Raw genomic sequence first — 102,095 nt, forward strand, 5'->3', positions numbered from 1 at the left:
TTCGAACCGATGACCTATACCTTGGCAAGGTATCGCTCTACCAACTGAGCTAATGTCGCATTCCATTCCCAGCAACTCCCGATAAAATCAGGGACTGCCGGAGAAGTGAGGCTGCATTATATGCAAAAATATTCTTGCTGCAACCCCTTCATTCGGAATATTCATCCAAGCGGTCAAATTTTGAATACTGTCTCGCGATAGTAGCGCAATTCACCGATAGACTCTTTGATATCCTGCAGTGCCTGGTGGGTATTTTGCTTAACAAAACCTTCCAACAACTCAGGGTTCCAGCGACGCACCAACTCCTTGACGGTGCTGACGTCCAGGTTGCGGTAATGGAAATGCTCTTCCAGCTCGCGCATATACTTATTCAGGAATCGACGATCCTGGCCTACGCTGTTACCGCACATAGGTGATTTACCCGCAGGTACGTGCTGACGCAGAAATACCAGGGTTTCTTCCATGGCGCGCGCTTCACTGTAGTCACTGGCTTTAACTCTGTCGATAAGCCCTGACTCACCGTGGTGCTTTTGATTCCAGTCATCCATGCCTGCCAGCACTTCATCGGATTGATGGATGGCAATTACAGGTCCCTGAGCCAGTACATTCAGATTTTCATCGGTCACCATAGTGGCGATCTCCAGAATGCGGTCCGTTTCAGGCTCCAGGCCAGTCATCTCCAAATCAATCCAAATCAGGTTCTTTACATCTGCAGTCATAGATCTGCCTATCTTCCTCGTTTTGCCTAAACTCAGGCTTTTTTCTTAAAGACCGTGTATCATACTGCTTTTTTAAACGACACAAAATCATCTTTGTCGATGAGACACATCTGTGACTAAGAAGAAACCCCTCAATCGCGGTCAATTGCGCCGGATGCGCGCCAACCATGAAAAGCGATTGCAAAAAGCTGATCAACAAAATCAGTCCCTTGACATACAGGATAGTTCACTTGGACCGGAACAACCCGGAACCGTGATCTCCCGCTTTGGCCAACACGCTGATATTGAAACCCAGGACGGTCAGGTCACCCGCTGCAACATGCGTCGTACCATAGGCAGTTTGGTCTGTGGTGATAAAGTCGTGGTTCGCCTGAACAAAGACATTCAGGCCGCGATAGGGGGTGTGGTCGAAGCCGTGCATCCCCGCACGTCTTCGCTGAGCCGCCCCGATCTCTATGATGGCGTAAAGATTATCGCCGCCAACATTGATCAGATACTGATTGTCTCTTCTGTGCTGCCCAGCTTTACCACCCAGATTATCGATCGTTATCTGGTCGCTTCGGAAGATACTGAAATCCCGCCTGTTATTGTGCTCAACAAAGTCGACCTGCTGGATGACACCAATCGCCGCGAGATCGAAGCGGCGCTGCAAAGGTATCGGGATATCGGTTATCCGGTGTATCTGGTCAGCTCCAGATCCGGCGAAGGTATCGCCGAGCTTAAAGAGCTGCTGAAAGATAAGACCAGCGTATTTGCCGGTCAATCTGGTGTCGGAAAATCATCGCTGATCAACGCCCTGATGCCAGATGCGCAACTGTTAACCGGTGCCATATCCGATGTATCCGGTCTTGGACAACACACCACCACCACGGCCAAATTGCTGCACTTCGCATCCGGGGGGGATTTGATTGATTCTCCCGGCGTACGCGAATTCGCTCTGTGGCATCTGCCTGCTGACAGGGTGGGCTGGTGTTTCGTCGAATTCCGGGATTATCTGGGCGGCTGCAAATTCCGCGACTGTAAACACGGCGATGATCCCGGCTGTGCTTTACGGGAAGCAGTTGAAGCAGGCAAAATTGCCAAAGACAGATTCCAGAATTATCACAGAATCATCGCCAGCCTGGATGAACAGCGGCATGCCCGTCATTTCCGTCCTGGTCTCGATGACTGAATGTTTAAGAATAATCAACCGCAGTTGAGGAACGAAAGTTGGATAAATTGAAAGTGGCTTTGCAATATGTGTTGCCCAAACACCTGTTGTCACGCTTGGTAGGTAAACTGGCTGCCGCACAGGCTGGCGCGCTGACCACCAACGTAATCAAGTGGTTTATCAGGCAATACAAGATTGATATGAGCGAAGCGGCTCAGCCAGCGCCTGAAGCGTACAAAACCTTCAACGACTTTTTTACCCGCGCATTGAGACCAGGGGTGCGCCCGCTGTGTGATGATCCACAGATGATAGTCCATCCCGTTGACGGTGCAGTCAGCCAGTGTGGTCCTATCGAGGAAGGCCGGATTTTTCAGGCCAAGGGGCACCACTTCACCTCTCTGGCACTGCTGGGTAATCAGCAGGACGATGCCGACCGCTTTGCCGGCGGAGATTTCGCCACTATTTATCTGGCACCCAAGGATTACCATCGTATCCACATGCCGATTAAAGGCACGTTGTCGAAAATGACCTACGTACCGGGCGAGCTGTTCTCGGTTAATCCTCTGACCGCACAAAACGTGCCCGGCCTGTTTGCCCGCAATGAAAGGGTTGTGGCGATTTTTGAAACCCAAATCGGCCCCATGGCGATGGTATTGGTAGGCGCGACGATTGTTGCCAGCATAGAAACCGTTTGGGCAGGCACTATTACTCCACCGACCGGCAAACAGGTGTTCACCTGGGATTACCCCACCGAAGGCCCGGATGCCATCACCCTGGAAAAAGGGGAAGAGATGGGACGCTTTAAACTGGGCAGCACTGTGGTCATGCTGTTTGCCAAAGATGCATTGGATGCATTTGCCGAGGGCGTAAAGCCCGAAGCCGTCACACGGATGGGACGTCCTTTTGCCAAGATCCGCGACTGATCTTCATCCGGCAGCAGCTCATCAGGGGCTGCTGCAACTTCATCTCGCTACCGCCCTGTTTGGTGGCACAGCTCTTTTCTCCCGCTTACTGCCACTTACTGCCCTGGATATCACCATGATCCGGGCGGCAATTGCCTGTGTGGCACTGGGGTTGCTGGTCAAAGCCAGCCGTCACCCCATCCGACTGCGAACCATGGCCGATTACGGTATCGCGCTGATACTTGGAGTTTTGGTTGGATTGCATTGGGTGACCTACTTCGGCGCCATGCAACTTTCCTCCATCGCCATAGGCATGATTGCCTTCTTCAGTTATCCGGTGATGACCGTCCTGATAGAACCTCTGCTGCACCGAAAGCCGCCGGAAATTAAAGATATCGGCAGCGGCTTATTGGTGTTGCTGGGTATCTATTTGCTGATCCCGGAAATTAGTCTCGGCAACCAGGTCACACTGGGGATTTTGACCGGTGTACTATCAGCGATGCTGTTCACCGCCCGGAATCTGCTGCAAAAATACCGCTTTTCCGGCTATGGCGGCGCCCATGCCATGTTTTATCAAACCGGTGTGGCAGCCCTGATGTTATTACCCTTTGTGGATACTCAGCTGACATCATTGTCCAGCGATAGCTGGGCGCTATTCCTGCTACTGGGGATTGTCTTTACCGCCATGCCCCATGCTCTGTTTACCTCCGCACTCAGGCACCTGAAAGCCAAAACCGTGGGCTTGGTTGCCTGCCTGCAACCGCTGTACGGCACTGTCTTTGCGTACCTGTTTCTGGGGGAGAAGTTGCAGCTGTCAACCTTCATTGGCGGAGCACTGATTGTGACTACCGCCCTGTTTGAAACCGCGCAGAGTCACAGGTCAAAAAACCGCACCAAATAGCACTGTAAGCATATCTTTAACCAGGTAACTTAGATAAGATCATCGGGTTACCCGCTGGCTCAAATACCTTCCCATGATACGAAATATTCTTCTGCTGCTGTGTTTGTTTTCCGTTGTCGCTCAGGCAAATCCTGCGTTGGGACTGGACAAGCGTCTGGGCATGAACAATTCGGCTGTTCAGGAGCTGAGCCCGGCAGAAAAACTCTCCCAACTGGAAGACAAAATTACCGCGCTGACTCTGGCTGCAGAGGGCTACAATCGGGCACTGGCTGACTTGTCAGCCTCACGACATAACTTCGCCAAACAGCAGCAGGATGCGACCACACCGTTACAGGTTCAGGGGGAAGTGGATTTACGTCAGCAGGCTTCACTGGCTCACCTTCAGTTGTCAGAATTGAAAGAGAGTGAGGCGCTGCTGAGCAAGCAAATTGCAACTCAGCTTGAGCGGCAAAAGCAGCTGCCCGGACTCATCCGTGATGCCCGGGACTCGGCACTGCAAAATCAGCGCACCACACTGCTGCCGGCGGATACCCCTTCCGGAGCCCTGCAGCATGCTCAGCGCAGGCTGTATCAACAGCAATTGCTGACACTGGAAGCGGAACTCGACAGCAGTCCGGCGCGTCTGGAGATGGCACAGATGCGTCTGCAGCTGGTCAGAGCCCAACTGCACCAGCAAGAGCAATTGATGGAAGTGCTCAATCAGGCCATCGCCGCACAACAAATGTCGAACACCGACAGAACGCTGGCCAACAATATTATCGATGATGCACAACTGACCGATCCGCTTGCCATCGATATCAACAGAGTCAACCTGGAGCTGGGCGAACAGCTCAGGGCACTCACCCAGGATATCAATCAGACCCTTAACGCCCAGGCGCGGGCGGAAACCCGTTATCAGCAGCAAGCCAAGCAGTTGTCCAATATCCAGGAGCAAATCACCTGGGTAAAGCTCAATTCTGCCTTTGGCGATCGCTTCCTGCAGATGCTGCAGGCGCTGCCCAAGCCTCCCAGTCCCGAGAAATTGCAGGGCGAAATCGCCGATACCCGACTGGCCCGTTACCATATCGAGCAGCTGCAGGTCGCCAATCAGCAACAGCTCAGCCTTGATTCCGGCGGCGCTGAGCAGCAAAAACTGCTGGTATCCCAGCAGGTATTAATAGGTAAGTTGCTGGAAGCTTACGATCTCTATCTGACGGAGCTGGCCAAACTTAAACTCAGCTATGAGCAGCTCAAGCAGCAATACGAAACACTCAGAAGTACGCTCAATGAACATTTATTCTGGGTACCCAATGCCAACGCGATAGGCAAACTCTGGCTGACAGAGTTGCAGCGCTCATCCGTTTGGCTGGTAGAACAGGCGCCCTGGTATGAGCTGCCCAAGGCATTGGATGAACAACAGTTTCTCTGGGCATGGTGGATAATTTTGCTGGTCACCTGCCTGATGGTGCAGGATCTGCTGGCGCCAAAATTCAAGAGTACGTTAAAGCGCTATGCAGCTCATGTAGGTAATGTAACTCAGGATAATTTCACTTTTACCTTCAAAGCGCTGCTGGTTTCTGCCGGCTATTCATTGATTTGGCCCATGCCGATTATCGCCGCGGGTCTCATCTTCTATGAAGCCACCCATAACTTCGTTCAGGCAGTGGGCATGGGCATTGTCGCCATGGGCTGCCTGCAATTGCTGTATCGCTTCTATCGTCTGCTATCCGGCGAGAAGGGCGTGCTTATCGCCCACTTTGGCCGTCCAGCGAAAATGGTGCAGGATATCACTAGCCGTCTTCGACGCTTTGTGTGGTTCGCGACCCCCCTGCTCGGTCTCATGGGCTTCACAGAAGTTCTGGACTCCTCGCCAATCCGCAACAGCCTGGGACGGGGTGCCTTTATCATCTTCTGTATTTTTCTGTTTTTGCTCTATAAAGACGCATTGACCATTTCGCGAAAATTCCGTCAAAGCACTGATGAAGATGGCAAAAACAAGCAGTTGTTACACAGAGTATTGTGGCTGGCGCTGCTGCTGGTGCCGCTGGCAAGTGCCATGCTGGCGATCCTGGGTTACTACTTCACTGCGTTCCAGATGCTGCTGCAACTGCAACTGTCCTTGGTGGTGGGCCTGAGCTTCCTGCTGGCTTACCAACTTATCCGTCGCTGGATGTTGATCGAACGACGCCGTATTGCCTTTGATCGTGCCAAGGCACGCCGGGCCGAAATTCTCGCTCAACGGGGTAAAGGAGAGTCGGCCAACAACGAACAACCGGATACCTATGAAGAGCCGGTCGTCGATCTGGAAACCATCTCCAGTCAATCACTGGGGCTGGTGCGGTCTTTGCTGTTGCTGGCGCTGCTGGCCAGCCTGATTGGTCTGTGGAGTCAGACCCATACGGCGCTGTTCTCCTTCCTTGACGGCGTAACGCTGTGGACCAGCAACAGCGTCATCAATGGTATTGAGCAACAGGTACCGGTCACTCTTAAATCCGTATTCTTTGGCCTGATTATTTTCGCCTTCTCAATGATGATTGCCACCAATCTGCCAGGCCTGCTTGAACTGATGATCCTGCAACGGCTTGACCTGACACCGGGAACCGGCTTTGCGATCACCACCGTCAGCCGCTATCTGGTGGTATTGTTCGGCTCGCTGGTCGGCTTCTCCACCCTGGGTATGGAATGGAGCAAACTGCAGTGGCTGATTGCGGCATTGTCGGTGGGCCTGGGCTTTGGTTTGCAGGAAATCTTCGCCAACTTTATTTCAGGCCTGATTATTCTGTTTGAAAAACCAGTACGTATCGGAGACACAGTGACAATCAGAGAGTTGACCGGCACCGTCAGCAAGATTCAGATCCGCGCAACTACTATTGTCGACTGGGACAGAAAGGAGATCATCGTACCCAATAAGGCCTTCATTACTGAGCAGCTGATCAACTGGTCGCTGTCCGATCCTATCACCCGGGTAATCATTAATGTCTCCGTTGCCAGAGACTCAGATCCGGCCAAAGTGGAAGCCTCACTCTATCAGGCGGTAAAAGAATGCAATGAGGCGCTGGATGTTCCTGAACCCGAAGTGTGGTTCGCCGGATTTGGCCAGCATACCCAGGATTACGAAGTGCGGGCCTATGCCAAGGACATGAACGCCCGCTGGCCACTGCGTCATGCGCTGCACAAACTGATCAGCGGCAAACTGAAGGAAAATAATCTCGAGCTGGCCTATCCTCAGCTGGAGATCCACCTCAATCCACAGCAACACAGGGATGCCGGCCAGGGATTGATCAGATAAATCAGGAGTTAATCCATGTTGATTTTTGCCCATCGCGGTGCCAGTGGCTATGCGCCGGAGAACACCATCAAGGCCATGCAACTGGCCTTGTCTCTGGGAGCCGAGGCGGTTGAGCTGGATGTACATTTGGTGGAAGGTGAATTGATGGTTTTTCACGATCGCTGGCTCGATCCCAAGTCATCCGGACAGGGCCTGATTGCCAATATCACTCTGGATGAACTGGCCAATATCACGCTGGATGGCGAAACGATCCCCTCTCTTTGGGCTTTGATGGCGGCGATGACACCAAAGCCACTGGTCAATATTGAACTCAAAGGTGCCGAAACCCCTTCTGCGCTTATCGACATATACCCCAAACTCATTGACCAGCTGGGCTATCGAGCCGAACAGTTACTTATCTCGTCGTTCAACCACAGATACCTGCAGCAAATTAAACAAGCATTTCCTGATGCCCTGGTAGCCCCTTTGATTGAAGGTGAACCTTTGGAACTGGCCGCCGCGGGCTCAGCACTGAATGCCTATTCAGTCCATTTGGACATTAATTTCATCACCGCGGAAATGGTGCAGGACGCTCATCAACGTGGCCTTAAAGTTTATGTCTATACCGTTGATCGAAAAGAAGATATTAAATGGATGCTGAAGCTTGGCGTCGATGGTATTTTCAGTAATTTCCCGGATAAGGCGAGAAACTGTATTGATCAGCTCCTCGGCAATGCCTCCTCGGAGTAGTCATATAAGCCATTCGTATGATATTAATAACAAAGTATTTACCATCTGCAACATAAAGCCATAACTCAAGCAGCCCGGTAGATCTTTGCCATTATTAGAAGAGAGGGCAAATGCAATATCCGGCACTTGTCCCGGGTCTTCTCTCTGTAGTCTGAATGAACGGAAATTACTATGGAACACAAGCTGTTACTTTTGACCAGGCACAATGATCAATATCGCAGCATGCTGGAGAACAGTGCTCCGCCCGGACTCATTTTGCTGGGAGAAGAACCTAGTAATATCAAGGAAGCCGATATCTGGCTGGCGGAGCCAGCTCTGGCCGCGCCTCTGCTGGGGCATGCCACCAGACTTAAGTGGCTTCAGTCAACTTTCGCCGGGGTAGATCCGCTGATGCGTCCCCGACTGAGGCAAGATTATCTGCTGACTAATATCAAAGGTATATTCGGTCCGTTAATGAGCGAATATTTGTTTGGGTATCTGCTGGCTCACAAGCGTCAGCATGCCAAATATCGACAACAGCAGCAGGACAGGGTCTGGCGTCCGGGCAGTTTTAAAACACTTCAGGGGCAACATTTGTTGCTCTTGGGAACCGGTTCCATCGCCCAGCACATAGCAACCACAGCCAAGCATTTTGGCATGTTGGTGTCGGGAATTAACCGAGGCGGACAGGCGGTAGAGAGTTTCGATCGCGTCGGGACACTGCAGGATTTACCGGATTTTATTGCACAGGCTGATGCCATCGCCAACGTGTTACCCAGTACGCCCCAGACCCGGGGAATTCTGAATGCAGAGATACTGTCACTGATTAAACCCAATGCGGTATTGTGCAATTTGGGTAGAGGCGATGTACTGGATCTGGAAGCTTTGGATGTGCAGCTGTCTCATTATCCCGAGCAACAGGCAATTCTCGATGTGTTTAATCAGGAGCCCCTGCCTGCCAACCACCCTATCTGGTCACGTCCCAATGCCACGATTACGCCTCACATTGCCGCGCCCAGCTTTCCTGAGCAGGTAATGGAAATCTTCTTTCACAATTACAAACTTTACCTTACCGGCCAGTCTCTAACCCATCAGGTATGCTTCCAGCAAGGCTATTAACGCACATACACCGTTGAGCCGATAACCAAGCCTTGCTTCACAATCCAATACAACAGCTAACCTGAAACAGATTGAGACATAAAAAAACCGATACATAAGTATCGGTTTTTTGCTTTGTGCCTTTGCCCGGAAAAGGTTTACCCCTGCTTGAGACTGCGGTCCAGGAATTCTTCGACCAGCACCCGCTGCGAGGTGATCTTATCCAGCACATCTTTATTGAGTCCAACCATCTGCTGACCAAGCTGATTACTGGCTTTGGTCAGCTGGGATACATTAACCACATTGCGGTTTACTTCGTTGGAAACACTGGACTGTTCTTCCACCGCGCTGGCGATGTGATGAGTCATATCAGTGATCATGGCGACTGCCTCACGAATGGTTCGCAATGCCTCTCCGGCTTCGTTAGCCCTATCCACACAACCTGATGCGGCATCAACCCCCTGCTGCATACTCTGTACGGCTTTATTGGTGCCCTGTTGTAGCAGATTAATGATCCCCTGGATTTCAGTTGTTGATTCATGGGTTCTTTGCGCCAGCGCCCGAACCTCATCGGCCACGACAGCAAATCCCCGTCCCTGTTCACCGGCCCTTGCAGCTTCAATCGCAGCGTTAAGTGCCAGCAGGTTGGTTTGCTCAGCGATACTCTGGATAACATCCAGCACTGTGCCTATACCCCTGCTGTGCTCTTCCAGTGCGGTGATAAAGGTAGAAGTTTCCTTCAACTGATTGGACATGGACTTAATGGCGCCCACGGTTTGCGCAACAATATTGTCGCCATTTACCGCTTCAGCAGATGCCTTCTCTGAAGCACTGGCAGCATCAGAGCAGTTGGATGCCATATCTGCCAGGGTTGCGGTCATCTCCTGCATTGCCGTGGCGACCTGATCCATCTCTGCCTGTTGGGAGGCGCTGTTACCCTGAACATCTTCGCTCATGGCAGTCGATGACATGGCATTTTTACCAGACTGCTCACAGGAGTCCAGCGCCCGGCCCAGCAGCGCCTTCAGCTCAGAGGCCTGCATCTGCATCGCCAGCTCTACATCGGCAATATCATCGTTTCGTCCTGTATATAAATAAGTCATCAAAGGGCTGTCATAAATACCTTTGGCCTTCTCTATCAACCCCCTGAAATGGGACATCACCGCATATCCACCACCGAACAGCACGGCTGCGCTGGCGCACAGAGCCACCCACCCCATTACTCCTGACTGCACAGCCAGCAGCAACATGGGTAACAGGGCTGCCAAATAGACCATCCACAGTTTGGTCTGAGTATTCACCCGACGTTTGAGGGCAGCAACCGAGCCTTTTTGATTCAACTCTTTGTAGGCAGACTCCGCCCGCTCTATCTGTTCGCGCTTAGGCTTCACCCTGACCGACTGATACTCCACCACTGTGCCGCCCTCAGAAATGGGCGTGACATAAGCATCGACCCAATAGTGATCACCGTTGGCACAACGATTCTTTACCAGCCCTTTCCAGGGTTGCCCCTTTTTGATCGTCGTCCAGAGATCGGCGAATGCCGCTGAAGGCATATCCGGATGACGTACCATGTTATGGGGCTGCCCTTCCAAATCAGACAGTTTGTAGCCGGCTATCTGACAGAAGGAGTCATTGGCATATTTGATGATACTTTTGGTATCTGTGGTCGAAAGCAAAATCCAATCCGCTGGATAATCATTTTCTTTCTGGGTAACAGGCTGGTTATTTCTCATATGCGCTCCTGGAAGCCACTTTTCGTGCTGTGCCCGGGCAAGGCACATTTCAATCCAATGTTTGTCAGCCTCGCAGTCGGTATCACTGGGAGCGACGTAAATAAGTGTAGAACACTCTCTTTTATAACGCCTGATAGTTACAGGCTAAACAATTAGACCATGCGACTATTGGACTGATGAGGCATACTCAATCAGGCTTGCGCTGCAAAAATCCGGAGTGTTCCTATGTATGTGTGTATCTGTCACGCCGTCACCGACAGTCAAATCAAACAGGCTATCGCCGAAGGTGCATGTACGCTGAGTGAGCTCAAGGCCACACTGGAGATAGGCAATACCTGTGGTAAATGCCTGAAACAGACCGGACAGTTAATCAAGGCCGAGATAAATGCCAGGGCAAACTACTATGAAGCGGGCTGACAGAGCCTATTTGCCTGTTGCCTGCGCGTTGACGTCCAGGACGTCTCCCCTGAAAATGCCCATAAAAAAACCGACACCTGAGTGCCGGTTTTGTTCTTATCAAAGCAGGACGCTCAAGTTACAGCGCGCCGCCAAGTGACTCCCCCAGTTCGACCTTATCGACCCGTTGCAAACCTCTTGGCAATTTGGCACCACGACGTCCGCGCTCTCCGCGATAGTGTTCCAAATCAGCCGCCTTCAGCGTCAGCTTCCGCTTGCCGGCCCACAGCGTAACGGCACTGCCCTCTGGAACCAATTGCAGATGACTGAGCAGTTCTTCGCGGGTTTTAGCCCGCTCGGAGGGAATACCAATAATCTTGTTGCCCTTGCCTTTACTCAATTGCGGCAGCGCATCGACGCTGAACACCAGCATGCGACCTTCGTTGGTAATCGCGAGAATGGAAGGCTTGTCTTCCATCACGACTTTTTGCGGCGCCAACACCTTGGCATTGGCCGGCAGACTCAACAACGCCTTACCGGCCTTATTGCGGGAAACCATGTCGCTGAAACTGCAGATAAAGCCATAGCCAGCGTCACTGGCCAGCATAAAGTGCTGCTTTTCCTCACCCAGCACCACATGCTCCATCTGCTCTCCGGCAGCCAGATTGAATCGGGTGGTAATGGGTTCACCCTGGCTGCGCGCAGAAGGCAGGGTATGAGTTTCAGTCGCAAAGGCCCGCCCCGATGAATCGAGGAATACACAAGGCTGATTGCTGCGCCCCTGCGCACAGCACAGGAATTGGTCCCCGGCCTTGTAAGACAGTGCCTGTGCGTCGATATCATGCCCCTTGGCACATCGCACCCAGCCTTTTTCAGACAGCACCACTGTCACTGATTCCGCCGGAACCAGCTCCTGCTCACTGAGTGCCCGGGACTCACCGCGTTCGACCAGAGGCGAACGTCTGTCATCGCCAAATTGCTCAGCATCTTTACTCAGCTCTTTCTTGATCAATGTCTTGAGGCGACGATCTGAGCCCAACAACAGTTCCAGCTTTTCGCGCTCGGCTTCCAGCTCGCTTTGCTCAGCTTTGATTTTCATCTCTTCCAATTTAGCCAGATGCCGCAGCTTGAGTTCCAGAATGGCTTCGGCCTGTTTGTCACTCAACGCGAAACGGGCGATCAACTCCGCCTTTGGCTCATCGTGAAAACGGATGATCTCAATCACTTCATCGATATTGAGGAAAGCGATCATCAGCGCTTCAAGAATGTGCAGACGGGCCAGCACCTTATCCAGACGGAAAGCCAGACGACGTTTAACCGTAGTAATACGGAATTCCAGCCACTCAGCAAGCAGCTCTTTCAGCCCTTTAACCTTCGGACGGCCATCCAGCCCCAGCACATTGAGATTAACCCTGAAGCTCTTCTCCAGATCTGTAGTGGCAAACAGATGGGCCATCAATTGCTCGCAGTCAATCCGATTAGAGCGTGGCACAATCACCAGACGTACTGGATTTTCGTGATCAGACTCATCCCGCAGATCCGATACCATGGGCAGCTTCTTGGCCTGCATCTGGGCAGCAATCTGCTCCAGAATCTTACCGGCACCGGTTTGGTGTGGCAGCGCAGTAATGACAATTTCACCATTGTCGACACTGTAAACGGCCCGCATCTTGATGCTGCCGCGGCCTGACTGGTAAATCCTAGCGATATCATCTGCCGGCGTGACAATCTCTGCCTCTGTTGGATAATCAGGGCCCGGAACAAACTCCATCAGACGAGGCAAGTCGGCCGATGGATTATCCAGCAGTTCGATACAGGCAGCGGCCAACTCGCGGACATTATGCGGTGGAATGTCAGTCGCCATGCCCACCGCAATACCGGTAATGCCATTGAGCAGAATATGTGGCAGACGGGCAGGCAGTACCAGCGGCTCTTTCATGGTGCCATCGAAGTTGGCTCCCCAATCCACCGTGCCCTGACCGAGCTCTCCCAGCAGCACATCAGCAAATTTTGACAATTTGGCTTCGGTGTAACGCATTGCCGCAAATGACTTGGGATCGTCCGGAGCCCCCCAGTTGCCCTGACCGTCCACCAATGGATACCGGTAGGAAAAAGGCTGTGCCATCAGAACCATTGCTTCATAACAGGCACTGTCACCATGGGGGTGATACTTACCCAATACGTCGCCCACGGTGCGGGCAGATTTCTTGTATTTGGCCTGTGCGCTGAGACCCAGTTCACTCATGGCGTAAACAATGCGGCGCTGTACCGGCTTTAAGCCATCGCCGATATGCGGCAAAGCGCGATCCATGATGACGTACATGGAATAATTCAGATATGCGTCTTCGGTAAAACGGCGAAGCGGCATTTGCTCCACGCCATCAAGACTCAAATCTATTGAATCACTCATTCTATTGATTCCTGTTATTCTGCTTCCAACCCTTTGTAATACAGGCGATAAACATTGCCTTTCAGGTCGTCGGAAATATACAAAGCACCATCGGGTGCCGTAACCAGTGAGTAGGGCCTGGCAACGGGAAACTCTCCGTCAAGAAAACTGACCAGAGGGGTCCTGTCGACAACCTTATTCCCTTCCATCGTCAGTACCACCACCTGGTACCCTACCTTGCTGGAGCGATTGGTCGAGCCATGCTCAGCAACAAACAACTGTTGTTGAAATCTGTCGGGGAATACAGTGCCCCGATAAAAGTGAATACCGGCCGGAGACACGTGCGCCGGCAATTCGTATTCAGGTGCGACAACCTTTAATTGTGCCGGCAACTGATAGCTCGGCTCGCGGGTTTGTGAGCCATGGATAAATGGAAAGCCAAAATGGCTGCCCACCTGACCGACCCGATTAATCTCATCAGCAGGCAGATTGTCTCCCATCCACTCGCGGCTGTTGTCACTGAACCACAACCGCTGATCATGGGGAGACCAATCCATGCCCAGCACCCGGCGTACCCCGGTCGCCACCTGAGTTGCAGCGCCACTGTCAGGATCTATGGTCAGAATACTGCCGTAAGGCGCATTGGGATCGCACACATTACAGGGCGTTCCCAGCGCCAGATACAAAAGCCCGTCAGGACCAAATGCCATGGTCCGGGTTGCGCCGTTCTCCTGTGGCGGCAAACCGGAATACACCACTTTGGGTTTCACCGGCCGCTTCAATCTGGCTTCAATATTGGCGTACCTGAGAATCCGGTCGCGCTCGGCAACATACAGATCGCCCTGATGATAAGCCAGAGCCTCGGGACGCTGCAGATATCTATCTATGACATAACGTCTGTCCACCCGGCCATCGGCGTTCTCATCGACCAGCGCCATCAAATTACCGGCAGCACCACTGCCAACAAACAGCGTACCCTGTTCTCCCAGCGCCAGCTGTTTGGCATCTTCCACACCGGAAGCATACAGACTGACTCCAAAACCTTTGCTGACGGTAATCATCACCGGTGACTGAGCCTTTGCAGAACTGAGCATCAGCAACAACGACAGGCATCCAACCAGTGAACTGACAATCCTTTGGGGTTTCATCTTTAGGCCCTTACATCCTGTTGGCACTATAAAGCTCAGATAACCGCCAGATCCCCTTTGGTTTCCAGCCATTGTTTACGATCGCCGGCACGTTTCTTGGCCAGCAACATGTCCATGACAGCCAGGGTTTCGTCGGCATCATCTATGGTCAGCTGCACCAGCCTTCTGGTATTAGGATCCATAGTGGTTTCCCGCAATTGCAGTGGATTCATTTCCCCCAGACCTTTAAAGCGGGTGACCTGGACCTTGCCTTTCTTGCCTTCGGCAGCGATACGGTCAAGGATACCGGTCTTTTCCTGCTCATCCAGGGCATAAAAGACCTCCTTACCAATATCGATACGGAACAAAGGTGGCATGGCGATATACACATGACCATGGTCCACCAGAGTGCGGAAGTGCCGTAAAAACAGGGCACACAACAAGGTCGCAATATGCAGACCATCGGAGTCCGCATCGGCCAGAATGCAGATCTTGTGGTATCTCAGCTCAGAAATGTCGTCACTGTCGGGATCACAGCCAATGGCCACGGAAATATCATGCACTTCCTGAGAACCCAGAACCTGTGAAGCATCCACCTCCCAGGTGTTCAGAATTTTACCCCGCAGCGGCATAATCGCCTGAAACTCCCGGTCCCTAGCCTGTTTGGCACTGCCACCGGCCGAGTCCCCTTCCACCAGGAACAGTTCGGCGCGGGAGGGATCCTGACCGGTACAGTCAGTCAGTTTGCCCGGTAATGCGGGCCCTGATGTGACCTTTTTTCGGGCAATTTTCTTGGCGGAGCGCAGCCGTTTCTGGGCGTTGTTGATGCAAAGTTCTGCCAGAGCCTCGGCTTGTGCTGTGTTGGAGTTCAGCCACAAGGAAAAGGCATCGCGCACAATTCCTGACACAAAGGCGGCACACTGACGGCTGGACAGCTTCTCTTTGGTCTGCCCGGCAAACTGCGGATCCTGCATTTTAACTGACAGAATAAAACTGCACTTTTCCCAGATATCCTCAGCCGATAGCTTTACCCCTCTTGGGGTCAGATTGCGGAATTCGCAAAACTCCCGCATGGATTCCAGCAGGCCCTGCCGGAAACCGTTGACATGAGTGCCTCCCAGTGGAGTCGGGATCAGGTTGACGTAACTTTCACCCAGGTATTCGCCACCTTCTGGTAACCAGGTAATCGCCCAGTCCACAGCTTCAATCGCCCCGGAAAAACTGCCGACAAAAGGTTCCTGAGGCAGGCTGAGAGCATCTTTCACCGAGCTCTTCAGATAGTCCGTCAAGCCATCTTCATAATGCCACTCGAAGGTTTCGTCGGTTTGCTTGTTGACAAACTTGATGCGAAGCCCCGGACACAACACCGCCTTGGCCTTCAGCAAATAAGTCAGCTTGGAGATGGAGAAGTTGGCGGAGTCAAAGTAGCTCGCATCGGGCCAGAATCTCACCCGGGTGCCGGTATTGCGTCGGCCGCAGGTGCCGGTTTCACGCAATGCCTCAACTCTGTCGCCATGTTCAAAGGCGATGTCATAGACTTTGGCGTCCCGACGTACAGTCACTTCAACCCGGGATGACAGGGCGTTCACCACCGAAATACCCACCCCGTGCAAACCACCGGAGAACTGATAGTTTTTATTGGAAAACTTGCCACCGGCATGCAGCTTGGTCAGGATCAGTTCAACCCCGGGGATCCCCTCTTCCGGATGAATATCAACCGGCATGCCCCGGCCATCATCAATGACTTCCAGGGAATTATCGGCATGCAGGATAACTTCAATCTTACTGGCGTGACCGGCGAGCGCCTCATCGACACTGTTATCGATCACCTCCTGCCCCAGGTGGTTTGGCCGGGTAGTGTCGGTGTACATGCCGGGACGGCGTTTAACCGGCTCCAGGCCATTTAACACTTCAATCGCATCAGAGGTGTATTGGTTTGTCATAGTGCGCACAAATTAGTATTGAAATTCAGGGTGTAACGCCCCGTATAGTTAGTTATGCCGCGGCAATTCAAGGAACTCACAAATGGCTGGCAGATGTGAGGCATAACCGATAAAGCTGTGATCGCCGCCTGCCTCAAGCCGCATTTTGCAACAGTGATACTTGCTGAGCGCCTGACGATAATCAAGCACTTCATCACCGCTTTGCAATAATACAAAAAACCGTTCAGGATGCCGAATGACCTGAGTATCAAATGCCTGTAATTGCGACTGATGTTCAGCCAGCACCTGATAGGTTTCACCGGTGTAAGGATTGTGCTGCGTACCAATAAAGTCGGCAAACAGCTCATAAGGTCGCACAGCCGGGTTGATCAGTACCGCCGGGCCACCGTACTTTTCAGCCAGAAAACTGGCGAAATAACCTCCCAACGAAGAACCGGCAAACGCCAGAGGTTCACCACGGTCCAGTGCTTCCTGCGTCAGTTGTTCCAGCAACACCATGGCGGCAAGTGGCTCGCATGGCAGCTGCGGCGCAATGAAATTTACCGAGGGAAAATGTTGTCTGACATAGTCGGCGGTCAGCCGCCCCTTCTCAGACAGGGGAGAGCTGTTGAATCCATGAATATATAGCAGCATAAGTCCTCACGCTGCGGCAGACCAGCCCCCCAATCCTCAGCCTAAACAGGCCTGAAGTCATTAAGGGTTAATCAATAACCGCTGGCGTCCTTGTCAGGAGAGAAACGCTCTCCCGGCACCCTGAATACATTGGTAAGCATGCTACCATCCGGCCGCAGCTCCAGCAAACGATAGCCGGGCTGCAGAGCATCCAGGGCAAAATAGTCAGACTTGGGTTTGAATTGGATACAGGTTGAAGGCGTCGCCATCAGGAGAATATCCTGCGCTGGGCCTTTAACTGATTGCTCCAGTTGTTGATGTATGTGTCCCCACAGCACACCGCGGATCTGCTTCATGGCAGCAATTCGCTGCATAAACTCATCGCCGTTGGCCAGACAGTGCTGATCCAGCCACGCACAACCGGCCAGTATCGGATTATGGTGCATCACCAACAGCACATGATGGTCTGGATAAGCCTCGATGGCCTGCTCAATCAGCCTGAACTGCGCGGCAGCCAGAAAACCTCCGGGCTTGCCCCGCACGGTGGAATCCAGCAGCAAGATTTGCCAGTTTCCGGCGAGAATACGTTGCTCACCATGAACCCTTTCGCCCTGCATATTCAAATGCATCACTCTGGGATCATCATGATTACCGGGCAGATAATGGCAGGGTAGATTCAGCGGCGCGATGGCACGCACAAAGTTGTGGTAAGACTGAGGAGAATAGTCCTGGCTGATGTCGCCGGTTGCCAACATAAAGTGCGCGGGATAGTTCCCGGCCGCGACTGTGTTGACAACAGCTTCGAGACTGTTGGCGGTATTGACACCGAGCAATTGACCTTCGTCGTCGGCGAACAGATGCGGATCAGTAATCTGCACCAAACGCACACTCTCACCGGCAGCAATGGAATAAGAGATTGCCTCTCGCAACATTAAACATCCCGAACGTCAGGACAGGCACACCCGGGTTGCCTGTCGGCCAATTTTCAACAGCTCCTCCAGGAACACATTGACCTGGTACTTTTCATCGCGCTGATACATACGTAAATTGGGATAATCATACACTGCCTTAAAATGAGAAATCTGCTGCCCACTTAACACTTCTGCTAATTTAGCGTCATGATACACTCGCACCAGAATCCGCGGAGCCGGCACGATATGGCACACCTCAGAAGGACGTGATATCTCCAGCAGCTGGGTGTAAGGCGTGTTTTCCAGCAGTGCCATGTCCAGTTTGCCAAAGCCGCCTTCAATCCGCCAACGCTCTCCCTGGCCACCGTCATCCGGCAGCAGGGTAACAATATGCGCATAGTTTCTGCCACAAAGCGACAAAAACTCCGATACATTTGGCTGGTATCTGGCAAACGCCTCAGTTCTGCTCACTGCAATTCTCAATAAGGGATGAATAATTCAATTGTAGCCACTGCAATCCTATCACCGCGGCGGCGTTATCTATTCGCCCGGCATTCAGCGCATTATACGCATCCTGCCGGCTCATCACTACCACCCGGATATCCTCGTGCTCCTGCGCCAGACCGTGCAATCCTTTGGCTTTGGAGGCATCAACCTTTGCCCAGAAACCATAGAATCGTTCGGTGCTGCCACCCGGGCTGGCAAGATAGCTGTTAATGGGGGTTATTGTCTGTGCTTCCAGCCCAGCCTCTTCCATCAACTCCCGTCTGGCAACCTGCTCGGGAGACTCCCCGGCTTCAATCATGCCGGCCACCAGCTCCAGCAGCCAGGGCGAGTCGGTTGTTGCCAGCGCAGGGAAACGCACCTGTTCAATCAATACCACCTCATCCCTTAACGGATCATAAGGCAACACTACCACGGCGTGTCCACGCTCAAACACCTCGCGGCTGACGGGCCCGCTCCAGCCACCGGCAAACAAGCGGTGGCGAAAACGATAAAGGTTCATTTTGAAAAAGCCCTGATAAAGGGGCGTACAGTCGATAATTTCAATATCACTTTTACCCAATTTTTTAGTACTCATCTGTGCCCCTTATCGATGCTTTTTGGCAATGATATCAACATGCTTGCAACAGCCGACAAAATAAAATTGGTTACACTTAGGATTTGACTTAATTTTGGTTGATTTCTTAGTATCTAAACAATTAACTTTACACAGTATTGGGAAGCGTCGGGAAGCGCGAACCGACAGACATGAGTTACATGCCTGTCTCACTCCATTCTACCAATTTGTATCCCCTGTCTCGGGGATTTGTCTTAAGAAAGGACAGCCAATGAAATTCAGAATTCGTTCTCTTTGCGCCGCAATGACTCTGGCCGCAGTGAGTTCAGCGGCGACTGCCGAAGATCTACTGCAAATTTACCAACAGGCTCTGACCAATGACCCAGTGGTACTGCAGGCTCAGGCTCAACGCAATTCCCTGTACGAAAAAATTGAAGAATCCCGTGCTCCGCTGCTGCCCAGCCTGAGCGCCAGCGTTGGCTATGGTAAATCCTGGACAGACACCAACAACAATAATTTTGGTGTTTCAGATTCAGATGCCTTTACCGGTGGCCTGACTTTAAACCAGGTGGTTTACAATCACAGCGCCTGGGTTGGTCTGAATATCGCTGAACTGGCGGCTTCCCAGGCTGATGCCAGCTACGCGTCATCGCTGCAGGGATTGATCATCCGGGTAACCACTGCCTACTTCAATGTGCTCAGTGCACAGGATGCCCTTGAATTTCAAAAGGCCCAGGTTGCCGCCATTGGTCGTCAGCTGGAACAAACCAAACAGCGTTTTGCTGTGGGTTTGACCGCGATCACCGATGTACACGAAGCTCAGGCCCAGTATGACCTGTCCCGAGCTCAGGAAATTCAGGCAGAGAATACTGTACAGAACAACTATCAGGCGCTGCAGGAAATCACCGGCCTGCCATACGATCAGTTGGCAATTCTGGACACCAAACGTTTTTCTGCCAGCATGCCTATGCCATCCAGCGCAGCCGAATGGCTCAAGCAGGCTGAAAACAGCTCGCTGCAACTGTTGGCGCAACGTATTGCCAAAGATATTGCCAATGAGCAAATCGGTCTGGCCAAAGCAGGCCACATGCCATCGGTTAACTTCACCGCCGGCTACAAAGCCAGCGTTGATGGCAGCCAGCACACACCGACCTTCAGCGGAGATACCAATGACTCAGGTACCACCAATGTCGGCCTGAACGTCAGTATCCCGATTTTCGAGGGCTTCAAAGTCAGCTCGCAGGTGAATCAAGCGCAATACAACTTCGTGTCAGCCAGTGAGCAGCTGGAGCAAACACACAGAGCGGTATCCAAAGATATCCGCAGCAACTTCAACAACGTCGTTGCGGCCATCAGCTCAATCAAGGCGTACGAGCAAACGGTGATTTCTTCTGAAAGCGCACTGAAAGCCACCGAAGCAGGTTTTGAAGTGGGCACACGTACCATTGTAGACGTACTCAACAGCACCCAGAATCTGTATAACTCCAAGCGTCAGTTGTCCGATGCCCGTTATGCCTACATCCAGTCAGTGCTGGCGCTGAAACAGGCTGCCGGCACCCTGACAGAAGAAGATGTGGTTGCCATCAACAAAGGTTTGACCGAAGTTGATGCTCCAGTGACAAAGTAAGTTTGTCAGCAACAAAAAAACCGCCGATAAGGCGGTTTTTTTGTTGCTATATGCCGTACTCAGAAATCAATTTCCACGCCGGCAAAGAAGCCGTCAAATTTCATATTGGAAGTTAATCCTGAGAAGTTGTTGGTATCGAAATTGAATTCACGATAACCGGCACGGACCCGCGTATCCAGCGCAATACCATCAAATTCCCAGCCAAGACCCAAAGCATAATCGTACACTTTGGACTCATCCAGACCGGCCATCACGTCGGCAAAACCAAACAAGCCTAAACCCGGGATCCCGACCATGGCACTGGCATAACCCATGAACACTCCGTCATCCAGATCCTTTTCGGCCGGTAACCCGTTCTGACTGACCAGATAGCTGCCATGCATCTGCTTGTAGGCACCACCGACATCCAGCGACACCAGGTCGTTGTCCAGCAACTCGTAGTACAGAATGAAGTCGGTGTTGCTCAAGTCCGCCTTGGCGTTGACACTGCCGGAAAAATCACGGCCACCAAAGCTGAAGTCAGCATTGTCCAGCGAGCCATCATCTTTCAGACGGTTTTCACGAATGGCCACATTGGGCACCAAAGGAATAGGATGTTCCAACGCTACCCAGATACTGCCCTGAGTGGAAGAATCGTAGTTGAAATCTTGCTGAGGCTCACCGCTCTGAGCAAAAGTCCCTTTAGTATCGGCTGCCCACAGATCGCCACCGATTTTGAAACCCAGCAAAGTATCAGCCTGTGCAGATGAAGCCATCAGCCCCATCAGTACAGAACCAGCCAACCATGTCTTTTTCATAATTATCCCTGAGATAACAAGTTAGTTAAGTCAATGACTGCCGCGTTGGCGCGGGAGATGTAGTTGGCCATCACCAAAGAGTGATTGGCTACCAAACCAAAACCGCTGCCGTTAAGGACGATTGGACTCCATACCGGTTGCTGGGTTGCTTCCAGCTCCCGGATGATTTGTCGCAAACTCACTTCGGCATTTTTCTTTTTCAATACGTCGGCAAAATCTGTCTCAATTGCCTTCATAAAATTCAACAGCGCCCAGGAAGCCCCCCGGGTCTCATAAAACACATCATCAATCTGCCACCAGCTGGTTTTTACTTCCTGACGGGATAATCCTGGTGTGGATTGTCGGGCAGCGCTGTCACCGGCCAGATCAGTGTTTATCCGTTCCTGTCCGACACTGGCGGACAACTGCTGCGACATGCTGCCAAGGCGCTTTTGCACCTCCTTGAGCCATTCATTGAGATTGTCCGCTCTGGCATAAAATTGAGCATCGGTATTGGCTGAGTCAGCAATTCTGGCGCGGTACATTTCCAGCAATACCACAGCATCGCTGTACTCACTCTCGGCCTTGGGCACCAGCCAGCTGGTATGGTCAATATTGAGCTTGGCATGAGCTTCCAGCAGATCTTTGTCTGCCGTGCTCTGGGATTGAGAGCGGCTGAATTCCTTGCGCATCACCAGCGCCAAATCCCTCGCCTGCTCCAGCGCTCCGAATTCAAACGCCTTCATGTTGTCCATAAACAATGTTGGCGGCATCACATCGTTGGACTGCCAGCCACCCGGCTTATTGAGCAGGGTATCAATGGTATTAATCAGCGCCGTCGTAGTGGCATACCCGACAATAGGTTGACCAGCAGTATTATTGAGCGTCTGCGGCTGAAGCGGATCCGGCTCGACGCTCCACCAGACACTCAGGATATAAAATACAATAGCGATCCCGACCAGGCCCGCGACCAAAGGCTTCCAGGAGAGTTTCATAACTCGCTCCTCAATGGTGATTGTGGTGGTGATGCTGCGCCTGCCCATCATCTTTACGCACGGGCAGCTGCACCGACTGCTTGCTGCCATCAGCAAATATCAAGGTCAACTCAATATGTTCACCTTCGTTGAGCGGCCGGTTCAATCCCAGCAGCATAATATGATCACCGGAAGGCGACAGCGCCAGCTCTCCGGCCAATGGCAGCGCAAAACCGGAAACCTGACGCATCTTAACCACGCCTTTTTCTTCTATCAGGGTATGCAGTTGTGCTTCCCTGGCGACAGGCGTCTCAACGGCAACCAATTCAGTGGCATCGCCTTCATTTTTCAGGGTCAGATAAGCCGCGCTGTTAGGAACCGAGGGCGGCATGGCGCGAATAAATCCATCAGTGAGCTGTACCTGCGCCGCCATCAGCTGCGCAGAAGAACAAAGTATCAGGGCACCAAACACTTGTTTGAATATTAACTTCAATGTCATAAACTCCATGGAGTGCCCAACGTCGATACAAGGATCCCGTTATGAGCAATATCGAGGTAAAGGATGACAAAGGTGTTCGCATCATCCGCTTTAATCGGCCGGACAAGCGTAATGCACTGACGCTTGATATGTATCGGCAACTCACAGAATACCTTATCGAAGGTGAGGCAGACAACGCCATCAAGGTATTTCTCATTTGTGGTGAAAACCACTGTTTTACATCCGGAAATGATATTCGTGATTTCATGTCCAATGGCGAACTCGGGCCCAGTCATCCGGCCGTGCGTTTTCTGTTTTGCCTGCTTGAACTGAAAAAACCTATGGTCGCAGCCGTCAGTGGAGCGGCCGTTGGCATAGGCACAACCTTGTTGTTGCATTGCGACTTGGTCTACTCCGACACGACCAGCCAATTCCAGTTGCCCTTTGTTAATCTGGCGCTGGTACCGGAAGCCGGCGCCTCGATGTTACTGCCACAACTGATTGGTTACCAAAAAGCAGCTGAGCTTCTGCTGTTGGGGGAACCCTTCGATGCTAATACAGCCCTCAGACTGGGCATGCTCAATGACATAGTGGAGCAGGAAAAACTGTTTGAGCATACGCTGGCAATTTGTCTGCGCCTGGCAGCCAAACCGGCCAATGCGGTACGTTTGACCAAGAAATTGATGAAGGCTAATCGCAGTAAGCTGCAACATCAGATGTATCTGGAGCTGGAACACTTTGGCAATCAGCTGAAAAGCGAAGAGGCCAGAGAAAGATTTCAGGCGTTCCTGAATAAAGCTCCCTGATTCAGATGTTGCCCTGACCCTGAGCAATACCCGCCAGCAGCACCACTGCCAGGATCAGCACCAAAGGTAACCACAGCAGTGACAAACCACAGTACAGGATGGCGATGCTGGCCAGTATTGCCAGACCGGGAACCAATAAGGTCATACTTACCGCAACAACCAGCGCCAACATGCTCAGCAGCGCTGTCGCCGCCAGCAGTAAAATACTTGTCCCCAAATAACCATCAAACTGCCATTGTGGGTCCCTGTGGATTGCCCACATCCAGTGACTGTCGGTCAGCCCCAAACCAGCAAATAACAACAACCCGACGGTCACGATAACAATCCACTTATGATTGTTCTTCTGTACTCTCATCATCCCGCCCCTCACTGATGACGGCGTCCTGGCATTTGCCAATAGCACACCAGCGCAGCTGCCACGGCAAAGCTCATCACAGGCAACAACCAGAGCAGGGCTATAGTCTGCATGGAAATCCACATGACTTACTCCGGTTTTTGACTGGTCAGAATCACCGTATCTTCGCTTTCTGTCTGCGATTGAGTATCGGAGGCACTGGCATCGGCGATCTGAGTATCCAGCTCATCGATAGCCTCAGCGACCTGCATGCGCAATGACAGCATTAATTCCTGACGGGCACTTTGCAGCAATTGTTGGGTTTGAGAAGCAATCACCTGTTCAATTTGTCCGGTAACGTCAGACAGTTGTGCAGCCTGAACATCGTTGGAGGTCGCCATGGCGGCGGTTGAACTCAGGGTGGCAATCAGTACGATCGACTTGAATTGAGTGGCAAACATGATAAATCCCTCTAACTGTGTTTAATGACAATCAGGATATATCAAGGCTCGTGCCAACCTTTAAAAATACAATTTAAGTAATTGATAAAAATTGATTTATTGAAAAATTGAGCGAAATCCCCCGTGCTGAACGGGGATTTCCGGATTGGTGAAAAATGCCACAGATGTTGTCATTTTCACCAACTCGTTACACCCTGGGTTATTCGGCCTGCAAAGCGGCCTGTTGTGCCATTGTTTCCAAGGCATCCAGTATGACCTGTACGTTGGCGCCGCTCTTGTGAGCATTCTCACTCAAGTGCCGGCGCCAGGCTCGCGAACCCGGCAATCCCTGGTACAAGCCTATGATATGCCGGGTGATATGATTCAATCGCCCGCCTTGAGCCAGATGTTTCTCGATATAAGGAATCAGTTTCCCGATAACCTCCTCCCGGCTGGACACAGGCAGCGCATGACCGCAAAGTTCATTATCCACCCGGGACAACATATAGGGATTTTGATACGCCTCACGCCCCACCATCACACCATCCAGATGCAAAAGATGCTCCTGCGCCTGCTCAATGCTGGTGACGCCACCATTAATGGAAATGTGCAGATGCGGATAATCCCGCTTCAGTTGGTACACCCGCGGGTAGTCCAGCGGCGGGATTTCACGGTTCTCTTTGGGACTTAATCCCTGCAGCCAGGCTTTACGGGCATGAACGATGAAGGTATCGCAACCGGCCGCCTGAACAGTATCGATAAAGCCGGTCAAAAACTCATAACTGTCCTGATCATCAATACCGATTCGGGTCTTCACCGTCACGGGAATATCAACCACCTGCCGCATCGCATCGATACAGCGGGCGACCAGCTCTGCCTCTCCCATCAGACATGCGCCAAACATACCATTTTGCACTCTGTCAGAAGGACAGCCGACATTGAGGTTAACCTCATCATAACCATACTCCTGCGCTTTTTGGGCACAGGCGGCCAAATCGGCAGGATTGGAACCACCAAGCTGCAACGCCAGCGGATGCTCCTCAGTGTTATATGCCAGATAGTCGCCTTTACCATGCAGAATCGCCCCAGTAGTCACCATTTCGGTATAAAGCAGCGTTTCCTGAGACATCAAACGGGCAAAGTAGCGATAGTGACGATCAGTCCAGTCCAGCATGGGCGCAACAGAAAATCGCCGGTTGGTCGCTGTTATCTTATGTGGAGAGTGCTGATGAGTCGCAGACATGGAAACTAACCTTGGATACTGTGTGAATCACGGGACAAAGGCGGAATTATACACCCGCATCAGGCCGGGGCGCCATGGCAGCATCCTGCTGACTCACAGAAATCATTTTCGGCATCCGATGTTTTTTCGCCTAAGCTTATCAATACCCACTTGAACAAGGGCCCCGCATCTGGCGGGAAGCAAAATAAAGAGCCTTAACGAGGGCAGTGCACAACTTATGAATGTCCAATTTATAAACCCGTTCCTGGATGCATTCCTTAACGTTATCAGCACCATGGCGACTATTAACCTGACACCCGGCAAGCCGATGCTCAAGCATGATGAAATCGCCAAAGGTGACGTCTCCGGGGTCATAGGCATGGTGGGAGAGCAGGCCAAAGGCTCACTGTCGCTGACCTTTGAAAAACGCCTGGCACTGAGAGTGATGCACAACATGCTCGGTGAAGCACCGGATGACATAGATGAAGAAGTGACTGATATGGTGGGTGAACTCACCAACATGGTTTCAGGCGGCGCCAAACGCATGTTGGGTGAGCTGGGATTCGAATTTGATATGGCAACGCCAATCGTCGTCGCTGGTAAGGATCACACCATTTCCCATGTCAGTCGCGGCAAGAAAATCATCATTCCATTCAACAGTATGTATGGTCGTGCCTTTGTCGAAATCTGTTTTGAAGAATAGCCACTTGCGATCGCCAGTCGGTCAGAACGGCTGACTGACCATCACCCAGAACTGGTTGGATTCGGCGCTGATGCCGAATTCAGCCCTCACGACCACACTTTCCACTTCAAACCTTGCACCGGCCCCGACCGACCATACCATATCCCGATGCAGTGATTCCGCAGAAAAGGTATCACTCACTTTACCGGCTTCGGCAAACAGTACCCACTGCCACCATGGCACATCATAGAAATTGAATACCGGCCAACTCTGCAAAGGTTGCCAATGGGGTTGCACCCGATACTCAAGGGTATACAGCAGCGCACTGCGACCGGTAAAGCGGCGGGCAGAATAACCTCTCAAACGCTCAAAGCCACCCAATGCAATCCCGGCAAACTGCGGAGGTCTGTGGTATTGACCATAGGTTTGATTGTTCCAGCCCGGTGTGTCCGCAAGATAAAAGTTCGCCGCCAGGATCTGCTGCCGAAACATCTCATTGCCCCCCACAGACAGGAATGCACTTTGCTCAAACTCCCAGGTTGTCCAATCCTGGCCACCATCAGCATCAAAACCATGCCGAACTTTCAGTGTTGACTGCCCGCCCTGAGTGCTGTTTCGCCCATTGTCACGGTTGTCCCACTCTGCCAGTAACTCAACTCCCCGGGCATATTGAGGCAAGTGTGCTGTGTCTTCGAGTTGCCTGGACTGCATAAAAGCCGACAGCCGAATACTGGAGACCCCTGAGCCCAAAGGATTCCAACCGATAGCGTCGTGATTGCGCATTGAGGCTGCCGCGCCATGACGGCCCCAGCCAATCGGCAGAACATATTTGGCATGGAATTTGGCAAATCTTTCATCACCATGAGCCAGCGTCTTTTGGATTACCCCTTCTGCATCGGGAAGATAGTAAACACCTTCCTGAAATACGCCCTGGTAAAGCTCACCGCTGAACAGCCACTGGCTGAGTCCCGGCAATTGGTAGTTGTTCACCCCCAGATACCCTACCCAACTCTCGTTGGTGGTATACAAACCGAAGCCAAATAAACTGGCCAGGGGTTGTCCTGCATGTTTCAGTACTGCAGCGCCGCCAACTGCAGTGCTGAGATTCTCACTGGCAAACGCAAAGGGAACCGCGGCAAAATCAGGTTGATATTCATTACCGGTGACATCTTCGGCCACATGCTCAGCAGCCAGGATTTCAGGGCTGACAGACAACAGCAACAATATCAGCGGGACTATTCTTATTGGCATTTCAGGGTATTTCCAAACATAAAAAAACGGCAGCATTGCATGCTGCCGTTCACATATTCTTATCGTTCAGACCTGACTCAGGCCTGAACAGCTCACTCAAGACACACAGCAACCCTGGGCGTCAGTTTGGTCATCAGTTCATAAACAATCGTGCCTATGTGCTCAGCGACCTCTTCCAGAGGCAAAGCTTCCCCCCACAACAACACGTCATCGCCGACAACATCGGTGGCTTGAGGCCCAAGATCGACCGTCAGCATATCCATGGACACGCGCCCCACCACAGGCACCCGACGGCCATTCACCCATACCGGTGTGCCTTCCGGGGCATTTCGTGGATACCCATCGCCATAACCGATAGCCACCACGCCCAGTCGGGTATCGCGCGAAGCCTGCCAGTATCCGCCATAGCCCACCGGCTGACCAGATTTGTGCTCCCGAACTGCGATCAGGCGCGACTTCAGCTCCATAGCCGGGTGCAGACCATGATTGCTGCCCAAATCCCCGGTCATGGGAGAGATGCCATACAGCGCAATTCCCGGCCGGATCCAGTCACGACGACTGGCGGGCCAGAACAGCGCACCGGCAGAGTTGGCAATAGAGCGATCACCGGGCAAGGTCGCCGTCAGCTCATCAAAAACCTGCAGCTGATATTCGGTATAGGGCACCTCAGGTTCATCCGCCCTGGAAAAATGAGTCATCAGGTGTATCGGCCTGGCCACGTTCGGACACTGCAACAGACGTTGATAGATGGCTTCAAACTGCTCTGGGACAAAGCCCAGACGATGCATACCCGAGTCAATTTTAAGCCACACATTCACGGGCGCATCCAGCGCCACCTGTTCGAGCATCTCGAGCTGAGACTCGTGATGCACTACGGTATCAATTTTATGCTCAACCAGCGTGGGTAAATCTTCTGCCCGGAAAAAGCCCTCCAGCAGCACCAGCCGCCCCTTGACGCCGCCTTCGCGCAGCGCCAGCGCTTCTTCCAGACGGGCCAGACCAAAACCATCAGCCTCGCCATCCAGATGACGGGCCACATTCAGCAGCCCATGTCCGTAGGCGTTGGCTTTAACAACCGCCAGCACCTTACTTTCCGGCGCCAGTGTTTTCAGCTGACGCAGATTATGAGTTAACGCACCAAGACGGATCTCGGCTCTGGGAAAAGGTTTCAAACACGCACCTTGAATAGTGAAAAAACGAAGGTCAAGGGATCAATCTTCTTCAAATACCAGCGGACCGGCATAGTTGTCGAACCGGGAGAAGTGACCCTGAAATGTCAGACGAACCCGGCCAATGGGGCCGTTACGCTGCTTGCCGATAATGATTTCGGCAGTGCCTTTGTCTGAGGAGTCATCGTTATACACCTCATCACGATAAATAAACATGATAAGGTCAGCATCCTGCTCAATAGATCCGGATTCACGCAAGTCTGAGTTTACCGGACGCTTGTCAGCGCGTTGTTCCAGCGAGCGGTTCAGCTGTGACAATGCAATCACCGGAATTTCCAGCTCTTTAGCCAACGCCTTGAGCGAGCGGGAGATCTCTGCAATTTCCAGAGTACGGTTATCGGCCAGTGCCGGCACCTGCATCAGCTGCAGATAGTCGACCATGATCATGGACAAACCGCCGTGCTCACGGGCGATACGACGGGCACGACTGCGCACTTCAGTTGGCGTCAGACCCGAGCTGTCATCGATATACATCTTTCCCTGCTCAAGCATCAGCCCCATGGTGGACGATACCCGCGCCCAATCATCATCATCCAGCTGACCGGTACGGATCTTGGTCTGATCAACCCGCCCCAGCGAGGCGAGCATACGCATCATGATCTGTTCTGAGGGCATCTCGAGACTGAAAATCAGCACCGGCTTGTCCTCGTTCATGGCGGCGTATTCGCACAGGTTCATGGCGAAAGTGGTTTTACCCATAGACGGACGGGCCGCGACAATGATCAGATCCCCGGATTGGAAACCCGCGGTCATATTGTCGAGATCGGCAAAGCCACTCGACACCCCGGTCACACCATTGTGTGGGTTGTTATACAACTGCTCGATGCGATCGACGGTCTTTTCCAGAATGGTCTTAATCCCTTCCGGACCGTTTTCGGCACTGTTGGCACGCTGCTCGGCAATCTTGAAAACTTTGGTTTCGGCATAGTCCAGCAAGGCGCTGGAATCCCGCCCCTCAGGGTTATAACCGGCATCAGCAATTTCCTGGGCAACCCGGATAAGCTCACGCACCACTGCCCGTTCGCGCACAATTTCAGCATAGGAAACAATGTTACCGGCACTGGGCGTATTTTTGGCAATCTCCCCCAGATAGGCAAAGCCGCCGGCATCGTCCAACTCGTGCGACAGTTCAAGCTGCTCGGATACAGTCACCAGATCGATAGGCTGGCCGGACTCAACCAGCTTCTCCATGGCGCTGAAAATCATACGGTGAGAGCGGGAATAAAAATCTTCCCGGACAATCGCTTCGGCGACTTTGTCCCAGGCCTCGCTGTCCAGCATCAGGCCACCCAACACCGACTGCTCGGCTTCCAGCGAGTGAGGCGGCAGTTTGAGGGCCTCGACCTGAGGATCCCTGGGCTTGTTTTTGGCCTTAAAGGCACCTTGCGAAGACATTTACGCTCCCGATTACAACGGCATTACAAAATATGATATAAACCCACAGGCCTTACACCTGTGGATTACAAATAACTTTCTGTTTGTCCTACAAAACTGACATAAAAATCAACAATAAGGAATGAACATGCGTAACGCATTGGTCGCAGCCCTGATGCTGTCATCCGGCGCAGTCCTCGCCGATGAGGGGCAATGGCAACCCTATCAAATGCCTGCTATTGCCGACAAATTAAAGCAAAGAGGAATAGATATCCCCGCAGAGCAACTGGCAGACTTAAGCCGTTATCCAATGAATGCGGTCGTAGGACTGGGGTATTGTACCGCCAGTTTTGTGTCTCCTAAAGGCTTAGTTGTCACCAACCATCACTGTGCCTATCGTGCCATTCAGTACAACACCAAACCAGAGCAGAACTATCTGGATCAGGGCTTCCTCGCCAATACTCTGGATAAAGAGCCGTCGGCCGGCCCCAATGAGCGTCTGTATGTCACCGAAGCGGTGACTGACGTCACAGCTAAAGTCACAACCAATCTGCCCACAGAGCCACTGGCCCGCTATGAAGCGATTGAAGCCAACAAGAAAGCCCTGATTAAAGAGTGTGAAGCAGATGATAACTACCGCTGCTCGGTCCGCAGCTTCCACAATGGGCTGGAATATTACCTGATAAAGCAGCTGATTATCCGCGATGTACGACTGGTATATGCGCCGCCCCAGAGTGTTGGCAGTTATGGTGGGGATATCGATAACTTCGAATATCCCCGTCACAGCGGCGACTTCACTTTCCTGCGCGCCTATGTCGGTAAGGACGGCAAACCCGCCGCCTATGCCGAAGACAACGTCCCCTATGTGCCCAAGAGCTTTCTGAAGATCAATGCTGATGGCGTAAAAGCCGGTGACGGTGTCATTGTAGCCGGGTATCCGGGTTCGACCAGTCGTTATCGCCTGACCTCTGAATTGGTATTTGCCAGCAATTGGCTGTACCCGCTGCAGGCGCAGCGCTATCAGCGCCAAATTGACACCATTGAAGCCATGGGGGCAGATAACCAGGATGTTGCCATCAAATATGCAGGCACACTTGCAGGCAACGCCAATCGCATGAAGAAGCTTAACGGCCTGCTCGATGGCTTTCGTGCCACAGATATAGTCGGCATCAAACAGGCCAGCGAAGACGCATTTGTCGACTGGCTGATGCAAAATCCCCATACCCAACCGGCACTCATCAGCCAGCTGGAGGCACTGATCGGCGAGTATCACACCGCCACGCAAACCAGCTTCTATTTTAAAAATGCACAGTCCGGCACGCTGCTGAATGCCGCCAATCGCCTGTACCGCCTGGCCAAAGAAAAGCAAAAGCCGGATGCAGACCGGGAATCAGGCTACCAGGAGCGTGACATGAAGCTGTTTGAGGCCAGCCTCAAGCGCATCGACAGCAGTTTCGAGCCGGGCGTCGACAGAACCCTGTGGCTGCAGGACATCATGGCCTATCAGGCACAGGAGCATAAGGTTGCGGTAATGGATGAGCTGCTGGCGCTGGATAGCCATGCGTCTTTGGAAGATAAGCTGGCAGCCATGTACACTTTAAGTGGTTTGATGGAACCTGAAACCCGACTGGCCTGGATGAACCGTACACCGGAAGAGTTCGAACAGAGCGCCGATCCTTTCATCCGTCTGGCGGTCGCCTTGTATGAAGAAAACATGGCACTGGAGCGACAGGAAAAAGTATTGGCCGGCAAGCTGTCGATGGCACGTCCTCAGTACATGGCCGCCATCATTGACTATTACAAAGCCAACAACTGGCCTGTGTATCCGGATGCCAACGGCACCCTGAGGATCACCTATGGTATGGTCGATGGTTATCAGTCCCGCGATGGGCTGTACAAACAACCTTTTACCCGTCTTGAAGGTCTGGCCGCCAAACATACCGGACAGGAGCCATTTAATGCGCCTCAAAAGGTGTTGGACGCCATCGCTGCCGGTGACATGGGGGCGCATAAAGTTGACTCCGTTTATGCTGACACCCGAGGCTTTGTATGCCGTCTGTTCTCTTGTCTGGATAAGCCTGAGCAGTTCAACTCTGTGCCGGTTAACTTCCTTTCCAGCGTGGATACCACCGGCGGTAACTCAGGCTCACCTGTGTTCAACGGAAAAGGGGAACTGGTTGGCCTGAACTTTGACTCCACCTATGAAGCAATCACCAAGGACTGGTTCTTCAATCCCACCATCACCCGCGCCGTTCACGTGGATATCCGATACATTCTGTGGATGATGGACAAGGTGGATAATGCCCAGAATCTGCTTGATGAGCTGGAACTCGTGCGGAATTAAGCCCGCCTAAACAGCAAAACCAGCCCGCGGGCTGGTTTTTATATCTGAACTTTGGCTGAGTCGATTTCAGGCATAAAAAAACACCGCCCAAGGGCGGTGTTTCTTCAGACTAATCGTAATTAGGCTTCTGCAACTACAGAAACTTTAACGATTGCCTTAACTTCGGTGTGCAGAGCCACTTCAACTTCGAACTCACCAGTAGTGCGCAGAGCACCGTGTGGCAGACGAACTTCAGCTTTGCTCAGCTCAACGCCAGCTGCAGTTACAGCGTCAGCGATGTCACGAGTACCGATAGAACCGAACAGTTTGCCTTCGTCACCGGCTTTAGAAGCGATAACTACAGCTTCCAGTGCAGCGATCTTCTCAGCACGCTCGTTGGCAGCAGCCAGATCAGCAGCCAGTTTGGCTTCCAGTTCAGCGCGGCGAGCTTCAAACACTTCAGTGTTGGCAGCGTTAGCTACAACTGCTTTGCCCTGAGGCAGCAGGTAGTTACGAGCATAACCGGCTTTAACAGAAACTTGGTCACCCAGGTTGCCCAGGTTAGCGATTTTATCAAGCAGAATAACGTTCATTATCAATTCCTCTAGCTATAACAGTGCCGATTACTGATGCAGATCAGTGTATGGCAGCAGTGACAGATAACGAGCACGCTTGATAGCGCGAGCCAGCTGACGCTGATACTTGGCAGAAGTACCAGTGATACGGCTTGGAACGATCTTGCCACTTTCAGTGATGTAGTTCTTCAGAGTAGCAATATCTTTGTAATCGATCTCAGTAACACCTTCAGCGGTGAAACGGCAGAACTTGCGACGACGGAAATAACGTGCCATTTTGACAGTCTCCTAGTTTTTCAATTCGACATTTTCAGCGTGGACAAGCAAACGGTTTTGTCCGTTTCTGTTTTGTTGCAGGGCAATAAAGCCATCAACTTCAACTTCCACGCCGGCTTTCAGTTTGTCTGTAATGCTATTAAAGCGAGAACCACTCAATACCACCTGGATCTGACAGTACACATTTCTCAGCATTTCGGCTTCGAAGCGTTGAGATCTGTGTTCCAGCGTAATAATGCAGTGTGCAATACCAGCTGGACTGTCAAATTGTCTGGACCTCAGAATGTGTCCAGACAACACCAGACGATTGGTGGTCACAGATAAACTTACTCAGCAGATTCTTCAGCGTTTTCTTTAACTTCTTCAGCAGCACGCTCAGCGGCAGCAGCGCGGCGTGAATCACGCTCGTCTTTTGCCTTGGCCATTGGAGAAGCTTCGGTGATGGCAGCTTTAGTGCGCATAACCAGGCTACGCAGAACAGCGTCGTTGAAACGGAAAGCAGTCTCCAGCTCTTCAACAGACTCAGCAGTCGCTTCTACGTTCATCAGAATGTAGTGAGCCTTGTGCAGGTCTTGAATTGGGTAAGCCAGTTGACGACGACCCCAGTCTTCCAGACGGTGAATAGTGCCGTTCGCTTCAGTGATGATACCAGTGTAACGCTCAACCATACCTGGTACTTGTTCACTCTGATCAGGGTGAACCATGAATACGATTTCGTAATGACGCATTGATTGCTCCTTACGGGTTTGTAGCCTCGGTTTTGGCTCAGTCGGACCAAATAGAGGCAAGGAACGAGAAAGTGACTGATTAAGGCGCGTGATAGTACATAAACCCGACAGGAAACTCAAGCACCAGTGACAGAAAGTCCATTAATCCGTCATTTATATCTGTCTGATACCCATAAGGCCAAGTTCAGGCTTCAGCCACTCCAACAGGATACTGCAGCTTAGCCTCATATCAGGCGCTGCAACAGGTACAGATATTGCGCCCTCTTTTAGCTCGTGTCGAAAGCGCTCAAGCTGCTAACAATGCGGGGGTTTTAGCCGAAGACAATCACCACAGACGGCTGTATCACGCCGTGCGTGCGTCCCGCTGGCAGGTTATCCGGCTTGCACCCTGAGTCATTCTTTGTATGATGTTAGCGCTGCACACGCAGAATCAATGGAAGGTAACGCGTCTGCTTGCAGCAATGCTCAACACGCAATTGATGTCTTTCCCCAAGCAATCACCGGATAACAATAACAACAGCAATCACAATGCCAAGACTTGCACATCTATCCCTGTTCAGCCTTATTGTCGCCACTCCGGCCATGGCACTGGTTCCTCCGGATTATCAGGAGCCCCCTTCAGACTTCAAAGCAGAAGTGGAAACCGGTTTTCAGCTCAACACCGGTAACACCGAATCCACCAGTTTCAATGGCCGCACCAAACTGGTTTACGATACCAGTAACGCCAGACAGGAAGGCACCCTGAAAGCCTATTTTGCGTCAGATTCGGAAAAAACCACGGCGGAAAAATACGATCTGCAACTGCAGTCAAACTATAAGCTCAACGGCAGCTATATCTATGGTCGGGGAGACTTTACCTGGGATCAGTTCGGTTCCTATACCGAAATATTCACTGTGTCATCCGGATACGGTTTTGATGCCATCAAAGACAGCGATACCCGTCTGAGCCTGGAAGTGGGCCCCGGTTACCGTTATAACCTGCCTCAGGAAGAGAGCGAGCAAACCAGCGCAATTGCAGAAAAAGATTTGATCCTGCGTCTGGCAGCCAAGTTTGAGCAGCGCATTCACGAGTACACCAGCCTGACTGCGGATGTGACCTCTGAAGTAGGAGAAAACAACAACACCCTGTCGCTGGATATGGCTTACAAAAATACCATTTTTCTGAACTGGGCATTCAAGGTGGGATTCAACATCAAGTACACCGAAGTAGTACCACTGGGAAGCAAGCAGACAGACACGGTATCGACGTTCAACCTGCTGTATACCTTTCAGTAATGCACGCCTGAGTGGGGATAAGCGGCCAGAAATTGGCGCAGCCATCGTGCCGCGTCAGCCTCACCCTGCTGCGCCGCCTGCAAACATTCAAAAAGCGCCGTTTCATGTTTGTCTACCAAATAGAATAACGGTCCAAACCCGCCTGCCCGGCTGAATTGCTGGCGATACTGGCGTTGATAAGGCGCCACCCATGCCAGCATGGTATTCATTAACTCCGGCCATGGCAGCGTTAACCAGGCCTCCGCATCACGGATCCCCAGCTGCTGCATATGCAGATCATCCGGATTACAGGGAACCTCGAGTGTTGGCAAATGGGCGCCCAATATCGCCTGAGTCACCCGCTCAACGTTCAACATCAACTGCAACACTGTGCGCTGGGATTCTTTGTCAGTGTATCCCTGATAGTGATCAAGTAGATGCGTGAAAAAAGCCACCCCATAAACTTCCCCCCGATAGGCCCCGGCCAATTGCGCCAGCAAGACCTCAGGTGACGTTTCCATTCCCAGATATTCATCAGACATATCACCTCCACAGCCATCACAGAATTGCGAGATGCTATCAAACCAAAAAAGGTGCCCTAAGGCACCTTTTTATTTCAGATTAAACTGAATTATGCTAATCGCTGGCGTACCACTTCAAACAGACAGATGCCGGTGGCCACCGAAACGTTCAGACTGGACACACTGCCGGCCATGGGAATGGACACCAGCGTATCACAGCACTCCCGGGTCAAACGCCGCAGTCCTTTACCCTCTGCACCCATGGCGATAGCCAAAGGCCCTTTGAGATCGGCCTGATACAGATTGCAATCGGCCTCACCGGCAGTACCGATAATCCACACGCCTTTGTCCTGCATGTGGCGCATGGTGCGGGCCAGATTGGTCACCTGAAACAAAGGTACGGTTTCCGCTGCGCCACAAGCTACTTTACTGACGGTGGCAGTCAGGCTCACTGCGTTATCTTTAGGCACAATAATGCCATGTACACCCGCAGCATCGGCGTTACGCAGACAGGCACCAAGGTTATGCGGGTCGGTCACACCATCGAGGATCAGCAAAAACGGCATCTCTGTTGCCGACAACAAATCATCCAGGTCGTGCTCGTTAAGTGCCTTGGCAGGCTTAACCCGAGCCACTACACCCTGATGCTGAGTACTGCCAGCCTTTTCATCCAGCACCTTACGGGAAGTCTGTGGCATAGAAATACCGTACTCAGCGGCCAGTCTGACCAGCGGTGCAACCCGCTCGTCCAGCCGGCCCTGCATCAGAAACAGCTCCAATACCCTTTCAGGACTGCGCTGCAGCACAGATTCAACGGCGTGGATACCGAAAATCAACTCTTGCTTCTTCATTTACTCTTTCTCTTGCTGCTCTTGCTCTTGGGTGCCTTTTTAGCCCCGGCTTTGGCAGACGGCTTTTTCACAGAACTCTTCTTGCCCTTTTTGGCTGGCTTGGTAGCGCCGCGCAGCGATTCGCGCACGCTGCCATCTTTACTGCCACCACGGGAAGGTTTTTCCCCTTGCCCGTCAGTGCGGTTACTTTTGGCACCTTCCAGATTAACCCGCTCACGGGCAGTCAGGGGTTTGCGACTTCGACTCTTTCTGCGTCCGCCCTCGTCGCCAACCATCAACAGATCTATCTGCCTGTCATCCAGATTAACCGCGGCGACTTTCACCGTGACCGGATCGCCAACCTGATAGATCTGCCCGGACGCTTCACCAATCAGCCGCTGACGCATGGGATCGAACTGATAATAATCGCTGCCCAGACTGGAAATATGCACCAGACCGTCGATAAACAGCTCGTTCAGGCGCACAAACAGGCCAAAGCTGGTCACCGAAGCGATCACTGCATCAAAGGTATCGCCGACATGGTCCTGCATAAACTCACATTTGAGCCAATCGCTGACATCCCGGGTGGCTTCATCGGCACGACGCTCGGTGTTGGAACACTCTTCACCCAGTTGATCCAATTCATCCAGCTGATAGTGGTAACCGCCATCTTTGGTCCACTTATCATCACTGTCACCGCGCTCTTTGGCGAGCAGGTAACGGATCACCCGGTGCAGCACCAGATCCGGATAACGGCGGATAGGTGAGGTAAAGTGCGAATAGGCTTCCAGCGCCAGACCGAAATGCCCCTCATTGTCGGCGGTATAAATTGCCTGACGCATGGAGCGCAGCAACATTACCTGGATAAGCTCAGCATCGGGCCGCTCGGCAATCGCTTCCATCAACAGCTGGAAGTCAATCGGTTGTGGCTCGGCGCCACCGCCAAGACTCAAGCCACGTTCAGCCAGAAACTCGCGGAACTGGGTCAGCTTCTGCTCTGACGGAGCTTCATGCACCCGGTACAGCACTTCGCCTTTGTGTTTTTTCACAAATTTGGCCGCCGCCACGTTGGCCATAATCATGCATTCTTCAATGATCTTGTGCGCCTGATTACGCACCCGCGGCACAATTTTGTCGATCTTGCGCTGGTCATTGAAAATAAACTGGGTTTCAACTGTTTCAAAACCGATGGCACCGCGCTGGGCGCGCTGCTCGTCCAGTGTCAGATACAGTTCCTGCAACACCTGCAGATGTGGCAGCAAAGGCTGATGCTCGGGCAATCCGGGTTCGCCTTCCAGCATGGCCGCCACCTGGGTATAGGTAAAACGCGCGTGGGAGTGCATCACTGCCGGATAAAACTTGTAGCCAGACAGGGTACCTTTGGCCGAAATAGTCATCTCAGCCACCATGCACAGACGGTCAACGGCCGGATTGAGTGAACACAGACCGTTGGACAGCTTTTCCGGCAGCATAGGGATAACCTGTGACGGGAAGTACACAGAGTTTCCGCGGCTGCGGGCTTCCACGTCCAGCGCCGAGCCGGTGCGCACATAGTGACTCACATCGGCAATCGCCACCCACAAACGCCAACCGCCGCTTTTCTTGCGCTCGGCATACACGGCGTCATCAAAGTCGCGGGCATCCTCACCGTCGATAGTCACCAATGGCAAACTGCGCAGGTCAACCCGGTCTTGTTTGTCAGCATCAGTCACTTCATCGGGAATACGGCGCAGTTTCTTTTCTATCACCGCCGACCACTGGTGTGGCAGGTCATAGTTGCGCAGCGCAATTTCGATCTCCATGCCGGGGGCCATTTGCTCACCCAGCACTTCGGTCACCTTACCGGCGGCCTTCACATAGCGTCCCGGACGGCGGGTCAGTTCAACCACTACCACATCACCATGACGGGCACCGTTGCGGTCAGCACTGTCGATTAGAATTTCCTGGGTGATACGTTTGTCATCAGCCACCACGAAGCTCATGCCGAAATCGACATAGAAGCGACCAACCAACGCTGCGCTGCGCTCCTGGATCAGGCGTACAATGCGGGCATCACGACGGCCTTTACGGTCAGTGCCGGCCTTTTGTGCCAATACCTTGTCACCGTGGAAATACATCTGCATGTCGCGGCTGGAGATATACAGGTCGTCACCGCCATCATCGGGACGGAAGAAGCCGAAGCCATCTCTGTGCCCAAGAATAGTCCCGGAAATCAGGTCCATCCGCTCCGGCAGGCCATAACACTGGCCCCGGGTAAACACCAACTCACCGTCACGCTCCATAGCGCGCAGTCTGCGGCGCAGCGCTTCAAGCTGCTCTTCATCAGTAATTTTCAGTGCCTGGGCAATCTTATCCCGGGTCAGGGGTGAAGTCTGAGAGCGCAAGTAATCCAGAATATACTCGCGACTGGGAATTGGGTTGTCGTATTTGGTTTGTTCACGCTCAAAATGAGGGTCTTTTATCATTCATTTTCCACATAGGTTGATCCCTCCAGAGAGGGCGGGATCAACGGCCATTCAAGGATGCTTTGCGGGCTTTTTGCACCACACTTGCTGGCATCCTGGCCTCTAATCCCTGTAGTAAAGTCAATGCTTCCAGTTTGGTCTCTTCGTCACTGAACACTTCATTAAACAGCCAGTGATAGGCCAACTCATAGTCCCTTGGACTGCCATAACCTTCTGACATTAACCGTGCCAGCATCATACGGGCAGTCTGGTTGCCATTGGCCGCCGCCGGAAGCACATATTGCACCGCTCTGTGTTTATTTTGCACCACAAAACGGCCATCTCGATAGTATTGGGCCAATAACACCATGGCCTCTGGGCTGCCCTGTCCGGCAGCCCGATTTAATAACTCTATCCCGCGAGCAGGATTGGCGGGAACACACACCCCGTAATTTTGCATCTCGCCCCACAGGTATTGATACAGGGGCTGATTCAGTACTTCGGCTCTGGCCTCAATATCCTGCACCAACTGACAGTCATCGGCCTTCACCTGCTCCAGGTAACGATCGGCATGGATCAGTGCCAGCAATTTTTCCTGGCTGTAAATATCAACAGCAATAGACTCACCGCGGGCGAATCCGCTCAGCGTCAGTGGCAACAGCCAAATCAACAGCGTCCGTAACATCTTATCTATCCCTTTAGCCATGATTACCACTTCATCGGCAGTATAACCCAATTCTGAAGCGTGGTGGCGCAGGTAAAAGGTGTGCCCTTGCAGGAAGTAGAAGCGATTGTTGTGGTGAACAACGTTATCCTAATGCGCTGATGGCACTGTTCATTCAGCCGTACCAGGCTCCCAATAAAAAAGGCCGCTCAGGCGGCCTTTTCATCTCATCAGTTGAATGGATTCACCAAAATCATGGTTTCATTCCGATCCGGACCGGTAGAGATAATATCAACAGGAGTCTCAAGCAATTCTTCAATACGCTTGATGTAGTTGATAGCTGCCTGAGGCAATTGTTCCAGAGAAGTCGCACCAAAGGTGTTTTCACTCCAGCCTGGCATGGTTTCATAAACCGGAGTAACCAGTTCATAACCTTCTGCAGCCAGTGGAGTCACGTTGGTTACAGTGCCATCTGGATACTGGTAACCCACACAGATCTTCACTTCTTCCAGACCATCCAGTACATCCAGCTTGGTCAGACAGAAACCGCTGACGCTGTTGATCTGTACTGCACGGCGCATCGCCACGGCATCCAACCAACCTGGACGACGCTTACGACCAGTCGTTGCACCAAACTCATGACCTTTGGTGCCCAGGTGGTCACCAATCTCATCGTTCAGTTCAGTCGGGAATGGGCCTGCACCAACACGAGTAGTGTACGCCTTGATGATACCGCACACATAGTCAATATGACGTGGGCCGAAGCCACTGCCGGTAGCCACGCCACCTGCAGTTGTGTTGGAAGAGGTCACATATGGATAAGTACCGTGGTCGATATCCAGCAGCGTACCCTGAGCGCCTTCAAACAGAATGTTGTCACCGGCCTTGCGTGCCTGATCCAACAGCTCAGTCACGTCAACACACATGCTCTTCAGATAGTCGGCAATCGCCAGAGCGTCATCCAGAGTTTGCTGATAATCAACAGCGTCTACGCCGTAGAATTCAGTCAGCATAAAGTTGTGATACTTCATCAACTCTTTCAGCTTTTCTGCGAACAACTCAGCGTTGAACAGATCGCCTACGCGCAGACCGCGACGGGAAATCTTGTCTTCATAAGCAGGACCGATACCACGACCGGTAGTTCCGATGGCGTTATTACCACGGGCCTTTTCACGGGCGATATCCAGTGCACAGTGGAATGGCAGGATCAGCGGACACGCTTCAGAAATCAGCAGACGCTCTTCAACTGGAACGCCACGCTCTTTGAGCATGTTGATCTCTTTCATCAGCGCATCGGGAGCCAGCACTACGCCGTTACCGATAATGCATTTTACATTATCACGCAGAATACCGGAGGGGATGAGATGAAGAACGGTTTTTTCACCATCGATAACCAGAGTATGACCAGCGTTGTGGCCGCCCTGATAGCGAACTACATAATTTGCCTGTTCGGTGAGAAGGTCGACAATCTTACCTTTTCCCTCGTCACCCCATTGAGTGCCGAGAACAACTACGTTTTTGCCCATTGTTTGCTGCAAGGTTGCGGTTAAAGCAGAATCTTAACAGATTTAGGGGGCCAAGAGCCAATAAATTTATGAAAAAATAATCATCAGCACCACTCCGGCGGTGACTAAAGATCCTCCAATCCGGCGAATAACGTTCTGATCTGACTCGGCTAATTCAATCAAATAGGCCTGCCACTTCGCCGGAAAAAACGCCGGCCCCAAGCCCTCTATCAATAGTACCAGCCCCAGGGCCAGCATCCACACTTCGAATGTCATATCGCTCCCTAACACAGGTTTTAAGTCTTTGACAGCAAATTGCCTGCAAAGGCTTTATTTTGGTATCAAAAATGCAATAAAAAACCCAGCATATAGCTGGGTTTTTTGAAAATTCTGCAGCGTAAAAATTAACGCTTGGAGAACTGTGGCTTACGACGTGCTTTGCGCAGACCCACTTTCTTACGTTCAACCTGACGAGCATCACGGGTAACGAAACCAGCAGCGCGCAGAGAAGGACGCAGAGCTTCATCCAGTTGCATCAGAGCACGGGTGATACCGTGACGGATAGCACCTGCTTGACCGGTGATACCACCGCCCTTAACAGTTACATAGATGTCCAGCTTTTCAGTCATTTCAACCAGCTCCAGTGGCTGACGAACAACCATGCGAGCAGTTTCACGACCGAAGTAAACGTCCAGAGGACGCTTGTTTACGATGATGTTACCGCTACCGGTTTTAGCGAATACGCGAGCGGTAGAGGTTTTGCGACGGCCAGTGCCGTAGTACTGAGTAGCAGCCATTTGCTTTATCCCGTGTTAGATATCAAGAACTTGAGGTTGTTGTGCAGCGTGGTTATGCTCGGCACCAGCGTAAACTTTCAGCTTACGGAACATGGCGCGGCCCAGAGGACCTTTTGGCAGCATACCCTTAACTGCTTTCTCGATGATCATTTCTGGCTTGTGAGCTTGCAGCTTTTCAAAGCTGATTTGCTTGATGCCACCTGGGAAGCCTGAGTGCGAGTAGTAAGTCTTGCCCTTGGCCTTGTTACCAGTCACAGTCACTTTCTCAGCGTTGATAACGATGATGTAATCACCGGTATCTACGTGTGGAGTGTACTCAGCCTTGTGCTTGCCGCGCAGACGCAGAGCGATTTCAGTAGCAATACGACCCAGGGTCTTGCCCTCAGCGTCAACAACGTACCAGTCACGAGATACAGATTCTGGCTTAGCAGTAAAAGTAGTTTTCATTTAGAAAAACCCAAAGTTAAATTCTGTCTCACCTGTCACCTGCGAAATGCAGATAACACGAAAATGCCGTTCTATGCCCCTTCGAGCAAAGAAGCAAGCTTTACAAATTCCACCTCATCGGCGGTAGTAACGTGGGCAGGTGGCGGATTATAGCCAACGCTGAGTTAAAAATCACCTGTTTTTTTAGGTAATCTGCATATCAACAGGCACTCAAAATACACGCCGGATTTACGCCAGTGTGCAAATGATTTAACCCGCCTTTGTTTGCTCACGAATTTGCTTGCATTAAGCCACCAAGCCAATGGAATCATTGATATCCATTCCAGGCGATCCCGGATCCATACGGCGAAGATCCGGGATCGCGCAGTTTAGGGGTTTATGGCAAATGTTCAAGTGCCAAATACTCATGAGATTGCATCTCTGTGAGCCGCGAGCGGCATCGGCGGAACTCAAATTCGAGCAGTCCCTCGGTATAAAGCTCCTCGACAGAGACCGCTGAGGAAATAATGAGCTTCACATGACGCTCATAAAATTCATCAATCAACGCCAGAAACCGCCGGGCAACATCATCGCCGGTCTGCAGGGCCCCCATTTGCTCAACCCCGCTGAGCAATACTGTGTGGTAAAGCCGGGAAAGCTCCATATAGTCTCGCTGACTGCGGGGACCATCGCACAGCGCCCGAAAGTCGGCCAGTAAAATCCCCTGCGCCTGACGACGGATCGGAAACCTGCGTCCTTCAATGTCCAGTGGCTCAGTAGACACCTCAGCATCCTGCGCCAACTGACTGAAGTATTTAAGCAGATTGGTATCGGCCTGAGCGTCCAGCGGAAAATGATAGATCTCAGCCTGCTCCAGCGTGCGCAACCGATAATCTACCCCTGAATCCACATTGATAACGTCACAGTGCTGATTTATCAGCGCGATAGCGGGCAGAAAACGAGCCCGTTGCAGCCCATTACGATAGAGTTCGTCGGGAATGATGTTGGACGTGGCCACCAACACCACACCATGATCGAACAGAGATTCAAACAAGGTGCCCAGCAACATGGCATCGGTAATGTCAGAGACAAAAAACTCATCAAAACAAATCACCCGATACTGGGACGCCATTTTTGCCGCAATGACCGGCAGAGGATCACGGGTCCCTTTCAACTCCTCCAGCTCGGCATGCACTCTGTGCATAAAACGGTGAAAATGGGCCCGCAATTTTTCATCGAAGGGCAAGGCTTCGAAAAAGGTGTCCATCAGATAGGTTTTGCCACGCCCGACCCCCCCCCATAAATACAGGCCTTTTACCTGTACCGGCCGGGAAAACCCAAGCGCACGTTTGATCTTGCTGCCAAAAGACGCGCTTTGACTTGCGGCAAGTAAATCATCATAAACACGCTGCAGCGCCTTTACCGCGTGCTCCTGAGCGGCATCGTGGCAAAAGTCCTCACGCTTCAGATCAGCCTGATAATGAGCCCATGGAGTAGGTCTACCCACTTGAAATCCTGTCAAATTGTCCATATATGAGAAGGAAAATAATATCATGCCTGTTAACAGAGGGGCACTGTCCCATTGACAGGTACACAGGAGTATTGAATGGACTGGACACTGGCACTGGCTGCTTTCGTATTGGGTCTGGTATTGGGCTATGTGATTCACACGCTGATCGTCCGCGATGACACAGGCAAAGATCAGCAAAAGCGTGCCGAACAGGCTGTACTGGAACTCAGCCAGTACAAACAGAGCGTCACTGATCTGCATCAGGAACAGGGACGCGAGCTGGCGGCATTGGCCGCACAATTGGAAAAAGTGAACAGACAGTGGCATGAGGCCAGCGATTTTCTGCAGATCCAGGAGTCGGATCTGCCCAGACCGCCAGCCTCTCTCCCGGATGACGAAACAGGCAAAGCCTGAGAGCTGGATTTGCTTTCCGGTCTTCCGGCACTGACACAGATGCTTACGACTTTTTGCCGACGATAGAGAAACTTACTCGAATTATTTAAGTCACAGTGAAGAGAAGTCCGCTCAACTTAAACACTCAGGAGCGGAGTTAACTACCCGGTTTTTTGATATTGACCCCTTAAGCAGGAGCCAACTATTTATGAAAACAAAAATGTCTTTGCTTTCCGCTGCAATTCTGAGTACCAGCCTCAGCCTGATGCCTGCTGTAGCCAGTGCTGCCCTGCCCATGTCGGCACAGGGGCAGCAGCTGCCCAGCCTAGCACCCATGCTGGAACGTACAACTCCGGCAGTAGTATCTGTCGCGGTATCCGGCACCCAGGTATCCAAGCAAAGGGTACCCGACATGTTCCGTTACTTTTTTGGTCCCAATGCACCAAGGGAGCAAATCCAGGAGCGACCATTCCGGGGGCTGGGTTCGGGCGTCATCATTGATGCCAAAGAAGGCTACATAGTCACCAACAACCATGTGATCGACAACGCCGATGAGATCCTTGTGGGTCTGCATGATGGCCGGGAGTTTACTGCTAAACTGGTTGGTCGGGATGAAGATTCCGATATCGCCCTGCTGCAGATTGAAGCAGAGGGACTGACCGGTATCAAATCTGCCGACTCGGATGCACTGCGGGTTGGTGACTTTGCGGTCGCCATTGGCAATCCTTTTGGCCTTGGTCAGACAGTAACCTCGGGGATCGTCAGTGCACTGGGACGCAGCGGCCTGGGTATCGAGATGCTGGAAAACTTCATTCAAACCGATGCCGCCATTAACTCAGGTAACTCGGGAGGCGCACTGGTTAATCTTAACGGTGAGCTTATCGGTATCAATACCGCTATTGTTGCCCCGGGTGGTGGCAATGTCGGTATTGGCTTTGCTATCCCGGCCAACATGATGCACAGCCTGGTAGATCAGATCCTGGAGCACGGTGAAGTCCGTCGGGGCGTGCTGGGTATTTCCGGTCAGGATCTGGATTCAAAACTCGCCAAAGCCTTTGGGCTGGATACGCAGCACGGCGCATTCGTCAATGAAGTCGTACCTGACAGTGCCGCCGACAAAGGCGGCATCAAAGCCGGCGATATCATTACCAGTGTCAACGACAAGAAAATCAAGTCGTTCCAGGAGTTGAGAGCAAAAGTCGCCACGTTGGGCGCTGGCGCCAAAGTGACCCTGGGGCTGGTTCGCGATGGCGATGAAAAAACCGTGAAAGTGACTCTGGGTGAACAAACCGAGTCCAAAGTCGCCGCGGCCGGGGGAGTTCACCCTATGCTGCAGGGCGCAACACTGGAAAACACCAAAGCCGGGATCGAGATCACCGATGTGAAGCAGGGCTCTCCTGCGGCTCAATCAGGCTTGCAGAAAGGTGATGTCATTGTTGGCGTGAACCGCAGCAAAGTGACCAGCCTGAAAGCCTTGAAAGAGTATCTCAAGGATGCCGAAGGCGCCGTAGCACTGAAGATCGTCCGGGGAGACATTGCCCTGTATCTGATGCTGCGCGGCTAAATCCTTACCCCACATCGGCAGCTTTGCTGCCGATGTTTCTTATTAACCAAACGTGCTAATCTAGCGGCAGTTTTTCGCCGGTGGCAGTTCTGATGACCCTGAAAGGTACCTTAACATATCTATCCAAAGCCGTTTTCTTTGGCCTGTTTATGGCCGGAGTATTTCTGCTGCTCAATCAGCTGACTCAGCCTGACAACACGCTGGGAAATTGGATGAATCTCTCCCGCCAGCAACAATCAGATTTATCATTTGCCAAGGCAGTGCGCCGTGCAGCGCCTGCCGTGGTCAACATCTACAGCCTGAGTATTGACCGACAGCGTCCACTCAATTCCGGCGCGCTGCAGGGACTTGGCTCCGGCGTGTTGATGAGCAAAGAAGGCTACATACTCACCAACTACCACGTGATTAAGAAAGCCGATGAAATTGTGGTGGCACTGCAGGATGGCCGTAAGTTTACTTCTGAGGTGGTCGGCTCGGATCCGGAAACAGATCTGGCAGTCATCAAGATTGAAGGTGACAACCTGCCGGTAGTACCGGTAAACCTCAATAGCCCTGCCCAGGTAGGCGATGTGGTACTGGCCATCGGCAATCCCTACAACCTGGGACAAACCATTACTCAGGGGATCATCAGTGCCACAGGCCGAAACGGCTTGTCATCCGGCTATCAGGACTTTTTGCAAACCGATGCCGCCATTAACGCCGGCAATTCCGGTGGTGCACTGATTAACACCCGAGGCTCATTGATAGGTATCAATACCGCCGCATTCCAGATAGGTGGTGAGGGTGGCGGCCACGGCATCAATTTCGCCATTCCAATCAAACTGGCGCACAGCATCATGAACAAGCTGGTCAAGGATGGCAGGGTGATCCGCGGCGCATTGGGCATATCAGGCGAGCCTGTGGTTCCGGTGATGGCACAAATCCTCAATCTGCCGGATTTACGCGGCACGCTGGTAACGGGTGTTGAGCGAAACGGACCGGCGGCAACAGCCGGGATCCAACCCAGAGATGTGATAGTGCAGTTCAACAACGAAGACATGCCTTCCGTTGAAATGCTGATGGACAGAATCGCTGAAACCAAACCTGGCACAGAGATAAAGCTGACCGTGATACGTAAGGGTGAAACCTATCAAATGCCGGTCGTTATCGGTGAAAAACCCATTAATTACAACTAATAACCATAAAGGCAGGCGCAGTGCCTGCCTTGCTGTTGCAACCTGACAATCATTTCTGCCAGCTAATCAGTGCACCAGCGCACCCGGGTGCGGAAACCAACCTCAGTGGCTATCGCCACAATCAGCAGACCGGCGGCAGAAAAGGTCCAGCCAGAAGTAAACATCACTGCGGCCAATACCAGCATCATCAACATCCAAATCAACCTTGGCATACATCCTCCTTCATAGTATCCGAGTCCAACCCGTTGAAAAGTTGGAATGAGAAGCATAGGGGGGGATCTTCAGGCTAGCGACTTGCGTCACAATTTTCAACACTAAAGCAACATTCATCACTCCGGCATTTTCTGATCAACAAAAAGGGCATTGGTATTGCCAATGCCCTTAGAGAAATGAGTTGAGCCTGAGGGGTTATTTCACCCGTTCAACCTTACCACCCAAGCCTTTGAACTTATCTTCGATATGCTCATAGCCACGGTCAAGATGGTAGATACGATCAACAATAGTATTGCCATCGGCCATCAGTCCGGCGATGACCAGACTGGCAGAAGCCCGCAGATCAGTCGCCATCACCTGAGCACCGCTCAAACGCTCTACACCACGAATAATACAGGTATGTCCTTCCAGCTCCATATCGGCGCCCATACGCATCAGTTCAGGCACATGCATGAAGCGGTTTTCAAAGATGGTTTCCTTGATGGTGCCCGTACCTTCAGCCAACACGTTCAGTACACAGAATTGCGCCTGCATGTCAGTTGGGAATGCCGGATAAGGTGCCGTCTTGATATTGACCGCTTTGGGGCGCTTGCCCTGCATATCCAGTTCAATCCAGTCTTCACCGGTGGCGATCTTGGCACCGGCATCTTCCAGCTTGGCCAGCACCGCATCCAGAGAAGATGGGTCAGCATCCACACAACGGATTTTGCCGCGGGTTACGGCTGCCGCAACCAGGAAGGTTCCGGTTTCAATGCGATCTGGCATCACCCGATAATGACAACCGTTGAGCTTCTGCACACCCTGAATACGGATAGTTGACGTCCCTGCACCTTCAATTTTAGCGCCCATGGCAATCAGACATTTGGCCAAATCTACCACTTCAGGTTCGCAGGCAGCGTTATCAAGGATAGTTTCCCCATCCGCCAGCGCAGCCGCCATCAGCAGGTTTTCAGTCGCGCCAACGCTGACCATATCCATAAAGATATGGGCGCCTTTCAAACGGCCATCAACCCGGGCTTTGATATAACCCTCTTTCACATCAATCTGGGCACCCATCAACTCCAGACCATGCAGATGCAGGTTTACCGGACGGGCACCAATGGCGCAGCCACCGGGCAATGACACGTCGGCCTGACCGAACCGCGCCAGCAGCGGGCCCAGCACCAGAATAGATGCGCGCATGGTCTTCACCAGTTCATACGGCGCACAGTAATTGTTCAGTGCCCGGGTATCGATACAGATCTCACCGGATTCAGACTGAGTCACGTCAGCCCCGAGACGACGCAGCAGTTCACAACTGGTGTTAACGTCGCGCAGCTTGGGCACGTTGGTGACTACGAACTCAGTTTCAGCCAGTACGCCAGCCATCAAAATCGGCAGCGCCGCATTTTTGGCCCCGGAAATGACCACGTCTCCGTTCAGCGCACCATTGGCCTGAATAGTTAATTTATCCACTTCGCCTCTCTACATTGGCATATTGAAAACTTTTTCGCGTTTCCATTGAGTCGGCGTGAAAGTTTTAATGGTTACTGCATGCAATGCCCCGCTGGTTATCTTTTCCATCAACGGACCATAGACTGCTTGTTGCTGCTTGATACGACTCATGCCATCAAAGCACTCACCCACCGCAATCACCTTGAAATGACTGCCGTCGGTCGTTACATGGGCTTCATCCAATGACAAAGCCTGAATTAACAGGGATTCAATCTCTTTACAATCCATGAACTGTATACCTCAAGAGGTTAGGCCTGCAGGTTAAAACAGGCTTGTAAATCATACAGCTCAACCAGTCTGCTGAGCTGTTCGGAAGGCTGGATTAACTGCAGCGGCCGGCCATACGTCAGCCGCTGACGCCACAACGCCAGGAGGAACGCAATTCCGGCGCTGTCGCTGTAGCTCAGGCCGGACAGCACTAGCGTATCCACCTCATCGGGAAATAATTCCTGACGCGCCGGCCACAGGCTGACGACATCATGTTGCTCGAGCATGCCGCTGACCTGGCAGACACTCCCCTGCACACTGAATTCGATCATGCGCCCTGCTCTTGCTTGATTTGCACAGATTCAGCCGCCTTTTCGTTGAGCATCTGAATAAATTGATCCAGACCATGCTGACGGATAAGGCCATCGAATTCATCAGTTTTGGAGCGCAGAATACTCACACCCTCGGCTTTCAAATCGTAAGCCTTCCAGCTGTCATCCTTTTGTTTGCGCAAACGGAACTCGACATTGATGTCCGGACGCCCCGGATCCACAATCTTCACGTACACCCGCACATCCTTGGCGTCGTCCTGTTGCTTTGCCGGCGCAAACTCAATGGTTTGATCTGTATAACTGCCCAGCGCATCAGCATAGGTCGTGATCAGGTAAGCCCTGAAGGCGTCCACAAATGCCTGACGCTGCTCAGCAGAGGCATCCTTAACGTACCGGCCCATGGCTTTCAGGCCCGCATAGCGATAATCCACATGGGGCATCAGCTCCTCTTCCACAATCACCTTGAGGTAGTTGCGGTCGGCATCAATCTTCGGCTTATCAGACTTGAATCTGTTAAAGGTCTGGTTCGCCACAGTTTCCATCATGATGTAGGGATCCTGTGTATTGACCTCGACAGCCGCCGTTGCGCTGTGCGCCGCGCCGAGCAACATCAACCCCATCGCTGCAGTCATAACTTGCTTGAACATGGCACTACTCCCTACTTTTTATCGCCCATACTGTATAAAAACTGGCCTATTAAATCTTCCAGCACCAGAGCTCCATGGGTATCCTGAATCGCATCGCCATCCGCCAGCATGGCAACGTCTTCATCCACAAAACCCGGTGTCAGCCCCAGAAACTGTTCCCCGAGCAATCCTGAAGTCAGAATGGCCAGGCTGCTGGTTTCCGGAAACTGATCATATCGCTTGTCTATGGTCATGGTGACCACAGGCTCAAGCGTGGCGGGATCCAGCTCAATGGCACTGACCCGGCCAACAACCACCCCACCAACTTTAACCGGCGAGCGCACTTTCAGACCGCCGATATTGTTGAAGCTGGCTTTCAGGCTATAGCTGCTGGCAGCTGATTGCACATCCACGTTGGCGACCTTGAATACCAGAACCAAAAAGGCCGCCAATCCGGCCAGCATAAAGCTGCCCACCAAAATCTCGATTTTCCTTGTCAACATGTGCTGATTACCTGTTGTCCCAATACTCAATAATGCTTCAGCCAAACATGACGGCTGTCAGCAGAAAATCCAATGCCAAGACGGTCAGACTGGCCTGCACTACTGTCTGGGTGGTGGCCCGGCTAATCCCTTCCGGATTGGGAATGACCTGATATCCCCGGTACAACGCAATCCAGGTGACAACCACGGCAAATACTAGGCTTTTGATCAGGCAATTGACTATGTCCTGACGCCATTCTACCGAGGCCTGCAAAATTGACCAGAAGGAGCCATGATCGATTCCTTTCCACTCAACCCCGACCAAATGCCCGCCCAGAATACCCACTGCAGTAAACATCAATGCCAGCAATGGCATACTGATAACCCCGGCCCAGAAGCGCGGCGCAATTATTTGCCTGAGAGGATCAATAGCCATCATCTCAAGACTGGACAGCTGCTCGGTACTTTTCATCAAACCGATTTCTGCCGTCAGTGCACTGCCCGCCCGTCCGGCAAACAGCAGCGCAGTGACCACAGGACCAAGCTCCCGCAGCAGACTCAAAGCAACCATGGGCCCCAGGCTTTCCTCGGTACCGAAATCCACCAGGATGGTGTAGCCCTGCAGCGCCAGCACCATACCGATAAACAGCCCGGAAACCAGCACAATCACCATGGACTGCACACCCACCACATAGATTTGCTTTACCAGCAGTGGCAAGCCCTTACGCACTCTGGGCAGATGAGCAATGGCGCCCCACAGCATCAGTCCCGCCTGCCCCATACCGGCCACAAAACTAATGGCACTGCGCCCCAGCGACGCAATCCAGTCAACCAGCCCCATTGGCCAACTCCTCAAGAAAGTCCTTTGCCGGATAGTGAAATGGCACCGGGCCATCGGGTTGTCCCTGTAAAAACTGCATCAGCTGCGGGTTGTCGGTTGCACCGCGCAGCTCTGCGGGTGTCCCCCGGGCGATCACCTTCTTATCGGCAATCACGTAAACATAATCGGCAATTCCCAGCACCTCGGTCACATCATGGGAAACCACCACGGAAGTGAGATTCAGCGCGTGGGACAGTTCCCGGATAAGCTTCACCAACACCCCCATGGAAACAGGGTCCTGACCGGCAAACGGCTCATCGTACATCACCATTTCCGGCTCCAGCGCAATGGCACGGGCCAGCGCAGCCCGGCGCTGCATACCACCGGACAGCTCATTGGGCATCAGCTCTGCAGCTCCGCGCAAGCCCACGGCTTCCAGTTTCATCAGCACCAGAGTGCGAATAATTTCTTCCGGCAACTGTGTGTGTTCCCGCAGCGCAAAAGCCACGTTGTCGAACACATTCATATCGGTAAACAGCGCACCACTTTGGAACAACATGCTCATGCGTTTGCGCATGCGAAACAATTCACTGCGACTGGCTCGGTGAATATTCTGCCCATCAAACAGCACTTCACCGCGATCCGGCGTCAGCTGACCACCGATTAACTTCAGCAGCGTGGTTTTGCCTATGCCACTGGGTCCCATGATGGCGGTCACTTTACCTTTGGGGATGGTCAGGCTGATATTGTCATAAATGACTCTGTTGCCCCGACGGAATCCGAGTTCCCGGATCTCCACCAGAGGCGTGCCAAGTTGCGTCATGCAGATGTCCGTATTTCCGATGAAATTGGGCGCTACGCCGGTGTTGTGAACTGCCAAAAAGCAGATTGCGAAGGGTAAAATTGTACGGAAACGGAGCAGTATACACAACCGAATCAAAGCGCTGGGGCGACAATACTTTAAATTTGCAGCAAATCCAGCGACAATGCGCCCCAGAACTCAATCAGCATCATCGCCGGACATGTTATTTAACATTTTTTTGCTGGCCAGTGGATTGGCCCTGCTGGTGTGGAGCGCAGACAAATTCGTCTATGGCGCCGCCGCCTTTGCCAGAAATATGGGATTGCCGCCAATGCTCATTGGCCTCACCATTGTCGCTATGGGCAGCAGCGCACCGGAAATGTTCGTCGCGGCCACTGCAGCGCTCGATGGCATGACAGATACCGCAATCGGCAATGTGCTTGGCTCGAACATCGCCAATATCACGCTGATCCTAGGCATCACGGCGCTGTTGGGCAGCATAGGGGTCAGCTCCCAAACCCTAATGCGGGAAATCCCCATGATGCTGGGTGCCACTGTGCTGGCCGGTTATTTGATTCACGATGGCTTTTTGTCGCGTAATGATGGTCTTATCCTGCTGGCGGTATTTCTGGCGCTGATGACATATCTCATCTGGCACGCCCTTAACAACAAACAGCAGGACCCGTTGGCGCAGGAAGCCGATGATGAAGTCCCCAAAGACGTGCCCAACGCTCGGGCTATTCTCTGGTTGCTGGTTGGTATAATCCTGCTGCCGCTGTCTGCCGACCTGATGGTCGATGGCGCTGTTGGCATTGCCAAAGCCTTTGGCCTATCCGATCTGGTGATAGGACTGAGCATTATCGCCGTTGGAACTTCGCTGCCGGAACTGGCGGCTTGTGTAGCCGGCGTGCTGAAAAAGGAAGACGATCTGGCCATAGGCAATATCGTCGGCTCCAATCTGTTTAATATTCTGGCTGTATTGGCCATTCCCGGGTTGCTTGCGCCGGCTGCTATAGACGCACAGGCCAGTACCCGTGATTTTTATATGGTACTGGCCAGCAGCAGCGCCCTGGCACTGCTGGTATTGACCACAGGCCGTAAACGTGAACTGCAGCGCTGGCACGGTGCGGTGCTGCTGATAAGCTTTGTCGCTTACCAGCTATTGCTGTTCAAAAGTGTCTGACACAGGATGAGAACGACAAGATGAATGACAGACAAAACTGGCGTCAGTGGGGACGTCGGGTGATAGATACCGAAAAGGCTGCGCTGGATAACCTGCACCAGTTTATCGACAGCGAGGCCTTCGCCGATGCCTGTGACATGATCCTTAATTGCAGTGGCAAAGTGATCGTCATGGGGATGGGCAAATCCGGCCACATCGGCAACAAGATTGCGGCCACACTGGCCAGCACCGGCACGCCGGCCTTCTTTGTGCATCCGGGTGAAGCCAGCCATGGCGACCTGGGCATGATATCTGAAAACGATGTGGTACTGGCGATCTCCAACTCAGGTGAATCATCGGAAATACTCACGCTGATGCCGGTCATCAAACGTCGTGGTATTGCCATGATATCCATCACCGGCAAGCCTTCCTCTACCATGGCAAGGCTGTCGCAGTTGCACCTTTGTATCGGAGAGCCGGAGGAAGCCTGCCCGCTGGGGCTGGCACCTACTTCAAGTACCACCGCAACGTTGGTACTGGGCGATGCGCTGGCGGTGGCGCTGTTACAGGCCAAAGGCTTTACCAAAGATGATTTCGCCCTGTCCCACCCGGGTGGTGCCCTTGGTCGTAAACTGCTGCTGCGGGTCGCCGATATTATGCATGCAGGTGATGAACTGCCGCTGGTACAGGACAATATCGGTATTACCGATGCGCTGTATGAAATTACCCGCAAGGGACTAGGCATGACCGCAGTGGTTGACAGTGACGGAGTGCTTGCCGGGATCTTCACCGATGGCGATCTGCGCAGAGTCATCGATGCCAGGGTGGATCTGCATCAAACCTCCATCGCCAAAGTGATGACCAAAAACTGTGTTACTCTGGGCGCCAATGTGCTTGCCGCCCAGGCACTGAAACTGATGGACGAAAAAAATATCAATGGCTTGATCATTGTCGATGAGCACAAACGCCCAATCGGCGCGCTCAATATGCTGGATATGGTCAAGGCAGGAGTTATATAAACATGCGTCAAGGCTTGTATGGCCCAGTGGCCGAAGCTGTGTGGCAGAAAGCTGCCAATATCAAACTGTTGATTTGTGACGTCGACGGCGTATTTTCCGACGGTCGTATCTATCTGAGCAACAGTGGCGAAGAACTCAAGGCATTTCATACCCGGGATGGCTTTGGGATTCGCTCGCTGTTATCTACCGGTTTTCATATCGCGGTGATCACCGGTCGTCAGTCGCAGCTGGTTGAAAACCGCATGACAGCGCTTGGCGTGGAAGATATCTATCAGGGCATAGATGACAAACTGGTGCCTTTTGCAGCACTGCTGAGTAAATATCAGCTGACTGCCGATCAGGTCGCTTATATCGGTGACGACATGGTGGACCTGCCGGTAATGCAACAGGTGGGGTTGGCAGTGTGCGTTGCCGATGGTCATCCCTACGTCAGACAACATGCCGATATGATCACTCAGGTGCCCGGCGGCTATGGCGCGGTCAGAGAACTGACGGATCTGTTGCTGATGAGTCAGGATAAGTTCGACGCTGCCCATGGGATGAGTATATGAATCGGATTACGCTGGCGATTGTGCTGTTCTTCTCAATTGCACTGGGGCTTTACTGGCAGGTGCAGATGAAAAAGAATGAGCAGCAGTCCAATGCCGCTTCCAATGTGGTTCAGCCTGATTTCGTCGCCGACGATCTCTCCAGCGTCAGTTTCAATGACCTGGGCGAAGTTGAAAGCCGGGTGACAGCTGTACATATGGAACATTTCGAAGCCAGCAATCTGACCCGTTTTTCCCAGCCTGTCTATCTGCTTTACCCGGATAATGGTCAGGCGCACTGGCGGATATCTGCCGCTGAGGGCACGCTCGACAAAGACGACAACATAGTCACGCTTGAGAATAATGTTATCATCGACGCCATTACGCCCAATGAACCCTTGCAACAGCTGAAAACCAGCTACCTGCAGCTGGATCTGGATACCATGATCATGCGCTCTGATCGCGTAATCCAGGTAGATGGCAGCAATTTTAAAGTAGAAGGTACAGGGCTTTATGCCGATCTGAATGCGCAGACAGTTAAGCTGCTGAATCAGGTAACAGGAATCTATGAACCAAACTAAGACATTTTTTGCGGCACTCCTGTGCACCCTGAGTTGGGGCGCACTGGCGGCTACGGACGATCTCACCAAGGAAGTGCACATCAAGGCACCCAGCCAGTTTGCCGATATCAAGAACAAACGGGTGGTGTACTCAGGCCCGGTGACAGTCACCCAGGGCAGTATCAAAATTCAGGCCGATGAGCTCAGCGCCAGCCAGGGGGATGGAGAAACCATTCTTATCGCCACCGGCAAACCGGCTACCTACACCCAGATGCTGGACAATCATCGTCCTGCCACTGCCAGTGCCAATGAGATCCGCTACAACATCAGCAAGCGGGTACTGACCCTGATGGGCGATGCTGAAATCGAGCAGGATGGCAGCAAAGTCAGTGCGCCCAAAATCGTCTACGACATTGAATTGCAACAGATGACCGCACAGGGTAATCAGAATCCTGACGATCGGGTGCACACTGTCATCAAGCCTGAAAACTTCCAGAATGACATCAAGCCTCTGGACGACAACAAACCTTCCAGCAAAGACAAAAAGCAGGGGCAGCCGGATTCATGAGTGAACTGACGCTGAAAGCAGAGCATCTTGCCAAAAGCTACAAGAATCGTCAGGTCGTCAAGGACGTCAGCCTGGAAGTGAAAACCGGTCAGATCGTCGGTCTGCTCGGCCCCAACGGTGCCGGCAAGACCACCACATTTTATATGGTGGTTGGCTTGGTCAAAAGCGACAAGGGTGCTATCTACATCAATGATGAAGACCTGACGCTGGATCCCATGCATATGCGCGCCCGCAAGGGTATCGGCTACCTGCCTCAGGAAGCCAGTATCTTCCGTAAGTTGTCCGTCCGCGACAATATCATGGCAGTCCTGCAAACCCGCAAGGCACTGACCAATGAGCAACGGGAAGAACAACTGGAACATCTGCTGGAAGAGTTCAACATCACCCATATCCGCGATTCCATGGGGATGGCCCTGTCAGGCGGTGAACGCCGGCGGGTGGAAATTGCCAGGGCGCTGGCAGCCAATCCCAAGTTCATTCTGCTGGATGAACCATTCGCCGGGGTTGATCCGATCTCGGTTATCGACATCAAGAAGATCATCGAACAGCTCAAGAGCCGTGGTCTGGGGGTACTGATCACCGACCATAACGTGCGGGAAACCCTGGATGTTTGCGAACACGCTTATATCGTCAGCCACGGCAATCTGATTGCCGAAGGCACACCGGCGGAAATCCTTGATAACCAGCAGGTGCGCGCTGTGTACTTGGGTGAACAATTCAGGCTATAGTTAATTCATGTGTCCCGGCGCCAGTGCAGCAGCCATGCCGGGACAGCAAGGATACGCACTTTCCTCAGACCGATGGACATACCGGTTCTCGAGAATTTCTATTAAAACCACTCTATACAGGGATTTGCGGTAAAGATGAAAGCGTCTCTCCAGCTTAAACTGGGTCAGCAGTTAACCATGACGCCTCAACTGCAGCAGGCCATCCGCCTGTTGCAATTGTCTTCTCTGGAACTCCAGCAGGAAATCCAACAGGCGCTGGAATCCAATCCTTTGCTGGAGATGGATGAAGAACAATATGACTCAGAGCTGAATGACAACGAGGGTGACAACTCAGCGGAATTTGATGAGCCTGACGATTCAGAGCCGATGCAGCACAGCTCAAGTGTCGAAACATCAGACGCCATCACCCAGGAAGCCATGCCGGACGAGCTGCCCATGGACACCACCTGGGATGAAGTCTTCACTGCCGCTCCAGTCGCTGCCGGCCCCGCAGTGCGTGATGATGATATGCCATTTCAGGGGGAAACCAGTGAAGGTCTGTATGAACATCTGGAATGGCAGAAAAACCTGACGCCCTTTTCCGAGAACGATTACGCCATCGCCACCGCCATTATTGAGGCGATCGATGACCGAGGGTACCTGACTCAAAGCACGCAGGAGATCCTCGAAGCCTTGGGAGATGAGGACACTGAACTCGATGAAGTTGAAGCGGTACTCAAGCGTATCCAGCACTTCGATCCTGTGGGCGTGGCTGCCAGGGATTTGAGCGAGTGTCTGCTGATCCAGCTCAATCAGTTTGCGGCAGAGACTCCCCACATTGAGCATGCCCGCTTACTTATCCGTGAGCATCTGGAGCTGATTGCCAACCGCGATTTCCGCACTCTGATGCGCAAGACCCGCCTTAAGGAAGATGATCTGCGTGAGGCCATTAACCTCATCCAGACCCTGAATCCACGGCCAGGTCTGCTCATCAGCCGGGATAACGATGAGTATGTAATCCCAGATGTATCCGTATCCAAGAAGCATGGCCGCTGGGTAGTGGAGCTCAACCCCGATTGCATGCCCAAACTGAATGTCAACCAGCATTATGCAGCCATGGCCCGCAGCACGCGCAGCCAGGCTGACAGCCAGTTCATTCGCGGCCATTTGCAGGAAGCCAAGTGGTTTATTAAAAGTCTGGAGAGCCGTAACGATACACTGCTGAAAGTGGCCAATTGTATCGTGCAGTTTCAACAGGGATTTTTTGAGTTCGGCGAAGAGGCCATGAAACCTATGGTACTCAACGATATTGCCGAAGCGGTTGAAATGCATGAGTCCACCATTTCCAGGGTGACCACGCAAAAATATATGCATACCCCAAGAGGGATTTTCGAATTAAAGTATTTCTTCTCCAGCCATGTTGGAACTGAAGATGGTGGAGAATGCTCGTCCACTGCCATTCGTGCTTTTATCAAAAAGCTAGTGGCAGCCGAAAACCAGAAGAAACCATTAAGCGACAGCAAGATGGCAGAACTTCTGGCAGAACAGGGAATAAATGTTGCCAGACGGACTATCGCCAAATACCGAGAAGCGATGCTGATTCCGCCTTCCAACCAGCGTAAGAGTTTATAACCCTACCCGGAATAAAGGAGGTAGCTATCTATGCAAATCAACCTGACTGGACACCATATCGAGATTACAGACTCTCTGCGGGAATATGTGGAAAGCAAATTCACCAAGCTTGAACGCCATTTTGAACAGATCAATAATGTGCACGTTGTATTGAATGTTGAGAAACTTCAGCAAATTGCAGAAGCAAAACTGCATATAAACGGCGGCGAAATTTTCGCAACTTCAGAACATGAAGATATGTATGCCGCAATAGACGCCCTGATCGACAAACTTGATCGTCAGGTGATTAAACACAAAGAGAAACTGACAAAACACTAACGATGGAACTTCGTACCATCCTGCAGCCGGAGTGTGCCTCCTGTGCCACTCCGGGCAGTAAGAAAAAAGTACTTGAGCTGGTAAGCGATCTTATCGCGGCTCAGTACCCCACCCTTTCCTCCCAGGAAGTATTCGAAAGTCTGCTTGCCCGGGAGAAAGTTGGCAGCACAGGAATCGGAAACGGTATTGCTATTCCTCACGGCAAACTGACGACTATTGATCATCCCATCGCCGTCCTGGTGAAATGCACCGAACCCGTTCCCTTCGATGCCATCGACAATCAACCGGTCGATATTCTTTTTGCCCTGCTGGTTCCAGCCGAGCAATGTCAGACTCATCTGGCAACACTCGCTGCAATGGCTGAAAAGCTCAGCGACAAACAAGTGGTTAAGCAACTGCGCAAAGCGCAGGATGACGCAGAACTGTTCCGGGTTATTACCGCATGAAATTGGTTATCGTATCGGGCCGCAGTGGCTCAGGAAAATCTGTTGCCTTAAGAGCGCTGGAAGATCTGGGCTACTACTGTGTGGATAATTTGCCGCTGTCGCTGATTGGCAGCTTGATGGAGCAACTCAAAAGCACCACTGAACAGGTCGCCATCAGTGTGGATGTGCGCAATCTGAAAAATCAGGATAAGGTGCTGGAGCAACAACTCAAGTCACTGAGCAATACTGAGATCACCAGTTTTTTCCTGTATTCAGGTGATGATATCCTGCTGAAACGCTACAGCGAAACCCGACGCCTGCACCCTTTATCACGCAACCAAAGCTCTCTGCAGGAAGCCATCAAACTGGAAGGCCAGCTGCTGGCCCCGCTGTCCAAGATGATGGACCATTTCATTGACACCTCACATCTGAATGTTTACGAACTGAGCGATCAGGTCCGGCAAATTCTGATGGGACACGTTGAAAAAGAGCTGGTTATTACCTTTGAATCCTTTGGCTTCAAACATGGCATGCCTGCCGAAGCAGACTTCATGTTCGACGTGCGCTTTTTACCCAATCCCCACTGGGAGCCGGAGCTGCGACCGCTGACCGGACTGGATCAACCGGTACAGGACTTCTTGAACCGCCAGACGCTGGTCAATAAATTCATCTGGCAGATTGAAAATCTGCTGGAAACCTGGCTGCCTCATCTTGAACGCAATAACCGCAGTTATCTGACCATCGCCATCGGCTGTACCGGCGGTCAGCACAGATCGGTATTTATCGCCGAGCAGCTGGCCAAGCGTATCGCCCAGGGCCAGCATACGGTCAAAGTTCGGCATCGTGAGCTGAGCAAACATGAAACTTGAGCGCCAGGTAACCATCTGCAATCAACTGGGTCTGCACGCCAGAGCCGCCACCAAGCTGGCGGTACTGGCGGGCCAGTTTGACGCTGAAGTGACCTTATCCAACGGTGAGAAGACCGCCAGTGCCGCCAGTGTACTGGGTCTGCTGATGCTGGCATCCGGTCAGGGTAAAACCATCTCACTGACCGCCGAAGGGCAAGACGCGCAAGCTGCCATGGATGCCATCTGCGCCCTGATCAATGCCCGTTTTGACGAAGGCCAGTAGCAAAAAATCTGTATAATTCCGATAGCTGGGCTATCATATGCGCCTGTCTGCACTGTGCCATTGCGGCACCCTGCCTGCGGCAGACATCAGTTTTACCTGACTAATCTCTATCAAGAAAAATCGGTAGCAGGGGGGAATTCATGCCGATCGAAGTTCTGGATAACGATCTGACCGAACAACGTCTTACCCAGCTGAACAAAGCGCTGGGCAGTGGCATGTTTGTGCATGTACGCAATATGCTGCATGACATGGCAGCCTCGGATATCGCGCTGATGCTGGAGTCATCCCCGCCGCAAACCCGTCAGATCCTCTGGCAACTTATCGATCAGGAGCAAACCGGTGAAATCCTCGAGGAACTGCCCGAGGACATGAAGGACCACCTGATCCGCTCCATGACCCCAGAGCGACTGGCCAAAGCCACCGCTGGCATGGATACCGATGATCTGGCTTACATTCTGCGCAGCCTGCCCGATGCCATGTTCCGTCAGGTACTCCAGTCCATGAGCGCGCAGGACAGAGCCCGGGTGGAACAGGCGCTGTCCTATCCGGAAGAAACCGCTGGCGGCATCATGAATACCGATACGGTCACCCTGAGGCCGGATGTCAACATCGATGTGATCCTGCGTTACCTGCGCCTGCGCGGAGAGCTGCCCGAAGCCACTGACACCCTGTACGTAGTGGATAAACGTGACCGCCTGCTGGGCGGCATCCGCATCACCGATCTGCTGACCTGTAATCCCGATGCCACGGTGCGGGATATTATGATGCCGGATTTGGAAGGTATTCCGGTTGGTATGTCCGATACCGAAGTGTCGCAGCTGTTTGAACGACACGACTGGGTATCCGCCCCCGTGGTCGATGAAGAGGGCAAACTGCTTGGCCGTATCACCATCGATGATGTGGTCGATGTTATCCGTGAGGATGCTGAACACTCAATGATGGGGATGGCCGGTATGGATGACGATGAAGACACCTTCGGCCCGGTGCTGAAAAGTACCCTGCGCCGCTCGCTGTGGCTGACCATCAATCTATTCGCTGCACTGCTGGCCGCCTCTGTCAGTAACATGTTTGAAGGTACCCTGGAAAAATTCGCCACCATAGCAGTACTGATGACGATTGTTCCCAGTATGGGCGGAGTAGCCGGCAATCAAACACTGGCGCTGGTGATCCGCGGTATTGCCCTTGGACATGTCGGCCAGAGCAACTCCCGTTGGCTGATTGGCAAAGAGTTGGCAATTGGCTTTCTCAATGGCCTGATGTGGTCAATTCTGGTATTTCTGGCGGTATGGGCCTGGAAGGGCGATCTGGCGCTGGGAGGCCTGATTGGCGGCGCCATGTTGATCAACATGACAGTCGCCGGGCTGGCAGGTGCCAGCATTCCGCTGATCCTCAAGCGTTTCAATATTGACCCGGCACTGGCGGGCGGTATGGTACTGACCACAGTCACTGACGTGATTGGCCTGTTTGCCTTTCTGGGACTGGCAACGCTGTTTTTAATGAATCACAGCGTCTAGCCGCCTATCCGCAAAATAAAAACGGCAGCCTGAGCTGCCGTTTTTTTATTGTCCTATTACCCCTGAATCGGGGTCAGAATAATTTCCACCCGACGGTTCTGGGCGCGCCCCTCTTTGGTATTGTTGGAAGCAATCGGACTGGCTTCGCCCATTCCTGATGCACTCAGGCGATTAGCATCAACACCACTGCGCGCCAGGTAGTTGCTCACCTCGGCAGCCCGCACCTGAGACAACCGCAGATTGTAAGAGTCTGAGCCACTGCTGTCGGTATAACCCAGCACATTCAGACGGGTTTTTGGATACTCTTTGGCAACCAGCGCCACTGAGTTGAGCACCTGCATGGCACGGTCGCTCAGATTGCTCTGATCAACGCCAAAAGTCACTTCGTTTGGCATATTCAGGATGATATTGTCACCATCACGGGTCACACTGACGCCGGTTGACTGCAATTGCTGACGCAGTTTGGCTTCCTGCACATCCATATAATAGCCAATGCCACCACCCAACGCGGCACCGGACGCCGCACCGATGAGCGCCCCTTTACCCCGATCACTTTTGCTGGATGACGCCACACCAATTGCCGCGCCGGCAATTGCCCCAATCAGGGCACCGTTGGTGGCCTTGGCATTCTGCTGCTCGTTGGTATAAGGGTTAGTCGTCTGACAGCCAGTCACCAAACTCAGTGACACCGGCAAAATCAGCAAGCATGCGGCTTGTTTTAACTTCATAAACCTGACCTCTTTATTTGATTGCAGTCCCAAGGGACAGTGGTGGCAGACGATAACGGATGGTCACGGCCTCTGGCAAGTCTCCGCTGTCGGATTGCCTCAGCTTGACTACACTTATTCCTGTCAGGACTCCCGTTCTGCTCTGACACACTATGCCCTGGTTAAATCCAATTCAATGATTTAACGCGAATTTTGTTTTATTCAAGCTGACAGCAAGCTGAACATTGGTTGTATTGATGCACAAACTACTTGAACAACAGCTGGCCCAGGTCTTCCCTAATGGTTTTCCCACGGAAATAAACCATTTACAACCGTACGTGGAAGACAGTTACAAGCAACTGGACAAGCTCAAGCAGCAACTGGCTGAATGTCAGGAAATGCTGCATCGCAAAGAAGCATCCCTGGATGTCCTGACCGATGTGGTCGCCGATACCTGCATCTGGCTGGATGGCAGCAACAGAATTCGCGATATCCGCGTAGGCAAATGCCTGGCGCGGGTGTTTTCTTCCGGGCTTGTCGATGAATCTGTTACCGCGCTGCCGCTTGGAGAAAGCCTGCATTTGTTTGAAAGCACACTCACCCAGGTAAGAGAGCAGAAATATCAATGCAGAAGAGAACTCATCATACGAACCCGACGCAAGGAGCTTTATCTCGAAGCCAAGTTCTATCCGCTGGATAACGACGAAGTGCTGATCGCGATGAAGGATGCCACGCTGAACAAATTGGTCTCTCAGCTCAACAATTCCGCACTGGCACAGTCACAAAAGGCCGGTCAGCAATTGCAGGATCTGATGAATTCGGCGCCGGTCGGCATTCTTATTACCGATCAGGATCATCAGTTGGTCATGGTCAACAACTATGCCATCGATCGGCTTGGGCAGGGACTGGCAAGCCTGCTCGGACAGGAGCCTACTCATTTCATCGAGCAGGAGTTCAGGCAGGAATACCTGGCCAATATTGACAGACAACTGACTCCTTCCCAAGTACAGCCGGGACGCATGGATTTGCGGTTGCAACCGGATCATGGCGACAGTTTCATGGCTGAGATGGCCTTTAACACCATCAATCTGGATGGCGATATTATGGTGACTCAGGTTTTCACCGACATCACTGAGCGTACGGCACTGGAAGCCAGATTACGGCACATGGCAAACACGGATCCATTGACCGGAGCCAACAACCGCAGGGCCTTTACCGAGGCTGCCGAGCAATCGCTGAGTGAAGCCAAACACCTCAACCAGCCTTACTCTGTTCTGGCAATGGACCTGGATTTGTTCAAACGCATCAATGACACCTATGGGCATACTACCGGTGATTTGGTGCTGTCCCACTTTGTCAGTGCTATCGGCACCCAGCTCAGGCCGCAGGATGTTCTGGGGCGATTTGGGGGCGAAGAGTTTATGCTGGCGCTGCCGGATACCAGCCTGGAGCAGGCGGCTCAGGTTGCTCGGCGCCTGAGAGAAAACGCGGAACATCTGCAGGTTAATACCGGCATTGAAATCGTCCACTTCACTGTCAGTATCGGGGTGGCTGCCCTCAATCCGCGTCACACCCAGCTGGAGCAAATTCTCAACGAAGCGGACCATATGCTGTATCAGGCCAAAGAACAGGGACGCAATCAGGTTGTCGTGCAACGCAGCCTGCCTCGAAGCCGGGGAACCTGAGACGCAATCTTGCAAATCAAGACAGAGATCACAGGCTTTGTGATGCTGGGCACTTCTTGAACACAGAGCATAGTGGGATAATTTCTGCTCTCCTCTGTATTCGTTATTAATCCTGCTATGAAAACCCAAATGAAGGGCAATCTGCTCGCAGCATTCTCATTTTTGCTGTGGGGTGTACTGCCTTTGTACTATCAATTTCTGCCCGGCGCCGAGATTTTTGAGCTGTTGGCTTACCGGGTACTGTTCTCCGTTCCCGTCATGTTGCTTATCCTGACGCTGCTTGGCCGCAGACTGGACTGGCACGCCATTGTGGCAGACAAACGCTCGGTCATGATGGCTCTGGTGGCCAGCTGCATCATGTGTGTCTCCTGGTGCGCTTTCACCATAGCCCTTACCCATGGTCAGGTACTGGCAGCCAGCCTGGGGTTCTTCATCAATCCGCTGTTTGCCATTGCGCTTGGCGTACTCTTCCTCAAAGACAGATTATCCCACGGTCAGGCTGCCGCAGTGCTGCTTGGAATATCCGGCATCGTTTATCAGGTCTGGGTGTACGGCGAGCTGCCGATTTTGGCGCTGGTGATGGGCAGTTTCTTTGCACTTTACGGTCTGGCCAAAAAATTCATTCGTTTTGACGCACTGACCTCGGTCACCATTGAAGCCATGTGGCTGGCACCGCTGGCACTGGTATATCTCATCTATCTGGTTGTGACCGGAAAAAGCCAATCCATGGACAGCTGGCAAACCATCCTGCTGTATATCGGTTCGGCGCCCGTCACGCTGCTGCCACTGGTGTTTTTTGCCATGGCGATCATACGCACAACCCTGACCAATATCGGCCTGATGCAATATATTGAGCCCAGCGTACAGTTTTTGCTGGCCATCATGTTATTCGGCGAAGTCTTTGATGAGGTCAAACTGGTGAGCTTTTCACTGATCTGGGCCGGACTGCTGATATGCACTCTGGAAGCACTGCCCTGGCATAAGCGCAAACGCGCCGCTCACAGATAAACAGCAGCTATCTGTCGTCTGTTGCGTCAAAGAGCCATAGAAGTAATTGGCCCGGCATATCGCCGGGCCGGTTGAATAAAACAGGTGATATTCAGTCAATCACCTTGCTGGCACGGGTCATCTCCCGCTTACCCAGCGCGCCAGGATAAGGTTTTACGCAAAAACCCGCGGCTTTCAAATCCCGTTTGAACTGGCCATTGGCACAGTAAGACACCAGCAGACCATCGGGCTGCATCAGCTCATAGCACTTCCTGAAATTATCCAGTGCCCATACATCGGCCTGTTTGTTCGGTGCAAAAGCGTCAAAATAAATCAGGTTAACGGACTGCGCAGCAGCCTCATAGGTTTCAAGCCGTCCATGCACTTTGCGCAGCACAAATCCCGGTAATACTTCCACGTCCTGATCCCAGGGCGCATCATGCAGCGCGTCAAACAAAGGCGCTGCATCCTCTGATAGCAGACTCTTATAGTTCAGCCCTTCAATCAGTGTTTTGGTCAGTGGGAAAGGCTCGATCGAGACGTAACGTACGCGGATATTCTGCACCCGGGAAAACTCCCGGAATCTGAGCATGGTCAGCAGAGCATTGAGCCCAGTGCCAAATCCCACTTCCAGAATCGATAAGTCGCTGGTCTGCTCCAGCTTTGCATCCATACCGGCATGGATAAACACATAGCGGGACTCCGCCAGAGCCCCTTTATGGCTGTGATACGTTTCATTGATTTGGGCGTTGAACAGGGTATGGGAGCCATCACCGGTCAACTGCAGTTCGACGTGATTCATCTCAGTAATAATGTGCAATCAATTATGGGGCCGGATTATAACAATGACAGCCTGCCAAGAGTATTGCTCAAAAAGTGTCATCTTTGGCTTGCAATTTTAGTTTGAATAGCAAACAATTCACAAAACAAATAGTTTGATTATCAAAATATATTGCGAGGTCGATATGAGCAGTACTCCACACCCAATAGATCGCTGGCAACATGCTCACGATTTTTCAGCCATTAACAACAAAGGTGAACGCAACACCAAAATTGTGCTGCTGCTGACTGTGGTGACCATGGTCGCTGAGATTGTCGCCGGTACACTCTATGGTTCCATGGCACTGCTGGCCGATGGCTGGCACATGGGCACCCATGCTGCCGCCTTTCTGCTGGCGCTGTTCACCTATCACTATGCCCGCAAACACGCCGATAATCCGGCATTCAGCTTCGGCACAGGCAAAGTCAGCGTACTGGGTGGCTATACCAGTGCCATCGCCTTGGGGATTGTGGCACTGATGATGGCCGGTGAGTCACTGCTACGATTTATTGAACCGGCAAAAATCGGTTATGACCAATCCATTCTGGTCGCTGTCATTGGCCTGTTGGTCAATCTGGTCAGCGCCGTACTGCTCAAAGATCACGACCATGGCCACAGTCATGGGAACGATCACAGTCATGACCACGACCACGACCACGACCACGACCACGACCACGACCATCAGGATGATCGGCCACAGGCAGCGGATCACAATCTCAAAGCCGCCTATATGCATGTGCTGGCCGATGCACTGACCTCGGTATTGGCGATTGCCGCACTGCTGCTGGCGAAATACCTGGGCCTGACCTGGCTGGATCCCTTGATGGGGATTGTCGGTGCGATCATCATCGGTCGCTGGGCCTGGAGTCTCATCGGTCAGACCAGCCCGGTATTGCTAGATGCCGATCCTCAGACTGACTATCGTACCCAAATAGAACAGCGCCTGCAGACACTTGAGGATCACCACATTGCCGATCTGCATCTGTGGCGGGTCAACGCTGACCGTTATGCGCTGATGCTGTCGCTGGTCAGTCACCAGCCCCATGCCACAGAGCAATATCATGATATGCTTGCCGACCTGCCGTGGCTGGCCCACATCACGGTAGAAACCCATACCTGTCGACAACCCCAGTGCCCCGGAGGAACATTTTGAATTCACACGACACAGAGTCAGGCCTTAACCACGCCATCGTTGAGTTCTACGAAAAGCTGTCATCCTGGGAGCATGCGATAGTCCGCGAGCAGGGGATCAGCCTGTCCCATGTACATACTCTGGAAGCGCTGGGTTTTCACGGTGCCATGCGCATGAAGGAGCTGGCAGAAAAAATCGGCGTGACTACAGGGACACTGACGGTGCAGGTTGAAAAACTGGTGGCGGCAGGTCTGGTGGAACGCCTGCCCAATGAGACTGACCGGCGTTCTGTCCGGGTCGGTCTGACCGCTCAGGGGCAAACCCTGTTTCAGGCCCACAGCGACCAGCACCATGCACTGACCGCTGAGCTGACGGCGGATTTCAGCGAGCAGGAACGGGGGGTGTTGCTGAGCTTCTTTGAACGTATGAACCGGCATTTTTAGTTGATCAAAAAATGCCGGAATCAGGCTGATGATTGAGGGGCAATATCATTACCCCCTGTCGTAAAACATCAGCAAGTTAGCCAACATCCAACCCAACGGCAGAAGTACAGAACGGTTCGCCTTACAGGAACTGATACACACCAATCGCCAGGATCATCAGCGGGCAAACATAACGGACGTAGGCAATCCAGCAACGCCATCCGGCCGAGTAGCCTGATACCCCGTCCTGAGCCAGAATATCTTCAACCAGATTGGCCCGACGCCAGATCCAGCCCAGATACAAAGCGATACCCAAAGCCACCAGCGGCTGGGCAATCTGAGTAGTCAATACCACCATGGGACTGAACAGGAATTCAAACCCCAACGCCAGCAACAGCGCGCCCATGGTCAGCAAACTGCCGATACGCCACACCGCCTGCCTGCGACTCCAGTGCCATTTTTGAATGCCGTAGTTCACCGGCACCTCGGCGATGGAGATGGCCGAAGTCAATCCCGCGATAATCATCAGGCCAAAGAAGGCACTGCCAAACAACGGACCGACCACAGGCCCCAGCGAGGCAAACAGCGCCGGCAAAACATCAAACACCAGAGTATCTGAATTCTTCAGCGCGCCGGTGGCATCAAACACCTCAACACCCTGATGCTGCGCCACCGAAATCGCCGGTACTATCATGGTCGCAGCCAGCACAGCAATCACAGTCGCCATACCCGCGACCATGGCGGTCAGCTTGCCGATATGCTGGGTGTTGTCCAGATAACTGGCATACACCATCATGGCGCCGGTGCCGACACTCAGGGAAAAGAAAGTTTGTCCCAGAGCGCTGATCAGCACCTGCGCGCTGAGCTGACTGAAGTCCGGCACAAACAACCAGCGCAGGCCCTCAGCTGCAGCAGGCAGGCTCAGTACATAGGCAACTCCCAGTAGCAGAATAACCACCAGCACAGGCATCAAGCGGCCGGACCATTTCTCAATGCCCTGGGACACACCCTGACGGATCACGGCAAAGGTAAGCACACAAAACAGCGCGGTAAATATCAGATTGCGGGACAGCGAAAAGTCCGTCAGCCAACCGACCACCGAAGTGCTGGCTGATACCCCGGGCAGCAACTGCACCAGAGAAGCCAGGCTGTAGCTGACAAACCAGCCGGACAACAAGGTATAAAAAGTCAGGATCAATCCGGCGGTGACAATGGACATGGCACCAATCAGCCTGCCCATGTGCCGGGTGACGGGACTCCGTCCCAGGGACGCCATGGTATCTGCCGGATTGGTCTGGCCATGGCGACCAATCATCAACTCAGCCATCAACATGGGCATGCCCAGCAAACACATGAGCACCAGATACACCAGCAGGAAGGCACCGCCACCGTTGTTGGCGATTTGAGTGGGGAATCCCCAGATACTGCCAACGCCCACGGCACTGCCTGCGGCGGCGAATACAAAGCCTATACGGGAGCTGAATTGTCCGGCTGAACAGGACTGAGCCATACTTACCTCCAAAAAATCATCGGCGGCAAGCATAAAGCGATAAACGGCAGTTGCAACAGGATGTTATTGCGCGATTCAAACGTTAATGCACAACAAACAGTGATAAATACAAAACAAAAAGAAATTAAAAAAACATATACCCATCTGATACGACAGATTATTGCGAGAACATTTTCCCCTTGACCATGGCGCGCAATATTCTGCACCACTCACCCAGTCGCAGAAATGTGATCTGACAGGCTAGATGGGCAATTCTTCAGCACCCAGCGCCCATGTTTTCAGGCCTCAGGCAATGGCAAGGGACCGTGGTTTTTGACCTGCTTGAGCACAAAGCTGGAGTGAACCCCGGCAATATGGGCATTGCTGGTCAGCTTGTCCAACAAAAACGCCCGGTAGGACTGCATATCCCTGACCATGACCTTGAGCAGATAGTCCGACTCAGAGCCGGTCAGCAGGCTGCATTCCAACACTTCAGGATAACGGCTAATCTGCGCCTCAAACGCCCCCAGCACCTCCTGCGTATGACGCTCCATGCGCACCTGAATATGCACGGTCAGATGCAGATCAAACATTTCCGGTGCCAGAATTGCCGCATAGCTGCGGATATACCCGGCCTCTTCCAGAGCCTTGACCCGGCGCGAGCAAGGCGATGGTGACAGGCCGACCATAGAGGCCAGCTCCTGATTGGCGATGCGTCCCTGGGTTTGCAGCAGTCTGAGGATTGCCAAATCTATCTTGTCCAGTGTCATACTCTTTCCCGGTGGGTGACTTGTACGCCGGGCAGCAAAGTGCCACGCCTTAACGCAAAAAGCCGCCATACGGCGGCTTTTTGCGACAAGATCACCGAATTATTCGTTAATCTCAGCGTTGTGATACACCTTCTGCACGTCATCGCAATCTTCCAGCGCTGCGATAAACTTGTCAAAAGTCGCCACATCTTCACCACTGACTTCAGTCATGGTTTGTGGCACGAAGGAGATCTCTTCCACTTCGAAGTGGATTTCCGGTATGGCTTCCACCAGCGCGGTACGCACATTGTTGAACTCGGTAATAGGTGCAAAGACGGAGATCATGCCTTCGTCCAGCTCAACGTCGGTCACGTCCACATCGGCCATCATCAGCAGTTCCAGAATGGCTTCGTCGTCTTCACCCTTAAATACGAACACTGACTGGTGATCGAACATGTGCGCCACAGTGCCTGGGCCGCCCAGTTTGGCGTCATTCTTTACAAACGCCTGACGCACTTCAGTAAAGGTACGCTTCACGTTGTCAGTCAGACAGTCCACGATCACCATACAGTTACCTGGACCAAATCCTTCGTAACGGGCTACTTCGTAATCTTCACCGCCGCCACCCTTGGCTTTTTCAATGGCACGCTCAATCACGTGAGCCGGTACCTGATCCTTCTTTGCACGCTCGATCATGCGACGCAGTGCCAGGTTACCATCAGGCTCTACACCACCGTTTTTGGCGCATACATAGATCTCTTTGCCATAGCGGGAGTACAGGCGGGTCTTCTGACCGGCTGTCTTGGCCATGGATTCTTTGCGGTTTTGATACGCTCTTCCCATCTTGTGTCTCGGATTGGTTCTCACAGGTCTAAACGAAGCGATGATTTTAACAGCTTTTCCCCGCAAAAAGCGAGTTTGACGAAGAGAACAAAGGGTCTGTAACCAAGCGCTTTGTCCCCTATTTCAGTGAAATAGCGCACTGATTAAAGAGGATTAATATAGTTCATCTCCCCTGGACCACGAACCCGTCCCAAATTTCTGCCGACAGGCTTTGGCTGAATTCATCTCCACCATGTACACCTTCGGCCTCACCTGCTGACGCAAGTCGTCCGGAGCAGAATAGACAAGCTACGACGCTTAAAACATGTCAGCGCTGACTGGCGTTATCAGTGCCAGCTCAGGGAACTATTCAGGAAACAATTCAGAAAACAATGCAGCCTTTGATACGAAGTTCCGTCCGCAACCATCATGACTAACGTATTAATGGCTCACAGTTAACTGACAGAACCGGTTTCACATCCGTCATTACCCTTGTCGATGTAAGCAGTCACTTTGCTATTGCCTGTTAACCGGGCTGGCCAGCAACATCCCCATTCACCAGACGCCTGGCAGCAATCAATACCGTTTTTCTGCGCAGTCAATGAAGGGGGGATGAAATCGGGGTCAGATTCGCCCTGAGAGCAGGATTTGGGAGTAGCCTTGAAATCATCATCCGAATCGGAGCAATACCATGAACAATAAGCATATGGGCATACACAAACAAACCAATCACGGAGTTCAGCATACTGCTGAGTTTGAGCACGAAAAGATGGCGCGTCGCTACGACGATGGCCATGAACACAAGCACGACAAGGATCATCACCAGTGTCGGGAACATGAACAGAGCCATCCCCACACTCAACATGGTGGCGATCCGGTCGGTCACAAACATCCCCAGCAAACTCACCACGACCGTCATGAACATGACGAGCACAGACATCACAAAGTCAAACAGCACGATCATAAAGAATGCTGTCGTGAACATCATAAAACCGGCCACCAATAAAACCCGGCTGCGTCTGATAGCGCCTGCCGGAGTGTGGTTAATCGCTTCCGCGCTATCAGGCGGGTAAATCAATATCATTCTTTGATATCCCGGCCAGACCACCGCTCATCAGCGAGGTGGCCGGGCAGCACAGAGTCTGCCTCTACTCCCGTCTCTGGAGCAATCCCGATCACAGGGTCATCTTCATGGCTCATATTCAGCACTGATTTCCGACTCTGAATGTTAGCCTCATCGTCGCTTTGCCTGTCCCGACCTTACGGGTCTATACACAAGGGACGATACACACGAGTATCGGCTGCTGATGCAATGTTTTTGCGTGGCAAATTGAATATGCTTTGGGATCAAGACGATGACGTCATGAAAAAAGCGATTGAAAGCCAAGCCTGCTCTTCACCTGAGTCCAAAGATCCGCTAGTTTGATAACACTCGGTCAAGTTCGGGAGTCAGGGGATGAAAAAGCACAAGCATGAAGCACAGTTGCTGAAAATGGCGCTGGAAATTGGCCTGGCCTACGCCAAGAAAAGAGGCTTTGCCGTACCGGATAAAGGTTTCTCTGAAAAGGATAAAGTCGAGTGTATTTATCGTCTGCTGGTAAAGGATCAGTTGATCGGCCCGTTGCCGGACGACAAGGAAGATGGTCCCAATATGCGCCATCGACTGGTTATGTGGATCAGCAACAAATTACCGGAAGACCATCCACTGCTAAACTGACCGGCACACAAGCTCAACAAATAAAAGTTCACTTATGACCTGCCAGCGCTGCAGCGACAACATTTTCAAACGTAAACTGGGGCGCTGCACATCCTGTATGCGGCAGTTAACCCTGCTGTCGGTGCTGGGATGGCCCATTTGGTTACTTCTGTACCGCGACCATCCCACTCAGGTAAACGCCATTGCCCTGGGTCTGTTTTGCTGTGCTTTCACCGGCTTGCTGATGCTGCACTGGATCATTCGCTGTCAGCGATTGTGGCGTGCCAGAGCGTTACGCCAGCGACGTCAACAGCATCGCGTGCTGCACTCCGAAACATAATCTCTGCCCCAAAACACCTCAGGCGCATATGAATAGGCCTGAAACTGTTTTCCGTGATTGCAGGTCTGCTATTGTCAGATGACTCCATCAATAAGCGGATGAAAGTTAACGTGGCGCCCAATGTTGCGATTTCAGGCGGTTGTTACTGGTGCATGCAGGCAGTACTGGATGTACTGCCTGGCATGATCGCTACCCAAATTGGATGGTTTTATCAGGACCATCAGCGCATTGAGGTTGCCGCCGGATATTGGGATTGCTCACAGCTTGCGCTTGAAAGTCTGCTGCAAATTCACCTGTTGCTGTTTTGCCAGGGAACAGATCATGCCCTGCGACCGCGCTATCCTCGGGCAATCTGGTTTGGATCTGAATCATCAGGCCACCAGGCACGGGCCTGGCTGGACGAGCAGCACATCGATGCAAGGCCAGATGTTAATCCTCTGGCCGATTTGATCCCCGCACCGGAGCGATATCAACACCTGTTTTGCCGGCATCCTCAGCTGCCCTTTTGTCAGCGTATCATCGCCCCCAAACTCACAGTACTAGACCGTGAGTTTGGCTATTTACTCAACCGCTGAATAATCTTCACCATGCCGCTCACGAACATACTTTCCCTTGAGATATCCCAGTGACTGAGCTCGCAATACATTGTAATTCAATACATTAGCCTTCTCTCCTTAAAAAAGCCCTTTCAGGGTCCAACACAAGGACAGTTTATGAAGGTCAGTTACCTGCTCCCCCTTTCCCTTTTGCTGACAGCACCCACGCAGGCGGCACAACTCAGTCTTGGAGGATTCCTCAAGACCAATATCAAAGTGGCCGATGGCACACTGCCATTCAAAGAAATCTATGACGGCATAATGCCGCCCGGCGAAGACACCCGCAAAACCCAGTTCAGTGCTCAGGAAAGCCGCCTGAATCTGTCCTTGACCCAGGGACAGGCTAAAGGCTTTATCGAGATTGATTTTGCCGGCTCCGCCCAGGGCAACAGCATAGTATCCAACTCCTACAGCCCCCGCCTGCGCCATGCCTATATCAGCTACGAAGGTCTGACGGTCGGCCAGACCTGGTCCACCATGGTCAATACCTCGACCTTCCCGGAGTCGGCCAATCTCGGAGGCCCGCTGGTCGGCGAGGCGATGGTGCGACAGGCTCAGGTGCGTTACAGCTTCGACGATAACAACTGGCAAATCGCGCTGGAAAACCCTACCACTTACGGCAAATATGTGATTACCGATGCGCAGGGTGACACCAGCATCAAGGATTATTCCAAAGCGGATGACTACATCCCGGATCTGGTTATTCGCCGCAATATCTCAGGCGACTGGGGAAATGTGTCAGCAGCTGCGTTAGTGCGCGCCTTAAAACCCGCTGACAGCTATCAAGCAGCCATTGGCGGCTCAGTGGCCGGTAAGTTCAATCTTTGGGGCAAGGACGATCTACGTATACAACTGCACTACGGCAATCTGGGTCGCTATGTCGGCACAGGCGCGGCACTGGATATCTACAATGGTGAGCTGGAAACCATCCTGGGCGGTACTGTCGCCTATCGCCATTTCTGGAACGACAACCTGCGCTCATCCATTTTCTATGGCCAATCCACAACTGAAATAGAGAACAACAATCGTCGCCAATATGCGCTCAACCTATTCGGTAATCTGACCCGAGAGTTAGTGGTGGGTGTGGAAGTGGGTCGCTACGATGTGGACGATGGCGTTACCACAGGCCGGCCTAAAGACATGAAGGGAAGCTCCAACTACCTGCAGCTGTCGATGCAGTTTTTCATTTGAACCTGCTCAGCCTCTTGCAAATATCAAGCAAGAGGCTGATTGTCTGCTTGATTTTCCCTTTTGGGCTTCTCACACTGGGCAGATTCCATCTGCGGGTACAGCCATGATACCGGACACAGCATTCAACCACCGAAAAAGCCAGTTCAGAGAGTTTGAGCTCATCGACCTCCATCGTATGTATCAACAGCGAGACCAGCTTGGACAGCCACCTCATCAGCCCCACCGACTGAAGTTTTACAATCTGCTGTACGTGCGTAGTGGAGCTGGCCAACATATGGTCGATCTGCAAATGCATACTTTTAAGCCCGGAAGCCTGATACTGGTGCAGCCCAATCAAATTCAGGCATTTGACTTCAGCTCACCAGTGGCAGGAAAACTGCTGTTGTTCACCCAGGCATTTCTGGATCAGGTCCATGCCAATATGAGGCTACCCAGCTTTACTCCAACTCACCTGACAAAGGGGTTTCATCCCCTTACCGATGCGCCGCCTCTTGTCACAGAGAGACTAGACATGTTGTTACGACAACTGGAGTTGGAAAGCGATCATCCAGACATGGACGCATTGATCGTCATGCACTTATTCAGCGCGCTGTTCCTGCTGCTTCACCGTGAAAATCCCGGACTTTGTCATACCGGCTTGAGCGAATCCCGAACTCACCAACTGGGAACCTTCATGTCCTTATTAAAGCAAGAATATACTCATCAACGGGAGGCAGAATGGTATGCAAACCAAATGCACACCACTTACAAAACCCTGAATCAACTTTGCAAACAGGCCACCGGTCAAACTGCCAAACAACTGATCAATGCCTACACCATCCTCGAAGCCAAACGCAGATTGGTCATCTCTGGCATCCAGGTTCAGCAGCTGTCCTACGAACTGGGTTTTGAAGATGCCAGCAACTTCATAAAATATTTCAAAAAACTGACAGGAATCACTCCCAAACAATTCCGTTTAACGCATCACCAAAATTCATAGTGGTTCGATATTTACCATTTTATGACCGATACTGACCCTGTGTTCTCCGATGGCTTTGCCTAACATGAGCCCATCAACGAACAGGAGTACACAGCATGAAATCCACATTCCATCACGTCATTGTCAATACCGCATTAACACTCGGCATCCTGACCTCACCGCTAAGCATGGCTGAGACAGCCGTCAGCAACACAGATAAAGCCAGAGCCCTTATCGAAAGTATCGAAAACAGAGACCCGACACCTGCGGGATACATCAACCCAACCCGATATATTCAGCATAACCTTGCAGTTAAAGACGGTCTGGCCGGATTTGGCGAGGTCCTGCAACAACTCCCCAAGGGAAGCGCCAAAGCCAAAGTAATAAGAGCCTTCGAAGATGGTGACTATGTCGTTCTTCACACTCAATATGATTTTTTTGGCCCCAAAGCAGGCTTTGATGTATTCCGTTTCGAGCAAGGATTGATCGTTGAGCACTGGGATAACCTGCAGGCAACGTCTGCTCCCAACCCCAGCGGCCGTACTCAGTTTGACGGAGCAACCGACATCACAGATCAGGATAAGACAACAAACAATAAAGCTCTGGTCGCAGATTTTGTCAGCCAGATCCTGATGCAAGGACAAATGGATAAAATTAAGCGCTTTATCGGCCCGAAGGACAGCGATTATCTGCAGCACAATCCTTATATCGCCGATGGCCTCAATGGACTCGGAGCCGCGCTTGCGGCGATGGCGGAGCAGGGGCAATCTATGGTTTATCGTAAGAATCACAGAATTCTGGGGCAGGGGAACTTTGTTCTCTCCATCAGTGAAGGGGAATTTATGGGACAGGATGTCGCCTTCTACGATCTGTTCAGGGTCGAGAGCAACAAAATTGTTGAACATTGGGATACCGTCGAGCCAATCCTTCCCAAAGCTAAATGGCAAAACCAAAACGGCAAATTCAACTTCCGTTAAACCGTGATAATGTTCCTTAGCAGACATTTATAGCCCTCTGGCCTGCCCTTCAGGCCAGAGCCGTTTCCGACCTCCTGATACTTAACCTTCCTTTTTGCCAGAGCAGAGTGAGCCGGGCTACAATCAGGCCGGTTTAATTGCAGAGTCAGCACATGGAAACAGTTGGGAAATCGGCACTTATTGTCGAAGGTGGCGCCTCCCGGGGCATATGGTCATGCGGTATTCTGGATTACTTTCTGCATCAAGACTTTTGCCCCTTCGACAGCTTTTGGGGGGTCTCAGCCGGAGCCAGCAATCTGGCCGCCTTTTTGGCGAAAATGCCGGGCCGGAATCTCAAAGTGTATGCCGATTACAGCTGCCGCCGGGAATTTCTGACACCCGGTAAATTCCTGCTCGGCGGTGATTTGATGGATCTGGACTGGATGTGGCAGGAAACCCTCAGGGATCTGGGCATAGACAAACAGACGCTGGGCGCCGATAAGCGTCCTTTTTTCCTTGGCGTAACCCGCAGGGACACTGGAGAGGCACAATATCTGACTCCCTCTCCCGATGAACTGGCGCAAACGATGAAGGCCTCCAGCGCCGTGCCGATTATTTATCGCCAGGGAGTGCAACTGGGTAAGTTCAGATATGTTGATGGTGGTGTCAGCGATGCAATCCCGGTAGCCGAGGCCATTCGCCGGGGCGCAACCAGAATCATGATCCTGCGCAGTCGTCCGGCGTCTTACCGCAAATCGCCACCTCTGATACCGGCATTGATGAAACCCTTACTCCGGGATGCACCGGCACTGATCCCTCTTATGCAAACCCGGCATGTTCGTTATAACCGCACACTGGATTTGATCGCCAATCCGGCCCATGGAGTTCAGATCATGCAGGTCTGTCCGGCCGAAGGCTTCTCCATGAAACGCCTGGGAGTCAAACGGGCCGATATTGAATACGCTTACAAGCTGGGCTATCAGGCGGGTGAACAAGCCATAGCCAACTGGCAGATATTGCTGGCGGCAGGCACTGAGCGATAACCATAAAAAATGCGGGTCAGTCTTGACCCGCATTCTCACCTGAGAAGATAAAATCGCTCAAGCTGAGCCACGGTTAGAAAAACACACCGCCCAGATAAGTAACCAACAAACGATTCTGATAATCATCGTTGTAGTTCCATGCAGCGATACTGTATGGCGCTCTTTGATATCTGGCCTGGATGAAAATGGTGTCGCCCTGTTGCAGATGCATGATGCTGTTCACCGCAGCAATGCCCGGAATCGCACAGCCATAATTGGCAATATCCGCGAAGGTCACAGGTCCAATGGCGTTGTTGCCCCCCGGAGCTGCAGCATTTGGCAAGGAGATACCAATTCTCAGCAGATAGTTGTAACCACAAGCCTTTTGAGAATATCTGGCATCAATGTTGTACAGACCTTCCTGAGGCGCAGTAAAAATATGAGAGTTAGTATCAAATGAGTAATCAACGTTGATATCAGCGCGGTTATATTCAACCACTTTGATTCGACCATCATTGGCTTCTGTCAGTTCGCTGCCGGAAATTTTGGCATCAACCACAACAGTACCTGGCAGTAGGTATGTTTGACCGGCACTGGCATTTCCGGCAAAAGCAAACAGTGCAATTAACAGGGTTGCGGATACTTTAGTGGCTAAATTTTTTGACATTCTGGCAGGCTCCTGAGCTTGTCGATGTAATCACGTTGTTAAAAACGCGCTTATCATACAAATTCAGCAAACCCATGACAACATAAATAACCACGCAAAATACAAGCAAAAACATAATCAGCTGATAACAAACAACAAATCAGTTAAAAATGCCAATTGAGAAATCTAAAGTCTATTTTCAATTTTCTGTTTGATATCGGGAATTCATTGTTTTAATTAGAAAATCTGACTTATGCCACAGTTTCCCATAAGTGGCTTGCCCCGCAGAGCTGGGCGGGTAGAATCCGCGCCAACTAATTTATTGCGCTGTATAACCCTGGAAATCCGGTCCAGAAGTCTCTACCACAAGACCTAATCTTGTGACTACAGCACAGTCATTCAGGAGCCTTTGGTTACCTGATGTCCGGTGTCATCTGCCAATAAGTTAACCCCAAATCATTTCTTCCAACGACAGATATGGGCATCACTGTGGCACTGGACATTCTTCTCAAGCGGGCTGGCACCAATCCGGTTCTGGACAACACCTTTAAACTTACGCAGCGCAAAGCCAATGTCGGCACCGAGTTATATGCCGGATTCATTACCTTTTTAGCCATGAGCTACATTTTGGCTGTCAACCCGGCGATTCTTGGTGGCATTGAAGGTATGGACAAAGGCGCCGTCTTCACGGCAACCGCAGTGGCTGCCGCACTGGCAACACTGATTATGGGGATTTTTGGCAACTACCCTGTGATGCTGGCGCCAGGGATGAGCATGAATGGTTTCTTCAAGGGCATGTTGTTGTCCAGCTCTGTGGCACTGCTGTGGCATGAGGCACTGTTCGGCATCTTCCTGTCCGGGGTGATTTACCTGATCTTCTCGCTCACCCGTATCCGCAGGCAGATGATCGAGTCGATCCCCGAAGATCTCAAACTCGCCATTACGGTATCACTCGGATTGTTCATTGCCTTTCTGGGGTTAAAAAACGCCGGCATCATAGTCGCCAACCCTATCATTCTGGTCAGCATGGGGGACATTACCAAGCCTCAGGTCGCCATCGCCTTTATCAGTCTGTTTGTCGCCGTGGGTTGCATGGTGCGCAATATCAAGCTGGCGACCTTTATCGCCTTTATGACATCAATTCTGCTGACCCTGGCCAGCGATGCCCTGCTGGGTACCCACTATGCGCCATTGCCGGATCAGTGGTTCTCGGCGCCCCCCAGCCTGGCCCCAAGCTTCGGCGCTATCTTCAATTTCGAATTTCTGACGCTGGACAAGATCTTTGACCTGCTGTTCATCGTGATCATCTTTTTTATTGTCGACTTCTTCGATGGCCTGTCTACCATTGTTGGCGTTGGCCGGGATGCAGGCATCATAGATAAAGACGGTAAAGTACCCAATGCCCGTTCCGCGCTGGTGGCCGACGCCGGAGGCACAGTGATAGGCAGTGTACTGGGCACCACTTCCATCACCTGTTTCTCTGAATCAGGTATCGCCTCGGCGCAGGGTGCCAAAACCGGCCTGGCGGCAGTGGCCACTGCTTTGCTGTTCCTGTTGGCACTGTTCCTGTATCCGATCTTTTCCATCTTCTCTACCGCCATTGTTGCGCCAGCGATGATAGTTGTGGGCATTTACATGGTTGGCCGACTGGGTCAAATCCAGTGGCATGAGAAAGAGTCCTGTGTAGCGGCTTTTTTCACCATCATGTTCACCATCCTCAGCTTTTCGCCAGCAAACGGCATGGCTATGGGCTTTATCAGCTATGCCTTCGCCATGCTGGTTGCCGGTAAGGGACGTCAGGTTCATCCAATCATTTATATTCTGAGCCTGATCTTCATCGTATATCTGGTCATGCTGTAAACCAGCCAGCAACTTGCCTCAGTCGTGGCCAGACACCGGATTGAGTGCATTACAAACGCCCCCGGGAGCGGAATCAACCATTCCCGGGGGAGTGACGACGACTTGCGGTGTGCTGAATATCAGCCCCGTGTCACCTAAAACTCCAGATACCAGTAGTTCAATGTGCCGGTTTGGGCATTAATCGGATCTCTGACCTTCAACTGCCAAATCCCCTGACGACTTACCTCTCTGGTTCCTGCAGGGAAGGTGCGCTCCACGCCGTCGCCATAGAAGGGTGAGCCACTGCGTTTGACCGGATACTCCCTCCCAGAAGGCCCTATCAAACTCAATTCCAGATTATCCGGCATGGGATGGTCAACCCTGACCCGTACCAGCACTGTATAGGCTCCGCGGTCAATATCCCATACCGAAGCACTGCTGGATAACCAACCATTCCATACCGGATTTACGTCCGAAATGGGATACGCACTGCGATTACCGTAGAGCACTCTGAACTCATCAAATAACTGCAGTTGCCAGCGCTTGAGCACTCCTGAGCTCTGAGCCCCGTTGACGACTTCCAGTCGCCACTCCCCCTGTGTGGAAATATCAGCCGCTTCCGATACCGTTATCACATAGGTTTTGAGCAGCGTTGTCAGCCCGGCATTGCCGATTTTGTCCTGCAATACATAGCGGTTGCCTGCAGGACTGAACAATACCAGCGACAAGCCTTCAACCGCGCTGTGCTCGAGCTCCAGAGTGACTTCCAGCTTTTTTACCGGGCCGGAGAATGACACCTGAATCGCGCTCGATACCTGGCTGTCTGGCGCCAGTATCAACTGATTATTGTTGGTAAAAATGCCGCTTTCAGGACAATCCTCAGAGCAGGGTGGTGGCGGGCAGGAGGCACATACAACATCCTCCAGCGAATACAGCAGCCGATTGGCAGAGCCTGCCGGATTACTGATCTTGTTCTTTGTCGCCCGCTCGATCAGTTCATTGCGCAATTCAACCGGCTGCAGATGGGGCCGGCCGGCAAGCATCAATGCCACCGCCCCGGCAACGTGGGGCGAAGCCATGCTGGTACCGCTCCAGGTTGCAGTATTAGTGTCGGAACCTATCATGGCAGACGTAATATCCACCCCCGGAGCAAAAATATCGATGCAACTGCCGTAATTTGACCACCCGGCCCTTGAATCGTCACGATCACTGGCCGCCACGGTTATCGCGTTACTGGCTCCGGCCGGAGAGACACTGCAGGCATCTGTGCTCCAGTTGCCAGCAGCAACGACGACATTGATGCCGGCAGCCACAGCCGCATTAACCGCATCATTCAGCGCCTGTGAAGCGGAAAACTGCAGACTGATATTCGCCACCGCCGGTCCAGTCCGATTGCTGTTAATCCAGTTAAGGGCCTGGATGACTTCGGTGGTACTGCCATACCCGCCGCAACTGAGCACCCGCAGGCCCACCAGATTGACGTTTTTGGCCATTCCCCAGGTGCTGCCGCCTATGGTTCCGGCGACATGAGTGCCGTGCCCATGACAATCGGTTGCGTCCGGATCATCATCATAAAAGTCGTAACCGCTGACAGCCCGCCCACCAAACTCATGGTGAGAATTCAGCACGCCGGTATCTATGATATAAGCAGTCACTCCGCTGCCATCGTGTTGATAGTCGTAGTTACCATCCAGCGGTAATTCCCGCTGATCCACCCGATCCAGCCCCCAGGATGATGTCGCCGCAGAAACCCTGACAGGAGCGACCCTGGTGGTCGCCACAGACTCAACGTACTTTACCGAAGGGTCACGCTTTATTCGCCAGATCTCTTTGGCGGTCGCCTCAACCTGCACGGCATTGATGATATCGCCGAATTGCGCCCCGGCGGTCACACCGTATCGATTCTCCAGCGTATCTGCCTGACGCAGTGCATACTCTGCCACGGCTCCTGCAATTCGGGTATTGAGTACACTCGGGGTATTGAAAACAATGATGTAAGGCTTCTTCTCGGTCATCCCTGAAGCCTTGGACTGGGTTAACAGGAAATCCGTTCCTTTGAGATGGGTTGCAGCCAGGGTGTTGGGTCCCCCTATGGCTGACAGTGTCAGCAACACTGACATCAGGCGCTTATTCTGCATAGTTATCTCCCGGGATCAGCAAAGGACGGCCACTTCACCACCAAGCGGCCAAATCTCAAGCTAACACTTCCGCAACATGCAAATAAAGCAAAACCCCGGAACAGACAAAGCGCCCGGAGACTCTGAACTACAGGGGGATCCAGAGGCAGTAGATAGCGATTTGATTAGTTGAATATTTTGTCAAACTGACTTTGATCAAGATACTGCTCAAATGCCCCCAGCGCCTGAGCGACACTGGCCTCATTCATCAGTTCCTGCATCGCGACCTCACCGACTATCCCAAAGCCCGTTTCAAACGCCTGCAGCCCATCGGACTCATAGGCCTGTTTGGCAACCTCTGGGCAATCCTCTGTCAATAACCGTGAAATCAATGCGCCAACGTAACGATTGGATGCCTCTCTATCCTTGTCACTGACCTTTGAATAGGGCTCGATACTGGAGTGCGTCGACATCGCGAAGTAAACCCACTTGGCCAGCTCTTTACGCTCTTTGCCATTAAGCGAATCACTCATACAGGTCCCCAGGGTCTGTCCCGGCTGGGCACTGTATGCAATACCGGGAGTCACAAGTACCAACGGCAATAAAGCGGCAATCAACTTTTTCATTCCAAATCCTTTGTCATCGAAACAGTAGTAAGCCCCTATCATGCAACAAATTGTCACACTACAACAGTCACCAATCATACCGGGAGACTCAGCGGCACCGCAGGATGTCGCAGTTCAAAAAATCCCTTCACCAGCATTTACCAACAGGCAAATGATAACTATTATCATTTGTGTGAAAATGGAGGAGATATGAACACTTTTGCTTATGTGGGTATTCGAAAAGAAGTGGTGAGCCGTCTCATCATGGAAGGACATCTATGCGCTGCAGATCTACGCAGTCTGGATGCAGACACCAAACAGTATCTTTGGCAAACCTGCCTGTGGGCCTGTCAGCATAAGCTCAAATGCCGGCGATGCCCTTCCCCATGCCAACACTCAACGCATTTATCCCCCTTGACCATAGCGGCAAAACCGCACGTGTCCGGCTCGGAAAAAGATGAACATGCGCAGCAAAGCCTGGAGGTACGGGAGAAGATAACAGGGGAAAAATCACGGAGATGATCACCACAGAAAGTGGCCGGCCACCCCCCCACCAATGAAATATAAACCAGGACGATTTCATATGGTCGAAAGGATGGCCATACACCAAGTGTAGAAGCTCAATATTCAAGTGCAAGTTTCTGCCCCGTCATGCGAAAGGATTATTTGCCAGTTCAAAAATTGACCTGACGCAAAGTTTGTCGCCCTAACAATATCAGGCTGATAAAAACTTGATGCAGGTCAAAACTCAAGCACTCAAGAGTTACATACTGACTACATTCAAATTCAGTAATTTAACAGGAGCTTGAAAATGAGAGCCGGTATGAAGCCCGAATTGATTGTGTTAACGCTGACAACCATTGCACTGGTACTGACGCTGGCGGGCCATATCGCCATGGCATTTATGCTGGAACACCATTCTCTGGGAATGGTTGCCGCGCCGGTACCATTTGTGCTGATGTTACTGGCGTTAATAGCCGTGCTGTACGCCGCCAAAACCGACAAGTCTTCACATTGACAGGTTATTGTCCGGGCAGGTGACACCTCAACCGGCGTTGTTGCTGGTTTCCATGCTCATACTGCCCGACACCTCATATCAAGCGGACAACACAGTTGACAAAGCATGCAGCTCACCCCGGATTTTATTGAACCATTCCTCCGTCCAATCCAATGACGGAACACCCATGAAAAGTCAGATCCTGGCCATAGTGCTTACCCTGTTGGTAATTTCCGCTGCCAGTCACCTGAGCAATGAACAGTGGCAAACTCAGGTCGCAGCCAAAGTGCAGGAATAGCAACTGCAACCGGTAAACAGCATTACCACCTTTACCCTCGACAGTTGATTGTCTCTCGGACAGCACTATCTGATGATTAAAACCAATCCTTTCCCCCCTTATTTGTGGAATTAAATGGCCGCTGCCCAGGTCTGGATTTTGCCACTCGCTTGCTGATCAGGCAGAGCATATCCAGCTCACTCACCGCCAAGCTTGATGCGGTAATCCCAGACAATGGCCCAGAAATATTCTGCCAAATCAGCAAAATATACCCCCTGGGTCAGGAGCAGGCTAACGCCCTGATAACATTGGATAACCTGGCAGGGCAAAACTGAAGCAGCGGTCACTCAGCTTTGTATCGGGTGAGCCTGCCAGTGACAGCTGCCGGCTCAGTGCCTGCGCCGCGAATCGACATCGAGTCGTCAATGCCCAGACCATCATGGATGCTCCACCGCATTTCGCGGTTGGTCTTTCTACCGTTCATCCTTTGTGCTGCCTCAGCATTCACTCACTAAAATTTAATTTTTAATTCAAAGTGTTATATCAAGTCTGAGCATCCAATATATCCATCAGTTGATTTTTCAAGCATGAATTTCGATAAAAAGTTCTAAGACATTTTATGTCATGGTGTTGTTTTTTTATCCAGCCAATACTAAGTTGATATCAAATTGATATCAGCTGGGGATAATCATGATTCAAGAGAAACGTGGATTTTCACTGAATGGCTATATTGTATTTCCGGTGCTGATCGCCCTTCACCTCAGTTTTATGCTGACGATCGACAGCGGTCATGAAGCCATTGGTATAGTCGGTAATCTGTTGACCGGTCTGTGCTGGCCAGGATTCTTTATGGTGCAGCCCAATCAGGCGAAGGTTATGACTCTGTTTGGCAGTTATATGGGTTCCGTCAGACGTAGTGGATTGCGCTGGACCATCCCACTGTTTATCAGGCAGACCATTTCACTGCGCATCCGGAATTTCGAAAGTGCCAAAATCAAGGTCAACGATAACCTTGGTAATCCCATTGAGATTGCCAGCATAGTGGTCTGGTCGGTGACTGACAGTGCCGAAGCCATCTTCGAAGTCGACAGCTATGAAAGTTATGTCAACATCCAGAGTGAAGCTGCACTGCGCAATATGGCCAGCAGCTATGCCTATGATCCGCAAGATGAAAACGAAATAGCCCTGCGCAGCCATCCACAACAGATTGCCGACATATTGAAACAGGAAATTCAGGAGCGATTGGGCCGGGCCGGCGTAACCGTACATGAAGCCCGCATCAGTCACCTTGCCTATGCGCAGGAGATTGCCTCGGCGATGCTGCAACGTCAGCAGGCAACTGCCATTATCGCCGCGCGCGCCAAAATCGTTGAAGGCGCCGTTGGCATGGTAGAAATGGCACTGGAGCGGCTGCGGGAAAAAGATGTGGTAGAGCTGGATGAAGAGCGTAAGGCCGTCATGGTCAGCAACCTGCTGGTCGTACTGTGCGGCGACAAGAGTACTCAACCCGTGGTGAATACCGGCAGCCTGTACTGAGGTCTACATGAGCAGTAAGAAAGCTTATCCACTGAGGATCAATGCCGATATTCTGGCCGCCATGCAGCGCTGGGCAGATGATGAGCTGCGCAGCGTCAATGCCCAAATAGAATACGTTTTACGTGAAGCACTGGTGAAAAATGGCCGGGTAAAACTGGTTGAGAAGGTCGTGGTGGAAGTCGTCGATGTGTCGTCGCCAGACAGTGGGGAGTGAACCGGTTTCACTTAAGCTGATGACCGCAGGCACATTCGTCAGCTTGCCCTTGGCGGGCCTGTCAGCTCAATCTGATTGAGCCGTTGAGCCTCCACAGTCAATTCGACCGTCAGTTAACCGTCATCAATGAAGCTGACAGATTAGCAGCCTGATAAGCGACCAGAGACGACTTACGATCACGCGAGCACAATAAACCGCTCAGGCCGCTGTTGCTGGTGCCAACGTCAGTCTACAGACTGGATGCCTTGCTGCGGCTTCTGACTGCTTCCCCCTTTGCTCGGTGAAAACCCTGACACGCCTCGCCAAAGGCGCGGAAAATCTTCACCGAATCCGGATTATTACAGGCCTGCCACTCAGGATGCCATTGCACTCCAAGTACAAATTGCTGAGCAGCCGGCATGTGGATAGCCTCCACCAGACCATCCTCGGCATAGGCCAGTGCCTCCAGCCCTTTACCGAGACGATTAACTCCCTGACCATGCAGTGAATTGACGGTAATGGTGTCCCCCAGCAAGTCATGCAGCCAGCAGCCTTTGACCAAATCAATGGAATGGCTGGGGCCGTACTGAACCTCTGGCGGATCGTCAGGATTTTCCCGGTGATCATTGAGGTGCGGCTCATCATGCACTTTCTGATACAGATCGCCGCCCAGGGCAATATTCAACTCCTGCATGCCACGGCAGATACCCAATATCGGTAATTTACGCTCGATTGCCGCGTGGATCAGTGCCATATCCATATGATCCCGATTGGCGTCCTGTCCCTTGTCCGGGGTCAGATTTTCCTGCCCATAAAGCGCTGGATCTATATTGGATGCAGCCCCCGACACATACACGCCATCGACCATATCCAGATACTGAGCCAGATCTTCCACACCGAAACAGCTGGGCACCAGCAATGGAATACAACCGGCAATATCCACTATCGGCTGCATATATTTGTGAGTCATGACCTGATAAGGATGGCCATTGCGATTCTGCTGCCCCATAGACATGAGGACGACGGGTTTTCTTTGTTTTCGCTCGCTGTGGTTCTCGGGTAAGTACATATATCACCTGGTGTTCAACGATACAGTCCGCACTTTGAGCATAGCCTGCCACTGGTATTTTTGATTCTCTCGGGCAGGATATGCGCAAAACCTAAACTGGTTCCGTGTTAATTATATTCACATTCATTAACCAAACTAACGCAACACTGTTCAATATGTCAAACAGCAGAACTGGAGCATTCATCGCCTTTGTCAGCGACACCAATTCACCGACCGGCTTACTCCGTGCAATACACAAGAAATTATTCTTAATAACAACAAGCGAAAGCACAGAGCGAACAGGATCAGCCTTTCACACCACCAGCTTAATTCGTTCAATATACTGTACAAAAAAATTAAACCAATGAGCCGCTCATACCGTTGATATCAAAGGCATCAACGCAGAAAAAAGCCCGGGTAACCCCGGGCTTTGTCGTTGATAATTTGTTCATCAGCTCAGCTGTTTGAGCTTGTGCTCCACCAGCGGATCATCCGGTGCCAATTGCTGCGCCACTTCCAGCAATTGAATGGCATCCTGCGGGAAGTCATCCTGATGCTTGAGCGCAATATCAATCAGCGGCTGAATATCAATCTGCGCCTGATGCTCCTGCACATGCGCCTCTTTCTCATCCACCACAATCCGGTGTGCCTTGGCCAGCAGCCCCAATCGATGGGCGGAGCCGGCATTGGCCTTATTGAGCCGCTGATAATAGTCTTCCTTGAATCTCAGGGTTTTGGTCTGCGCCCGGAACTGAGCGATATCCAGTTGTTGATGACGCATAAAATCCACCGCCACCTGCTTGTAAAAACCAAACTTGTTCAGATAAGTGGCATGGGTACCATGGCCCATGCCATAAACCCGCAGATGTGTCAGTTGCTCATATCGTCTGGCGTGTTGCCGATCGATAGGATTAATGGGGTCATAGATGATGTAACCCTTTGCCCTGCCCAGATCCAGATCGTGATAGTCACCTTCCCAGTCAAACTGTTGTGCCAGCTCAGTGCTGCTGCGGGTATCCCAGGGCGCCTTTTGCCGGTTCTTGGTACTGACCGGGTGAAACAGCAACACCTGGTCCAGATCCAGCAGACGGGCGAATGCGCCGATGGCAAAACCACCCCGGCTAAGGCCATAACCCAGACGACAACGAAACGGTGTCAACAGGGTAGACAGTTGTTCCAGAAAGAAAATCAGATTGCGACTGCGAAACCAGTTACTTTTGCCCAGATGCTGAAAAGCCACCACGTTAATGTTCTGCTTGTGCGCCAAACGAAATCCCCAGGGGGCAAAATCTTCGGTCAGATCATGCTCCTGCACATCGGTGCCAGCCGGAGAGAAGGTAAACAACAGCGGTTTATCAGGGGATACAAACTGGTATTTTACGTAAACATCATCGAGCAGATCGCCTCCCGTCATCGGGAGCTGCGCCTGTTGCTGCGCAGGGGAAAGGGTTAACCACTCATCAAGCCAATACAGTAATCTCATTCATCCTCCATCAGAAAACGAGGCGCGAAGGATAACAAATTTGGCCGCTGGATAAAAATTGCGCACAAAATTCATTCAGCGCACAGTTGTAAACCTTTTATTTAACAGCGCCTTGATAACTGACCGCGACAACCTCTGAACCGCCGGATAGTGCACTGCAACACCAAATTGGCAGAAGCCATGGATTGGCAGCAATTGCCTGAAAGCTCAATGACGGTGTTACCCTGAACCCAATGACAAAAGTCCGGGGGCAGGTTCGAGGGCAACTCAAGCCCCGAGCACAGGCTTGCCTTTGGGGCGACGCCCCGGACAGCAGGTGGCGGTGACCAGCAAAGACACCACTTACGTCCGAACGCTCCATGCCAACTGAGTCAATTGGCCAGATGCAATTCGCCCAAGTCAATCCACCCGGGTGACTGTCAGACTCACGCTGCCATGATTGTTGTCATACATGGCCCAGGCATCGTTGGGATAGGCATAAAGATATCCCGGCTCGGTCACTTCAAGCCGCTGCTCACCCTGATATTGAGTCGCATCAAAATATTGATGAGGACAGGGGCTGCCATCATGTCTGACCGCGTTGCCATCACCTTTTCCCAGATCATTGGTGATTACACCCACCAGCCGAAACCAGGGAATATCCTCATGGCGGCGGGTGCCATACAGATCTGTCTTTTTGTTGCCGGTAATCTTCTTCAGCAGCGGTTCAAATTTTCCCCAGAAACTCAGGGTGGAACGCACAACATCTCCCAAAGTCCGCTCATTATTTTCAGTACCCCGCCAATCACAGGAGTCTTTACTGTCCTGCCACTCTCCGCGGGCACTGAACTGATAATGACCCGGTTCGAGATACAGGCCGGTGTTGTTCCAGCGGGTATCGGCAAAAATATCCACCGCCACAGACATCCCCGGCATCAGCCGCTTTTCCGGATGATAAGGCGGCCATTCCAGTGGTGACAGACGCTGCCGGGTAAACACGCTGTCATCAATCTCCTCCCAGGGTTTCCGGCCACCGTTGCTGATAATCAGCGGAATGCTGCGTGGACGGGAGCGCATCTTGGCAAATACGCCCTTGAAAGAGTTGTGCATGACTCCGGCGGCATTGGCGGGCAACAATGCTCGCCAGTCATCCCGGAAGCGAATAATCCCGGATGCTTCCTGTATCATCCACGCCAGCGGACGATTGGACAGATCGCTGTGGGCGTAGCCGCCACCCACATCGGCGTGCATTCCGGGAAACCAGCGCTCTTTGACATCACCACCATGATTATCCAGCCCATCCCAGCGCGCCACGGTAAAACTGCTGCGCATCTCATCCAGTGCCATGGCGTGACGGGCCACTTTGACATTGTGCCCCAGGTGATAATCGTGAAATCCCCAGTCTTCCACTGAATCGAACAGATTAATCAGTTCCAGATCATCCGGGATCCCCAGCGCTCCCACGGTATCCCATACCCCGAGAAACGCCACCTCACAGGCTTTCCCCTGATGATGCATACCATAGTCAGACTGTTGGTTCCATTTACGGTTCTTTTGCCGGTAACCCGACCTGTATACCTGACTGACCCGCGCCCAGCCGTCGGCCGACTCCACTCCCGCCAGATCCAGCAAGCCATAACTCAGCATGCCAGCCACACAACGGGCAGTAAAAGCACCACGACTGAAACCAAACAGACAGATACTGTCTCCGGCCTGATAGTGGCTCGCCAGCCAGTGATAAGCACTGCACACATGTCGCTCAATGCCGACTCCAAGGGCACCACCGAGAATGGCATCCTTGACCCCAGTGTCTTCACCGCCAAGCCCGGGATGGTAATAGGTTAACTGATCCGCACCGTCGCCGATGGCGTGAAACAACTTCACCACATTGGTGGGTGCCGGAATGCCATTCTCTTCCTGAGCAGGGTTATTCCACGTGCCATCACAACAAACTATCAGTTTCCGCATCAGACGCTCTCCTTTGTCTATGTCTCTGCCCGGCCTTTGCCACGGTCCGCAGACGGGGTCAGCTCTTGTCCGGCGCTTATCGCTTTCGCCGATACCCGGCCAACTGGCAGCCCGGGATACTCCTGAGTGTCAGCAGTGCCAGGGCGATGGTCCAAGCTAGCATCATTATCAGTCTGCGCCAATGCATCGCACAGGTCACTGCAATGGGCAGCACAGACAGAGTAAAGCTGCGGCTGTTCCCCCTTAATTCAGGCATCAATCACTTTTTCCCGGCAGTTTGGCATCAGCTTCTATACTCAAAATAGTGATAAGCAGTTGCTCCCAAACTTAAACCGACAGGGTGATGCAATGACAGAGTCAGCAGAAGTGCAGTTGGACAGGACACAATCCGAACAGCGCCGGGTCAGGGAGGTCGAACACTATCTGGCCGTGCTCGAAGACAATGATACCAATCTGACATCGCTGGCAGCGTTGCTGGCCAACCTGTGCAAAGTACCGTTTTCCGGCGTCAGTCTGGTGGACAGTCAGCACATCTGGATTAAAGCGCACTATGGTATTGAGGCGTCCTGCCTGCCCCGTGAAGGCGCCTTCTGTGCCAAAGCCATTGACTGCAATGAAGAGCTGTTTGCGGTTACCAACACCCTGGAAGACCCCTGTTTCCAGCACAACCCACTGGTGAAAAATGCCCCCAATATTCGCTTCTATGCGGCCGCGCCATTTTATGGCAATCAGGGATTTGCCATTGGCACCCTGTGGATTATGGATACCAAACCCATTGAGCTCACCGAGGATATGGTCACCATTCTCAAATGCCTGAGCGCCTACGTAGGCCAGTCACTTGGCAGCCGCTATATCTGTGACGTGACCCAGCTCCCCAATAAACTGAGCTTTATCCGCCGCTTGCAGGGGCTGATGAATCACAAATCCGGCAAAGTGTCCGTCGGTGCCATCCATATTCAGCGACTGCGGCATATCACCAATATTTACGGGTCCTCTTTTCGCGATGAGCTGGTCAACATCATCTCCAAACGTTTTACCGAGTGGGGCAAATCCCAGCAGCTGCTGTCACACTTTGGCAACGGCAACTTCTCCTTTGCCTGCTTCGGGGAGGATACCCGCGCAGATGTCGCCAATCTGCTGTCTATGCTGTCGGCGCCGGTCACTCTTTCCGGTGTCACCCTGTCGGTAACAGTCAATATGGGGGTGGCAACCGCCTATACCTCAGAGGCCAGCGCGGCAGCCCTGACCGATATGGCAGAACTCGCCTCGGTGGAGAAAAAACGCAACGGACTGGCCAACATCAACTTTCTCGAAGGATTCGATGCCAATCAGCAACTGGCCATGGATATCCGCGCCTGTTTGCACCGGGATGAAATCGATAACTACCTGACTCCCTGCTACCAGCCTCAGGTCGATATGAGCAATGGCAATATCACCGGCTTTGAAGCCTTGCTGCGCTGGCACAACACCCGCTTTCAAAATACACCAGTGTGGCAGGTGCTCAAGGTAGTTGAAGATATGGGCATGACGCCGGTACTGGATATTCTGGTATTTCAGAAGGTCTGCGAAGACATCGCCCACTGGCAAAAACAGGGGCTCAAGGTTCCCAAAATTTCCACCAACCTCTCCCGCACTACAGTGCAAACTGCGCAGTTGGTGGATGAACTCAAACAGATATTGAAAACTAACGGTCTGGACGAAAAATCGGTTGAGCTGGAGATCACCGAAGATGGCCTGCCGCTGGATGACAAATTGCTGTCGGCCCACATCTCCACCCTGAGATCCGCAGGCTTCAATATCGCCATCGATGACTTTGGTACCGGCATGTCCAATATCGCCACCATAGTCAACATTGACTGCAATCTGCTGAAGGTCGACAGGCAATTTGTTCACGGCGTATCCCTTAACAATCACATTGCGGTACTGCTGCGACTGATCAAAGGCACCGCAGACTCAATGAATTTGCCGCTGCTGGTTGAAGGGGTGGAAACCCAGGATGACCTGGATTGGCTTGGAGAAATGGGGATCGACCTGATACAGGGCTGGTACTTTTCCAAAGCGCTGCCAAGCCACGTCATGCCTCAGCTGCTGACCGAAATGGCCGAGGGGAACCCGGGAACCGGCCGTAACAGCAAAGCAGAATACCTGCGCTGCATGCTGGCACGTATCTCACGGGGTTTACCGCTGCGCTGAGTAATATACACAGCGCAAAGCAGCCCATCACATCCGCGCTTTCCCGGTCCGTCATCGACATCCGGGAAGCGCACCAGCCTTTGTTGACGACCCGCCTTCCACACTCGCCTTGTGGCTGAAACAGCGGTTAATGACCTTGCTTCAAGCGCATTGAACGTCCCCTGAAACAGAGCAACTATTAAATGAAATTGGTATTACACCGGGAGTGTATTTGACATAGTCACCGGACAAAACTGACGCGCTGTCAGCTGCCAACCCGAGAGCGATACTCACAACCATCCCCACGCGGCGCCTTCCTGAATCGCTATCAGCCGAATCTGCGACAAGCGCCATCGGCAAATACATTTAATACAGTTCTCAGCAGGAATATTCAGGCAGGATGATCCGTAAAAGCGGCAAGCCGGATTTCCGAATCTGACCATGGGATAGGAACGTTATGCCGGTTTGGCTGATACAACAGCTACAACAGCAAGCAAAACAACTGACAGGAAACCGGGGCCACACATTGCGGTTTTCCCCGGTACAGGCAAGGCAGGAAGGATCAGTGCATCAACTTATCGAGACAATGTACGACGTCCATACTGGCACGTTCCATTTCATCCAGGTGCCTGGCCATCCCATTGAGATCACCACACTTGCAGGCTTCAAGTGCCGCCTGCCCCTGCTCATGCACCCGCCGGTGGGGCGCGTCCAGCTCACGATAACCACTGCGACCGGCATACAGCTCGGCGCCCTGTCCCTGGCGATACCATTTGCCCAGACGACATTGAGTATGATCAGTCACGCTTTGAATGGTTTCAGGTTTCTCCAGCATACGGTAGATACCAGACTTCCACACGGCATGATCCAGCTTGGTCGTATTGAGAAACGCCGCCAGCGCACCATGTTCAATCACCTGTTGCATTTGCTGACTTCGACTCAACACATTGCTGACCACGGCAGAGATCTGTGTTGATGAGGTCGCCACGTCCATGGCGGTGTTTTGATTGGCATCAATGATGCCTTTGATATCTCCGGCCTGCGCCACAATTTGCCGTACCAGCATTTCAATCTGGTTACTGGCAGTATGCGCCTTACCGGCAAGCTGACGCACTTCATCGGCTACCACCGCAAAGCCCCGGCCCGCCTCACCGGCACGGGCTGCTTCAATCGCTGCGTTGAGCGCCAGCAAGTTGGTCTGCTCGGAAATCGCCTGAATGGCTGACACAAACTGGCTGATGGCAGAGGTGGTATTGTCCAATTGCTCGACTGCCAGCCGACTGCGACCAGCCTCCTCATTGATGGCCTCAGCCCGGGCACCAAGCCCTTCTACCGCCCTGCGGGTTTGATTAAACAGTTCATCCACTTCTGCCAGAGCTTCCTTCTCCCGCAGTGCATCTTCGGCGTTGTTCGCCATCGCGTCGCGCACCGCGTGCAGCATTTCGCCGCCCTGATTCTGACAGGAAATCACCTGTACAAAACTGTCGAGCTGCTGCACACAGGCTTCCCCCGCCGCCCGCTGCTGCGCCAGTTGTTGTTTGAGATCCGCCAGCTCCCGCGCATGGTGCTCGGAAAGTTCCGCCAATTGCCGCTTGAGCGCCTCGTTTTCCTGCTTAAGTTGCCGCCAGAACAACATAGGTTCTCCTGAATAATTCCGTTACCCGGCCGTCGTTTAATAGATAAGTATTGAATATTATTTCGTCGAAACAAGGAAAGACTGAATATATCTTTAGTATTAAAAATCGTCTGACTCGCCCCATTATGGCCTCGCAGCCAGTACTGAGCCTGAGTTCCGCGCCTTTTCCTCATCAACCGCTGTCACTCCTGTCAGGACATACTTCCCGGTTATTCAGACGTAATGGATATACTTTTGTTCTATACAAAAAACGAGCGCAAGCCGGACAAACTTTGCGTGCCGTTGGTTATACCAACTTCATTAATAGTTTGATCAATTCAGAGCGTGCGGGTTTCAATGCGCTTGATACAGTGCTGAGCCGTCTTGACATAGCACCACTATGACTTCGTCAGCTCGCAAGCCACATGGATGTGGCGAATGTCATTAACGCAGGAGCGGTTAATGACCTTGTCTCAAGTGCATTGAACTCCCGCTGAAACAGATCAACTATTAAATGAAATTGGTATTATTCAGGCGGTTTGGCATAGGATGAGAACAACCGCTCCGGCGGGCACTCCAGCTACAGGGCTTGAATCAAAAGGGAAGCTGATATGACCTCAACCACCACTGTTACTGCCGGGCTGCTTCTGGCAGTCGCATTCGCTCCGGCAATCGCCGCAGAGCCTCCTGCCATGCCACCTCAGGCAGCCGTGTGCACCAGCTGTCACGGCGCACAGGGTCAGGGCATAGTGCCCACCGGCCCACGGTTGGCGGGCCTGTCTGCCAGCTATATGGAAAAACAAATCAAAGACTTCCAGGCAGGCACTCGACAAAACGCCATTATGGCTCCCATGTCCATGATGTTGCAGGGAGATGCCGCCATCTCAACGGTCACCGGATTTTTCGCCGCGCAGCCCATCGCGCCACTATCCCCAATACTGCAGGGCGAGCAGCAGGGCTTTGAAGATCCCGCCCAGCAACTGGCATATATGGGAGACTGGTCGCGTAATCTGCCAGCCTGCGTGTCCTGTCACGGGCCTTCAGGTGTGGGAGGTGGTGACTTCCCCAGACTCGCCGGGCAGCAGGCCAATTATCTGAAAGATCAGCTCATCGCCTGGCAGAAAGGCACCCGCAAAGGGGATGTCGATAACATGATGGGCAATGTCGCCAACAAACTGACAGCCGAAGAAGTTGAGCTTATGGCCAACTATTTCGCCAATTTAAAATAAGGAGGTCGCCATGAATTATCATCTAATACTCTTGTTGGCGGCCGCCGGAAGCACTCTGACTCAGGCACAAACGCCGGTACCGGCAAATGACCAGCCTTTGCCAGACAGACAGGCGCAGCTGCCCGCCACTGCCAAAGTGGCAGGCGAGCAATACCTGACGCCCAGACCCATGAGCGCCATCCCCGACAATGCCTTTGGCGACAAAGTGCTGCTGGGCTATCGCCTGTTCGCCAACACCCAGCAACTGCGGGACAAATACGTCGGTAACGAGCTCAACTGCATCAACTGCCACATGGACTCAGGCCGCAAGGCCAATGCCGCCCCCATGTGGGCAGCGTATTTTGCCTACCCGGCGTATCGCAAGAAAAACGACAAGGTCAACAGCTTTGAAGAGCGGGTGCAGGGCTGCTTTAACTATTCGATGAACGGCCAGGCTCCGGCCAGCGGCAGCCCTGAGCTGGTGGCTCTGTCGGCCTATGCCTACTGGCTGGGTATGAGTGGTTTGATGGATGAGTATGGCGTCCAGGGCGAGGTGCCAGAACTGACCGATGCCCAGTTGCTGGCAGGTGGCAAAAGTGAAGACTTTCCTGTGCCAGATGCCATCAAGGCAGCATTAACCGTAGAGCAACGTGCAGCACTGCCAGGGCGTGGCTTCCCGAAAATTGCTGAGCCTGAGCAGGCTTATGATCCGGCGCGCGGTAAACTGGTGTATCAGGCCCATTGTCAGACCTGTCATGGCGCCGATGGCCAGGGCCAGCAGATGGGCGGCGTCTACAACCTGCCGCCGCTATGGGGACCGCAGAGTTTCAATTGGGGGGCCGGTATGCACAGGGTCAACACCGCCGCCTACTTCATTTACGAAAACATGCCTCTGGGTAAGAGCATCCAGCTGACCAACCAACAGGCCTGGGATGTCGCCGCCTATATCGACTCACAAAAGCGGCCACAGGACCCACGCTTTAACGGCGATGTGCAAAAGACCAAGGCGCAGTACCACCAGCACGATGGTTACTATGGCGATGCCCCCAATGGCATCAATCTGGGACAGGATGCCTATCCCAACTTCCCCAAACGCCAATAGGTGCCAAAACAAACAGCCCACTTCGAGTGGGCTGTTGACTGTATGACCCGGGGATAACCTGTGCTACAGGTTCGGTTTATAGTCAAAACCCGATTGCGCCTCGTTATCGCTGAAACTGCGGATCTTGCGCTTATGAGCAAACATATTATTGATCAGTGAGCCGGGGAACATTTCGATGGCGTTATTGAAGTCTTCCACATTGGCGTTGAAGATGCGGATAGCTGCGCCCACCTGCTCCTGCTGCTCGCTGATCTCCGCCATCACCTTAAGGTAGGTATCCGAGGCCTTGAGTTCAGGATAAGCTTCCACTGTCAGTTGCAGCCCCTGCATTAAGCTGCGGGTCTGGCGCTCGGCTTCAGCCAGTTTCGCGGTATCCACCCCTTCAGTCATTTTGGCAATGGCGCTGCGCAGCTCAGTCACCCGGGTCAGCACTTCAGATTCGTGCAGCTTATACTGCTCCACCAACTGCTCTACCATAGGGATGATTTTGTTCTTCTGCCGCTCCTGAGTCAGTACCGTCGCCCAGGCTCTGTCCACCGCATTGTGCTTACCGATAATACCGTTGTAGAGCACGATAATACTGATGATAACCAACACCACCATGCCCACCAGAATAGCCATTTCCATCTGCTTGTCTCCTGTTGCAGTCCCAATCAGGGATTGGACGTAAAATTATTATCACACAGCCGCATCATCTCATGGGCGGTGTCCAGCAGTACGCTCAGCTCTTTCAATTCAGTATGCCGGGCGATTTCTTTGGCGAATATCTCAGGTTTGTTGAGACCAAACTTACGCTTTACCGTAAGCAGTTCATTGACCACCGCCATACACATGCTGCCATCGGGCGCTATCTCCACCACAGGCCCCAGAAAATACTGCCCCAATCCGGCCAACTTCTCTTCCAGCGCCGGCGTCAGCAGTCGCGCGGCCGTCATGGTATCGAGGGCATACACCTTGAACAGGCGGTTAAAGGCATTGGACGTCCCCGTATAGGACTCACCTCTGGGGCTGATACTGTTATCTCCCCGCAGGCACACACCTCTGGCATAGGGGAAATCCAGCAAAATGCCGTAGCGGTAATAATCCTGCCTGACAGTGCGGGTCCTCGTCCGGCCATTGGAGTCCCGCTCAGTGACCTGACGTGTCACCACATAATGAAAGGTATAAAGCTGATAATCAAAGCTGTGGACACTGCCCTGATACTTACCCTGATACAGGGCGCTAATCTCGCGCAGGTCATTGCCGCGGTTGAACTCACAAAAGCGCGCGGCCAAATCGGCCGCCATGCCCTTGCCGTAGGTCATCACAGGTTGCAGTTGATTGTTGAACATGGCATCGCGCAGGTAGATACGGTCTGAGATAGGATCGCGCCAGTGACTGCGGCGTCTGAGCCAGAAAAGCATCAGCAGCGACACAGGCAGGTTGAACATCATCAAGCCAAACACCGCCGTATGTGCGCCAACCAATTGAGATAAGGAGCCAAACAGGGTTTGCCAGTACACTTCCGGCCAGTTGGGATTAATCGGCAACACCAATCCGGCCACAGCCCATATCAGCATACGGGCCCATTTGGCCTGCGGGAGCGGTAGCCCAAATCCTCTGTCATCCAGCCAATATCCCAAAGTAACCAGGATAGCGGCCGGATACCAATAGGCGCTGCTGCCAAAGTAAAACTCCAGCGCCCGAAACACCATTGAGCTGTTGCCTTGCCCCCAAAACAGCCACGCGGCCGTGGTCAGCAGCAGCGACAGCGCAAGCCCACAGAACACCCGATACCAGGTATCCTGATAATCCAATGGCCCAGGATGATTGGCCACATCCTCAATCACAGCCACCAGGTCATCCTGGCTTGTTGCCTGCTCCACCGCCTGACGAATACGCTCGATATTGCGGCGCACTTCGCCGTTATGCGACTTCATCCATCACGTCCCTGATTTAATTCTATTGCTGGCAATAAGTTGCAGTGCTCAGAATGGAATTACAAGTTTGTTCACCCTATCCATGAATAATCAACCATGGCGTGCTCACACCGACGTGGTGCGAATATCTGCCAGCATGGCGAGATACTTATCGCAACTGGCCAGCACCTGGCGGCGATACTCAGCAATAAACGCCTGCTCATCTGCATTGGGCTGTGCCAGCATATCAATCACCCTATCCAGATGAGCGCGAATGCCATTGGCCATATTGGCTAAGTTTTCAATGAGCAGCGCCCTTGGCAGGCTCAATTCTTCAGCAAATGCCGCAAGCTGATAGGCAAAAACCTTGTTGGGATTAAACTCATCATCAATGGCCATCGCCATGTCCTGCTCGAACTCTTCATACAGGGCAATATTCACCAAATCATACCAAGGCGTGGGTTCCAATCCATCCGGAGTCATAAAGAAGGAGTAATTTTTACCGTGGGCATCGCTATTGCCAGTTAACAAATTGAACAAGGCCCACCTGAGCATATCGACTCTGGCAGCAATCGGCGTGACACATGAATCAGCCAGGCCAAACAACCGCTGAAAGCTGACCCCCTCACGAATATCCCGAACGTCACGACCAGAGCCAAGATTACGCTCATATTTTTTATTCACACTGAAACCCAGCGCCTGACAGGCATCAACCATATGACGCCTGAGCACCCTGTTTTGAGTGCTGACATAGCGACGGTCGAAGCGCTCAACGCACAGCGCCTTGTGCTCGCCAAATTGCACCACCTCAACCTCAGCCACCTTCATGCCAATCGCTTTGGCCAGCCGCATGGTCAGAAACTCGTTGATGATAAGGTGCCTGTGCTTTTCAAACTTGAGGATATGGGTCGAGCACAAATCGCCTTCGCCAAAACCAAAGACCTTGCCATCGAAAAAAAGGTTCAGCTTGGGCTGCACACCCGCCACCGACAATCTGGGCTTACCATCCCAGACTTCCATTGGCCAATGCTGCGGATCTTCAAGCCGCTTTATCACCTCAGCATCCGTGATGGGACGAAACTCAGTAGGCGGAATCGCCTCACCCGCAGGCACAAAAGCAATTGCGCCAGCGGTGTCCAATCCAATCGCTTTTATCAGCGCAAAGGTATTACCACGGGACACGCCAAGGGACTCAATCAAATAATCCAACCCCCGGTTTTCCGGCAGCAGGTTCACCAGAAACATGGCGATTTGGCTACTCTTACCTGAGCCATCTAGCGGGATCATGGGCGATACAGGAAAGCCATGATCCTGCCAATCGGGGCGATAGCTCACTGCGAACCGCTCACTGTCAGGCTCAAATGTCAGCTCACCAATCACCCTGTCGCCCAGATGCATATCCAGCGTCAAGCGTGCGCCTGTCCCGCCAGTTGCTGCCGATTGTGCCTCTTTTGATTGTGCGTCAGTTGATTGCGCATCAATTGATTTCGCCATCGCCTAGTACCACCCATCTGTGCCTGTGCGAGCGCTGGCGCTGACGTCACCCTTTTGCTGCACCGCCAAACGCACCCCCAGACCATCCAGGATTTTGAATAGAGTCGAGATATACACATCCTCCCCCTTCTCCACCCTAATAAAGGTTTTCTTGGTCACGCCACATAACATGGCCGCCGTATCCTGCGTCAGCCCAACCCGCTTGCGACGTTCTTTTACCAGCAAGCCCAAGGATTTCTGATCAAGTGGTGATTGCATCATGCCGTGCCAAAAAGTGTACATAGCTACACTCTAGACCCAGAAAAGCCAGCTGACAAGCTCAAAAGTGTAGCAATCTACACTTTTATTAAATCAGGAGTCTAGAGACACCTAAAAGTGTAGATAAATACACTTTTATGGCCAATCAATAGGGATATCTAGAAATAGTGTATCTTTGTACACTTTTTGAATTAAGGATTCGGAAGGACGAATTGCAACCACAATGACGCATAAGCCTTCTCCATGACCCTTTAATAAACAGAAAGCTGCGACTTTGGGATGATTTGCAGGTATCAATTTGTAAACCGCCTTGCCCCGAAAGCGTTGAGTAAATACTCTTCCTTATCAGCAAGATAGTTTGCAGACCAGGATGGTCAGGGACGACTTGAAACAGCAGTTTGAGATCAGGTTGAAAAAGCCAAGGCAAGGACGCGGCACCCCAGCATAGTTCACCCTTTGCTCATTTTTAGCTTCTTTGCGCTGCGTCATAATCCCCCACCCCAGCTTACAGCAGAATCACTATCACACTGTTTTACATGAATATTAGCAGTACCGGCAGTTTGGTAGCCAGAAAGCCACGGGCGGTAGCGTCGTTGAAGCTTGGCGGCACAAGCTCAGCAGTGCTTGTTGATAAGGTAATCGCCATTCAGGCGATGCAAAGTCGTGGGTCTCCAACCCACACCCGGGCAAAGGGGATAGTTTCGACATACCCCCTTTGCAATCCCCCTGCGACTCCCGACGAAGCGGACAGCCCCTCGGTGATTCGCTTCAAATTGCCTATCGCACCAGACGATCGTCCCTGATTCGACTGGTGCTGGCTCGGCGTCCATGCCTCGCCCACGGCATTTGAAGCAATCCCCATCGGCCGCGTCGAGGGAGACTAGGTGTACTCTGCCAGCACCGTGCGAAAGTTAACTCATAACGTCCTTTCAGCAACCCAGCGGCTACGCGCATTCATGTTCTTGGGATATATATCGACATAACAATCATCTACACCACTTAAAAGGATTGAGTGTCCGGTATTTTCCCTTAGAGCAGGATACAAACATAAAGCCTTCAACCAAGATATTTAGTGAAAGAGTTATGGGTGTCCTCACTCTTTGACGCTCAAGTCTTAAAAATTGATATCAGTTGGTAAATAAATAATGAAAGAAATAAACTTTAAGATATCGTACCGCAAAGGTGATGCGGATGATGGACGATTAGATATGTATGATGCGTCTAAATCGCTACAAGGTTTTGCAAAAGCACTTTCCATTACTACGCACGCAATGCTAAACGATGGTGAGATTAAGAAGAAAGGCAATCGAATTGAAGGGGCTAAGCTATATATCCATCCTTCACGAAAGGGTAGCTTTGAAGAACTGCTGACTTTGGCTATTGAAGAAAAAGTTGCTTTATCTATTGGCGCAAGCGTTGTCGCTAACGTTTTTTACGACCTTATAAAATGGACCTGGTCACAAACTTTAGAAAAAACTTACGAGCCTTCTACGCCACAAGTAAAAAAGCTTCGTGATCGTGTTGAACCTTTCATTGGCGAGATGGAAGAAGCTTTGGAAATTCCCTTAGAGCAAGCTCATCGCCCAATAAAACAGAATAAAAATATGACAATTTCCATTGTGCGTACAAAAGTTGGTGATGTTGTAACTCTAGATCAAAATACTCTTAAAAGTGTTTCTCTTTCAACTGAAAATAATTTGATCACGGGCATTACAGGAAATGTAACTAGATTTAATATTCTATCTGGATTTGGGCGCTTTTATGATGACAGTTTAGATAAAACCGTATCTTTCAAATTACAGGAGTCTGTAACGTCCGTTCAAAAACAGTGGTTTCCTTGGTCAATGTATCATGCCCAAAATGGTGATGGCGGCAAAATACAGCTAGAGGTTAAACGTGTCATGACCGCAAAAGGTGCTGTAAAGCGTTATTTAGTATATAGCGTAACTGAGGTAAAGAGCTAACAAACGCTTAAAGAGTTACAGCCAGCGCACGGCATTTTACTATGCGTTGGTTTTCGTGATTACGGTGTTATGCGGAAAGTTAATAGTAACGTTGTCGGCCCCTTAAGCGGACGTTAGTAGCTAGAGGAGTTCTGTAGTTGGAAACCAAATACAAAGAATATAAACATGAGGAAAGCTTTGATCGATTAGATGAGATTTTGGATTCGTCTGATACATCCTTCCCAGAGGTTAATGAGATACCGTCCAGAGATAGGTTGACATATAAGAATGGTTATTATGTAAATTGTTCTGCTCTCTTCGTTGATATTAGAGACTCATCAGAATTACCGAATAAGCACAAGCGTCCAACTTTAGCCAAAATTTATAGAAGCTACATATCGGAAATAGTTGCAATAATGAATGGGAATACAAACTGCTCCGAAATTCGTATTGAAGGTGACTGTGTTAGTGGTATCTACAATACACCTATGAAGTGGCAGATTGACAG

At 52.1% G+C, this 102,095-nt stretch carries 103 protein-coding genes, 1 pseudogene and 1 riboswitch; of the genes and pseudogenes, 48 read left to right on the plus strand and 56 right to left on the minus strand.

Annotated elements, in window-relative coordinates:
• Positions 1–173 precede the first annotated feature (173 nt).
• The gene (gene orn, locus ACRRUX_RS14255) at positions 174–719 is read right to left on the minus strand and encodes an oligoribonuclease (protein WP_432531481.1); all 546 of its coding nucleotides are present in this window, start codon (positions 717–719) and stop codon (positions 174–176) included.
• 112 nt (positions 720–831) lie between these two features.
• Here orn and rsgA point away from each other — a divergent pair, with 112 nt between their 5' ends.
• The 6 genes from rsgA to ACRRUX_RS14285 all read left to right on the plus strand — a co-directional run bounded on the left by rsgA (position 832) and on the right by ACRRUX_RS14285 (position 8,767).
• Positions 832–1,890 carry a small ribosomal subunit biogenesis GTPase RsgA gene (rsgA, locus tag ACRRUX_RS14260; protein WP_432531483.1) on the plus strand — a complete coding sequence of 353 codons (1,059 nt, stop codon included), beginning with the start codon at positions 832–834 and terminating at the stop codon, positions 1,888–1,890.
• A 38-nt stretch (positions 1,891–1,928) separates the two neighbouring features.
• Positions 1,929–2,792, plus strand: a complete 864-nt coding sequence (asd, locus tag ACRRUX_RS14265; RefSeq protein WP_432531485.1) for an archaetidylserine decarboxylase — start codon at positions 1,929–1,931, stop codon at positions 2,790–2,792.
• Positions 2,773–3,672, plus strand: a complete 900-nt coding sequence (locus ACRRUX_RS14270) for a DMT family transporter (protein ID WP_432531487.1) — start codon at positions 2,773–2,775, stop codon at positions 3,670–3,672. The genes asd and ACRRUX_RS14270 overlap by 20 nt, the downstream gene beginning before the upstream one ends.
• A gap of 73 nt (positions 3,673–3,745) precedes the next feature.
• The gene (locus ACRRUX_RS14275) at positions 3,746–6,940 is read left to right on the plus strand and encodes a mechanosensitive ion channel domain-containing protein (protein ID WP_432531489.1); all 3,195 of its coding nucleotides are present in this window, start codon (positions 3,746–3,748) and stop codon (positions 6,938–6,940) included.
• Positions 6,941–6,955: 15 nt separating this feature from the next.
• On the plus strand, positions 6,956–7,669 hold the full coding sequence (locus ACRRUX_RS14280) for a glycerophosphodiester phosphodiesterase (protein ID WP_432531491.1): 714 nt from the start codon (positions 6,956–6,958) through the stop codon (positions 7,667–7,669).
• A gap of 171 nt (positions 7,670–7,840) precedes the next feature.
• Positions 7,841–8,767 carry a D-2-hydroxyacid dehydrogenase gene (locus ACRRUX_RS14285; RefSeq protein WP_432531493.1) on the plus strand — a complete coding sequence of 309 codons (927 nt, stop codon included), beginning with the start codon at positions 7,841–7,843 and terminating at the stop codon, positions 8,765–8,767.
• 137 nt (positions 8,768–8,904) lie between these two features.
• Here ACRRUX_RS14285 and ACRRUX_RS14290 read toward each other — a convergent pair whose 3' ends face one another.
• Complete coding sequence (locus ACRRUX_RS14290) at positions 8,905–10,482, minus strand: methyl-accepting chemotaxis protein (protein ID WP_432531495.1); 1,578 nt, start codon at positions 10,480–10,482, stop codon at positions 8,905–8,907.
• Between the two features lie 225 nt (positions 10,483–10,707).
• On the opposite strand from ACRRUX_RS14290, the gene ACRRUX_RS14295 reads away from it, so the two are divergent.
• Positions 10,708–10,899: a (2Fe-2S)-binding protein gene (locus ACRRUX_RS14295; RefSeq protein WP_432531497.1), complete on the plus strand. Its 192-nt coding sequence runs from the start codon at positions 10,708–10,710 to the stop codon at positions 10,897–10,899.
• Positions 10,900–11,017: 118 nt separating this feature from the next.
• Here the strand turns inward: ACRRUX_RS14295 and parC are convergent, their stop codons facing one another.
• The 7 genes from parC to nudF form a co-directional block, all read right to left on the minus strand.
• Positions 11,018–13,288: a DNA topoisomerase IV subunit A gene (gene parC / locus ACRRUX_RS14300; protein WP_432531499.1), complete on the minus strand. Its 2,271-nt coding sequence runs from the start codon at positions 13,286–13,288 to the stop codon at positions 11,018–11,020.
• Positions 13,289–13,302: 14 nt separating this feature from the next.
• Positions 13,303–14,415 carry a PQQ-dependent sugar dehydrogenase gene (locus ACRRUX_RS14305; protein WP_432531501.1) on the minus strand — a complete coding sequence of 371 codons (1,113 nt, stop codon included), beginning with the start codon at positions 14,413–14,415 and terminating at the stop codon, positions 13,303–13,305.
• 35 nt (positions 14,416–14,450) lie between these two features.
• Complete coding sequence (gene parE, locus ACRRUX_RS14310) at positions 14,451–16,337, minus strand: DNA topoisomerase IV subunit B (RefSeq protein ID WP_432531503.1); 1,887 nt, start codon at positions 16,335–16,337, stop codon at positions 14,451–14,453.
• 48 nt (positions 16,338–16,385) lie between these two features.
• Positions 16,386–16,970, minus strand: coding sequence for a YqiA/YcfP family alpha/beta fold hydrolase (locus tag ACRRUX_RS14315; RefSeq protein WP_432531505.1), 585 nt, complete (start codon positions 16,968–16,970; stop codon positions 16,386–16,388).
• Between the two features lie 71 nt (positions 16,971–17,041).
• A complete protein-coding gene (gene cpdA, locus ACRRUX_RS14320; protein WP_432531507.1) occupies positions 17,042–17,881 on the minus strand; it encodes a 3',5'-cyclic-AMP phosphodiesterase in 840 nt (279 codons plus the stop codon).
• A gap of 15 nt (positions 17,882–17,896) precedes the next feature.
• Positions 17,897–18,337 carry a DUF1249 domain-containing protein gene (locus ACRRUX_RS14325; protein WP_432531675.1) on the minus strand — a complete coding sequence of 147 codons (441 nt, stop codon included), beginning with the start codon at positions 18,335–18,337 and terminating at the stop codon, positions 17,897–17,899.
• Complete coding sequence (nudF, locus tag ACRRUX_RS14330) at positions 18,318–18,941, minus strand: ADP-ribose diphosphatase (protein WP_432531509.1); 624 nt, start codon at positions 18,939–18,941, stop codon at positions 18,318–18,320. The genes ACRRUX_RS14325 and nudF overlap by 20 nt, the downstream gene beginning before the upstream one ends.
• Before the next feature lie 250 nt (positions 18,942–19,191).
• Here nudF and tolC point away from each other — a divergent pair, with 250 nt between their 5' ends.
• The gene (tolC, locus tag ACRRUX_RS14335) at positions 19,192–20,547 is read left to right on the plus strand and encodes an outer membrane channel protein TolC (RefSeq protein WP_432531511.1); all 1,356 of its coding nucleotides are present in this window, start codon (positions 19,192–19,194) and stop codon (positions 20,545–20,547) included.
• Between the two features lie 59 nt (positions 20,548–20,606).
• Here the strand turns inward: tolC and ACRRUX_RS14340 are convergent, their stop codons facing one another.
• From ACRRUX_RS14340 to ACRRUX_RS14350, 3 genes are read right to left on the minus strand one after another with little or no spacing between them, the layout of a single operon-like run.
• Positions 20,607–21,344, minus strand: a complete 738-nt coding sequence (locus ACRRUX_RS14340; protein WP_432531513.1) for a TIGR04219 family outer membrane beta-barrel protein — start codon at positions 21,342–21,344, stop codon at positions 20,607–20,609.
• A gap of 2 nt (positions 21,345–21,346) precedes the next feature.
• The gene (locus ACRRUX_RS14345) at positions 21,347–22,318 is read right to left on the minus strand and encodes a DUF2333 family protein (protein WP_432531515.1); all 972 of its coding nucleotides are present in this window, start codon (positions 22,316–22,318) and stop codon (positions 21,347–21,349) included.
• A 10-nt stretch (positions 22,319–22,328) separates the two neighbouring features.
• Complete coding sequence (locus ACRRUX_RS14350; protein WP_432531517.1) at positions 22,329–22,805, minus strand: copper chaperone PCu(A)C; 477 nt, start codon at positions 22,803–22,805, stop codon at positions 22,329–22,331.
• Positions 22,806–22,837: 32 nt separating this feature from the next.
• Here ACRRUX_RS14350 and ACRRUX_RS14355 point away from each other — a divergent pair, with 32 nt between their 5' ends.
• Positions 22,838–23,581: an enoyl-CoA hydratase gene (locus ACRRUX_RS14355; protein WP_432531519.1), complete on the plus strand. Its 744-nt coding sequence runs from the start codon at positions 22,838–22,840 to the stop codon at positions 23,579–23,581.
• Position 23,582: 1 nt separating this feature from the next.
• On the opposite strand, the gene ACRRUX_RS14360 is transcribed toward ACRRUX_RS14355, so the two are convergent.
• The 3 genes from ACRRUX_RS14360 to dusA form a co-directional block, all read right to left on the minus strand.
• A complete protein-coding gene (locus tag ACRRUX_RS14360; protein ID WP_432531521.1) occupies positions 23,583–23,939 on the minus strand; it encodes a hypothetical protein in 357 nt (118 codons plus the stop codon).
• A gap of 125 nt (positions 23,940–24,064) precedes the next feature.
• Positions 24,065–24,376: a hypothetical protein gene (locus ACRRUX_RS14365; RefSeq protein WP_432531523.1), complete on the minus strand. Its 312-nt coding sequence runs from the start codon at positions 24,374–24,376 to the stop codon at positions 24,065–24,067.
• A 199-nt stretch (positions 24,377–24,575) separates the two neighbouring features.
• A complete protein-coding gene (gene dusA / locus ACRRUX_RS14370) occupies positions 24,576–25,598 on the minus strand; it encodes a tRNA dihydrouridine(20/20a) synthase DusA (protein ID WP_432531525.1) in 1,023 nt (340 codons plus the stop codon).
• 217 nt (positions 25,599–25,815) lie between these two features.
• On the opposite strand from dusA, the gene ACRRUX_RS14375 reads away from it, so the two are divergent.
• Entirely contained in the window at positions 25,816–26,280 is a 465-nt protein-coding gene (locus tag ACRRUX_RS14375) for a chemotaxis protein CheX (protein WP_432531527.1), read from the plus strand.
• A 21-nt stretch (positions 26,281–26,301) separates the two neighbouring features.
• Here ACRRUX_RS14375 and ACRRUX_RS14380 read toward each other — a convergent pair whose 3' ends face one another.
• The 3 genes from ACRRUX_RS14380 to dnaB form a co-directional block, all read right to left on the minus strand.
• On the minus strand, positions 26,302–27,510 hold the full coding sequence (locus tag ACRRUX_RS14380) for a hypothetical protein (RefSeq protein WP_432531529.1): 1,209 nt from the start codon (positions 27,508–27,510) through the stop codon (positions 26,302–26,304).
• Between the two features lie 92 nt (positions 27,511–27,602).
• Positions 27,603–28,682, minus strand: a complete 1,080-nt coding sequence (gene alr, locus ACRRUX_RS14385) for an alanine racemase (RefSeq protein ID WP_432531531.1) — start codon at positions 28,680–28,682, stop codon at positions 27,603–27,605.
• A 39-nt stretch (positions 28,683–28,721) separates the two neighbouring features.
• Complete coding sequence (gene dnaB, locus ACRRUX_RS14390) at positions 28,722–30,134, minus strand: replicative DNA helicase (protein ID WP_432531533.1); 1,413 nt, start codon at positions 30,132–30,134, stop codon at positions 28,722–28,724.
• Positions 30,135–30,261: 127 nt separating this feature from the next.
• Between dnaB and ACRRUX_RS14395 the strand changes: the two genes are divergently transcribed.
• Positions 30,262–32,457: a S46 family peptidase gene (locus ACRRUX_RS14395; protein ID WP_432531535.1), complete on the plus strand. Its 2,196-nt coding sequence runs from the start codon at positions 30,262–30,264 to the stop codon at positions 32,455–32,457.
• Between the two features lie 119 nt (positions 32,458–32,576).
• On the opposite strand, the gene rplI is transcribed toward ACRRUX_RS14395, so the two are convergent.
• From rplI to rpsF, 4 genes are read right to left on the minus strand one after another with little or no spacing between them, the layout of a single operon-like run.
• Positions 32,577–33,029 carry a 50S ribosomal protein L9 gene (gene rplI / locus ACRRUX_RS14400; RefSeq protein ID WP_432531537.1) on the minus strand — a complete coding sequence of 151 codons (453 nt, stop codon included), beginning with the start codon at positions 33,027–33,029 and terminating at the stop codon, positions 32,577–32,579.
• A gap of 30 nt (positions 33,030–33,059) precedes the next feature.
• Positions 33,060–33,287 carry a 30S ribosomal protein S18 gene (gene rpsR / locus ACRRUX_RS14405; protein WP_025009344.1) on the minus strand — a complete coding sequence of 76 codons (228 nt, stop codon included), beginning with the start codon at positions 33,285–33,287 and terminating at the stop codon, positions 33,060–33,062.
• Positions 33,288–33,299: 12 nt separating this feature from the next.
• The gene (gene priB / locus ACRRUX_RS14410) at positions 33,300–33,605 is read right to left on the minus strand and encodes a primosomal replication protein N (protein WP_432531539.1); all 306 of its coding nucleotides are present in this window, start codon (positions 33,603–33,605) and stop codon (positions 33,300–33,302) included.
• A gap of 8 nt (positions 33,606–33,613) precedes the next feature.
• Complete coding sequence (gene rpsF, locus ACRRUX_RS14415; protein WP_432531541.1) at positions 33,614–34,015, minus strand: 30S ribosomal protein S6; 402 nt, start codon at positions 34,013–34,015, stop codon at positions 33,614–33,616.
• 528 nt (positions 34,016–34,543) lie between these two features.
• Between rpsF and ACRRUX_RS14420 the strand changes: the two genes are divergently transcribed.
• Complete coding sequence (locus tag ACRRUX_RS14420) at positions 34,544–35,290, plus strand: DUF481 domain-containing protein (protein WP_432531543.1); 747 nt, start codon at positions 34,544–34,546, stop codon at positions 35,288–35,290.
• Here the strand turns inward: ACRRUX_RS14420 and ACRRUX_RS14425 are convergent.
• The 9 genes from ACRRUX_RS14425 to zapE form a co-directional block, all read right to left on the minus strand.
• The gene (locus tag ACRRUX_RS14425; RefSeq protein WP_432531545.1) at positions 35,284–35,811 is read right to left on the minus strand and encodes a hypothetical protein; all 528 of its coding nucleotides are present in this window, start codon (positions 35,809–35,811) and stop codon (positions 35,284–35,286) included. The two genes, ACRRUX_RS14420 and ACRRUX_RS14425, sit on opposite strands and share 7 nt — an antisense overlap.
• Before the next feature lie 89 nt (positions 35,812–35,900).
• Positions 35,901–36,641, minus strand: a complete 741-nt coding sequence (rlmB, locus tag ACRRUX_RS14430; RefSeq protein WP_432531547.1) for a 23S rRNA (guanosine(2251)-2'-O)-methyltransferase RlmB — start codon at positions 36,639–36,641, stop codon at positions 35,901–35,903.
• Complete coding sequence (rnr, locus tag ACRRUX_RS14435; protein WP_432531549.1) at positions 36,638–39,085, minus strand: ribonuclease R; 2,448 nt, start codon at positions 39,083–39,085, stop codon at positions 36,638–36,640. The genes rlmB and rnr overlap by 4 nt, the downstream gene beginning before the upstream one ends.
• 40 nt (positions 39,086–39,125) lie before the next feature.
• Complete coding sequence (locus ACRRUX_RS14440) at positions 39,126–39,749, minus strand: tetratricopeptide repeat protein (RefSeq protein ID WP_432531677.1); 624 nt, start codon at positions 39,747–39,749, stop codon at positions 39,126–39,128.
• A 209-nt stretch (positions 39,750–39,958) separates the two neighbouring features.
• Complete coding sequence (locus tag ACRRUX_RS14445) at positions 39,959–41,254, minus strand: adenylosuccinate synthase (protein ID WP_432531551.1); 1,296 nt, start codon at positions 41,252–41,254, stop codon at positions 39,959–39,961.
• 66 nt (positions 41,255–41,320) lie between these two features.
• Positions 41,321–41,509 carry a DUF2065 domain-containing protein gene (locus ACRRUX_RS14450; RefSeq protein WP_432531553.1) on the minus strand — a complete coding sequence of 63 codons (189 nt, stop codon included), beginning with the start codon at positions 41,507–41,509 and terminating at the stop codon, positions 41,321–41,323.
• A gap of 128 nt (positions 41,510–41,637) precedes the next feature.
• Positions 41,638–42,030, minus strand: a complete 393-nt coding sequence (gene rpsI / locus ACRRUX_RS14455; protein WP_432531555.1) for a 30S ribosomal protein S9 — start codon at positions 42,028–42,030, stop codon at positions 41,638–41,640.
• A 15-nt stretch (positions 42,031–42,045) separates the two neighbouring features.
• Entirely contained in the window at positions 42,046–42,477 is a 432-nt protein-coding gene (gene rplM / locus ACRRUX_RS14460) for a 50S ribosomal protein L13 (RefSeq protein ID WP_115137176.1), read from the minus strand.
• A gap of 376 nt (positions 42,478–42,853) precedes the next feature.
• Positions 42,854–43,963, minus strand: coding sequence for a cell division protein ZapE (gene zapE / locus ACRRUX_RS14465; protein ID WP_432531557.1), 1,110 nt, complete (start codon positions 43,961–43,963; stop codon positions 42,854–42,856).
• Between the two features lie 99 nt (positions 43,964–44,062).
• On the opposite strand from zapE, the gene ACRRUX_RS14470 reads away from it, so the two are divergent.
• The 3 genes from ACRRUX_RS14470 (at position 44,063) to degS (ending at position 47,098) form a co-directional block, all read left to right on the plus strand.
• Positions 44,063–44,380, plus strand: coding sequence for a ZapG family protein (locus tag ACRRUX_RS14470; protein ID WP_432531559.1), 318 nt, complete (start codon positions 44,063–44,065; stop codon positions 44,378–44,380).
• 187 nt (positions 44,381–44,567) lie between these two features.
• Positions 44,568–45,923 carry a DegQ family serine endoprotease gene (locus tag ACRRUX_RS14475; RefSeq protein ID WP_432531561.1) on the plus strand — a complete coding sequence of 452 codons (1,356 nt, stop codon included), beginning with the start codon at positions 44,568–44,570 and terminating at the stop codon, positions 45,921–45,923.
• A 92-nt stretch (positions 45,924–46,015) separates the two neighbouring features.
• On the plus strand, positions 46,016–47,098 hold the full coding sequence (gene degS / locus ACRRUX_RS14480) for an outer membrane-stress sensor serine endopeptidase DegS (protein WP_432531563.1): 1,083 nt from the start codon (positions 46,016–46,018) through the stop codon (positions 47,096–47,098).
• Between the two features lie 62 nt (positions 47,099–47,160).
• On the opposite strand, the gene ACRRUX_RS14485 is transcribed toward degS, so the two are convergent.
• From ACRRUX_RS14485 to mlaF, 8 genes are all read right to left on the minus strand, one after another.
• A complete protein-coding gene (locus tag ACRRUX_RS14485; RefSeq protein WP_432531565.1) occupies positions 47,161–47,310 on the minus strand; it encodes a hypothetical protein in 150 nt (49 codons plus the stop codon).
• Positions 47,311–47,506: 196 nt separating this feature from the next.
• Positions 47,507–48,766, minus strand: coding sequence for a UDP-N-acetylglucosamine 1-carboxyvinyltransferase (murA, locus tag ACRRUX_RS14490; protein WP_432531567.1), 1,260 nt, complete (start codon positions 48,764–48,766; stop codon positions 47,507–47,509).
• 9 nt (positions 48,767–48,775) lie between these two features.
• Positions 48,776–49,033 (minus strand): BolA family protein, encoded by a 258-nt coding sequence (locus ACRRUX_RS14495; RefSeq protein WP_432531569.1) that lies wholly within the window; start codon positions 49,031–49,033, stop codon positions 48,776–48,778.
• A gap of 20 nt (positions 49,034–49,053) precedes the next feature.
• Positions 49,054–49,344: an STAS domain-containing protein gene (locus ACRRUX_RS14500; RefSeq protein WP_432531571.1), complete on the minus strand. Its 291-nt coding sequence runs from the start codon at positions 49,342–49,344 to the stop codon at positions 49,054–49,056.
• Positions 49,341–49,991, minus strand: coding sequence for an MlaC/ttg2D family ABC transporter substrate-binding protein (locus ACRRUX_RS14505; RefSeq protein ID WP_432531573.1), 651 nt, complete (start codon positions 49,989–49,991; stop codon positions 49,341–49,343). The genes ACRRUX_RS14500 and ACRRUX_RS14505 overlap by 4 nt, the downstream gene beginning before the upstream one ends.
• Before the next feature lie 11 nt (positions 49,992–50,002).
• Complete coding sequence (mlaD, locus tag ACRRUX_RS14510; protein ID WP_432531575.1) at positions 50,003–50,473, minus strand: outer membrane lipid asymmetry maintenance protein MlaD; 471 nt, start codon at positions 50,471–50,473, stop codon at positions 50,003–50,005.
• A 37-nt stretch (positions 50,474–50,510) separates the two neighbouring features.
• The gene (gene mlaE / locus ACRRUX_RS14515; protein ID WP_432531577.1) at positions 50,511–51,293 is read right to left on the minus strand and encodes a lipid asymmetry maintenance ABC transporter permease subunit MlaE; all 783 of its coding nucleotides are present in this window, start codon (positions 51,291–51,293) and stop codon (positions 50,511–50,513) included.
• The gene (gene mlaF / locus ACRRUX_RS14520; RefSeq protein WP_432531579.1) at positions 51,280–52,095 is read right to left on the minus strand and encodes a phospholipid ABC transporter ATP-binding protein MlaF; all 816 of its coding nucleotides are present in this window, start codon (positions 52,093–52,095) and stop codon (positions 51,280–51,282) included. The genes mlaE and mlaF overlap by 14 nt, the downstream gene beginning before the upstream one ends.
• A 199-nt stretch (positions 52,096–52,294) precedes the next feature.
• Here mlaF and ACRRUX_RS14525 point away from each other — a divergent pair, with 199 nt between their 5' ends.
• From ACRRUX_RS14525 to mgtE, 12 genes are all read left to right on the plus strand, one after another.
• Positions 52,295–53,257, plus strand: coding sequence for a calcium/sodium antiporter (locus ACRRUX_RS14525; RefSeq protein ID WP_432531581.1), 963 nt, complete (start codon positions 52,295–52,297; stop codon positions 53,255–53,257).
• Positions 53,258–53,277: 20 nt separating this feature from the next.
• Entirely contained in the window at positions 53,278–54,255 is a 978-nt protein-coding gene (locus tag ACRRUX_RS14530) for a KpsF/GutQ family sugar-phosphate isomerase (protein ID WP_432531583.1), read from the plus strand.
• 2 nt (positions 54,256–54,257) lie between these two features.
• Positions 54,258–54,806, plus strand: coding sequence for a 3-deoxy-manno-octulosonate-8-phosphatase KdsC (gene kdsC / locus ACRRUX_RS14535; protein WP_432531585.1), 549 nt, complete (start codon positions 54,258–54,260; stop codon positions 54,804–54,806).
• Positions 54,803–55,363, plus strand: coding sequence for an LPS export ABC transporter periplasmic protein LptC (gene lptC, locus ACRRUX_RS14540; protein WP_432531587.1), 561 nt, complete (start codon positions 54,803–54,805; stop codon positions 55,361–55,363). Before kdsC ends, lptC begins: the two co-directional genes overlap by 4 nt.
• Positions 55,350–55,910: a lipopolysaccharide transport periplasmic protein LptA gene (lptA, locus tag ACRRUX_RS14545; protein ID WP_432531589.1), complete on the plus strand. Its 561-nt coding sequence runs from the start codon at positions 55,350–55,352 to the stop codon at positions 55,908–55,910. Before lptC ends, lptA begins: the two co-directional genes overlap by 14 nt.
• Positions 55,907–56,638 (plus strand): LPS export ABC transporter ATP-binding protein, encoded by a 732-nt coding sequence (gene lptB, locus ACRRUX_RS14550; protein ID WP_432531591.1) that lies wholly within the window; start codon positions 55,907–55,909, stop codon positions 56,636–56,638. Before lptA ends, lptB begins: the two co-directional genes overlap by 4 nt.
• A gap of 135 nt (positions 56,639–56,773) precedes the next feature.
• Entirely contained in the window at positions 56,774–58,249 is a 1,476-nt protein-coding gene (locus tag ACRRUX_RS14555) for an RNA polymerase factor sigma-54 (protein ID WP_432531593.1), read from the plus strand.
• Positions 58,250–58,279: 30 nt separating this feature from the next.
• Entirely contained in the window at positions 58,280–58,567 is a 288-nt protein-coding gene (gene hpf / locus ACRRUX_RS14560; RefSeq protein WP_432531595.1) for a ribosome hibernation promoting factor, read from the plus strand.
• A 2-nt stretch (positions 58,568–58,569) separates the two neighbouring features.
• Positions 58,570–59,013, plus strand: coding sequence for a PTS IIA-like nitrogen regulatory protein PtsN (gene ptsN, locus ACRRUX_RS14565; RefSeq protein WP_432531597.1), 444 nt, complete (start codon positions 58,570–58,572; stop codon positions 59,011–59,013).
• A complete protein-coding gene (gene rapZ, locus ACRRUX_RS14570) occupies positions 59,010–59,861 on the plus strand; it encodes an RNase adapter RapZ (RefSeq protein ID WP_432531599.1) in 852 nt (283 codons plus the stop codon). Before ptsN ends, rapZ begins: the two co-directional genes overlap by 4 nt.
• The gene (locus ACRRUX_RS14575; protein WP_432531601.1) at positions 59,851–60,123 is read left to right on the plus strand and encodes an HPr family phosphocarrier protein; all 273 of its coding nucleotides are present in this window, start codon (positions 59,851–59,853) and stop codon (positions 60,121–60,123) included. The genes rapZ and ACRRUX_RS14575 overlap by 11 nt, the downstream gene beginning before the upstream one ends.
• Before the next feature lie 140 nt (positions 60,124–60,263).
• Positions 60,264–61,637: a magnesium transporter gene (gene mgtE, locus ACRRUX_RS14580; protein ID WP_432531603.1), complete on the plus strand. Its 1,374-nt coding sequence runs from the start codon at positions 60,264–60,266 to the stop codon at positions 61,635–61,637.
• Between the two features lie 56 nt (positions 61,638–61,693).
• Here mgtE and ACRRUX_RS14585 read toward each other — a convergent pair whose 3' ends face one another.
• Positions 61,694–62,365, minus strand: a complete 672-nt coding sequence (locus ACRRUX_RS14585; RefSeq protein ID WP_432531605.1) for an OmpA family protein — start codon at positions 62,363–62,365, stop codon at positions 61,694–61,696.
• 236 nt (positions 62,366–62,601) lie between these two features.
• Here ACRRUX_RS14585 and ACRRUX_RS14590 point away from each other — a divergent pair, with 236 nt between their 5' ends.
• A complete protein-coding gene (locus ACRRUX_RS14590; protein WP_432531607.1) occupies positions 62,602–64,029 on the plus strand; it encodes a diguanylate cyclase in 1,428 nt (475 codons plus the stop codon).
• 117 nt (positions 64,030–64,146) lie between these two features.
• Positions 64,147–65,037: an EamA family transporter RarD gene (gene rarD, locus ACRRUX_RS14595; protein ID WP_432531609.1), complete on the plus strand. Its 891-nt coding sequence runs from the start codon at positions 64,147–64,149 to the stop codon at positions 65,035–65,037.
• A gap of 91 nt (positions 65,038–65,128) precedes the next feature.
• On the opposite strand, the gene mnmD is transcribed toward rarD, so the two are convergent.
• A complete protein-coding gene (gene mnmD / locus ACRRUX_RS14600) occupies positions 65,129–65,818 on the minus strand; it encodes a tRNA (5-methylaminomethyl-2-thiouridine)(34)-methyltransferase MnmD (RefSeq protein ID WP_432531611.1) in 690 nt (229 codons plus the stop codon).
• A gap of 163 nt (positions 65,819–65,981) precedes the next feature.
• On the opposite strand from mnmD, the gene dmeF reads away from it, so the two are divergent.
• Complete coding sequence (dmeF, locus tag ACRRUX_RS14605; RefSeq protein ID WP_432531613.1) at positions 65,982–66,989, plus strand: CDF family Co(II)/Ni(II) efflux transporter DmeF; 1,008 nt, start codon at positions 65,982–65,984, stop codon at positions 66,987–66,989.
• On the plus strand, positions 66,986–67,411 hold the full coding sequence (locus ACRRUX_RS14610) for a MarR family winged helix-turn-helix transcriptional regulator (RefSeq protein ID WP_432531615.1): 426 nt from the start codon (positions 66,986–66,988) through the stop codon (positions 67,409–67,411). The genes dmeF and ACRRUX_RS14610 overlap by 4 nt, the downstream gene beginning before the upstream one ends.
• Positions 67,412–67,532: 121 nt before the next feature.
• Here ACRRUX_RS14610 and ACRRUX_RS14615 read toward each other — a convergent pair whose 3' ends face one another.
• The 4 genes from ACRRUX_RS14615 to ACRRUX_RS14630 all read right to left on the minus strand — a co-directional run bounded on the left by ACRRUX_RS14615 (position 67,533) and on the right by ACRRUX_RS14630 (position 71,534).
• Positions 67,533–68,900, minus strand: coding sequence for a sodium-dependent transporter (locus tag ACRRUX_RS14615; RefSeq protein ID WP_432531617.1), 1,368 nt, complete (start codon positions 68,898–68,900; stop codon positions 67,533–67,535).
• 278 nt (positions 68,901–69,178) lie between these two features.
• On the minus strand, positions 69,179–69,649 hold the full coding sequence (locus ACRRUX_RS14620) for an Lrp/AsnC family transcriptional regulator (protein WP_432531619.1): 471 nt from the start codon (positions 69,647–69,649) through the stop codon (positions 69,179–69,181).
• 99 nt (positions 69,650–69,748) lie between these two features.
• Complete coding sequence (locus tag ACRRUX_RS14625) at positions 69,749–70,471, minus strand: YebC/PmpR family DNA-binding transcriptional regulator (protein WP_432531621.1); 723 nt, start codon at positions 70,469–70,471, stop codon at positions 69,749–69,751.
• A 577-nt stretch (positions 70,472–71,048) separates the two neighbouring features.
• A complete protein-coding gene (locus ACRRUX_RS14630; RefSeq protein WP_432531623.1) occupies positions 71,049–71,534 on the minus strand; it encodes a hypothetical protein in 486 nt (161 codons plus the stop codon).
• Between the two features lie 372 nt (positions 71,535–71,906).
• Here ACRRUX_RS14630 and ACRRUX_RS14635 point away from each other — a divergent pair, with 372 nt between their 5' ends.
• The 7 genes from ACRRUX_RS14635 to ACRRUX_RS14665 all read left to right on the plus strand — a co-directional run bounded on the left by ACRRUX_RS14635 (position 71,907) and on the right by ACRRUX_RS14665 (position 77,230).
• Positions 71,907–72,167: a DUF5062 family protein gene (locus ACRRUX_RS14635; protein ID WP_432531625.1), complete on the plus strand. Its 261-nt coding sequence runs from the start codon at positions 71,907–71,909 to the stop codon at positions 72,165–72,167.
• Positions 72,168–72,201: 34 nt separating this feature from the next.
• Positions 72,202–72,486 carry a DUF3624 domain-containing protein gene (locus ACRRUX_RS14640; protein WP_432531627.1) on the plus strand — a complete coding sequence of 95 codons (285 nt, stop codon included), beginning with the start codon at positions 72,202–72,204 and terminating at the stop codon, positions 72,484–72,486.
• 98 nt (positions 72,487–72,584) lie between these two features.
• Complete coding sequence (locus ACRRUX_RS14645) at positions 72,585–73,061, plus strand: hypothetical protein (protein WP_432531629.1); 477 nt, start codon at positions 72,585–72,587, stop codon at positions 73,059–73,061.
• A gap of 138 nt (positions 73,062–73,199) precedes the next feature.
• Positions 73,200–74,273, plus strand: a complete 1,074-nt coding sequence (locus tag ACRRUX_RS14650; protein ID WP_432531631.1) for a DcaP family trimeric outer membrane transporter — start codon at positions 73,200–73,202, stop codon at positions 74,271–74,273.
• Between the two features lie 103 nt (positions 74,274–74,376).
• A complete protein-coding gene (locus ACRRUX_RS14655; protein WP_432531633.1) occupies positions 74,377–75,252 on the plus strand; it encodes an AraC family transcriptional regulator in 876 nt (291 codons plus the stop codon).
• A gap of 95 nt (positions 75,253–75,347) precedes the next feature.
• Complete coding sequence (locus ACRRUX_RS14660) at positions 75,348–76,208, plus strand: nuclear transport factor 2 family protein (RefSeq protein WP_432531635.1); 861 nt, start codon at positions 75,348–75,350, stop codon at positions 76,206–76,208.
• Positions 76,209–76,360: 152 nt separating this feature from the next.
• Positions 76,361–77,230: a patatin-like phospholipase family protein gene (locus tag ACRRUX_RS14665; protein WP_432531637.1), complete on the plus strand. Its 870-nt coding sequence runs from the start codon at positions 76,361–76,363 to the stop codon at positions 77,228–77,230.
• 73 nt (positions 77,231–77,303) lie between these two features.
• Here ACRRUX_RS14665 and ACRRUX_RS14670 read toward each other — a convergent pair whose 3' ends face one another.
• Entirely contained in the window at positions 77,304–77,876 is a 573-nt protein-coding gene (locus tag ACRRUX_RS14670; RefSeq protein ID WP_432531639.1) for a hypothetical protein, read from the minus strand.
• Between the two features lie 286 nt (positions 77,877–78,162).
• Positions 78,163–78,262: riboswitch (purine riboswitch) on the plus strand.
• An 82-nt stretch (positions 78,263–78,344) separates the two neighbouring features.
• Here ACRRUX_RS14670 and ACRRUX_RS14675 point away from each other — a divergent pair.
• Positions 78,345–79,715, plus strand: a complete 1,371-nt coding sequence (locus tag ACRRUX_RS14675; protein WP_432531641.1) for an NCS2 family permease — start codon at positions 78,345–78,347, stop codon at positions 79,713–79,715.
• Positions 79,716–79,849: 134 nt separating this feature from the next.
• Here the strand turns inward: ACRRUX_RS14675 and ACRRUX_RS14680 are convergent, their stop codons facing one another.
• A complete protein-coding gene (locus ACRRUX_RS14680; protein ID WP_432531643.1) occupies positions 79,850–81,832 on the minus strand; it encodes a S8 family serine peptidase in 1,983 nt (660 codons plus the stop codon).
• A gap of 164 nt (positions 81,833–81,996) precedes the next feature.
• Positions 81,997–82,437 (minus strand): hypothetical protein, encoded by a 441-nt coding sequence (locus tag ACRRUX_RS14685; protein WP_432531645.1) that lies wholly within the window; start codon positions 82,435–82,437, stop codon positions 81,997–81,999.
• A gap of 802 nt (positions 82,438–83,239) precedes the next feature.
• On the opposite strand from ACRRUX_RS14685, the gene ACRRUX_RS14690 reads away from it, so the two are divergent.
• The 4 genes from ACRRUX_RS14690 (at position 83,240) to ACRRUX_RS14705 (ending at position 85,440) form a co-directional block, all read left to right on the plus strand.
• Positions 83,240–83,434 (plus strand): hypothetical protein, encoded by a 195-nt coding sequence (locus ACRRUX_RS14690; RefSeq protein ID WP_432531647.1) that lies wholly within the window; start codon positions 83,240–83,242, stop codon positions 83,432–83,434.
• A gap of 381 nt (positions 83,435–83,815) precedes the next feature.
• Complete coding sequence (locus ACRRUX_RS14695) at positions 83,816–84,025, plus strand: DUF6491 family protein (RefSeq protein ID WP_432531649.1); 210 nt, start codon at positions 83,816–83,818, stop codon at positions 84,023–84,025.
• Between the two features lie 355 nt (positions 84,026–84,380).
• Positions 84,381–85,226, plus strand: a complete 846-nt coding sequence (locus ACRRUX_RS14700; RefSeq protein ID WP_432531651.1) for an SPFH domain-containing protein — start codon at positions 84,381–84,383, stop codon at positions 85,224–85,226.
• A 7-nt stretch (positions 85,227–85,233) separates the two neighbouring features.
• Positions 85,234–85,440, plus strand: coding sequence for a hypothetical protein (locus ACRRUX_RS14705; protein WP_432531653.1), 207 nt, complete (start codon positions 85,234–85,236; stop codon positions 85,438–85,440).
• Positions 85,441–85,669: 229 nt separating this feature from the next.
• Here ACRRUX_RS14705 and ACRRUX_RS14710 read toward each other — a convergent pair whose 3' ends face one another.
• The 3 genes from ACRRUX_RS14710 to ACRRUX_RS14720 all read right to left on the minus strand — a co-directional run bounded on the left by ACRRUX_RS14710 (position 85,670) and on the right by ACRRUX_RS14720 (position 89,897).
• Positions 85,670–86,434, minus strand: coding sequence for a gamma-glutamyl-gamma-aminobutyrate hydrolase family protein (locus ACRRUX_RS14710; protein ID WP_432531655.1), 765 nt, complete (start codon positions 86,432–86,434; stop codon positions 85,670–85,672).
• 484 nt (positions 86,435–86,918) lie between these two features.
• Positions 86,919–87,950, minus strand: a complete 1,032-nt coding sequence (locus ACRRUX_RS14715; protein ID WP_432531657.1) for a cytosolic protein — start codon at positions 87,948–87,950, stop codon at positions 86,919–86,921.
• A 399-nt stretch (positions 87,951–88,349) separates the two neighbouring features.
• Complete coding sequence (locus tag ACRRUX_RS14720) at positions 88,350–89,897, minus strand: DUF2235 domain-containing protein (RefSeq protein ID WP_432531659.1); 1,548 nt, start codon at positions 89,895–89,897, stop codon at positions 88,350–88,352.
• Between the two features lie 348 nt (positions 89,898–90,245).
• Here ACRRUX_RS14720 and ACRRUX_RS14725 point away from each other — a divergent pair, with 348 nt between their 5' ends.
• Positions 90,246–92,090 carry an EAL domain-containing protein gene (locus tag ACRRUX_RS14725; protein ID WP_432531661.1) on the plus strand — a complete coding sequence of 615 codons (1,845 nt, stop codon included), beginning with the start codon at positions 90,246–90,248 and terminating at the stop codon, positions 92,088–92,090.
• A gap of 541 nt (positions 92,091–92,631) precedes the next feature.
• On the opposite strand, the gene ACRRUX_RS14730 is transcribed toward ACRRUX_RS14725, so the two are convergent.
• Positions 92,632–93,705 (minus strand): methyl-accepting chemotaxis protein, encoded by a 1,074-nt coding sequence (locus ACRRUX_RS14730; RefSeq protein ID WP_432531663.1) that lies wholly within the window; start codon positions 93,703–93,705, stop codon positions 92,632–92,634.
• A gap of 590 nt (positions 93,706–94,295) precedes the next feature.
• On the opposite strand from ACRRUX_RS14730, the gene ACRRUX_RS14735 reads away from it, so the two are divergent.
• Together ACRRUX_RS14735 and ACRRUX_RS14740 are read left to right on the plus strand one after the other, a co-directional pair.
• The gene (locus tag ACRRUX_RS14735) at positions 94,296–94,913 is read left to right on the plus strand and encodes a c-type cytochrome (RefSeq protein WP_432531665.1); all 618 of its coding nucleotides are present in this window, start codon (positions 94,296–94,298) and stop codon (positions 94,911–94,913) included.
• Positions 94,914–94,923: 10 nt separating this feature from the next.
• Positions 94,924–95,994: a c-type cytochrome gene (locus tag ACRRUX_RS14740; RefSeq protein ID WP_432531667.1), complete on the plus strand. Its 1,071-nt coding sequence runs from the start codon at positions 94,924–94,926 to the stop codon at positions 95,992–95,994.
• A gap of 63 nt (positions 95,995–96,057) precedes the next feature.
• Here ACRRUX_RS14740 and ACRRUX_RS14745 read toward each other — a convergent pair whose 3' ends face one another.
• The 4 genes from ACRRUX_RS14745 to ACRRUX_RS14760 form a co-directional block, all read right to left on the minus strand.
• Positions 96,058–96,621, minus strand: a complete 564-nt coding sequence (locus tag ACRRUX_RS14745) for a LemA family protein (protein WP_432531669.1) — start codon at positions 96,619–96,621, stop codon at positions 96,058–96,060.
• A 26-nt stretch (positions 96,622–96,647) separates the two neighbouring features.
• Positions 96,648–97,913, minus strand: coding sequence for a DUF3137 domain-containing protein (locus tag ACRRUX_RS14750; RefSeq protein ID WP_432531671.1), 1,266 nt, complete (start codon positions 97,911–97,913; stop codon positions 96,648–96,650).
• A gap of 105 nt (positions 97,914–98,018) precedes the next feature.
• Positions 98,019–99,290: a HipA domain-containing protein gene (locus ACRRUX_RS14755; protein WP_432531679.1), complete on the minus strand. Its 1,272-nt coding sequence runs from the start codon at positions 99,288–99,290 to the stop codon at positions 98,019–98,021.
• A gap of 99 nt (positions 99,291–99,389) precedes the next feature.
• On the minus strand, positions 99,390–99,644 hold the full coding sequence (locus tag ACRRUX_RS14760; protein ID WP_432531681.1) for a helix-turn-helix domain-containing protein: 255 nt from the start codon (positions 99,642–99,644) through the stop codon (positions 99,390–99,392).
• A gap of 1,145 nt (positions 99,645–100,789) precedes the next feature.
• On the opposite strand from ACRRUX_RS14760, the gene ACRRUX_RS14765 reads away from it, so the two are divergent.
• Both ACRRUX_RS14765 and ACRRUX_RS14770 read left to right on the plus strand, forming a co-directional pair.
• Complete coding sequence (locus tag ACRRUX_RS14765) at positions 100,790–101,608, plus strand: hypothetical protein (RefSeq protein ID WP_432531673.1); 819 nt, start codon at positions 100,790–100,792, stop codon at positions 101,606–101,608.
• Positions 101,609–101,745: 137 nt separating this feature from the next.
• A pseudogene (locus tag ACRRUX_RS14770) lies at positions 101,746–102,095 on the plus strand (adenylate/guanylate cyclase domain-containing protein); the annotation flags it as partial.

It is taken from the genome of Shewanella sp. GXUN23E (assembly GCF_050865035.1).
Taxonomy (GTDB): Bacteria; Pseudomonadota; Gammaproteobacteria; order Enterobacterales; family Shewanellaceae; genus Shewanella.

What these genes read in the sequence shown, in the direction of transcription:
- ACRRUX_RS14470 (WP_432531559.1), top strand. Translation starts at nt 44,063, where the DNA reads ATGGACTGGACACTGGCACTGGCTGCTTTCGTATTGGGTCTGGTATTG.
- cpdA (WP_432531507.1), bottom strand. Translation starts at nt 17,881, where the DNA reads ATGTTGCGAGAGGCAATCTCTTATTCCATTGCTGCCGGTGAGAGTGTG.
- ACRRUX_RS14700 (WP_432531651.1), top strand. Translation starts at nt 84,381, where the DNA reads ATGATTCAAGAGAAACGTGGATTTTCACTGAATGGCTATATTGTATTT.
- lptA (WP_432531589.1), top strand. Translation starts at nt 55,350, where the DNA reads ATGAACCAAACTAAGACATTTTTTGCGGCACTCCTGTGCACCCTGAGT.
- ACRRUX_RS14425 (WP_432531545.1), bottom strand. Translation starts at nt 35,811, where the DNA reads ATGTCTGATGAATATCTGGGAATGGAAACGTCACCTGAGGTCTTGCTG.
- ACRRUX_RS14590 (WP_432531607.1), top strand. Translation starts at nt 62,602, where the DNA reads ATGCACAAACTACTTGAACAACAGCTGGCCCAGGTCTTCCCTAATGGT.
- ACRRUX_RS14365 (WP_432531523.1), bottom strand. Translation starts at nt 24,376, where the DNA reads ATGTTTGCCACTCAATTCAAGTCGATCGTACTGATTGCCACCCTGAGT.
- ACRRUX_RS14350 (WP_432531517.1), bottom strand. Translation starts at nt 22,805, where the DNA reads ATGGAGTTTATGACATTGAAGTTAATATTCAAACAAGTGTTTGGTGCC.
- ACRRUX_RS14720 (WP_432531659.1), bottom strand. Translation starts at nt 89,897, where the DNA reads ATGCGGAAACTGATAGTTTGTTGTGATGGCACGTGGAATAACCCTGCT.
- kdsC (WP_432531585.1), top strand. Translation starts at nt 54,258, where the DNA reads ATGCGTCAAGGCTTGTATGGCCCAGTGGCCGAAGCTGTGTGGCAGAAA.
- nudF (WP_432531509.1), bottom strand. Translation starts at nt 18,941, where the DNA reads ATGAGTACTAAAAAATTGGGTAAAAGTGATATTGAAATTATCGACTGT.
- mlaD (WP_432531575.1), bottom strand. Translation starts at nt 50,473, where the DNA reads ATGTTGACAAGGAAAATCGAGATTTTGGTGGGCAGCTTTATGCTGGCC.
- hpf (WP_432531595.1), top strand. Translation starts at nt 58,280, where the DNA reads ATGCAAATCAACCTGACTGGACACCATATCGAGATTACAGACTCTCTG.
- ACRRUX_RS14440 (WP_432531677.1), bottom strand. Translation starts at nt 39,749, where the DNA reads ATGTTACGGACGCTGTTGATTTGGCTGTTGCCACTGACGCTGAGCGGA.
- dnaB (WP_432531533.1), bottom strand. Translation starts at nt 30,134, where the DNA reads ATGTCTTCGCAAGGTGCCTTTAAGGCCAAAAACAAGCCCAGGGATCCT.
- ACRRUX_RS14650 (WP_432531631.1), top strand. Translation starts at nt 73,200, where the DNA reads ATGAAGGTCAGTTACCTGCTCCCCCTTTCCCTTTTGCTGACAGCACCC.
- ACRRUX_RS14525 (WP_432531581.1), top strand. Translation starts at nt 52,295, where the DNA reads ATGTTATTTAACATTTTTTTGCTGGCCAGTGGATTGGCCCTGCTGGTG.
- ACRRUX_RS14420 (WP_432531543.1), top strand. Translation starts at nt 34,544, where the DNA reads ATGCCAAGACTTGCACATCTATCCCTGTTCAGCCTTATTGTCGCCACT.
- ACRRUX_RS14500 (WP_432531571.1), bottom strand. Translation starts at nt 49,344, where the DNA reads ATGATCGAATTCAGTGTGCAGGGGAGTGTCTGCCAGGTCAGCGGCATG.
- ACRRUX_RS14635 (WP_432531625.1), top strand. Translation starts at nt 71,907, where the DNA reads ATGAAAAAGCACAAGCATGAAGCACAGTTGCTGAAAATGGCGCTGGAA.
- ACRRUX_RS14740 (WP_432531667.1), top strand. Translation starts at nt 94,924, where the DNA reads ATGAATTATCATCTAATACTCTTGTTGGCGGCCGCCGGAAGCACTCTG.
- ACRRUX_RS14670 (WP_432531639.1), bottom strand. Translation starts at nt 77,876, where the DNA reads ATGTCAAAAAATTTAGCCACTAAAGTATCCGCAACCCTGTTAATTGCA.
- lptB (WP_432531591.1), top strand. Translation starts at nt 55,907, where the DNA reads ATGAGTGAACTGACGCTGAAAGCAGAGCATCTTGCCAAAAGCTACAAG.
- ACRRUX_RS14275 (WP_432531489.1), top strand. Translation starts at nt 3,746, where the DNA reads ATGATACGAAATATTCTTCTGCTGCTGTGTTTGTTTTCCGTTGTCGCT.
- ACRRUX_RS14340 (WP_432531513.1), bottom strand. Translation starts at nt 21,344, where the DNA reads ATGAAAAAGACATGGTTGGCTGGTTCTGTACTGATGGGGCTGATGGCT.
- tolC (WP_432531511.1), top strand. Translation starts at nt 19,192, where the DNA reads ATGAAATTCAGAATTCGTTCTCTTTGCGCCGCAATGACTCTGGCCGCA.
- mnmD (WP_432531611.1), bottom strand. Translation starts at nt 65,818, where the DNA reads ATGAATCACGTCGAACTGCAGTTGACCGGTGATGGCTCCCATACCCTG.
- rpsI (WP_432531555.1), bottom strand. Translation starts at nt 42,030, where the DNA reads ATGGCTGCTACTCAGTACTACGGCACTGGCCGTCGCAAAACCTCTACC.
- dusA (WP_432531525.1), bottom strand. Translation starts at nt 25,598, where the DNA reads ATGTCTGCGACTCATCAGCACTCTCCACATAAGATAACAGCGACCAAC.
- rplI (WP_432531537.1), bottom strand. Translation starts at nt 33,029, where the DNA reads ATGAACGTTATTCTGCTTGATAAAATCGCTAACCTGGGCAACCTGGGT.
- rpsF (WP_432531541.1), bottom strand. Translation starts at nt 34,015, where the DNA reads ATGCGTCATTACGAAATCGTATTCATGGTTCACCCTGATCAGAGTGAA.
- rplM (WP_115137176.1), bottom strand. Translation starts at nt 42,477, where the DNA reads ATGAAAACTACTTTTACTGCTAAGCCAGAATCTGTATCTCGTGACTGG.
- ACRRUX_RS14715 (WP_432531657.1), bottom strand. Translation starts at nt 87,950, where the DNA reads ATGAGATTACTGTATTGGCTTGATGAGTGGTTAACCCTTTCCCCTGCG.
- ACRRUX_RS14735 (WP_432531665.1), top strand. Translation starts at nt 94,296, where the DNA reads ATGACCTCAACCACCACTGTTACTGCCGGGCTGCTTCTGGCAGTCGCA.
- ACRRUX_RS14690 (WP_432531647.1), top strand. Translation starts at nt 83,240, where the DNA reads ATGAAGCCCGAATTGATTGTGTTAACGCTGACAACCATTGCACTGGTA.
- ACRRUX_RS14745 (WP_432531669.1), bottom strand. Translation starts at nt 96,621, where the DNA reads ATGGAAATGGCTATTCTGGTGGGCATGGTGGTGTTGGTTATCATCAGT.
- ACRRUX_RS14290 (WP_432531495.1), bottom strand. Translation starts at nt 10,482, where the DNA reads ATGAGAAATAACCAGCCTGTTACCCAGAAAGAAAATGATTATCCAGCG.
- ACRRUX_RS14630 (WP_432531623.1), bottom strand. Translation starts at nt 71,534, where the DNA reads ATGATATTGATTTACCCGCCTGATAGCGCGGAAGCGATTAACCACACT.
- ACRRUX_RS14505 (WP_432531573.1), bottom strand. Translation starts at nt 49,991, where the DNA reads ATGTTCAAGCAAGTTATGACTGCAGCGATGGGGTTGATGTTGCTCGGC.
- ACRRUX_RS14475 (WP_432531561.1), top strand. Translation starts at nt 44,568, where the DNA reads ATGAAAACAAAAATGTCTTTGCTTTCCGCTGCAATTCTGAGTACCAGC.
- ACRRUX_RS14765 (WP_432531673.1), top strand. Translation starts at nt 100,790, where the DNA reads ATGAAAGAAATAAACTTTAAGATATCGTACCGCAAAGGTGATGCGGAT.
- parC (WP_432531499.1), bottom strand. Translation starts at nt 13,288, where the DNA reads ATGAGTGATTCAATAGATTTGAGTCTTGATGGCGTGGAGCAAATGCCG.
- ACRRUX_RS14315 (WP_432531505.1), bottom strand. Translation starts at nt 16,970, where the DNA reads ATGCTGCTATATATTCATGGATTCAACAGCTCTCCCCTGTCTGAGAAG.
- ACRRUX_RS14345 (WP_432531515.1), bottom strand. Translation starts at nt 22,318, where the DNA reads ATGAAACTCTCCTGGAAGCCTTTGGTCGCGGGCCTGGTCGGGATCGCT.
- ACRRUX_RS14450 (WP_432531553.1), bottom strand. Translation starts at nt 41,509, where the DNA reads ATGACATTCGAAGTGTGGATGCTGGCCCTGGGGCTGGTACTATTGATA.
- ACRRUX_RS14660 (WP_432531635.1), top strand. Translation starts at nt 75,348, where the DNA reads ATGAAATCCACATTCCATCACGTCATTGTCAATACCGCATTAACACTC.
- ACRRUX_RS14725 (WP_432531661.1), top strand. Translation starts at nt 90,246, where the DNA reads ATGACAGAGTCAGCAGAAGTGCAGTTGGACAGGACACAATCCGAACAG.
- ACRRUX_RS14280 (WP_432531491.1), top strand. Translation starts at nt 6,956, where the DNA reads ATGTTGATTTTTGCCCATCGCGGTGCCAGTGGCTATGCGCCGGAGAAC.
- rlmB (WP_432531547.1), bottom strand. Translation starts at nt 36,641, where the DNA reads ATGAAGAAGCAAGAGTTGATTTTCGGTATCCACGCCGTTGAATCTGTG.
- ACRRUX_RS14355 (WP_432531519.1), top strand. Translation starts at nt 22,838, where the DNA reads ATGAGCAATATCGAGGTAAAGGATGACAAAGGTGTTCGCATCATCCGC.
- ACRRUX_RS14760 (WP_432531681.1), bottom strand. Translation starts at nt 99,644, where the DNA reads ATGCAATCACCACTTGATCAGAAATCCTTGGGCTTGCTGGTAAAAGAA.
- ACRRUX_RS14665 (WP_432531637.1), top strand. Translation starts at nt 76,361, where the DNA reads ATGGAAACAGTTGGGAAATCGGCACTTATTGTCGAAGGTGGCGCCTCC.
- ACRRUX_RS14705 (WP_432531653.1), top strand. Translation starts at nt 85,234, where the DNA reads ATGAGCAGTAAGAAAGCTTATCCACTGAGGATCAATGCCGATATTCTG.
- ACRRUX_RS14530 (WP_432531583.1), top strand. Translation starts at nt 53,278, where the DNA reads ATGAATGACAGACAAAACTGGCGTCAGTGGGGACGTCGGGTGATAGAT.
- ACRRUX_RS14655 (WP_432531633.1), top strand. Translation starts at nt 74,377, where the DNA reads ATGATACCGGACACAGCATTCAACCACCGAAAAAGCCAGTTCAGAGAG.
- lptC (WP_432531587.1), top strand. Translation starts at nt 54,803, where the DNA reads ATGAATCGGATTACGCTGGCGATTGTGCTGTTCTTCTCAATTGCACTG.
- ACRRUX_RS14750 (WP_432531671.1), bottom strand. Translation starts at nt 97,913, where the DNA reads ATGAAGTCGCATAACGGCGAAGTGCGCCGCAATATCGAGCGTATTCGT.
- parE (WP_432531503.1), bottom strand. Translation starts at nt 16,337, where the DNA reads ATGACAAACCAATACACCTCTGATGCGATTGAAGTGTTAAATGGCCTG.
- ACRRUX_RS14375 (WP_432531527.1), top strand. Translation starts at nt 25,816, where the DNA reads ATGAATGTCCAATTTATAAACCCGTTCCTGGATGCATTCCTTAACGTT.
- ACRRUX_RS14710 (WP_432531655.1), bottom strand. Translation starts at nt 86,434, where the DNA reads ATGTCTATGGGGCAGCAGAATCGCAATGGCCATCCTTATCAGGTCATG.
- ACRRUX_RS14620 (WP_432531619.1), bottom strand. Translation starts at nt 69,649, where the DNA reads ATGACACTGGACAAGATAGATTTGGCAATCCTCAGACTGCTGCAAACC.
- orn (WP_432531481.1), bottom strand. Translation starts at nt 719, where the DNA reads ATGACTGCAGATGTAAAGAACCTGATTTGGATTGATTTGGAGATGACT.
- ACRRUX_RS14645 (WP_432531629.1), top strand. Translation starts at nt 72,585, where the DNA reads ATGAAAGTTAACGTGGCGCCCAATGTTGCGATTTCAGGCGGTTGTTAC.
- ACRRUX_RS14615 (WP_432531617.1), bottom strand. Translation starts at nt 68,900, where the DNA reads ATGGCTCAGTCCTGTTCAGCCGGACAATTCAGCTCCCGTATAGGCTTT.
- ACRRUX_RS14395 (WP_432531535.1), top strand. Translation starts at nt 30,262, where the DNA reads ATGCGTAACGCATTGGTCGCAGCCCTGATGCTGTCATCCGGCGCAGTC.
- ACRRUX_RS14755 (WP_432531679.1), bottom strand. Translation starts at nt 99,290, where the DNA reads ATGCATCTGGGCGACAGGGTGATTGGTGAGCTGACATTTGAGCCTGAC.
- ACRRUX_RS14640 (WP_432531627.1), top strand. Translation starts at nt 72,202, where the DNA reads ATGACCTGCCAGCGCTGCAGCGACAACATTTTCAAACGTAAACTGGGG.
- dmeF (WP_432531613.1), top strand. Translation starts at nt 65,982, where the DNA reads ATGAGCAGTACTCCACACCCAATAGATCGCTGGCAACATGCTCACGAT.
- ACRRUX_RS14360 (WP_432531521.1), bottom strand. Translation starts at nt 23,939, where the DNA reads ATGATGAGAGTACAGAAGAACAATCATAAGTGGATTGTTATCGTGACC.
- ACRRUX_RS14495 (WP_432531569.1), bottom strand. Translation starts at nt 49,033, where the DNA reads ATGGATTGTAAAGAGATTGAATCCCTGTTAATTCAGGCTTTGTCATTG.
- ACRRUX_RS14305 (WP_432531501.1), bottom strand. Translation starts at nt 14,415, where the DNA reads ATGAAACCCCAAAGGATTGTCAGTTCACTGGTTGGATGCCTGTCGTTG.
- ACRRUX_RS14680 (WP_432531643.1), bottom strand. Translation starts at nt 81,832, where the DNA reads ATGCAGAATAAGCGCCTGATGTCAGTGTTGCTGACACTGTCAGCCATA.
- degS (WP_432531563.1), top strand. Translation starts at nt 46,016, where the DNA reads ATGACCCTGAAAGGTACCTTAACATATCTATCCAAAGCCGTTTTCTTT.
- rnr (WP_432531549.1), bottom strand. Translation starts at nt 39,085, where the DNA reads ATGATAAAAGACCCTCATTTTGAGCGTGAACAAACCAAATACGACAAC.
- rpsR (WP_025009344.1), bottom strand. Translation starts at nt 33,287, where the DNA reads ATGGCACGTTATTTCCGTCGTCGCAAGTTCTGCCGTTTCACCGCTGAA.
- ACRRUX_RS14555 (WP_432531593.1), top strand. Translation starts at nt 56,774, where the DNA reads ATGAAAGCGTCTCTCCAGCTTAAACTGGGTCAGCAGTTAACCATGACG.
- ACRRUX_RS14585 (WP_432531605.1), bottom strand. Translation starts at nt 62,365, where the DNA reads ATGAAGTTAAAACAAGCCGCATGCTTGCTGATTTTGCCGGTGTCACTG.
- ACRRUX_RS14575 (WP_432531601.1), top strand. Translation starts at nt 59,851, where the DNA reads ATGAAACTTGAGCGCCAGGTAACCATCTGCAATCAACTGGGTCTGCAC.
- ACRRUX_RS14625 (WP_432531621.1), bottom strand. Translation starts at nt 70,471, where the DNA reads ATGGGAAGAGCGTATCAAAACCGCAAAGAATCCATGGCCAAGACAGCC.
- rapZ (WP_432531599.1), top strand. Translation starts at nt 59,010, where the DNA reads ATGAAATTGGTTATCGTATCGGGCCGCAGTGGCTCAGGAAAATCTGTT.
- rarD (WP_432531609.1), top strand. Translation starts at nt 64,147, where the DNA reads ATGAAAACCCAAATGAAGGGCAATCTGCTCGCAGCATTCTCATTTTTG.
- ACRRUX_RS14445 (WP_432531551.1), bottom strand. Translation starts at nt 41,254, where the DNA reads ATGGGCAAAAACGTAGTTGTTCTCGGCACTCAATGGGGTGACGAGGGA.
- ACRRUX_RS14485 (WP_432531565.1), bottom strand. Translation starts at nt 47,310, where the DNA reads ATGCCAAGGTTGATTTGGATGTTGATGATGCTGGTATTGGCCGCAGTG.
- ACRRUX_RS14380 (WP_432531529.1), bottom strand. Translation starts at nt 27,510, where the DNA reads ATGCCAATAAGAATAGTCCCGCTGATATTGTTGCTGTTGTCTGTCAGC.
- ACRRUX_RS14285 (WP_432531493.1), top strand. Translation starts at nt 7,841, where the DNA reads ATGGAACACAAGCTGTTACTTTTGACCAGGCACAATGATCAATATCGC.
- ACRRUX_RS14295 (WP_432531497.1), top strand. Translation starts at nt 10,708, where the DNA reads ATGTATGTGTGTATCTGTCACGCCGTCACCGACAGTCAAATCAAACAG.
- ACRRUX_RS14685 (WP_432531645.1), bottom strand. Translation starts at nt 82,437, where the DNA reads ATGAAAAAGTTGATTGCCGCTTTATTGCCGTTGGTACTTGTGACTCCC.
- ptsN (WP_432531597.1), top strand. Translation starts at nt 58,570, where the DNA reads ATGGAACTTCGTACCATCCTGCAGCCGGAGTGTGCCTCCTGTGCCACT.
- mgtE (WP_432531603.1), top strand. Translation starts at nt 60,264, where the DNA reads ATGCCGATCGAAGTTCTGGATAACGATCTGACCGAACAACGTCTTACC.
- ACRRUX_RS14730 (WP_432531663.1), bottom strand. Translation starts at nt 93,705, where the DNA reads ATGTTGTTCTGGCGGCAACTTAAGCAGGAAAACGAGGCGCTCAAGCGG.
- mlaF (WP_432531579.1), bottom strand. Translation starts at nt 52,095, where the DNA reads ATGACGCAACTTGGCACGCCTCTGGTGGAGATCCGGGAACTCGGATTC.
- mlaE (WP_432531577.1), bottom strand. Translation starts at nt 51,293, where the DNA reads ATGGGGCTGGTTGACTGGATTGCGTCGCTGGGGCGCAGTGCCATTAGT.